General features: G+C 54.3%; 75 protein-coding genes, 1 tRNA gene and 1 other RNA gene. 38 read left to right on the forward strand and 39 right to left on the reverse strand.

What is annotated here, in order from left to right; genetic code table 11:
• Nucleotides 1-52 precede the first annotated feature (52 nt).
• Entirely contained in the window at nucleotides 53-1,999 is a 1,947-nt protein-coding gene (acs, locus tag SMB34_RS08845; protein ID WP_007088284.1) for an acetate--CoA ligase, read from the reverse strand.
• 534 nt (nucleotides 2,000-2,533) lie between these two features.
• Between acs and SMB34_RS08850 the strand changes: the two genes are divergently transcribed.
• Both SMB34_RS08850 and def read left to right on the forward strand, forming a co-directional pair.
• The gene (locus SMB34_RS08850; protein ID WP_007088283.1) at nucleotides 2,534-3,994 is read left to right on the forward strand and encodes a DNA recombination protein RmuC; all 1,461 of its coding nucleotides are present in this window, start codon (nucleotides 2,534-2,536) and stop codon (nucleotides 3,992-3,994) included.
• Nucleotides 3,995-4,119: 125 nt separating this feature from the next.
• Complete coding sequence (gene def / locus SMB34_RS08855; protein WP_037989353.1) at nucleotides 4,120-4,638, forward strand: peptide deformylase; 519 nt, start codon at nucleotides 4,120-4,122, stop codon at nucleotides 4,636-4,638.
• 45 nt (nucleotides 4,639-4,683) lie between these two features.
• Here the strand turns inward: def and SMB34_RS08860 are convergent, their stop codons facing one another.
• Nucleotides 4,684-5,670, reverse strand: a complete 987-nt coding sequence (locus SMB34_RS08860) for a methyltransferase type 12 (protein WP_240478788.1) — start codon at nucleotides 5,668-5,670, stop codon at nucleotides 4,684-4,686.
• A gap of 75 nt (nucleotides 5,671-5,745) precedes the next feature.
• On the opposite strand from SMB34_RS08860, the gene fmt reads away from it, so the two are divergent.
• Together fmt and SMB34_RS08870 are read left to right on the forward strand one after the other, a co-directional pair.
• Nucleotides 5,746-6,675 carry a methionyl-tRNA formyltransferase gene (gene fmt / locus SMB34_RS08865; protein ID WP_037989355.1) on the forward strand — a complete coding sequence of 310 codons (930 nt, stop codon included), beginning with the start codon at nucleotides 5,746-5,748 and terminating at the stop codon, nucleotides 6,673-6,675.
• Between the two features lie 4 nt (nucleotides 6,676-6,679).
• Nucleotides 6,680-7,195 (forward strand): GNAT family N-acetyltransferase, encoded by a 516-nt coding sequence (locus SMB34_RS08870; RefSeq protein WP_037989357.1) that lies wholly within the window; start codon nucleotides 6,680-6,682, stop codon nucleotides 7,193-7,195.
• A gap of 12 nt (nucleotides 7,196-7,207) precedes the next feature.
• Here the strand turns inward: SMB34_RS08870 and SMB34_RS08875 are convergent, their stop codons facing one another.
• Nucleotides 7,208-8,197: a LysR family transcriptional regulator gene (locus tag SMB34_RS08875; RefSeq protein ID WP_037989424.1), complete on the reverse strand. Its 990-nt coding sequence runs from the start codon at nucleotides 8,195-8,197 to the stop codon at nucleotides 7,208-7,210.
• 142 nt (nucleotides 8,198-8,339) lie between these two features.
• Between SMB34_RS08875 and SMB34_RS08880 the strand changes: the two genes are divergently transcribed.
• Complete coding sequence (locus tag SMB34_RS08880; RefSeq protein WP_037989358.1) at nucleotides 8,340-8,534, forward strand: RSP_7527 family protein; 195 nt, start codon at nucleotides 8,340-8,342, stop codon at nucleotides 8,532-8,534.
• A 188-nt stretch (nucleotides 8,535-8,722) separates the two neighbouring features.
• On the opposite strand, the gene SMB34_RS08885 is transcribed toward SMB34_RS08880, so the two are convergent.
• The 6 genes from SMB34_RS08885 to SMB34_RS08910 form a co-directional block, all read right to left on the reverse strand.
• Nucleotides 8,723-9,997 carry an MFS transporter gene (locus SMB34_RS08885; RefSeq protein WP_037989359.1) on the reverse strand — a complete coding sequence of 425 codons (1,275 nt, stop codon included), beginning with the start codon at nucleotides 9,995-9,997 and terminating at the stop codon, nucleotides 8,723-8,725.
• 173 nt (nucleotides 9,998-10,170) lie between these two features.
• A complete protein-coding gene (locus SMB34_RS08890) occupies nucleotides 10,171-12,186 on the reverse strand; it encodes a TRAP transporter permease (RefSeq protein ID WP_007088275.1) in 2,016 nt (671 codons plus the stop codon).
• 5 nt (nucleotides 12,187-12,191) lie between these two features.
• Nucleotides 12,192-12,701 carry a DUF1850 domain-containing protein gene (locus SMB34_RS08895; protein WP_037989360.1) on the reverse strand — a complete coding sequence of 170 codons (510 nt, stop codon included), beginning with the start codon at nucleotides 12,699-12,701 and terminating at the stop codon, nucleotides 12,192-12,194.
• Complete coding sequence (locus tag SMB34_RS08900) at nucleotides 12,698-13,663, reverse strand: TAXI family TRAP transporter solute-binding subunit (protein ID WP_007088273.1); 966 nt, start codon at nucleotides 13,661-13,663, stop codon at nucleotides 12,698-12,700. Before SMB34_RS08900 ends, SMB34_RS08895 begins: the two co-directional genes overlap by 4 nt.
• Nucleotides 13,664-14,217: 554 nt before the next feature.
• Nucleotides 14,218-15,633, reverse strand: coding sequence for a sigma-54-dependent transcriptional regulator (locus SMB34_RS08905; RefSeq protein ID WP_051682207.1), 1,416 nt, complete (start codon nucleotides 15,631-15,633; stop codon nucleotides 14,218-14,220).
• Nucleotides 15,633-17,429 (reverse strand): sensor histidine kinase, encoded by a 1,797-nt coding sequence (locus SMB34_RS08910; protein WP_037989361.1) that lies wholly within the window; start codon nucleotides 17,427-17,429, stop codon nucleotides 15,633-15,635. Before SMB34_RS08910 ends, SMB34_RS08905 begins: the two co-directional genes overlap by 1 nt.
• 324 nt (nucleotides 17,430-17,753) lie before the next feature.
• Between SMB34_RS08910 and SMB34_RS08915 the strand changes: the two genes are divergently transcribed.
• From SMB34_RS08915 to SMB34_RS08960, 9 genes are all read left to right on the forward strand, one after another.
• The gene (locus tag SMB34_RS08915) at nucleotides 17,754-18,470 is read left to right on the forward strand and encodes a response regulator transcription factor (protein WP_007088270.1); all 717 of its coding nucleotides are present in this window, start codon (nucleotides 17,754-17,756) and stop codon (nucleotides 18,468-18,470) included.
• A gap of 63 nt (nucleotides 18,471-18,533) precedes the next feature.
• Nucleotides 18,534-20,192, forward strand: a complete 1,659-nt coding sequence (locus SMB34_RS08920) for a stimulus-sensing domain-containing protein (RefSeq protein ID WP_037989362.1) — start codon at nucleotides 18,534-18,536, stop codon at nucleotides 20,190-20,192.
• Between the two features lie 94 nt (nucleotides 20,193-20,286).
• Nucleotides 20,287-20,727, forward strand: coding sequence for an HPr kinase/phosphorylase (locus SMB34_RS08925; protein WP_037989363.1), 441 nt, complete (start codon nucleotides 20,287-20,289; stop codon nucleotides 20,725-20,727).
• Nucleotides 20,724-21,659, forward strand: a complete 936-nt coding sequence (gene rapZ, locus SMB34_RS08930; RefSeq protein WP_037989364.1) for an RNase adapter RapZ — start codon at nucleotides 20,724-20,726, stop codon at nucleotides 21,657-21,659. The genes SMB34_RS08925 and rapZ overlap by 4 nt, the downstream gene beginning before the upstream one ends.
• Before the next feature lie 18 nt (nucleotides 21,660-21,677).
• Nucleotides 21,678-22,082, forward strand: coding sequence for a PTS sugar transporter subunit IIA (locus SMB34_RS08935; RefSeq protein ID WP_037989365.1), 405 nt, complete (start codon nucleotides 21,678-21,680; stop codon nucleotides 22,080-22,082).
• Nucleotides 22,083-22,177: 95 nt separating this feature from the next.
• Entirely contained in the window at nucleotides 22,178-22,453 is a 276-nt protein-coding gene (locus SMB34_RS08940) for an HPr family phosphocarrier protein (protein WP_007088265.1), read from the forward strand.
• Nucleotides 22,454-22,535: 82 nt separating this feature from the next.
• Nucleotides 22,536-24,332, forward strand: a complete 1,797-nt coding sequence (gene ptsP, locus SMB34_RS08945; protein ID WP_051682208.1) for a phosphoenolpyruvate--protein phosphotransferase — start codon at nucleotides 22,536-22,538, stop codon at nucleotides 24,330-24,332.
• A gap of 246 nt (nucleotides 24,333-24,578) precedes the next feature.
• Nucleotides 24,579-25,874 (forward strand): adenosylhomocysteinase, encoded by a 1,296-nt coding sequence (ahcY, locus tag SMB34_RS08955; RefSeq protein ID WP_007088263.1) that lies wholly within the window; start codon nucleotides 24,579-24,581, stop codon nucleotides 25,872-25,874.
• A 111-nt stretch (nucleotides 25,875-25,985) separates the two neighbouring features.
• Nucleotides 25,986-26,354 (forward strand): 5-carboxymethyl-2-hydroxymuconate Delta-isomerase, encoded by a 369-nt coding sequence (locus tag SMB34_RS08960; protein ID WP_037989367.1) that lies wholly within the window; start codon nucleotides 25,986-25,988, stop codon nucleotides 26,352-26,354.
• Nucleotides 26,355-26,374: 20 nt separating this feature from the next.
• On the opposite strand, the gene SMB34_RS08965 is transcribed toward SMB34_RS08960, so the two are convergent.
• Complete coding sequence (locus SMB34_RS08965) at nucleotides 26,375-27,310, reverse strand: DUF294 nucleotidyltransferase-like domain-containing protein (protein WP_037989368.1); 936 nt, start codon at nucleotides 27,308-27,310, stop codon at nucleotides 26,375-26,377.
• A gap of 326 nt (nucleotides 27,311-27,636) precedes the next feature.
• Between SMB34_RS08965 and SMB34_RS08970 the strand changes: the two genes are divergently transcribed.
• Nucleotides 27,637-28,140 carry a hypothetical protein gene (locus tag SMB34_RS08970; RefSeq protein ID WP_146216720.1) on the forward strand — a complete coding sequence of 168 codons (504 nt, stop codon included), beginning with the start codon at nucleotides 27,637-27,639 and terminating at the stop codon, nucleotides 28,138-28,140.
• A gap of 154 nt (nucleotides 28,141-28,294) precedes the next feature.
• Nucleotides 28,295-28,624 carry a DHCW motif cupin fold protein gene (locus SMB34_RS08975; protein ID WP_007088259.1) on the forward strand — a complete coding sequence of 110 codons (330 nt, stop codon included), beginning with the start codon at nucleotides 28,295-28,297 and terminating at the stop codon, nucleotides 28,622-28,624.
• Between the two features lie 17 nt (nucleotides 28,625-28,641).
• Here SMB34_RS08975 and SMB34_RS08980 read toward each other — a convergent pair whose 3' ends face one another.
• The 3 genes from SMB34_RS08980 to SMB34_RS08990 form a co-directional block, all read right to left on the reverse strand.
• Nucleotides 28,642-29,985, reverse strand: coding sequence for a TrkH family potassium uptake protein (locus SMB34_RS08980; RefSeq protein WP_114094084.1), 1,344 nt, complete (start codon nucleotides 29,983-29,985; stop codon nucleotides 28,642-28,644).
• Nucleotides 29,986-29,988: 3 nt separating this feature from the next.
• Nucleotides 29,989-30,666, reverse strand: coding sequence for a potassium channel family protein (locus tag SMB34_RS08985; RefSeq protein WP_037989369.1), 678 nt, complete (start codon nucleotides 30,664-30,666; stop codon nucleotides 29,989-29,991).
• A gap of 78 nt (nucleotides 30,667-30,744) precedes the next feature.
• Nucleotides 30,745-31,986, reverse strand: coding sequence for an HD domain-containing protein (locus SMB34_RS08990; protein WP_037989370.1), 1,242 nt, complete (start codon nucleotides 31,984-31,986; stop codon nucleotides 30,745-30,747).
• A 275-nt stretch (nucleotides 31,987-32,261) separates the two neighbouring features.
• On the opposite strand from SMB34_RS08990, the gene SMB34_RS08995 reads away from it, so the two are divergent.
• Nucleotides 32,262-34,772, forward strand: coding sequence for a PAS domain-containing sensor histidine kinase (locus SMB34_RS08995; protein ID WP_037989371.1), 2,511 nt, complete (start codon nucleotides 32,262-32,264; stop codon nucleotides 34,770-34,772).
• A gap of 38 nt (nucleotides 34,773-34,810) precedes the next feature.
• On the opposite strand, the gene SMB34_RS09000 is transcribed toward SMB34_RS08995, so the two are convergent.
• Complete coding sequence (locus tag SMB34_RS09000) at nucleotides 34,811-35,767, reverse strand: 2-hydroxyacid dehydrogenase (protein WP_037989372.1); 957 nt, start codon at nucleotides 35,765-35,767, stop codon at nucleotides 34,811-34,813.
• 44 nt (nucleotides 35,768-35,811) lie between these two features.
• On the reverse strand, nucleotides 35,812-36,387 hold the full coding sequence (locus tag SMB34_RS09005) for a hypothetical protein (protein ID WP_007088253.1): 576 nt from the start codon (nucleotides 36,385-36,387) through the stop codon (nucleotides 35,812-35,814).
• 171 nt (nucleotides 36,388-36,558) lie between these two features.
• Here SMB34_RS09005 and SMB34_RS09010 point away from each other — a divergent pair, with 171 nt between their 5' ends.
• On the forward strand, nucleotides 36,559-37,170 hold the full coding sequence (locus tag SMB34_RS09010; protein ID WP_037989373.1) for a hypothetical protein: 612 nt from the start codon (nucleotides 36,559-36,561) through the stop codon (nucleotides 37,168-37,170).
• A gap of 17 nt (nucleotides 37,171-37,187) precedes the next feature.
• On the opposite strand, the gene SMB34_RS09015 is transcribed toward SMB34_RS09010, so the two are convergent.
• The 3 genes from SMB34_RS09015 to SMB34_RS09025 all read right to left on the reverse strand — a co-directional run bounded on the left by SMB34_RS09015 (nucleotide 37,188) and on the right by SMB34_RS09025 (nucleotide 40,854).
• Nucleotides 37,188-38,663, reverse strand: a complete 1,476-nt coding sequence (locus SMB34_RS09015; RefSeq protein ID WP_037989375.1) for a DUF4139 domain-containing protein — start codon at nucleotides 38,661-38,663, stop codon at nucleotides 37,188-37,190.
• 96 nt (nucleotides 38,664-38,759) lie between these two features.
• On the reverse strand, nucleotides 38,760-40,136 hold the full coding sequence (locus tag SMB34_RS09020; protein ID WP_007088250.1) for an adenylate/guanylate cyclase domain-containing protein: 1,377 nt from the start codon (nucleotides 40,134-40,136) through the stop codon (nucleotides 38,760-38,762).
• Entirely contained in the window at nucleotides 40,120-40,854 is a 735-nt protein-coding gene (locus tag SMB34_RS09025) for a Crp/Fnr family transcriptional regulator (RefSeq protein ID WP_110252833.1), read from the reverse strand. The genes SMB34_RS09020 and SMB34_RS09025 overlap by 17 nt, the downstream gene beginning before the upstream one ends.
• 416 nt (nucleotides 40,855-41,270) lie before the next feature.
• Here SMB34_RS09025 and SMB34_RS09030 point away from each other — a divergent pair, with 416 nt between their 5' ends.
• The 7 genes from SMB34_RS09030 to SMB34_RS09060 all read left to right on the forward strand — a co-directional run bounded on the left by SMB34_RS09030 (nucleotide 41,271) and on the right by SMB34_RS09060 (nucleotide 48,158).
• Nucleotides 41,271-42,296 (forward strand): DctP family TRAP transporter solute-binding subunit, encoded by a 1,026-nt coding sequence (locus tag SMB34_RS09030; RefSeq protein ID WP_037989434.1) that lies wholly within the window; start codon nucleotides 41,271-41,273, stop codon nucleotides 42,294-42,296.
• Between the two features lie 139 nt (nucleotides 42,297-42,435).
• Nucleotides 42,436-42,921, forward strand: coding sequence for a TRAP transporter small permease (locus tag SMB34_RS09035; protein ID WP_037989435.1), 486 nt, complete (start codon nucleotides 42,436-42,438; stop codon nucleotides 42,919-42,921).
• A complete protein-coding gene (locus tag SMB34_RS09040; RefSeq protein ID WP_037989377.1) occupies nucleotides 42,918-44,186 on the forward strand; it encodes a TRAP transporter large permease in 1,269 nt (422 codons plus the stop codon). Before SMB34_RS09035 ends, SMB34_RS09040 begins: the two co-directional genes overlap by 4 nt.
• Nucleotides 44,187-44,197: 11 nt before the next feature.
• Nucleotides 44,198-45,046, forward strand: coding sequence for a shikimate dehydrogenase family protein (locus SMB34_RS09045; RefSeq protein ID WP_037989379.1), 849 nt, complete (start codon nucleotides 44,198-44,200; stop codon nucleotides 45,044-45,046).
• A gap of 11 nt (nucleotides 45,047-45,057) precedes the next feature.
• On the forward strand, nucleotides 45,058-45,711 hold the full coding sequence (locus SMB34_RS09050) for a GntR family transcriptional regulator (protein WP_037989380.1): 654 nt from the start codon (nucleotides 45,058-45,060) through the stop codon (nucleotides 45,709-45,711).
• An 86-nt stretch (nucleotides 45,712-45,797) separates the two neighbouring features.
• Nucleotides 45,798-47,681 (forward strand): bifunctional sugar phosphate isomerase/epimerase/4-hydroxyphenylpyruvate dioxygenase family protein, encoded by a 1,884-nt coding sequence (locus tag SMB34_RS09055; protein ID WP_037989382.1) that lies wholly within the window; start codon nucleotides 45,798-45,800, stop codon nucleotides 47,679-47,681.
• A gap of 27 nt (nucleotides 47,682-47,708) precedes the next feature.
• Nucleotides 47,709-48,158, forward strand: a complete 450-nt coding sequence (locus tag SMB34_RS09060; protein ID WP_007088242.1) for a type II 3-dehydroquinate dehydratase — start codon at nucleotides 47,709-47,711, stop codon at nucleotides 48,156-48,158.
• A gap of 364 nt (nucleotides 48,159-48,522) precedes the next feature.
• On the opposite strand, the gene SMB34_RS09065 is transcribed toward SMB34_RS09060, so the two are convergent.
• From SMB34_RS09065 to ffs, 5 genes are all read right to left on the reverse strand, one after another.
• Nucleotides 48,523-48,846, reverse strand: a complete 324-nt coding sequence (locus SMB34_RS09065) for a hypothetical protein (protein WP_037989384.1) — start codon at nucleotides 48,844-48,846, stop codon at nucleotides 48,523-48,525.
• 500 nt (nucleotides 48,847-49,346) lie between these two features.
• Entirely contained in the window at nucleotides 49,347-49,940 is a 594-nt protein-coding gene (gene recR, locus SMB34_RS09070) for a recombination mediator RecR (RefSeq protein ID WP_037989436.1), read from the reverse strand.
• Nucleotides 49,941-50,067: 127 nt separating this feature from the next.
• Nucleotides 50,068-50,391: a YbaB/EbfC family nucleoid-associated protein gene (locus SMB34_RS09075; protein ID WP_007091823.1), complete on the reverse strand. Its 324-nt coding sequence runs from the start codon at nucleotides 50,389-50,391 to the stop codon at nucleotides 50,068-50,070.
• Nucleotides 50,388-52,289 carry a DNA polymerase III subunit gamma/tau gene (locus SMB34_RS09080; protein WP_037989386.1) on the reverse strand — a complete coding sequence of 634 codons (1,902 nt, stop codon included), beginning with the start codon at nucleotides 52,287-52,289 and terminating at the stop codon, nucleotides 50,388-50,390. Before SMB34_RS09080 ends, SMB34_RS09075 begins: the two co-directional genes overlap by 4 nt.
• Before the next feature lie 154 nt (nucleotides 52,290-52,443).
• An RNA gene (gene ffs, locus SMB34_RS20875) (signal recognition particle sRNA small type) lies at nucleotides 52,444-52,538 on the reverse strand.
• A gap of 197 nt (nucleotides 52,539-52,735) precedes the next feature.
• On the opposite strand from ffs, the gene nudC reads away from it, so the two are divergent.
• Nucleotides 52,736-53,662, forward strand: a complete 927-nt coding sequence (gene nudC / locus SMB34_RS09090) for an NAD(+) diphosphatase (RefSeq protein WP_037989388.1) — start codon at nucleotides 52,736-52,738, stop codon at nucleotides 53,660-53,662.
• Nucleotides 53,663-53,747: 85 nt separating this feature from the next.
• The gene (locus tag SMB34_RS09095; RefSeq protein ID WP_084716543.1) at nucleotides 53,748-54,542 is read left to right on the forward strand and encodes a substrate-binding periplasmic protein; all 795 of its coding nucleotides are present in this window, start codon (nucleotides 53,748-53,750) and stop codon (nucleotides 54,540-54,542) included.
• A 20-nt stretch (nucleotides 54,543-54,562) separates the two neighbouring features.
• Here the strand turns inward: SMB34_RS09095 and SMB34_RS09100 are convergent, their stop codons facing one another.
• Together SMB34_RS09100 and SMB34_RS09105 are read right to left on the reverse strand one after the other, a co-directional pair.
• Nucleotides 54,563-54,931, reverse strand: coding sequence for a DUF1636 family protein (locus tag SMB34_RS09100; protein ID WP_037989438.1), 369 nt, complete (start codon nucleotides 54,929-54,931; stop codon nucleotides 54,563-54,565).
• A 41-nt stretch (nucleotides 54,932-54,972) separates the two neighbouring features.
• The gene (locus tag SMB34_RS09105; RefSeq protein ID WP_037989392.1) at nucleotides 54,973-55,854 is read right to left on the reverse strand and encodes a LysR family transcriptional regulator; all 882 of its coding nucleotides are present in this window, start codon (nucleotides 55,852-55,854) and stop codon (nucleotides 54,973-54,975) included.
• A gap of 141 nt (nucleotides 55,855-55,995) precedes the next feature.
• Here SMB34_RS09105 and SMB34_RS09110 point away from each other — a divergent pair, with 141 nt between their 5' ends.
• Nucleotides 55,996-56,604, forward strand: a complete 609-nt coding sequence (locus tag SMB34_RS09110) for a glutathione S-transferase family protein (protein WP_037989394.1) — start codon at nucleotides 55,996-55,998, stop codon at nucleotides 56,602-56,604.
• A gap of 136 nt (nucleotides 56,605-56,740) precedes the next feature.
• Here SMB34_RS09110 and SMB34_RS09115 read toward each other — a convergent pair whose 3' ends face one another.
• On the reverse strand, nucleotides 56,741-57,409 hold the full coding sequence (locus SMB34_RS09115; RefSeq protein ID WP_037989395.1) for a glutathione S-transferase family protein: 669 nt from the start codon (nucleotides 57,407-57,409) through the stop codon (nucleotides 56,741-56,743).
• A gap of 170 nt (nucleotides 57,410-57,579) precedes the next feature.
• Between SMB34_RS09115 and SMB34_RS09120 the strand changes: the two genes are divergently transcribed.
• Complete coding sequence (locus SMB34_RS09120; protein WP_037989397.1) at nucleotides 57,580-58,260, forward strand: TetR/AcrR family transcriptional regulator; 681 nt, start codon at nucleotides 57,580-57,582, stop codon at nucleotides 58,258-58,260.
• Between the two features lie 28 nt (nucleotides 58,261-58,288).
• Here the strand turns inward: SMB34_RS09120 and SMB34_RS09125 are convergent, their stop codons facing one another.
• From SMB34_RS09125 to SMB34_RS09140, 4 genes are all read right to left on the reverse strand, one after another.
• On the reverse strand, nucleotides 58,289-59,374 hold the full coding sequence (locus SMB34_RS09125) for a 2OG-Fe(II) oxygenase (RefSeq protein WP_240478789.1): 1,086 nt from the start codon (nucleotides 59,372-59,374) through the stop codon (nucleotides 58,289-58,291).
• Between the two features lie 41 nt (nucleotides 59,375-59,415).
• Nucleotides 59,416-60,561 carry a succinyl-diaminopimelate desuccinylase gene (gene dapE, locus SMB34_RS09130; RefSeq protein WP_037989401.1) on the reverse strand — a complete coding sequence of 382 codons (1,146 nt, stop codon included), beginning with the start codon at nucleotides 60,559-60,561 and terminating at the stop codon, nucleotides 59,416-59,418.
• A 143-nt stretch (nucleotides 60,562-60,704) separates the two neighbouring features.
• On the reverse strand, nucleotides 60,705-61,550 hold the full coding sequence (dapD, locus tag SMB34_RS09135) for a 2,3,4,5-tetrahydropyridine-2,6-dicarboxylate N-succinyltransferase (RefSeq protein WP_007091836.1): 846 nt from the start codon (nucleotides 61,548-61,550) through the stop codon (nucleotides 60,705-60,707).
• A 191-nt stretch (nucleotides 61,551-61,741) separates the two neighbouring features.
• Nucleotides 61,742-62,440 (reverse strand): pyrimidine 5'-nucleotidase, encoded by a 699-nt coding sequence (locus SMB34_RS09140; RefSeq protein WP_037989403.1) that lies wholly within the window; start codon nucleotides 62,438-62,440, stop codon nucleotides 61,742-61,744.
• Nucleotides 62,441-62,867: 427 nt separating this feature from the next.
• Between SMB34_RS09140 and SMB34_RS09145 the strand changes: the two genes are divergently transcribed.
• The gene (locus SMB34_RS09145; RefSeq protein ID WP_037989404.1) at nucleotides 62,868-64,553 is read left to right on the forward strand and encodes an EAL domain-containing protein; all 1,686 of its coding nucleotides are present in this window, start codon (nucleotides 62,868-62,870) and stop codon (nucleotides 64,551-64,553) included.
• Between the two features lie 50 nt (nucleotides 64,554-64,603).
• On the opposite strand, the gene SMB34_RS21130 is transcribed toward SMB34_RS09145, so the two are convergent.
• From SMB34_RS21130 to SMB34_RS09170, 5 genes are all read right to left on the reverse strand, one after another.
• The gene (locus SMB34_RS21130) at nucleotides 64,604-64,984 is read right to left on the reverse strand and encodes a hypothetical protein (protein ID WP_167332752.1); all 381 of its coding nucleotides are present in this window, start codon (nucleotides 64,982-64,984) and stop codon (nucleotides 64,604-64,606) included.
• A 121-nt stretch (nucleotides 64,985-65,105) separates the two neighbouring features.
• Nucleotides 65,106-66,731, reverse strand: coding sequence for a phosphoenolpyruvate carboxykinase (locus tag SMB34_RS09155; RefSeq protein ID WP_037989408.1), 1,626 nt, complete (start codon nucleotides 66,729-66,731; stop codon nucleotides 65,106-65,108).
• 210 nt (nucleotides 66,732-66,941) lie between these two features.
• On the reverse strand, nucleotides 66,942-67,715 hold the full coding sequence (locus SMB34_RS09160) for a HugZ family pyridoxamine 5'-phosphate oxidase (protein ID WP_037989409.1): 774 nt from the start codon (nucleotides 67,713-67,715) through the stop codon (nucleotides 66,942-66,944).
• A gap of 75 nt (nucleotides 67,716-67,790) precedes the next feature.
• Entirely contained in the window at nucleotides 67,791-67,997 is a 207-nt protein-coding gene (locus SMB34_RS09165) for a DUF1289 domain-containing protein (protein WP_007091842.1), read from the reverse strand.
• A 122-nt stretch (nucleotides 67,998-68,119) separates the two neighbouring features.
• Nucleotides 68,120-68,317, reverse strand: coding sequence for a CsbD family protein (locus SMB34_RS09170; protein ID WP_037989411.1), 198 nt, complete (start codon nucleotides 68,315-68,317; stop codon nucleotides 68,120-68,122).
• A gap of 266 nt (nucleotides 68,318-68,583) precedes the next feature.
• On the opposite strand from SMB34_RS09170, the gene SMB34_RS09175 reads away from it, so the two are divergent.
• Nucleotides 68,584-69,201, forward strand: a complete 618-nt coding sequence (locus tag SMB34_RS09175; protein ID WP_007091844.1) for an RNA methyltransferase — start codon at nucleotides 68,584-68,586, stop codon at nucleotides 69,199-69,201.
• A gap of 127 nt (nucleotides 69,202-69,328) precedes the next feature.
• Here SMB34_RS09175 and SMB34_RS09180 read toward each other — a convergent pair whose 3' ends face one another.
• From SMB34_RS09180 to SMB34_RS09190, 3 genes are all read right to left on the reverse strand, one after another.
• Nucleotides 69,329-71,569, reverse strand: a complete 2,241-nt coding sequence (locus SMB34_RS09180; protein ID WP_037989412.1) for an anthranilate synthase component I — start codon at nucleotides 71,567-71,569, stop codon at nucleotides 69,329-69,331.
• Between the two features lie 251 nt (nucleotides 71,570-71,820).
• A complete protein-coding gene (locus SMB34_RS09185) occupies nucleotides 71,821-72,792 on the reverse strand; it encodes an ion transporter (RefSeq protein WP_007091846.1) in 972 nt (323 codons plus the stop codon).
• A 109-nt stretch (nucleotides 72,793-72,901) separates the two neighbouring features.
• A complete protein-coding gene (locus SMB34_RS09190) occupies nucleotides 72,902-73,546 on the reverse strand; it encodes a phosphoribosylanthranilate isomerase (RefSeq protein ID WP_007091847.1) in 645 nt (214 codons plus the stop codon).
• A 144-nt stretch (nucleotides 73,547-73,690) separates the two neighbouring features.
• Between SMB34_RS09190 and ubiE the strand changes: the two genes are divergently transcribed.
• From ubiE to SMB34_RS09205, 3 genes are read left to right on the forward strand one after another with little or no spacing between them, the layout of a single operon-like run.
• On the forward strand, nucleotides 73,691-74,464 hold the full coding sequence (gene ubiE / locus SMB34_RS09195) for a bifunctional demethylmenaquinone methyltransferase/2-methoxy-6-polyprenyl-1,4-benzoquinol methylase UbiE (protein WP_037989413.1): 774 nt from the start codon (nucleotides 73,691-73,693) through the stop codon (nucleotides 74,462-74,464).
• 11 nt (nucleotides 74,465-74,475) lie between these two features.
• The gene (ubiB, locus tag SMB34_RS09200) at nucleotides 74,476-76,035 is read left to right on the forward strand and encodes a 2-polyprenylphenol 6-hydroxylase (RefSeq protein ID WP_037989415.1); all 1,560 of its coding nucleotides are present in this window, start codon (nucleotides 74,476-74,478) and stop codon (nucleotides 76,033-76,035) included.
• A gap of 9 nt (nucleotides 76,036-76,044) precedes the next feature.
• Complete coding sequence (locus SMB34_RS09205; RefSeq protein ID WP_037989416.1) at nucleotides 76,045-76,473, forward strand: GNAT family N-acetyltransferase; 429 nt, start codon at nucleotides 76,045-76,047, stop codon at nucleotides 76,471-76,473.
• 76 nt (nucleotides 76,474-76,549) lie between these two features.
• Here the strand turns inward: SMB34_RS09205 and SMB34_RS09210 are convergent, their stop codons facing one another.
• Nucleotides 76,550-78,208 (reverse strand): methyl-accepting chemotaxis protein, encoded by a 1,659-nt coding sequence (locus SMB34_RS09210; protein ID WP_037989418.1) that lies wholly within the window; start codon nucleotides 78,206-78,208, stop codon nucleotides 76,550-76,552.
• 508 nt (nucleotides 78,209-78,716) lie between these two features.
• Here SMB34_RS09210 and SMB34_RS09215 point away from each other — a divergent pair.
• The 4 genes from SMB34_RS09215 to SMB34_RS09230 all read left to right on the forward strand — a co-directional run bounded on the left by SMB34_RS09215 (nucleotide 78,717) and on the right by SMB34_RS09230 (nucleotide 82,375).
• A complete protein-coding gene (locus SMB34_RS09215) occupies nucleotides 78,717-80,297 on the forward strand; it encodes a tetratricopeptide repeat protein (protein WP_240478791.1) in 1,581 nt (526 codons plus the stop codon).
• 211 nt (nucleotides 80,298-80,508) lie between these two features.
• Nucleotides 80,509-80,988, forward strand: coding sequence for a xanthine phosphoribosyltransferase (gpt, locus tag SMB34_RS09220; RefSeq protein WP_007091853.1), 480 nt, complete (start codon nucleotides 80,509-80,511; stop codon nucleotides 80,986-80,988).
• A gap of 220 nt (nucleotides 80,989-81,208) precedes the next feature.
• The gene (locus SMB34_RS09225; RefSeq protein WP_240478792.1) at nucleotides 81,209-82,213 is read left to right on the forward strand and encodes a PQQ-dependent sugar dehydrogenase; all 1,005 of its coding nucleotides are present in this window, start codon (nucleotides 81,209-81,211) and stop codon (nucleotides 82,211-82,213) included.
• Nucleotides 82,214-82,301: 88 nt separating this feature from the next.
• Nucleotides 82,302-82,375 (forward strand) — tRNA-Gly (locus SMB34_RS09230).
• The last annotated feature ends 64 nt before the right edge of the window (nucleotides 82,376-82,439 follow it).

Below are 82,439 nucleotides of genomic sequence, written 5' to 3' on the forward strand. Positions count from 1 at the left end.
CCGCTTAAATCAAAGCGGGGTCTTTGTGCATCAACAGGTTGGGCCTGAAATTCTATTTACGATTCTGGCGATTTTCGATCAGATCATCAACCACACCCGGATCGGCAAGGGTCGATGTATCGCCAAGCTGGTCATATTCGTTGGCGGCAATCTTGCGCAGGATACGGCGCATGATTTTGCCCGAACGGGTTTTCGGCAGCCCCGGCGACCACTGGATATAATCGGGGCTGGCAATCGGGCCGATTTCCTTGCGCACCCACTGAACCAGTTCCTTGCGCAGTTCTTCGGTCGGTTCTTCACCGGCATTCAGCGTGACATAAGCATAGATGCCCTGTCCTTTGATGTCGTGGGGAACACCGACCACGGCGGCCTCGGCCACCTTGGAATGTGCGACCAGTGCACTTTCAACCTCCGCGGTGCCCATCCGGTGGCCTGAAACGTTGATCACGTCATCAACGCGGCCCGTGATCCAGTAATAACCATCTTCGTCCCGTCGTGCACCGTCGCCGGTGGTATAGACATTGGCGAATGTGCTGAAATAGGTCTGGATGAACCGTTCATGATCGCCATAAACCGTGCGCATCTGCCCCGGCCAGCTATCCTTGATCACAAGGTTGCCATCGGTTGCGCCGGCAAGTTCCTTGCCTTCATTATCCAGAAGGGCGGGCTGCACACCAAAGAACGGAAGCGTCGCTGACCCCGGTTTAAGGTCGGTCGCACCCGGAAGCGGCGTAATCAGGATGCCGCCGGTTTCGGTCTGCCACCAGGTATCGACAATCGGGCATTTCCGTTTACCGACATGCTCATGATACCATTCCCATGCCTCGGGGTTGATCGGCTCACCCACCGAACCAAGGATACGCAGGGACGAAAGATCCGCCTTGTTGACCCAGCTTTCGCCTTCGCGCATCAGGGCACGGATCGCGGTTGGCGCTGTATAGAAAATATTGACCTTGTGCTTCTCGCACACCTGCCAGAAACGCGATGCATCCGGATAGCTCGGCACACCCTCAAACATCAGGGTCGTTGCCCCGTTGGCCAGCGGTCCGTAAACGATATAGCTGTGCCCGGTGACCCAGCCAACATCGGCCGTACACCAGTAAATATCGCCTTCGTGATAATCAAAGACATACTGATGGGTCATTGATGCGTAAACAAGGTAACCGCCCGACGTATGCAAAACGCCCTTTGGCTTGCCGGTCGAACCCGACGTATACAGAACGAAAAGCGGATCTTCGGCATTGACCTCGGTCGGCGGGCAATCAGGGGATGCTGCCTCGCAGACCTCGTGATACCAGACGTCGCGGGCATCGTTCCACGCAATGTCCTTGCCGGTGTGCTTGACGACAACAAGCTTTTCGACGGATTTGACACCGGGATGCGAAAGCGCTTCGTCTGCATTGCGCTTCAGCGGTACACCGCGCCCGCCACGAAGACCTTCATCCGATGTGATGACAACCTTCGCACCGCAATCTTCAACGCGGCCGGCCAATGCTTCGGGCGAAAAGCCGCCAAATACGATGGAATGGATCGCACCGATGCGCGCGCAGGCCAGCATCGAAACCGCTGCGGCCGGGATCATCGGCAGATAAATGACAACGCGGTCGCCCTTGCCCACACCCATCGATTTAAGCGCGTTGGCAAACCGGCAGACACGTTCATGCAGGTCTTTATAGGTGATATGTTCGGAAACGGACGGATCGTCGCCTTCGAAAATGATTGCGGTCTGATCACCGCGTTTTGCCAGATGACGATCAAGGCAGTTGGCCGCAACGTTCAGCGTACCGTCTTCATACCATTTGATATAAAGGTCCTTGGTGTCAAAGCTGACATTCTTGACCTTGGTAAACGGCTTGATCCAGTCGATGCGTTTGCCATGTTCGCCCCAGAAGCCTTCGGGGTCTTCGACCGACTGCTTGTACATGGCGTCGTATTTTGCCTTGTCGATCAGCGCGCCCTTCGCGATGTCGTCGGATACGGGATAAACGTTCGCAGACATATGTGGCCTCTTGTTCGTTTCCTGTTGTCTGTAAGTTCGCACCGGTTACCTGCCCGCTGAAAGGTCTTTGGGCCGGTGCGATATTCTTGTGCGTTTCAGGTACCGGTTTTCGCGGTCGCAATAATTGGTGCGGGACAACCGAACGGGCGATGCAACATCATCCGGTCGATATGGCGTAAATCGGTTCCTGTCGCTTGCGCCCTATGCTAGTGCGCTGATGGATTTCAGGGAATACAACTTAAGACGGGGGGCAAAATGGCGCGCAACTGCCGCGGCACCGTCCTGATTTCCCTGCCTTGCGTTTGGATGCATTGTTGCAACACAACCAATCCATCCCAGCAATCCTGTCTCGATGCTGACAAACGAGCATTCCCCGAAGTAGGTAATTGAAACATAGTCATATTATTGCGATTTCGCCAGTCACGATCTGACGTTTTGCGACGTTTCACAGCGATATATCAAATCGGTTGCGTTCTGGATTTAATGGAACAAAACAGATACAAAGAAATCAGGCTATAACCAAACGGTGGGAATATGGATCCGATCTCTCTTGCAGCGGGCGCAATTGCGGCACTTGTCGTCGCACTGGTTTTCAGTGTGCTGATGGTCAAACGCACCAAAGAAGCCGTGATGGCAGAGGCAGAGTCGCGAACCGCCTTGCTGGCAGCACAACTCGATCAGGTCGATGCAACCCGGCGTGAACTGGCAAACGAATTGGCAACCACGCGTAACCGGCTTTCCGAAGAATCCGAAAAGCGCGCCATTGCCGAAACCAGACTGGAAAAAGAGCGCGAAGCCACCACCGAAAAGCTCGCGATGCTTGATGATGCGCGCACCAAACTGCTTGATAGCTTCAAGGCATTGTCGTCTGACGCGCTTAAAGTCAACAATGACGAGTTCATGAAGCTGGCACGTGAGAATTTCTCGCGCATGCAGGAAGGGGCCAAAGGCGATCTGGAAAAACGCCAGCAGGCCATCGACAGCCTCGTCAAACCGATTCAGGAACGTTTGCAGGCGTTTGATACCAAGGTCAATGAACTGGAAAATTCGCGCAAGGAAGCTTATGGCGAATTGCGTAATCAGGTCGGCCAGCTGGTTGAATCGCAAACCCGTCTGTCCAAGGAAACCCAGACGCTAAGCTCTGCCCTGCGGTCTAGTTCGTCGGTATCAGGCAAATGGGGTGAATTGCAGCTGCGCCGGATCGTTGAGCTGGCCGGCATGCTCAAACATTGCGATTTCGAAGAACAGGTGCATTTCAATACCGACGAAGGCGCGCAGAAGCCCGATATGGTCATTCATCTGCCGGGTGGTAAAAACATCGTCGTCGATGCCAAAGCCCCGACATCGGCCTATCTTGAGGCGATCGATGAAAAGCACGACGACATCCGTCGCGAGGCCCTGATGGGCACCTATGTGACCAATGTGCGCAAGGTGATTTCCGACCTGTCAAAAAAATCCTATTGGAAATCGGTCGATTCGCCCGAATTTGTTGTTCTGTTTCTGCCGGGCGAAAGCTTCTTTTCGGCGGCCCTTGAACGAGACCCCCGCCTGATCGAAGACAGCTTCCGCGATGGTGTCATTCTGGCGACCCCGACAACCTTGTTGGGACTTCTGAAGGCGGTGGCTTATGGCTGGCGCCAGGAAGCCTTGGCCGAAAATGCCCGCGATATCAGCGAAATCGGTCAGCAGCTTTTTGATCGTCTGGGGACCCTTGCCAAAAACTTTGCCTTGATGGGCAAGTCGCTTGAAAGCACGGTCAAAAACTACAACAAGACTCTTGGCACGCTTGAAGGAACGGTTCTGGTTTCAGCGCGCAAGCTCAAGGAAAAGCATATCGTTGCCGACGACCGCGCCATCGAAGAACCACTTCATGCTGAAACCCATGTGCGTGAAATCACCAAAACCGAATTGCTTGGCGCACCTTCTGATGTTTTGACGGCCCAAACCGATGATGATGACGATGAAACGCCCCATACCGGTACCGATCATGGCTGAGTTGCACGTTAATCGCGTTAATATGGGGCTGTTGCTTGACTAAGCTGCGACGAAACCTTATCTCGAAGCGCTGATTTCGCTATAATGCGATGAACGCATAGATTTCCAGACCGGACAAAAGACACATGGCCCTGCGCGACATTCTCATTGTTCCCGATCCCCGCCTTAAGCAGGAATGCGAAGAGGTGGCAGAGGTGAATGACGAAATCCGTGAATTGCTCGATGACATGCTTGAAACTATGTATGCGGCACCGGGTATCGGCCTTGCCGCGCCCCAGATCGGCGTGATGAAGCGTGTGGTTGTCATGGATGTGTCCGATGACAAGGAAAAGCCCCAGCCGCTGAAACTCGTGAACCCGGAAATCATCTGGGAATCCGAGGATACATCTGTCTATCAGGAAGGCTGCCTGTCGATCCCGGAACAATATGCCGATGTCGAACGCCCTGCCGAAGTTGGCCTGCGCTATCTGGATGAAAACGGCAAGGAGCATGAAATTGAGGCCGATGGCCTGCTCGCCACCTGCATCCAGCATGAACTTGATCACCTTGATGGCATTCTGTTCACGGATTATCTCAGTGCGCTTAAGCGCAACATGATCCTGAAAAAGGTGCAGAAGCTGCAAAAGACGAAAAAGTCTGCCTGAGTCGATCAGTTTTCAGTCTTAAGAAGGGCCGTATGATCGGCCCTTTCATTTTGTGCGCGGTTTGAGGGAGCCGATATCCATTCCGATGATCCAGCCCTCGCGTTTGCGGATGATCGGGCGATCAGGCAGATATTCGGGATGTTTGCCATCGGCAATGCGGATCAGTCCCAGGGCTCCGACCAGCGCATCAAACGCATCGTCCTTGCCCTCGTCAGGGCCGAAACCTGATTTGATGTCGGCCGCAACTGCGGTGTTTATTTCAATTCCATTTCCCACGGCATAGTCGATCAGGGCCGCAATAGCCAGAGTACGGCTTTTATGATTTGATTTGGTCACCTCATCAATACCGAGCCAGCCATAGATTTCACCGGGATAGGTTTCAATCAGGGTTACGCCGTTCTGTTGGCAGCATGTCGAAAGATCACCAGTAAAGGGCCATATGTTAAAGCCATCGCGATAGCCGGGAGTGATCAGATGTTCGAGCCCGTGCAACATTGCTTTGCCAACCTGATTGGCACCAAGGGTCCAGAAAGACGGGCAGGCGGCGGGGCGGTGATAGGTGGCCCCTTCGCACAGGCGATAAAGCTTATCAAAGCTTGATACACCAAGGGCATTTGCAAGATGTTCACGCTTTACGCTGCCTTTTACGCGGGCTGTTTTGGGATAGAACGGTCTGTGATGGGTGATTTCGTCCGGGTTTGTACAGACGTCGGAAAAACTATCCCATTTGCCAGTGAAAATAATATCCAACAAAGATTTAAAATCTTGAATATTCACGCCATCATACCAGTGATCGACAAAGCCGACCGGCATATCAAGACCAAGCCAAAGGGCGTGGTCCCGACCGTATTGTGAAAGTGACTGGCGAAACTGGTTTAACAGTCCGACCGGCTCGATCGCATAAATCAGCCACCCGGATGTATTGCGACGTGCTTTGGCGACCCATCGGGATTTGGCAGATATGCTCCAGTCTGCATGCCATATATGTTCGACCGGGTATTTGCGCGGCTCGGGAAAGGCTTGGCTTGTCATTTCCACAAGATAGCGCCAAATTGCCGACCAGTAATCGAAAAATACCCCCGACATTGTGATGAATGGACGTGACCTATGACCAAGCTGCGCATTGCCTTTATGGGAACTCCGGATTTTGCCCTTGTGGCGTTAAAGCAACTGGTCGCAGCCGGTCATGATATTGTCTGCGTCTATTCCCAGCCGCCACGCCCGGCCGGTCGCGGGCAAAAGGAAACGCCGACCCCGGTTCATGCATGGGCGCAAGAACAGGGGATCGAGGTCCGCACGCCTGTTTCCCTGAAATCAGATGACCAGAAACAGGCCTTTGCCGACCTTGATCTTGATGTTGCGGTGGTCGCGGCCTATGGCCTGATCCTGCCAAAGGCTATTCTCGATGCGCCGAAATATGGTTGTCTGAACATTCATGCGTCCCTTTTGCCGCGCTGGCGTGGTGCGGCCCCGATCCAGCGCGCCATACTGGCGGGGGATGACAAGACCGGTGTGACCATCATGCAGATGGATGTCGGGCTTGATACCGGTGACATGCTGTTGGTCGGTGATATTCCGATCACGTCCGAAACTTATGCCAATGCCCTGCATGACGATCTTGCCGAGCTGGGGGGCAAACTGATTGTCGAGGCGCTTGAAAAGCTTCCGGTCAGTGGATTACGGGCAACCAAACAGCCTGAAGACGGCGTGACCTACGCTGCCAAGCTTGAAAAATCCGAGGCAAAGCTTGATTTCACCGATGATGCTGCGGCACTTGAACGCAAGATCCGCGCATTTACCCCATGGCCGGGTGCCTATTTCGAATTTGGCAAGGAACGTATCAAGGTGCAGGCCGCCATCGTTACCGACCAGACCGGTCCGGTGGGCACCATCCTTGACGATAATCTGACGATTGCGTGCGGCACCGGTGCGCTGCGCCCGACCCGCATTCAACGGCCGGGCAAGGCAGTTATGGATACCGATGCGGTGTTGCGCGGCTATGACAAGCTTGCCAAGGGCGTGGTTTTGCAGGGCTAAGTCCATGGAAATGGTATTCGACATTCGCAAAGCCACTAACCGGGACGGCGATCAAATCGCAATCCTGATTGATGCGGTCTTTTCTGACTATCCCGGTTGCATCTTTGACCGTGCGGGCGAGTTTCCTGAACTTGATGCGATTGCCGATGATTTCACCGCCAGGAATGGTTGTATCTGGGTTGTCGAGGGGGATGGGCGTGTTTTGGGATGCCTTGGCATCAAATACGATCCGGCACAAAAGCAGGCGGAATTGCACAAGGTCTATCTGGATCGGGCCACCCGCGGGCAGGGCGTTGCACAACGCATGCTGACAAAGGCACTTGATTGGCTGATGCAAACCCATCCTGATTGCACCGAACTTGTCCTTTGGACCGATACACGGTTTGAAGCCGGACATCGCTTTTATGAAAAATGCGGGTTCACCCGAACTGGCGAAACCCGCATTCTTGATGATCTTAGTGCCTCGTCGGAATACCGGTTCAAAGCTCGACCGAACGATGTTCTGCTTCGGATTACCTGACCGTTTGCGAACTCAGCTTTGCTGTCCGGTAACGGGGGCTGCAATGGCCTTGGTTTCGGTAACGGCTTCGGGTTTACGGACCGAGCGCGCATCGCGCAGGCCGAGCTCCCATGGCGGGATGGGGGTGAATTTTTCGGCCAGAAAGTCTACAAAGGCACGAACCTTTGGCGACAGGTGACGTTTGTGTGGATACACAGCCGAAATCCACGCCAGATCGTGAACATATTCTGTCAGAACCGGCGTCAGGCGACCTGCACGGATATCTTCATGCACGAGGTACTCTGCCAGTCGCGCCATGCCAAGGCCTGCAACGACCGCTTCGTGCAATGCGTCACCGTCATTGGCGGAAAAACTGCCCTGTGCGCGGAATGAAACATGGCCTTCGGGGGTATCGAAATGCCAGTCGTTGAAGCTTTCGCGCGAAGACAGATGCAGACAGTCGTGGTTTTCAAGTTCCTGGGGTTTACGCGGGATACCGTTCTTTTCCAGATATTCCGGCGATGCGACGATCATGCGGCGGTTGACCGCATATTTGCGCGCGATCAGCGATGAATCTTCAAGGGCAGACAGGCGAATCGCCAGATCGTAACCATCGTTGACCAGATCGGTGAATTTGTCATCGAGCGTCAATTCAATGCGGACATCGGGATAACGCGCCAGAAATTCCGGGATCAGCGGCACGACCTGATACTTGGTAAACGCCACTGAAGCATTGATGCGAAGCGTTCCGCGCGGGGCGGCATAAAGCTGGGTTACGACTTCTTCGGCTTCCTCGATCTCGTTTAGGATCGTGCGGGCGCGCTCGTAAAAGGCACGGCCTTCCTCGGTCAGGCTAAGCTGGCGGGTGGTGCGCATCAAAAGTCGTGCGCCAAGCCTGTCTTCAAGGCGCGAAATGTATTTTGAAACCGCCGAAGGCGACAGACGCATGGTCCGTGCAGCAGCTGAAAAGCTGCCTTCTTCAACGGCATGGACAAAGATTTCCATTTCTGCGGCGCGATCCATCGGCATGTTTCCTATTTATGACGCATATTCACAAGTAATGTGCATATTGAGGTAATTCTCTTCTGCCGTAAAGGAAATTAGATTGGGTTCATCAAACGCGACACGTTGTCGCAATGAACCAAATTCTTAAAGGAGGTCTGCCATGACCACTTATGCTGACATCACCAAGCTGAACATCAAAACCAGCGAGATTGAAGCTGGCGTGCGCAAAGGCCAACAGCTCCGCGCTGAATATATCGGCAGCCTGTTCCGCAGCCTGTTCCGCAGCCTGTTCAAAGGCGCTGACAAGTCCGCCGACATCAAGCATCCGGCTGGCACCGTTGGCGGTGCTGCCTAATTGACGACCTCGCGGTCGAGCGACGTTTGATCTTCCTCCCCAAACGACGCTCCCGCGATGGACTACTGCGTTTTTTCTAGCGTCTTCCTCCCTAGACGACGCTGTTTTCCAGACTGGCCCGGGCTCTTTTGAGCTCCGGGCCATTTTTTTGTCTCATCGGCGATTTCCGACTTTGAAATCCCCTGGCCTTATTCACCGGTTTGGCGGGCGACGCCCGGCGGGATATAGAAGCCCGGCCGTTCCGACATCCATGACAGCACCGAAACAACCGCCATTGCCACGATGGTGATCCAAAGCGTCGTGCCGATATCAATATCGGCGGCAAACATCCAGCCATAGATCGCCGGGCCAATCGCCGATGCCAGAACCATGACCGCAGTCAAAGTGCTTCGAACCGCACCAATTTCATCCAGTGGCACCAGTTCCGGGATAATCGCGGTACGTAATGTTGTGGCAAAGCCGGTGGTGATCCCCAGCATCCCCATATAAACCGGGATCATGACCGAGGTTTCGGTGATCGCCAGCAACGATACCGCCCCGATGGCCGGAATCAGATGATAGGGGAACAGCTTGCGAGCGGTATGGCTGTCAATCAGCGGTCCGCTGCCAAAGGCCCCGATCACCGATGTGATGGCGAAAACCGTAAAGCCCGCTGCAAACCAGGTGAGGTCGATGTCTTTACTGACTGAAATCGATCCCTGATGGAAGAACAGGGCGGTCATCACCAGCGGCGGGGCGGCCAGCATCGGCATGCAGAACCAGATATAGCGTGACCGGAACAGGCGTGGATGGCTGCCTGTGGGTGACGTATCCCGGGCGACCTCCTGATTCGCACTAGCGGTCTTGCTGTTGTTTTCCATTTTTCCCGGTGCTTCGCGGAATTTCGCGTTATCGCGGATCAGCAGGATTGCAATCGGCATCAGGATAACCACGATGAAAATACCGGCCCCGGCATAGGTGGCCCGCCAGCCAAATCCGGCAATAAGTGCCAGCAGGGTTACCGGCATGATTGCCTCTGCCAACGGAAAGCCGAAGCTTGCAATGGCGAGGGCACGTCCACGACTGCGGTCAAAATAACGCGCAATGCCGGTCATGCTGACATGGCTCATCAATCCCTGCCCAGCCAGACGCAGAATAAACAGGGCCGCAATCAGCATCCAGGCCGACTGTGCGGCGGCAATCAAAAGGCAGCCGATGGTCAGCAACACCATGCTCGCCAGGCTGTAGCGCAGCATATCGATGCGGTCGATCAATCGCCCGATGAACGGCAGGCAGAGTGCGCTTGCGATGGTGATCCCGGCATAAATATTGGCAAACTCGGTTTCATTGATTGCAAGGCTGGCCCCGATGAACGGAACGAAAAGGGCAACCAGAAAGGTCTGGCCGAATGACGAGCCAAAACTATGAAGCGCCCCGAATGCCAACGGGCGGGGTGCCTGACGCAAAAGACTGAGGAATTGCATGAGGTTCAATCAATAGTATGAGGAATTCTTCCGGCGATATTATCTAGGGCGGTGAAAAGCGTCTACTGCCCGAATGCATAGGTATTATGTAAGCAAATAATAAGAAAAAACCCCCGCAAGAACATGTCTTGCGGAGGTTTTCGGATCAAAAGTAAGTCGTTTCAGCGGGGAAATCAGGCAGCTATTTTGGCCGCCGGACCATCCGAATGACGGCTTTTCCACCAGTTCAGGCCCAGTATCGCCAGAATGACGACCGTGCCTGCGATCTCTGCCCGAATGTCAGGATAGAAGATGCCAATTGTCGCCGGAACAATCAGAATGCGTGACACCAGATCAATCTTGGCAAACATGAAGCCTTCGAGTGCAGCGGCAAAGGCTGCCAGCGACAGGATCGCGGTAAAGCCGGTCCAGAGCACAAGCGGCAGCGGGCCACCAGTGATGATTTCCGGATTGAACACCATGAAGGCCGGGATCAGATAGAGGCCCTTGGCAAATTTCCAGGCCTGCATACTGGTTTCCAATGGACTTGCCCCGGCAATCGCGGCCCCGGCAAAACCGGCAAGCGCAATGGGCGGGGTCACGTTACTGTCCTGAGAATACCAGAACACCACCAGATGAGCGATCAGCAACGGAATGCCGAACTCGTTGGACAGTGCCGGTCCGACCAGAACGATCAGAACGATATAGGATGCCGTCACCGGCAGGCCCATACCGAGAATCAGGCTGGCGATCAACACCAGAACCAGTGCCAGAACAATATGGCCGCCCGAGAAAGCGATCATCATCGACGAGAATTTCAGACCCAAACCGGTCAGTCCGACGACGCCGACAATAATACCGGCAACAGCGCAGGCCATGCTGACCGCAACCGCATTTTTTGCACCGAGTTCAAGGGCGGCAATTGTAATCCTGACACCATTGGCAAGGGCAACCTTGAGGCGATCGTGGCTTGCCTTTTCGCCGTTCTGCGGCGCGACATAGAAGAACCAGATCACGTATCGCAGGGCGGCAACCGCCAGGACGGAAATGATCGCCCAGAAACCGACACGCATCGGTGAAATGTTCAGCACCAGAAGGTAAATCAGAACGCCAAGCGGCAGAATGAATTGCCAGCCCTCCTTAAGCACCTGCTTCCAATCGGGCAGTTCTTCGACCGGCATGCCGCGCATACCGTTTTTCAGCGCGACGATATGGACAAACAGATAAACCGTGCCGAGATACAGGATCGCCGGGAAGATCGAGACCATGACGATTTCAAGATACGGAACCTGTGTATATTCGGAAATCAGAAATGCACCTGCCCCCATAAGAGGTGGCGTGATCTGGCCGCCGGTCGAGGCGGCGGCTTCGATACCACCGGCCTGTGCGGGGCGATAACCCAATTTTTTCATCAGTGGAATGGTAAAGGCCCCGGTGGTGACAACGTTGGCAATCGCCGAACCGCTGATTGATCCCATACCGGCAGACGCCAGCACCGCGGCCTTTGCGGGACCGCCAGCCTTTCTGCCGGTCGCCGCATAGGCCATGTCGATAAAGAATTTACCCGCACCGGTCACTTCAAGGAATGCGCCAAACAGGACGAACATGAAGATGTAGGTCGCTGCAACCCCCATCGGCAGGCCATAAATGCCTTCCTGACCAAGATAAAGCTGACCGACTAGGCGATCCACATCAGCGCCCCGGTGGCTAAGGATGCCGGGCAGCCATTCACCAAGCCATGGCAATGCACCACGTGGACCGGAAAGTGCATAGACGATTGCAACGATGCCAATCACAGTCATGCCAAGGCCAACAGCACGACGGCTGGCTTCGAGTACGGTGACGGTTGCAATGATGCCGATGATCAGATCGGTACTGGTCCAGAAACCCGCACGGTTGAAAATCTCGTCCAGATAGAAGGACAGATAGAACCCCGTAATGAACGCACCCGCCAGAAATCCCAGATCGATAACCCAACCCAGAACGCCCCGTTTGCGGTTCGATCCGAAAACGGGGAACATCAGAAAGGCCAGAAACATCACAAAGGCCAGATGGATCGAACGCTGATAAAACAGGCCAAGCGGCTCGATCCCAGCGCCATACATCTGGAACAGTGAAAGTGCAACGGCGACAACAGAAATTGCCAGTACAACCAGTTTTGGCTGTGGCAGTTTGTCCGCCAAGGACGGAAGCGGTGCCGGTTCAGACATGAAACTTATTCCCCGGTATCAAGGCGGATGGTGACACGGGTGTGTTCAGCCATCTTTGAAAGATATATTTCGTCACCCTCTGTCGTGACGATACGATGGTCGACTGCAAGACTTCCGACGCGCAGGGCATAGGCATTGCCCGGCACAGGTTCGTCGATGTCCTCGATCCAGTATCCGCCACCTTTGGCGCTGGTCAGGACTCCACGACCCGGATAATGGCCAAGACCTGCTGCAAAATCGGGTTGGTATGTACGATGCAGGACCATCCTGCCCAGATCATCGACATAACAATCGATAACCCCGTCACCAGTGACCGAATGGTTCCAGTAAAGGCACCAGCCAGATTGGCGTGGAATTGCTGTTCTGGCTAAAACCGATCCGTCAGCGGCAATGACTTCCAGGTGGTCCGTTGCCGTACCCGGCGTGGTTTCAGCATGACGAGCTGGCCCGCTACATGCCGATATCAGAAGGGTAAAGGCGGCCAATGCTGGCCGCCCCCAATTTAGTGAAATCATGGATAAAGCTTAGGCGGAATCGGTGAACCGGTTTCTTCGTAGTAACGAAGGGCACCCGGATGCATCGGAATTGGCGTCGAGTTCAGAGCGAAATCAACGGTGGTGTCGTTGGCAGCCGGGTGAATGGCGATCAGTTCATCAACTTTTTCAAACAGGGTTTTGGTGATCTGATAGGCCAGTTCGTCATCCATTTCTGCATTCACGAACAGAACGTTCGGTGTTGAAACGGTGTTTACCGGTGCGGTTACACCGTCATAGAGCCCTTTGCGCAGCGCATAGGGTGCGAAGGTCGGTTCGGCATCAAGAGCAGCAACGATTTCCTCGTCGCTGAGAGCGATCAGCTTGATCTCACGCGTGGTTGCGAGGTTGAGGATCGAGCTGGTGGGCGGGCCGACGCTCCAGAAACCTGCATCGATATCGCCGTCACGAAGTGCGTCGGCGGTTTCGTTGAAGTTCAGGCGCTGTTCTTCGATGTCATCATAAGAAATGCCGTTGGCTTCAAGCAGGGTTTTGGCAGAAACTTCGGTGCCCGAACCTGGCGCACCAACAGAAACGCGTTTGCCTTTAAGATCGGCAAGGCCGGTAATGCCGCTATCTGCCATTGTCACGATCTGAACGGCATTCGGATAGATCGAAGCCAAGGCGCGAACATTGTCAAGTTTGCGGCCTTCGAATTTGCCTGTACCCGTGAAGCCGGCATAAACAGTATCGGCCAGACCGATTGCAATGTCGCTGTCGCCACGGGAAATAAGGCCCATGTTTTCAACAGATGCACCGGTGACTTCGGCAACTGCGGTCGCACCGTCAACATATTTGCTGATCAGTTCCGCAAGACCACCGCCATACGGATAATAAACGCCACCGGTACCGCCGGTCGCGATGGAAAGCTGACTTTGGGCGAATGCCGGGGCACCGAACATCATCAGTGCTGCCGCTGCAGAAAGCAGATTCCGCAATTTCATACTTAGTCCTCCCTAGGATTAGTGTTTACTGCGTTGATAACAACAGAAACGGTCAATAAAGAAATATTGGCAGTTATCTTTTGGTATCTCCTCAGTTGTTGGTCGTCCTGTTCTCTAACGAATTATGGTGTCGGGTGGGCACTTAACAGGTCGTTGGGATAATAAAGCAGTGTCCGATCCGGTCGCCAAATACGGCACGCGCAAATCGCCCGTGAAACTGATTCACAAGGATGCTGTCAGAAATCCGACAAAATGCGGTGGCATTCAGATGCGATTGACCCGTTATCGGGCCGATCAAGCGTCATGCGATGAAAGCATGCCTTCCCGGACATTGGTTATTCTCCCTGACGAATGTTGTTTATTGTTTTGCCCTGATGATTGGCAAACATCATGCCAACCGGGGATTCTATTTTTCTATTTATATATCAAGCAGATACAAAAATCAGCCCAATCATGTCGGCGGAAACTTGCCGATGTACCATTTCTTTTTCGGCGGATTTTTGCCGATAGACCCGATTCACAAATATCCTAACACTTTAAAGCTGCGGGACAAATTATCGCTCTTCAATGGTATCACGGCGAATGTTCAGCTTTTTCATTTTTTCGTTCAGGGTGCGACGCGGAATGTCGAGTTCGTCCATTACTGTTTTGACGTTGCCGTTATGGCGCGTCAGAGCATCACGGATGATGTGCTGTTCGAAATGGCGAAGCTGATCCGCGAGTGATCCGGTTTTGTCGGCAGGGTCGGCGGCACCATTGCCAATGCTGTTGCCAAACAGGCGTGCCCAGCGTTCTTCGGCGTTGCCGGTCAGGAGCACATAGCGTTCCGCAAGGTTTTTAAGTTCGCGCACATTTCCCGACCATTCATGAGCCAGAAGTCCGCCCCAAAGTTTTGCAGGCGGTTTTTCATACGGGCGATCAAAATTTTCGGCCGCCCGTTCGGCAAAAATGTCAAACAGCAGCGGCAGGTCATCCTTACGCTGGCGAAGCGGGGCGATTTGCAGTTCGAATGTGTTGATCCGAAACAGAAGGTCTTCGCGGAAACGCTTATCAGCAACGGCGGTCGGCAAATCTTCGTTGGTGGCACAGATCAGCCGGAAATTGACCTTTACCGGGGTGTTTGACCCAAGTCGGACGATTTCGCGCTGTTCAATGACGCGCAGAAGCTTGGCCTGTAACGCCAGTGGCATGCTTGAAATTTCATCAAGAAACAGGGTGCCATTATCGGCATGTTCGATCCAGCCGATCCGGCGGTTGGTTGCGCCGGTAAAGGCCCCTTTTTCATGACCGAAAAGTTCGCTTTCGGCAGTGCTTTCAGGAATGGCCGCACAGTTGACGGCAACAAATCGCCGATCATGTCGGACACTCAGATCATGGATGGCGCGCGCTACAAGTTCCTTACCGGTACCGGTTTCGCCGGAAACCAGAACTGGAACTTCGGTCGGGGCGATATTGGCGATTTCGGCCTTTAGCGCACGCATCGACGGGCTGTTGCCGATCAGGCGGCTGTCAAGCGTGCCCTGTTGGGCGATTTGCGTGCGCAGGGCGCGGTTTTCGATGACAAGTTTGCGTTTTTCAATTGCGCGCTCAAGGCTTTCGAGGATGTCGTTCGGCTCAAACGGTTTTTCAACGAAATCATAGGCCCCGCTTTTCATCGCTTCGACCGCCATCGGGACATCGCCATGACCGGTCATCAGGATCACCGGAATGTCACGGTCGATTGCCAGAACCGATTTGGTAAAGGCGATGCCATCAAGCTTTGGCATTTTGACATCGGTCAGGATGACGCCGGCGAAATCGGGTGTGATATCTTCAAGGGCTGAAATCGCGTCGGCATGAACACAGATGGTGTAGCCTGACAGGTCAAGCCATTGCGACAGGGAAACGCGCAGGGCTTCTTCATCATCGACGATGATCACCTGTGCCGTTTGTGGTTTTGCGCTGGTGGTATCGATTTTCGAGTGCGGCATTACTTCTGCGTCCCCCGCATCAATGGTAATTGTATTTCAAAGCAGGCCCCGCCACCCGCCCGGTTATAGGCGCGGATCGTTCCACCAAAGTCACGAACAATTCCATAGCTGACCGACAGGCCAAGCCCCACACCCTGTCCCGGGTCCTTGGTGGTGAAGAACGGGTCAAACAGCAAAGCCAGGCTTTCCTCGCCGATGCCAGGACCGGTATCGGAAATGCGAATGGTGGCTTTATCCCGGGTTTGCGTAAGATCGACGATGATGCGTTTTTCCGTCTTGCCGTTCGCATTATCCGTTCCCGGTATTTCGGCCATGGCATCAAGGGCATTGCGGATGATATTGACGAAAACCTGTTCGATCCGAACCAGATCGGCATGGACAATCAGATCACCGTCAAATGCCGACTGTTCAAGCACACAGCCTTCATTGTGCAGCTGTGATGACAGTAATTGTATCACATTATCAAGGGCAGCCCGGATATTGACGGGTTCAAGCACGCCGGTTGATTTGCGCGAGAAGGTTTTAAGTTGCCCGGTGATCGATCCCATGCGTTCGGTCAGGGCAGAAATCTGTTCGATATTGGTGCCCAGATTTTCGGGCTTTCCGCGTTCCAGCATCAATCTGGCACTGGCGCAAAAGGTTCGGATTGCGGCAATCGGCTGGTTGATTTCATGGGCGATTGCGGCGGACATCTGCCCAAGGGCGGCCAGTTTACCCGCCTGAACCAGTTCATCCTGTGTGCCGCGCAATTCGGCCTCGGTCTTGCGGCGTTCGGTGATTTCCTGTTCAAGACGGGTGTTAAGCGCCTGAATGCGGGCAAATTCCATGGATTTGCGCTGGGATGCCAGTTTCAATTCACGTTCGCGCAGGAACAGCACAATCAGGATGATCAATCCCGACCCGATCAGGGTGATCAGCATGACGCTTGTGCGTCGTTCTGCGACATAGTCCATCGGAGTCAGATAAAACAGATTCCATTCACTGCCGCTGATCGGTTTGATGTCAAACAGGAAGCGTTCATTACCGATTTCAAGCAAGCCATCCTCGCCAGAAGGATTTTCAGCAATGTTCAGTGACCGGAGTTCCTGACCGGAATATTGGCGATTGCGCAAGATGCGCTCACGATCGGTTTCGGTCAGCGGGCGAATGGTGCGATATTTCCAGTCGCCGCGACTGGTTAACATGATCACACCGTCGGCATCTGAAACAAAGACTGTTTCGCCCCCGTCCTGCCAGTTCCGTTCAAGCTCATCGAGTTCAATTTTGACAGCAACCACGCCGACAATTTCGCCGGATTTCGATATCGGATGGGAAATGAACAGGCCTGATCGCCCGGTGGTCACACCGATCCCGTAGAAAAATCCTTCCTGCCCGGCGAAAGCTTCGGTGAAATAGGGGCGGAAACTGTAATCCTGACCCACGAAACTGTCGGGCGTTCCCCAGTTGCTTGCCGCGACCGTTTTGCCGGTTCGGTCCATGACATAAAGTGCGGCCGCGCCCGACCGGCCGTTGACCTTTTGCAGATATTGGTTGGCAATATCCACAGTGCCGTTTCCGGTGACGACATTGACGATTTCATGATTCCGCGCAACGACATAGGGCAGATATCGATAGCGATCGACAGCGGCGCGCAATGTGCTTTCATAAAGTGCAAGGCGGGCCTGGGATGTTTGCTGTAACTGGCTGATGGCAAGGGTTTCGGTCGAATTGACAGCAAGCCAGACGACCAGTCCGGCGATGATAATCCCGGCAAAACTCAACGACGCGCGACTATAGGTGCTTAACCAGTAGAACAATCCTGCCTCTCGCGCGTTAGAGTTTGGTCTTTTGCTTCATACAGGGCGTTTTGGCGTCCGGCCTGTTGGCTGGGGTGTCCGGCTTCCTGTTCGGGTGCACGATAGTTATGTGGCATCGGGAGGGGGAGTCAATAAAGACGCAGGGCAGTACCGGTATTGAATGTCACTTTCCCATGGGGTGGAACGGCAGAAATCAGGTAGGGTCTTGGTGTCGTACATGAACAAAGCCTCAAATATGCCTCAAGTGGTTATTTTTTCGCCACAATGGGATGTATTTTGTTAGGCTTGTTTCAAATTTTAATCTGTCTAACTGACGAGGTTCAGGTGAGTAAGATCGCACTTGTTGATGACGACCGTAATATCCTGACATCGGTTTCGATGGCGCTTGAAGAAGAAGGGTATGAGGTCCAGACATATTCCGACGGGTCTGAAGCGCTGCATGCCTTGACCAAGGAAGAGCCCGATCTTGCCGTGCTCGATATCAAGATGCCGCGCATGGATGGCTTGGAGCTTCTGACGCATCTTCGCAAAAAGACCCAGATGCCGGTGATTTTTCTGACATCCAAGGATGACGAGGTCGACGAGCTGACCGGTCTGAGACTTGGGGCAGATGATTATATCAAAAAGCCGTTCTCTCAGCGTTTGCTGATAGAGCGTATCCGGACCTTGCTGCGTCGTGCCGAAATCATGCGCGCAGGCGGTGTTCGCCCGAGCGGTTCGGAAGACGTTATTCAGCGCGGGGAACTGGTTCTTGATCCATCCCGCCACATGTGCAGCTGGAAAGGCCAGCATGTGAACCTGACAGTGACGGAATTCCTGTTGATTCAGGCGTTGGCAAAGCATCCGGGCCACGTGAAAAACCGTGATCAGCTGATTGATGCGGCTTACGGCGAACATATTTATGTTGATGATCGTACCATCGACAGTCACATAAAACGTCTGCGCAAGAAATTCCGCGAGACAGACAAGGAATTCAAAGAAATCGAAACCCTGTATGGCGTTGGTTATCGTTACCGCGACACAGCGACGGTTGCGAGTTGAAGTCCTGAACACTCTTGTCGCAGTGCCGGGCCGATATTGGCCCGGCCAGAATTGCGGGTCTGAATGAGCGATTTACCTGCCTCGGCTGAACAGCAATCCGTGCCGCAACACGAAACCCGTGTTGCGCGGATAGAGGAACGCCACGGACTTTTTTCCCCGTTAACCTGGCGCATTCTGGCGGTGAATGCGCTGGCTCTTTTTGTGCTGGTCGCGGGTATCCTTTATCTTGGCCGTTACAAGCAGGAATTGATCCATTCCGAACTTGAAGCCATGGCCGTGCAGGCGGAAATGTATGCTGCGGCATTGTCGACCTCTGCCGTCGGGCAGGGTGATGATGCAACCAATCGGGTGAAGCTTGAAGTCGCGCGCGAAATGGTGCGCCGACTTGTCGGGATTACCGGGGCACGGGCACGGCTGTTCGGGGCGAATGGCCAATTGATCGCTGATAGCCGCAATGTCCGGACATTTGGCAGCGGTGCGGTTCAGGCAGAAGAGCTGCCAGCACCGGGTGAAGATGACCAGCTTGCCGAAATCATGCGCAAACTGACCGAGGGGATTCTGTCGCTTTTTGAGGGCGAGCAGCCGCTTCCGCTTTATGTAGACCCCCCGGTCGCAAGTGCCAGTGATTATCCGGAAGTACGTGCCGCCCTTGCCGGATATTCACGCGGCGTGGTCCGGGTGGATAGCCAGGGGCGCCGGGTTTTGTCGGTTTCGGTGCCAGTGCAGCGTTTCAAGCAGGTTCTGGCGTCGATCATGCTGACCAAAAATGGTGATGCGATTGAAAATGCCCTGCATGCGGTTCGGCTTGATATCCTGAAAATCTTTGTTTTTGCGTTTGGTATTACGGTTCTGCTGTCGATTTATCTGGCCGGGGTGATTACGCGCCCGTTAAACCGTTTGGCGCGTGCGGCCGAACGGGTCCGGCGCAGCAAGAACCGTCAGTTTACCATCCCCGATCTTTCGGATCGTCGCGATGAAATCGGCGATCTGTCGACGACGCTTCGCGATATGACCGAAACGCTTTGGGATCGTATGGACGCGATTGAACGTTTTGCCGCCGACGTCGCCCATGAAATCAAGAACCCGCTGACGTCACTTCGCAGTGCGGTTGAAACCGCGACCCGTCTGAAAGACCCGGAACGCCAGCGCCGTCTGATGGAAATCATTGCCGAAGACGTTCAGCGCCTTGATCGCCTGATCAGCGATATTTCCGATTATTCACGCATGGATGCCGAATTGTCGCGCGCTGAAACCGAAGAAGTTGATCTGCGTGTTTTGCTGCAAACCCTTTGCGAGCTTTATAACGCCGATGCGGATGGCCCGCCGGTCAAGGTATCGGTGCCTGAAAACCTCATTGTGCCGGCCCTTGAAAGCCGATTGGTGCAGGTGTTCCGCAACCTGATTTCAAACGCGATCACCTTTACCCCCGAAGGCGGGTCGGTGCGGGTGCGTGCGTGGCGGGACAAGGATCAGGCGGTGGTCACGGTCGAAGATGACGGACCCGGCATTCCGCCCGGCAAGGAAGAAGCGATTTTCAACCGGTTCTATACCGAACGCCCATCAGGCGAAAAATTTGGTCAGCATTCCGGTCTGGGGCTTTCGATTTCCAAACGTATCGCCGGGGCGCATAACGGCGACCTGACAGCGACAAACCGAATCCTCGATGGCGAGGTCAAGGGCGCGATCTTTACCCTGCGCTTGCCGCTTGAAGAAGGTGCGTAATCCGTCGAATTGCCGGTAATTTCTATCCATGAGGATAGACCTGCATGTTTCACGTTTGACAAGCCGGTATCACCCGCGCATCGTTTTGCCCGCTATGACACAAATCCATGCAAATTGTGTCGCGCTTGGGTCCTATGCGATTTTGTTGCGCGGGCCATCAGGCAGCGGCAAATCCAACCTTTCGCTGCGGCTTGTCCGGGCCGGAGGGCGGCTTGTTTCCGATGACAGGACCGACATTTTGGCGCGCGATGGCAAGCTGATTGCCAGCGCGCCGCCACAGATTGCACGATTGTGCGAAGTGCGCGGGATTGGTATCGTCCGCGGGCTTGCCCATCAGGCAGCCGGCGATGTGAGGGTTTTGTTCGATCTGGTGGCCGACCCGGCCGAGGTGGAACGGATGCCCGAGCCCCGTTTTGAAACGTTTTATGGTATTTCGATTCCGTCCTGGAAAATCTGGCCATTCGATATGGCAGTCGACGCCAAGATTGAGGTCGCCTTGTCCTTGGCAACAGGTGAGATGCAGCTCGAAACATGACCGATGCAGACAATGCAATAGGCCCGATAAACACCGATGGCGGCACCGGCGAGAATGGCGAGGATACGCGACTTGTCCTGGTGACCGGGGTTTCCGGTGCCGGACGAACGACGTCGCTGAAAATCTTTGAGGATTTCGGCTTTGACGCGGTCGACAACCTGCCGTTGCGGTTGCTGCCAGCTCTGCTGAGCGGGGGGACCGACCTTGATCAGCCGCTGGCGATTGGCCTTGATATCCGTACGCGCGATTTCGGTGTCGATCAGTTTGTCAACATCGTCAGCTCTTTGCGCGAGCAGCCCGGCGTTAACCCGATGGTGGTTTTTGTCGATGCCGAGACAGGCATTTTGCAGCGTCGCTTTACCGAAAGCAGACGGCCCCATCCTTTGACCCATGACCGGCCGCTTGTCGATGCGATTGAACATGAAAAACGCCTGATGGCGCCGATTGCGGCGACGGCGGATATGATTATCGATACCTCGCGGCTTAAATCGGCCGAGCTTCGCAAGATCCTTCAGGACCAGTTTGCGATTGGCGAAAAGGATGCGATGGCGATCTTTGTCAAAAGCTTTTCGTTCCGTCAGGGTGTGCCCGGCGAAGCCGACCTTGTTTTTGACGTTCGTTTTCTGCGTAACCCGCATTATGATCCCGAGCTTCGTTTGCTGACCGGGCTTGATGACCGGGTTGGTGCCTATATTGAAACGGATCAGGATTTCGCCGGTTTCATGGATCGGTTAAAAGGCCTTATCGGCCCTGTTCTGCCGCGTTATGCGCAGGAAGGGAAAAGCTATCTGACCATCGCGGTCGGTTGTACGGGCGGTCAGCATCGTTCCGTTTACATCGCGCGCATGCTAAACGACTGGATTGCCGGTCTGGGATATGATGTTCATCTCAGTCATCGTGACAAGCCAGATGAACCGAAACCGGGGGAGTGAATTGATGGAGAAAACGGCATGATCGGGATGGTGCTCGTCACCCATGGCGATCTCGCGAAGGAATTCGTATCGGCCTTGCAGCATGTTGTCGGCGAACAGGAAAATGTCGCTGCCGTCTGCATCGGACCCGACGACGACATGGAACAACGTCGTGCCGACATTCTTGCGAGTGTCGAGGCTGTCGACGATGGCAAGGGTGTTGTGCTGTTGACCGATATGTTCGGCGGCACGCCGTCGAACCTGGCAATTTCCATTATGGAACAGGCCAATGTCGAAGTGATTGCAGGGGTTAATTTACCTTTGTTGATCAAACTGGCATCGGTGCGCATCGATGGCACGCTGGCCGAAACGGTCAATGCAGCGCAGGAAGCGGGCCGGAAATATATCAATGTGGCGTCGCGCCTGCTAAGCGGCGAGGAATAAACAACAAAAACAGAAGTTCGGGCGATCGGGGATGGCCCGGATCTTTTGAAAGTTTGCCGACGGGGACTTGAAGTCGGGACTAAGGCGGGACAAATATGGCGCAGACGGAAAAGCGGATCGTAACCATCAGCAATCAACGCGGATTGCACGCGCGGGCGGCCGCAAAATTTGTTAAACTTGCCGGTGAATTCGAATCCCGGATCATGGTTCGCAATCGCGGCACAGAGGTTTCGGGCGTATCGATCATGGGGCTTATGATGCTTGCAGCATCGACTGGCACGGAAATTGAGATCGAAGCATCAGGCCCGGATGCCAAAAAGGCGATTGATGCGCTTAACGAACTTGTTGATGCCAAGTTCCACGAAGAATAAGACGCAGAATGAATAGGATTTCCGCATAGGCGGGAACGGGAATTTCTGGAAACAACAAGAACGAGTTGGCAGCAAACCAGGCTTGCAAGTTCCACCAAAAGACCAGACCACAATCGATGACCAGTCGCCGTCCGACCGCCGGGTAATTACAGGGCTTGGGGCATCGGGCGGGATTGTAATCGGTCGGGCCTTTGTCATGGACCGGCAATATGTCGATGTCAGTCGCACACGTATCGATGCGGCGGCCATCCCGACCGAAACCGAACGCCTGCACAAAGGCGTTTCGGAAAGTATCGAACAGCTTAAACGCCTTAAATTCCAATCGGCCAATGTCGGCGGGGCCGCATCCGAGGAGCTTGGATTCCTGCTGGATGCCTACGTTCATATGCTCACCCAGTCGCGCCTTGTCCGCGGGGCCGAAGAACTGATCCAGACGCGCCATATGAATGCGGTACACGCGGTCAGCGAGGTCATCGATGCCATCGCGACCCAGTTTTCCGGTATTGATGATCGTTACATCGCAGCACGCGCGTCCGACATCCGCGAGGTTGGCCTGCGTCTGATGCGGTGCCTGATCGGGGAAACTGACCGGGCATTTGAAACTGCGCCCAAAGGTGCCATTCTGATCGCCGAGGAAGTCAGCCCGGCCGATATGGCGCGCCTTCAACCCGGCCAGATTACAGCGTTTGTCACCGCGCTTGGCGGGGCGGAAGGTCATACCGCGATCATGGCCCGGTCACTTGGCATTCCTGCGATTTTGGGTGCGGCCGATATCATTCACGGGGTTTCGGGCGGTGATCTGATCATTGTTGATGGCGGTCGGGGTGAAGTTATCCTGCGTCCGACCGAGGATGATCTGGTCCATTATAGCCAGCGTCGCGAAGACTGGCGGGCGGCACGCGCCAAACTGGCCAGCCTGCGCGATGTCCCATCGGCGACGCGCGACGGGGTCGAAATTGATCTTCATGCCAATATCGAACTGCCGATTGAACTGTCGGCGGCACTGGAAAATGGTGCGACCGGCATTGGGCTTCTGCGTAGCGAGTTCATGTTCATGAACAAGGACTACCTGCCGGACGAAGACGAACAATATGCCGAACTGGCCGATATCGTGACCCGGATGAATGGCAAGCCGGTCACGATCCGCACCCTTGATATCGGTGGTGAAAAGCTTGCGGTGTCATTACAGGCAGAAATCGGATCCGGCCCGAACCCGGCATTGGGGCTGCGTGGTATTCGGTTGTCATTGCGCAAGCCCGAATTGCTTGAAACACAATTGGCTGCGATCCTGCGCGCATCCCTCCATGGTTCTGTCCGGGTGTTGATACCGATGGTGGTTAGCGTTCATGAAATGAGCCGGGTACGCCAGATTTACCAATCGGTCGCAAAGCGACTGCGCAAGGAAGGTCATGCCATCCCGGATGTTCTGCCGCCATTGGGTGCCATGATTGAAATACCGGCCGCCGCACTTGCGATTGATGCCTTGGCACGTGAAAGCGATTTCTTTGCCATCGGGACTAACGATCTGACGCAATATACGCTGGCGATTGATCGTACCGACGATCAGGTGGCCGGGCTTTATGACCCGCTGCATCCATCGGTTTTGCGCCTGATCCGCGACGTTATCAAAACATCGCGGGATCGCGACATCCCGATCAGTGTTTGCGGTGAAATGGCCGGTGATCCCCGATATACGCCGCTTTTCATCGGATTTGGATTACGTAATCTTTCGATGTCATCGGTCAGCCTTTTACCGGTCAAACAGCGCCTGCGCCGACTGGATACGCGAAATTCCGAACAGCAGGCAGCCCGTGTGATGGAACAATGGGATTCAGCGCGCATCGCCATGATGCTGGATGATTTCAACGATCTTGCCTGACCGGCGATCATAATACCTAATAAATCAATCGGTTATGAAATGGGCCCATACAGCATGGGCGCTCTGCCTGTGCGCGTATTTTTCCGGCATTGAAAATTCATCGAAGAAAAGACTTGAAATCGATATAAAGAAATCTTTATATGTCTTCTATCGCGAACGGGCAAACCGTCGCACAGGAATTTTCGGGCGTATCTGCAAGATCCATCTGGTCGGCGGTTGCGCTGTTTTTGTTTGATTGGAGACGACATGTCGAACTTTACCGATTGCAAGGTCGCAGACATCTCGCTGGCCGCATGGGGCCGCAAGGAAATCGCGATTGCCGAAACCGAGATGCCGGGCCTGATGGCGCTGCGTGAAGAATATGGCGCGGCCAAGCCGCTTGCCGGCGCGCGCATCGTCGGTTGCCTGCACATGACCATTCAGACTGCGGTTCTGATCGAAACCCTGACCGCACTTGGTGCAGAAGTTCGCTGGTCGTCGTGCAACATCTTCTCGACCCAGGATCAGGCTGCTGCGGCGATTGCGGCAACCGGCGTTCCTGTCTTTGCCTGGAAGGGCGAGACCGAGGAAGAATTCTGGTGGTGCATCGAGCAGACCATCACCGGCCCGAACGGCTGGAAACCGAACCTGATCCTGGATGACGGCGGCGATGTTACCCAGCTGATCCACGACAAATATCCGGAACTTCTTGAAGACATCAAAGGTCTTTCCGAAGAAACCACCACCGGTGTGCACCGCCTGTATGAAATGGCGAAAAAAGGCACGCTCAAGGTTCCGGCGATCAACGTCAATGACTCGGTCACCAAGTCGAAATTCGACAACCTGTATGGCTGCCGCGAAAGCTTGGTTGATGGCATCAAACGTGCAACTGACGTCATGGTTGCCGGTAAAATCGGTGTGGTTGCCGGTTTTGGTGATGTTGGCAAAGGTTCGGCTGCGTCGCTGCGCAGCCAGGGTGCCCGCGTTCTTGTGACCGAAATCGATCCGATCTGCGCGCTGCAGGCCGCGATGGAAGGTTACGAAGTCACCACCATGGAAGATGCTGCACCGGTTGGTGATATCTTTGTCACCACCACGGGCAATATCGACATCATCACGCTCGACCATATGCGTGCGATGAAAGACCGTGCAATCGTTTGCAACATCGGTCACTTCGATTCCGAAATCCAGATCGGTTCGCTGCGCAATTACAAGTGGGACAATGTCAAGCCGCAGGTCGACGAAGTCGAATTCCCGGATGGCAAACGTCTGATCGTTCTGGCCGAAGGCCGTCTGGTCAACCTTGGTTGCGCAACCGGTCACCCGAGCTTCGTGATGTCGGCATCCTTCACCAACCAGGTGCTGGCCCAGATCGAACTTTGGAAAAACCACGCCAACTACGAAAACAAGGTTTATGTCCTGCCGAAACACCTCGACGAGAAAGTTGCCGCCCTGCATCTCGACCGTCTTGGTGTGAAACTGACCAAGCTTTCGAACGAACAGGCCGAATATATCGGCGTGCCGCAGGCTGGCCCGTTCAAGCCGGATCATTACCGCTACTAAGCGCAATCGCGTTTTGCATCAAAGCCGGTCCGTTCATTCGGACCGGCTTTTTTGTGTTTTGCGACGACGCGTTCGGGTAAGAAAGACAACACCACAACAGGGAAGCAAGCCATGCCCCAGCTTGAAATCGAATATTCCGCCAATTTGCCAATCGCCGAGCAGCTTCGCGGGTTGGCGATCAGCCTGCATCGTGAAATTGCCAAGGCAGCCGATGCCGATCTGGAAAGTTTCAAAACACGTTTATCGCCACTTGAAAATGTCGTGATTGCCGATGGCGGGCCAAAACATGGCATGGTGCATCTTGATGTGCGGCTGTTGTCGGGGCGCTCTGACGATGTCAAACATGCCGTTGGTGCCATCGCACTTGAAACCGTGCGGGCGCATCTGGAAAATCTGGTCGGGAATTTCGATGTACAGTTTACGGTCGAAGTACATGATCTGGACCGGGCCAATTACCACAAGCATGTGACAAACGCCTGACGGCCCGATCGGGTTGGCAGTTACATCAAAAGTGCTTCATGGATCGGGTGATCGGGGCCGTAACGATCATTCATCAGTTTGATCAGCTCGCGCGAAAACTGCTTGCCTGCATCCAGCAGGGAACGGAGTTCGGTGTCACTGCGATCATTCGGGCCGACTTTTTCAAGCCGTTTGCGGACATCCGGATCGCTGAGTTCGCGCAGAAACCGGTCATATAGTTCGAGTGCGGGAAGGCTTTTGTCACCAAAAACCGTTTGAACACGTGTGATCGGCGGTAACTGCAAAAGTTCCGATAGTTTCGCCCGTTTACCGATATAATCACGACCTGCGGTTTCCGCGGCTGCGATAATGCCGCCGAAATAAAGCATCTTACGCGAAAAGACGAGTTTAAGGCGTCTGGGTGCCCATGCCTTGCTGGCGTCGCCTTCGCGGGTTTTGATTTCGAAATCGACGCTGATGGTGCGGTAATAGCGGATGACGTCATTGACCAGAAAGCGTGCGATGGATTCCCGTGTAACCGTTTCGGTGACGTAGTTGGCAATCAGTTCTTCAAAGAAGGCACGTTTGCCGACTTCGTTATAAAGCCATTCACATTCCAGCAGAAACAGCAGGCGGCGTGTGGTGATCGAATTGGTGTCGCCATCAAGGCCGATGCGGTTGACCAGTTCCTCGGCCGGGACATAGGATGAAAACGGGCCGTTAACGGCCGCCTTTTTGGTCACCATGGCACCAAGAATTTCGGAAACGTCACGGTGGGGGGCCAGATCACGGTCAACTTCACGACCGATGATGAAGTAATCCAGATCCGATTGTTCTGATGCCTCGTGCCGACCGAACGACCCGGTAACGACAACGCAGAAAGCGCTGCCATGCAGCTGATTGGCGAGTGCGCTTCGCATCTCGTCGAGCCGCTTTGCGGTATAGGCCTGATTGCTGGCGATGGTATCTGGCAACAAGGTTGAAATGATTCCGTTGAATGCGGCAATTAATTCAGTATCGACCTAAAGGTGAAAGATTAAAACCGGGTTTATGGGATAACTGCGGAGTCCCTTGTAAAACCGGACCGGATTTCACAATCCGGCAGAGGCTTGGCACATAATTGCCATTACTTGCCGATAAAACGGCCTTAAAGTCGAATAACCCTGTGCCATATGTCGTTTGTCGGGGCCGTTGGCCAAAAGACCTTTTGCATATTTCCCCGATTGGAAATCACCCTGGATTATGGAGAAGTCCGATCAAAAATCTTCATCGCACCCTGCTTGCCGTTCCGCTTCTTGGCCTGATGGCAATGCCTGCCTTTGCCCAGTCCGCCGATATGAAATCGCCCGAGGAGATGAAGGATATGGAACCCGATGCGTTGCGCGACGGGATCGAAAACCGCCATCCATCGGCCTATTACATTCTGGCAGCCAAGCAGTTTAATGCAGGCGAACGTGATGACGCGGTTTTCTGGTTCTATACCGGCCAGTTGCGCTATCGCACGCTTTTGGGCTGCAAACCCGACCTTGCACCGGATCAGGACCCGGCATTGTTTGCGTCCCTGAACGAAACCGTCGGTCGCCCCCTTAATGGATATGCCTTTGGGGATGTGGATGAACTCAGCAGCACGATCGAGGATGTCCTTGAATGGGATGCCGCGCATGCCAATGGCTATGTCGCCAAAGCCGAATGCGAACAGGTCATTACTGCCGAGCGCGCCGGACTGGACGAGTTGCGTGAAATGATCGTGGCCAAGGCAGATGAAATCCGCAAGCAGCGCGAAGAAAACGGGCTGGAAAACCGGTAAATCATTTTACGAAGATTGATAAAAGCCCGGTCCGCGTGCCGGGCTTTGTCTTTGGCTGGATGTGTTGACGGAAAGTTTGGAAACGCGATAGCGTCATGAAATTGTTATCCGGTTCCTGGTGGCAGTTGCCCCACATATCTCTTGAAAGATTACCATGGAAATTTCCAATCTCCCGTTCGGCACGACCGACTGGTCGTCAATCACGCCAACCGAGCATTCCGGCGATACCGGCATGGCATATTGGCGCACACAGCAATTTGGTCCGATCCGGGTGCGGATGGTGACATATACGCCGGGCTATCTTGCCGATCATTGGTGCAAGAAGGGCCATATCCTGCTGTGTCTTGAGGGTGAATTGGTCACCGAACTGGAAGACGGGCGGGTTTTCACCCTTAAACCGGGCATGAGTTATCAGGTGGCTGATAACGCCGAAGCCCATCGGTCATCAACAGAGCCGGGTGCCACATTGTTTGTCGTTGACTGAACTGACGGTTTTGGGAATTACCCCAGATACACCTGACTTGACGGATAGGAAATGCGCGGCGGAACACGACGGGCAAGGAAGAATCCCAGTGTCAGAGGGCCGACACGGCCAATGAACATGATCAGTTCAATCACGATCCGGCCCAGTGTATCGAGTTCGCCGGTCGTCCCGCGCGAAAGACCGACCGTGCCAAAGGCCGACGTCACTTCAAAGACAAGATCAAGAAAATCGCCGTCGTGGGACATGGTGATCAGAAAGATACCGCTCATGACGACGAACATTGAAATCATCGTCAGGGCCAGCACCTTCATCACTTCTTCAAGGCCGATGCTGCGCCCAAAGGCATGCAGCTGATTATGGCGTTTGAAAAAGGCGATGGTTGCCAGAACCAGTACGATAAAGGTGGTGACCTTGATCCCGCCGGCTGTTGATGTACTGCCTGCCCCGATCACCATCAGAAGGATGAACATCAATGCGGTGGTGTCGTGAATGGATCCGATATCGACCGTGTTGAATCCGGCAGTGCGGGTTGTCAGGCCTTGAAACCAGCTGATTTGAAGTTTGTCGATCGGGTTGGCAAAAGCCCCGAGCGTGTCGGGATTGTGCCATTCAAGGATGGCAAACATCGTGACAGACCAGACGATCAGAATGGCAGAGCCGGTCAGCATCAATTTGCTGTGCAGGGATAAATGACGCCAGCCGCGATGAATCCACAGATCGGAAATCACGCTGAACCCGATCCCGCCAATCAGAAGCAATGCCGGGATTGTGAGGTTGATCACCGGGTTTGTGGCCCATCGGCTCAGGCTGTCGGGCATAAGGGCAAAGCCCGCATTGTTGAAGGCCGATACCGAATGGAATACCGCAAACCACGTTCCGCGTGCCCAGCCAAAATCGGGGACAAAAACGGTCAGCAACAGGATGCCGCCGATCAATTCGCAGAAAAGCACAACGGCAAGGATCGTTTTGACCAGACCCACGAGCTGATGCAGCGATGTCTGGTTCAAATCTTCGCGCAGGAAATTGTGATGTCGCAGACCAATTGGCAAGCCAAGTGCGGATAAAACAAGGGCTGCAAATGTCATCAGACCAAGACCGCCAAGCTGGATCAGGATCAGGATCATGGCTTGCCCGAACAACGTAAAGCTTGACCCGGTATCAACCACGGCAAGGCCGGTGACGGTGACGGCGGACGTGGCCGTAAACAAGGCGTCGGAAAAGCTGATCGGATGGGTGACCGCAACAGGGAGGACCAAAACAACCGCACCGATCAGGATCAAGGCCAGATACAGGATGGCGAGCAAAAGCGGCGGTGGTATTCGGATCGGTTTTCCGGTGCGGTTCGGAAAATAAAAGGGCATGGCTCAGATGCCGTCGCTGAAGTCGCGCAAATTCTGGCGGCGACCAAGGATCAGGATCTTGTCAGTGGCTTCCATCGTGACGGTCCCGGTATCACAGCCGATAAATTCCGATCCGCGCAAAATGCCCAGACAGCGCAGTTCGTGGGACTTTTCAAGATCAAGCGACTCAATGGTTTTCCCCGCCATGCTTTCCGGGACTTCCAGATTGATGACATGCATGCCGTTACCAAGGCTTAGATAATCGCGTACGGCGGGGTTATGCAGTTTCTGGGCGATGTGCTGGCCGATTTCCTGTTCGGGTAAAATGACCCGGTCGGGTTCAAGTTTGGTCAGGATGCGATGATGGGTTTTGTTGATCGCCTTTACCCAGACGGTTTTGACCCCCAGCATTTTGACATTCATCGTGCACAGGATATTGGCTTCAAGGTCTTCGCCAATGGCAATCAGGGAGACGTCATATTTGTCGACCCCGGCCTCGCGGAGGGCTTCTTCATCGCGGCCATCTGCGATGATCGCTTCGGACAGGATATCCGACAGGGCGGCGACGGATTTTTCGTTGATGTCGATGCCCAGGACGTGATTGCCACTTCGTGCCAGATCGGTCGCAACCGTGCTGCCAACGGTTCCAAGCCCGATGATGACAAAGGTTCGGTTGCGCTTCTTTTCGGTTTTGGGGGCCATATCGGTTACTCCCTTTGCAATGGATTGCCCGATGCAGCGAAATTCGCACGGCGATTTTACGTCCGACGGACGAACATATCAGTCAAACAGACTTGCTGCAGCAGCCTGTTGTGCCGGATCGGTCAGATTGCCGACACGCCGCAGGAACGAGTTCTTTTCCTCGTAATAGCGTTTGCCAAGATCGGCAAAGCTTTTGACCTCGGCATTGGTATTGATGTGAAATTCGCGTTTGGGCACTTTGGTTGCGGTTTCATCCATCAGGACCGCGCTGATTTCCGGATCGATAACATCGGCAACACCGTCAAGCTCGATCCGGTTTTTCAGGCTGAACAGAAACTTTTTGAAAGCCGGATGGCGCTGCAAAAATGCTTTTTCGGTCAGAAGGAAATCATTGGCGGCAAAGTCGGGTGCATTTTTGACAACGAATTCGCGGCAAAGATGATCGGTGGCAAAACACATCGGGCCGAAAATGAAATTGCGATAGATGTCTTCTTTAAGCTGCCAGAACTTATCAAGGCGTTTCAGGGCATCTTCATCAAGCTTTACCGCCGCCTCAAGCAACAGGCGCGGATGACAATGGACATAGTTCGGATGCACATAGGTCTTGGTCCGGCTGATGCCTTCGAGTGTGTCGATATTGACCGGACCCGACAGCAGGCTGGCATGCGGGTGGGTCGATTTTTTTGATAGAAGGGCAATGACCTCGTCCGGATCAACACCGTGTTTCACCAGTAAATGATTGACTGACAGATCAAGCTGAACTTCGCCGGTGATGATCTTTTCGGTCAATTGGTGATGGTTCAGGTTGAACCGCCGGGCAAATTCCGGCTCCAGTGTATGCGAAAACGGGCCATGGCCGATATCATGCAAAAGGGCCGCTGCCCCCAGAAGGTCGCGATCAGCTTCTGACAGGCCCATCAGGCGGCAATATTGCTGCGACAGCAGGGCAACACCGATGGTGTGATCATATCGGGAATGGCGGATATTGGCCGGGCGTCCATTGGGATGGAACAGGTAATCAATGGCACCAAGGAACGAAATTTCGCGCAACCGTTCAAACGCATGCGATGCGATCAGTTTTTTATGCAGCGGACGATCAAAGGCCGACGCGATTTGCGAACGTTTGAAATGATAGTTGTATTGTGGCGCATCGCGAAACAGCAGTTCCCATTCTGCGATGTCATCGGCGCTGAAATTGGTGTCGAACAGATCGCGCATTTCCGGTCCCGCCGGTTTGGCCGCGGCAGACTCCTTTTGGGGCGCGACCGGTTTGGCGGCCACGCGCGGCGTAAAAAGGTCTAGCTGCGGTTTGGGACTCATTTTTGAAATGACGAGATCGTTATAGCTGTTGTTTCGACAATAGCGCAGACATAGCCCGATTTGGGGTATATGTCATCGCGGATTTTCCTGCGATCACGGGCGTTCGGCCGGGTATCGGGAAAACGTCGTGAAACAGTGGTAAAAGCAAGACGTTTTCACCATAATAATAGCTCATAAACACAAACGGTTAACAACACGTGACACGGGCTACATCCAACCATCAAAGGGGGAAAGAACCAATTGGTTCCCGCAAAGGGGGATCAAACAGGTTTGGTTTGTCCAGACTGTGGCAATGGGGATGCTATGGTCTGACGTCGCTTTTCATCGCAGCCGACCTGCATGCACAGGAAAAATTCCGTGTTGGCAGCGCACCGGAAGCCGCGCCGAACGCAGGCGCTGCACCAGACGGGGCCTCGATTTTAGGCAGTTTCGCCGATCTGAGTGACCGCGATTGGCTGGTTGTTGGTTTGGCGGCAATTGGTGGTGCTGCGATTGCCGGGGGAATCGGGTGGCGATTATCGCTGCGCATGCGCCGCCATCTTGAAGAGGCGGAAGATCACGAATCCGAATTGGCGGATTCGACCGAACAATTTACCCATCTGTTCTTTGCCGGGCCGGACCCGGTTTATTATTGGAGCCAGGCCGGCTTTGCCGAGGGGGCAAGCCCGTCGCTGAAACGTGCGTTCCAGCTTGGCAAGGATGGGCGTTTTCCCGATGTGCTTGACCAGTTGCGCGATGATGATGCCAGGACCCTTAAGGAACGTGTGCGAAACCTGAAATCCACCCACGAGCGGTTTGAGCTTTGGGTAACAGCTGTTGATGAACGCAAGTTCCACGTCACCGGGGCGATGGCACGCAAGGACCGGACTTCGCCGGTTCTGGCCCATGCGCTTTGGTTCCGTGATGAAACCCGCCATACCCGTGAACGCGAAAGCCAGTTCGGCGATTTTACCGCGCTCAAACGCGAAGTCAGCGGGTTGCGGCTTTTGATCGACAGTCTTCCGTTTCCGGTGTGGCGGCGCGATGGCGATTTGCGTTTGATTGATTGTAATGCGGCCTATGCGACCGCGGTGGAACTCGACACGGTCAAGGATGCCCTTGCCAGACAGGCGGAACTGGGCGGCGGGGTGATCCCCGATAAGGGCAAGTCATTGGCGGCGTCGGCATTGCGCAACGGCGAAACCATGACACGCGATTATCATATCGTGATCAAGGGTGACCGGAAGCTTCTGCGCATTACCGAATGTCCGTCACAAACGCCCGAAGACCTTGATGGTCTGATTGGCTTTGCGATTGATTGTACCGCAATCGAAGAACTGCAATCCGACCTGTCGCGTCATATTCGTGCCCATGCCGAAGTCTTGGAAAACCTTGGAACCGCGATTGCGATTTACGGCGGCGACAAGCGGCTTATCTTCTTTAACACCGCCTTCACCAAACTTTGGGATATGGATGAGGACTGGCTATGGGCGGAACCGTCGCTTGATGATGTGCTGCGCCGGATGCGCGATGAGCGCAAATTGCCCGAAGTCACCGACTTCACGCAGTTCCGCAATATTGAAAACCAGCGCTTTACCGATCTTCTCAAGCCAGAAGAAGATTTGATGCATCTGCCGAACGGCATGACCTTGCGCCGGTTCATTTCACCGCATCCGTTTGGCGGACTGATGTTCGCGTTCGAGGATGTCACCGACAAGCTGGTTCTCGAAAGCAGTTACAACACCCTGATCGCGGTTCAGCGCGAGACGCTTGAAAACCTGCATGAAGCGGTAGGCGTGATCAGCGGCGATGGCCGGTTGCGGCTTTACAATCACGGTTTTGCCGATGTCTGGGGCCTCGAAGACAGTTTCCTCTCAGGTGCGCCCCATATCAGCGAAGTGGTCGAAGAAGCCCGTGATTACTGGCACGAGCGCGAAGACTGGGACAAATTCAAAAGCCGGATGGTCGCGCGTATCACCAACCACGAACCCATGAGCGGCCGTATCGAACGTGCCGATAACAGCATCATCGATTTTGCCATTGTACCGCTGCCTGACGGGGCGGTGATGATGTCTTATATCGATGTCACCGACACGATCCGGGTCGAACGGGCGCTTCGCGAACGCAACGAAGCGCTGCGTACAGCCGATCAGATGAAGTCGGACTTCATTTCGACCGTGTCGCGTGAACTGACCCGGCCGCTTGACCATATCAATGGCGAGGCAGACCGCCTTATTCCGCATTTACAGGGCAATGTCGCGCAGTCGGTTGAAACCATCCGGGCCGAAGCCCAAAGCATGCTGGCACTGGTGGATGACATGCGGGACCTTGCAACGCTGGGATCAGGGCAGGTCGCGCTTGAACTTGATACGGTCGATCCAAGGCGTTTGTTACGTTCGCTCGAAGCACTGACGCGGGCGCGCCTGGCGGAACTTAACGTTTCGCTACGCCTTTACTGTTCGCGCAATATCGGCTGGATGATTGCCGATGAACGCCGCCTTAAACAGGCGTTGTTCATTCTGGTGACCAATGTCCTGCGTACCGCCCCCGAAGGCAGTGAGGTTTCCGTGGTTGCCCGTCGTCGGGGCGAGGATATCGATATCAGTATTTCACTGTCGGACGAAGCACCGCAACCGATGCTGTTTGAAGGATTGCGCGAGGGAGAATCACCATCTGCGCGCCGCGCACTTGGCATGGCAATGGTGCGCGCAGTGGTCGAAATCCACGGCGGCCGGGTCAAGGTCAGCCGGGATGGACATGAAATTTCCTGTATCCTGCCCGCAGGCGAAGAAAGCGATCTGGAATAACAAAAGGCGTCCATCGGTCGCCTTTTGTTCCAACATCATCAAACTCTGAACGGTACTTCCCTGCCGGCAATGAAGGCATCAATGTTATCAAGTGCCCGGAATCCCATAGCATTGCGGGTTTCGACCGTTGCCGATCCCAGATGGGGCAACAGGAACGTATTGGGCAGATCGCGATAGGTCGGCTCGATATTCGGTTCCCCGGCAAAAACATCAAGTCCGGCGGCGGTCAGTTTGCCCGATTTGAGTGCTGCGATCAGGTCCTTGTCATTGACGATATCACCGCGTGCCGTATTCACAATGATCGCCCCATCTGGCAGCTTGGCGATGAAATTGCGATTGACCATACCGCGTGTTTCCGGTGTTGACGGGCAATGCAGTGACAGGAAATCGCAATGGGGCAGAAGGTCATTAATGGTTGGGTGATAGGCCGCGCCGAATTCCTGATCTTCGGGCAGGCGGCGACGGTTGAAATAATGGACTTCCATATCGAAACCGCGTGCACGTTTCGCGACGGCCTGTCCGATCCGTCCCATGCCGACAATGCCGAGTTTCTTGCCGGTCACTTGTGTGCCCATCAGATGGGTCGGCCGCCAGCTTGACCATGTTGCGTTGCGGACTTCGGCCTCGCCCTCGCTGGCGCGGCGTGCAGCACCCAGAATCAGAAGCCACGCAATATCCGCCGTTGCATCGGTCAGAACCCCGGGGGTATTGCCGATGACGAAACCGTTGGCCTTGGCCGCGGCCAGATCAATATGGTCAGTGCCCACCGAAAAGGTGGCAATGATGCCGACCTTTTGGGGCAGGGCTGCAAAAAAGGCCGCATCAATCGGATCGCCAACCGAAACCAGGGCGGCATTTGCGTCTTTGCACAGGTCAAGAATCTGATCGCGTGACAGCGGATCATCTCCGTCCTGCATGCGCAGATCATAACTTTCGCGTGCGCGTTTTTCGACAGCTTCCGGCAGGCGTCTGGTGATGGCGAGAACCGGTTTCATTCTGATGCATCTCCCTGAATTTTAAGACTTGTTTGTTGATTGTGTCAGAATAGCTGGCCAAGTGCGAGACGAATGCCGATTGTCGTGATGGTCAATGATAGCAGGAAATCGGCTGCAACAATGGCACTTGCCGTGGCAATCGGGACCGCCAGTGTCAGTTTCGCAATATAAACCCCGTAAATCAGCATCGCGATCACGGCAATCAACACAAATCCACCAACGCCAAGCATCGGAAACGCCGCGCCAAGAAGCAGTGCCAGCAGATAAACGCCCATCTGCAAGACGCTTGACCAGTTATAGACGGTGATAAACGCGATATAGCGATTGGCGCGGCCAATCATTGGCGCGACATGCAGCATCAGCAGCGGAAAGGCGAACCATTTCATCACATAGGCGATGGTTTCCACCAGCATGTAACGACCAACCGGGAATTCATCGGGAACCGTGTCGAGATCATGCCAGCGCAACAGCGCAAAGGCCGGAAAGACAATCACGGCGGCAAAGAAAGAACGCCAGAACGCTTCGATGGAATAATCAAAGAAAGCAAGGCCTTTGGCGTCACCACGCGCAATACGCCAGGTTCCATAAAGTGCGCGCAGGGTTTCAGTCGACATGGTCATGGAGGGTCGTCGTTTCACATAAAATGGGGCGGATAAGCAGGACGAAAATCTTGAACAGGGATCTCAATCACAGCTTATCCCTGTTTGACCCGTCTTCACAAGACGGGTGCTTGCCCGTCTGTTAACCGGCGCACATTGGTCCCGGAATTCAGGCAGAAGCAGGAAAAAGACATGTCGGACAAACTTGCCGGATATTTGCCGCGCCTGTCATTCCTGCGGGCGACGGAACCCGGTTCGTTAACGCTCGCACGTCTTTGTCTTGAAATGGCAACCGCACTCGATAAATCCGAACGGATGGTAGCCCTTTCCCTGTTTGACGAGGCAGATCAAATCTTTGCCTCCCACCTGCAAACGGCACCGGATGCCGCCCGTGCCGGATTGGCCCATAGCCTTAATAACAGGGCAGCCCTTGAAATCGGTGCAGAACAATGGGCGGATGCAGTTGATGCCGCATGCCAGGCTGTTGAACTTCGTCGTGATCGGCTTGCAAGGTTGCCATCGGGGCAGAGCGAAGCCGCCCGACTTGATCTTGGATATTCGCAAGGCGCGCTTGTTTTGGCACTGCGGGGGGCCGGGCAGTTCGGGACCGCGCGTGAAATATGTGGCGAGGCCTTGGTTAATCTTGCGGTGTTTGCCGGAAAGAAAAACCAGCAGGCGTTTATCCTGCTGGCCAAACTCATTTGTCTTTATACCGAACTGTGCGGCATCACCGGCGAGAAACCCGACCCGGTCCTGCTGCTGCCGCTGGCCAAGGCCTTTTATGACAGCAACCAGACCGGATAAGTGGCCGGTTTTAAAGGTTATCGGGTACTTTTTACCGACCAGCTCAGATTGATTTCCTTGCCTGCCGGGACCTCGATGGTCCAGACAATCAGGTCTGGTTGCGGCTTGGTGTGTTTGTGGTCTTCGCCGGTAACAACCCAGTCGGCCGGAACATTTTCACGGATCGTAACGGTTTCGGTGCGTTCACCGCCATTGGTGATCGACCATTCCATGTTGGCGGTGATTTCATCAGGCAGATTTGGGCGTGCCTTGCGATCAAACGCCGTGACTTTGCGCGTACCGGAAATATTGCTGGCCTGGCCAAGGCGTATGGTTGCCTTGCGTCCGACCGGGGTCAAAGACAGATTGTCTTCACCAAGGAAGCCGGTCACACCGCTTTTGGACTGGCCAAAGACGCGCACGGTTCCTGCGGGCCATGGGCTTTTTTCGTCCGGGCCACCATCGTTTTCAATTTCGATTTCAAGGTCAGGCCGGACAAATTCAGACACGTCACTTTGTCCGGCATAGTAAAGATTGGCACTGCCGTTAAAGGTGACCTTGCGGGTTGCAGGCAAGTTTTGCGATGCGATCAACGGCATCATCACGACATCACCATTGCGCATCGAAAGCCCGTCGAACGGACCATAGACATGCAGGTTTTCCATGGTTTCGCGATCCGGCGCGCCGCCACCCGGTGCGCTATCTGCCATGGCCGACATCATCATTTCCCCGCGGGCGGCCTTTGCCATCGGGGTGTAGCTGATCCGGTTGGGATCACCGGCGACCAGACGCAGCTGGGCATTGTTGATTGCCGAGCCCGTCTGATTGGTAATGCGTGCCATTGCCGAAAGGTTCAGGACATTTTCCACACTGTCATACTGCCCGACATAGGCCGTCTGCCACGAAATACCTCCCAAAAGGTAGGCAAGCGAGATATGATCAAGTGCCGCATCCGAGCCAATGGTGACTTCGATTGCCGGGCTGGTAGCGAAGTTGCCGGGCAGGTCGGAGATGATGATCTGTTCAACAGGAACCTGTTCAATACCATCAAGGGTCCGAACCAGTGCGCCACCGTCAATCGATAGCAAAGTGCCTTCGACCAGTTCGTCATCCTTGCGCCGGATGGAAATGGTTTTGCCAACCTGATCTTGCAACAGGCGATACATGGTCGCTGGGCCGTTTGCCGTATTGCGTAACGAATGCCAGACAAGATTGGCATCTTTTTGCGCGCCCATCAGGAAGGTCTCGTCCATGATGGTTTGCGGCAAATTTTCGATCCGGAGTGTTTTGACCCCTTTGGGGATCGTGCCGTTACGTTGTTCGGCAATCATGCCAAGATTTCCGGGGTAAACGGTCAGCTGAATTTTACTGCGGCTTTCACCGGAAAGCGTGATAGTTTCTTCGGTCTTTTCGTCACCGGATTGGGCGGATGCCGGTTCGATGACGGGACCTGCAAAAAGGGCCGCGCTAAGAAGCGTGGCCATGGCAAAACGGTTGCGCAATTCTGATGACATCTCGAATCCCTTGTGTCGCTTGGTGCGTATTGTTCTTCAACAAGCTTTACGCGAAAAAGTGGCAGGATCAAGGACGTATCAAGATTGAGGAAGGCTCTAGTTTAAAGTTTTATGCTGAAAATGAACAGGTATCGCCTGGCTGAAACCTTTGACGTGAATTGCATCCTGCTTGGTAAAGCTGCGCATCAGGATGGATGTGGCTGAGGGTGCCTCGGACCGAAGTTTGTGGGCAAAGTTGTCACTGATAATGATGTCGGTATCAAGGGTTCTGGTCGCACGTTCCAGACGGGCTGCCAGATTGACGCTGGCGCCGATAACAGCGGGCGTAACGGCCTCGCCTTCGCCAATATCACCAACAACCGCCGGGCCAAAATTAAGGCCGATACCGATCTGAAGTGGCGTTGTGCTATCTGCTAGATCACCGTTTTGCCAGTCCCGGACATGGCTGACCATGGATTGCGCGGCCGATAACGCGTTTGCCGCCGGACAATTCATATCGTCAAATGCGCCAAAACTGGCCATGACGGCGTCGCCGATATATTTTTCGACAATCCCGCCATAGGCACCGATTTGTGTCGTCATGATCTGGTGAAACTGGTTTAACAGACGCATCACATCCTGCGGATCGCGTTTTTCGGCATAACCGGAAAACCCGATGATATCGGCAAACAGGATCACGCATTCCCGTCGTGCGCCAACGCGAACCGGCTCATCGCGATCTGCCAGTTGGTCAGCGAGGGCCGCCGGGAAATATCGTGCCAGATTGCCATGCGCGCGTTCGGCGGCGGCAAACTGATTGATCAGGACGCGTAACCGCGAAACCATCACCGCACAGGCCAGCGTAAACACCACGACAATCACGACCTGCTCGGCCAATGCCGAAATGTCGATAAATTCCGGCAGGGTATAGGTCGTGATGATTTCGTCCTGGGTTGGTGTCCAGTCATCGCCGAAATGCTGCGAAACGATGACACCGGGCCGGGTCATCAGCCAGACAATACTGGTGCTCCATGCGGCGAACAGCCAGAACCCGAACCAGATGATAAGACGCGGTGAAAAGGTCATGATGACCAGTGCCATCATGATCATGGAAAACACAACGCCCCGATCCCGAACGACGAAGCTGTATAGCCATGCCGGATGATCGGCAAATGGGTTCAGCGGGTCTGGAACGACCGACACATAAACGATCAGGGCCGCATCGGCGATTGCCAGAATATAAAGCAACCAGCGCCAGTTGCCGCCGCGAAAGGCGACAAAAAGCTGAACCAGAACACCCGGGATGAACCAGCCCAGAACTTCCAGTAGGGAATACAGCTCACCTGTTGGCGAATCCGGTTTGGAAAACAGCAGCAGGATGAAGGCAAGCATGCATATGCGTAGAAACGCCACAAGGATCAGGCCACGCTTTTCCTCGCGGGCGACCAGTCGATCAAACAGGGAACTGGGAGAAGGATCAGCTTTTGATTGCATCGGCGAGAAGGTTTTTCAGGCCGTCTGTATCGCGGATCACCAAACGCCCGTCACGGCGAGTAATCAGGTCGCGTTTTTCAAGGTCGCGCAGCTTTTTGTTTACCGCTTCGCGTGTCACACCCAGCATAAGGCCCAGTTCCTGTTGCGACAGCGGAAGGGCGATGCGGATGCCTTCCGGGTCGGGGCCACCGTGACGTTCAGCCAGCCACAAAAGGCGCTTGACCAGTCGTCCGGTAAGATCAAGGAAATTGGCGTCTTCCAAAAGGTCGCTGACCCAACGAAGGCGACGGCACAAAAGAGCCGTGATATGACGGCGGAGCGGTGCCTCGCGGTCAAAGATTTCAAAGAAATCATCACGTGAAATAAACAAAAGCCGTGTCGGGCCGACAGCACGCGCGGTTGCCGTGCGCGGCTCACCATCCAGAAGCGCGATCTCGCCAAATACCGCACCGGGGGCCAACACGTTCAAAACGATTTCCTTGCCGGTGTCTGAAACGGTCGAAATGCGGATTTTCCCAGCCTCGACCGCGTATAATCCATCGGCAGGCGCGCCTTTTTCAAACAGCAATTCACCATCGTCCATCCGGCGGACACTTGCCTGATTCGAAAGTTGGGCAAGCAGTTCGGGATCGAGATCCTCGAACAGGAAACTGCCCGCAAGAATGCGCGAGGCAATTTTGGCCAGTTGGGGTGTTGCAGTACCGGTAACGCTGTTCACTGAGTTCACTTTTGAAATGGGCGTCGTTTCGATCATCGAATCGATGCATTGCTGGGCCAAAGTAGCATGAAATACCGGCTGCATCGCAAGTGTTTTACAGCAAATTCCATTGTGACGGCAGGGGGATGGCGAAGGAAGAGCATCCAAAAAGTTCGAATTGATCCGTCTTTGTCGTGGAAAGATGGATGGCGTGATGCCGATATTGATACCGACAGGTGCATAACATCAAACAGGCATCCGCGCGGTTAGGATTTGGGAATGTGGGTTTGCCGAACATGTTCTAAATTATATTGATTCTAGAATATTTGACAAAATCTCCTATATTTTTTAAAGTCTCCCTATTCCGATAAGGACCGATGCAGAACACCATGAATAATATCGGGCCAGCGGGATTGTTTTCATTCGGGAGGAAAAAAATGAAATTCGTTTCCAAAAGCACGCTGCTGGGCGCTGTTTCGCTTGCTGCTGCTTCTTTCGCCGTACCTGCCCAGGCTGCGGACATCACTTTGAATTTTGCCCATGTTGATCCGGCTGAATGGACGACCTCGAAGAAGGGTGCCGCAACACAGGTCTTTAAAAACATTGTCGAAGCTGAATCGGGTGGCCGCATCGAAGTTCAGCTTTTCCCGGCCGGTTCGCTTGGCGGGGAAACCGACCTGCTGCAGAATACCCAGGATGGCACGCTTGCCATGTCGATGATTTCCGGTCCGTTCTCGAAAGTCTGCCCCGAAGCTTCTGTTCTCGACATCCCTTATATGTTCCCGAATGCGAATGTCGCATGGAAGGTTCTGGATGGCGATTTCGGAAAACAGCTTGCCGAGCATTGCCTTGAAAAAACGGGCTTGCGCACCTTGGCCTATGGCGAAACCGGTTTCCGCAACTTCACCAATTCCAAGCGCGCAATTGCCGAGCCGAAAGACATGGAAGGCCTTAAAATCCGTGTCATGACGGTTCCGCTGTTCGTCGAAATGGTCAAGGCACTTGGGGGTGATCCCACCCCGATCCCGTGGCCCGAAGTGCCGACGGCACTGACAACTGGTACGGTCGATGGTCAGGAAAACCCGATCAGCGTGATCTATGCCAACAAGTTCTACGAAATGCAGAAATACCTGACGCTTGACCGTCACGTATATGGAACCGACTTCATCCTGATCAATGAAAGCGTTTATCAGGGACTGAGCGAAGGCGATCAGGCGCTTCTGCGGCGCGCGGCGGGGATTGCATCGAATGTCGGTCGTGCGGTCCAGCAGTTCAACTCGGCCGAAGGTGTCGCGAAACTTGCTGCCGAAGGGATGGAAGTCACAACCCCGACAGCGGAACAGCTGAAAGCGTTCCGTGATGTGGCCCAGCCAGCAGTTATCAATTGGCTGTCGGGCGAGATCGGTTCTGAATGGATCGAAAAACTGCAATCTGCTGTCGGTGAGGCTGAAGCCTCTATGTAACCGGCATCGGCAGGCCGGGTGCTCAGACCTCCTTTGAGCCCGGCCTGCCCTTTTTGTTCAGTGATCATCGCATCCGCGACAGGCACCAAAAGTTGTCGCGGTCATGTTGTCGGCTTCCCGTGTTCATCCAGAGGAACTTATGCAACGCGCAGAAAATGCTTTCAGGCATCTGCTTGCCGGGCTTTCGGGATTTAGCATCCTTGTCGTCTTTGGCGTCGTCTTTGCTGGCAGTGTCAGCCGCTACCTCTTTTCCGCGCCTCTGCAATGGAGCGAGGAAGTCGCGAAATATGCGATGATCTATGGCACCATGTTTGGAATGGCCTTTGCCTATCTGCAAGGTACACAGATTACGTTTAGCATATTCATTGATGCCGTTCCTGCCCCGATCCGCCGCAAGCTTGCGCTGGGTGTCGATGTCGCAACGCTGATACTGGGGGGCATTCTGGTCCATGCCGGTTTGATCTTTGCCGCCAAGCGCGGTGGGATTATGGCATCGGGCATCGGAATTCCGATGTATTGGGCGCAAATCGCCATGACGGTTGGCGGGGTCTGCCTTGTCATTGCGGCACTGTTTCGTCTCATTGCTTTCTTCACCCGCAAATCTTCAGGGGGTGAGGAATCATGATCACGGGGCTTGGCCTTTTTGTTCTGCTTGCCATTGGCGCGCCGGTGGCCTTTGCGATTGCGCTGGCGATTGCGATCTACATTGGTGGTGCGACATTCAGCATCGATCTTCTGCCCCAACGCATTTTTGCGGGGCTTGACAGCTTCACCATCCTTGCCATTCCGCTTTTTGTTCTGGCCGGGGAATTAATGAATGCCAGTGGAATCACGTCGCGGGTCATCAATCTTGCCAATGCTCTTGTTGGTCATGCCAAAGCCGGTCTGGCCCAGGTCAATATCTGGTCTTCGGTGATTTTTGCGGGCCTTTCCGGGTCGGCGGTGGCCGATACATCGGCAATCGGGCGTATCTTCATCCCGTCGATGGAAAAAGAAGGTTATCCGCGCGATTTTGCCGCGGCTCTGACGGCGGCATCATCCGTAATCGGTCCGATTATTCCGCCCAGTATTCCTGTGATTATCTATGCGCTGATTACCAGCAATGTGTCGGTTCCGGCCCTGTTTCTGGCCGGGATTGTTCCGGGCATCCTGCTTGCGATTGCGTTGTCGGTTTATGTCCGCATCTTTGCGGCCAATTATGCCACACCGCGTGGCCGGATGAATATGCGCCAAAAGATGCGCGCCCTTTGGGATGGATTGATCCCGCTTTTCATGCCGGTCTTCGTGATCGGATCAATCCTGGCGGGGATCGTGACCCCGACCGAGGCCGCAAGCTTTGCCGTTTTTTATGCACTGGTTGTCGGACTGTTTGTGTTTCGCGAACTCAAACCATCGGACCTGCCGGGTGTTTTTGCCAACTCAATGCGTGATTCTTCAAGCATCCTGATCATTATGGGCACGGTCGCCGCGGCAAACTGGTTCATGACTTTTGCGGGTATTCCGCAGGCGGTCAGTTCGTTTGTGCTAGGCTATGTAGATAGCCCGACAATGTTCCTGATCCTGATCAACATCATGTTGCTTGGTGTCGGTCTGGTGCTTGAAGGCATTGCCGCAATGCTGGTTCTGGTGCCGATCCTGCATCCGATTGCGATCAGCCTTGGTATTGATCCGACCCATTTCGGCATTGTCGTGATCTTCAACCTGATGATCGGGCTGATCACACCACCAATGGGGCTTTGCCTGTTTGTTGCGGATGCCATCGCCAATGTTGGTATGGCCCGGATGATCAAATCGATCATGCCGTTGTTCCTGGTAGAATTGGCGGTTTTGATCCTGATCACCTTTGTGCCGCAACTCGTCACCTTCATGCCCAACCTGTTCGGATTTTAGGATTTCGCCCCATGTTGAAACTTGGTCTTATCGGTAAAGGCATATCACTCAGCCAATCGGCCAGACTGCATGTCTTGCTTGGCCGGATGTGCGGAATTGATGTGACCTATGACTATCTCGACAGTGAAAAGATCGCCGGTTTCGATCTGATCGGGCAACTTGCAGCCTGTGCCAAGGCTGGTTATGCCGGGGTGAATGTTACCCATCCCTACAAAACCGAGGCCCGCAAGCTGATCCAGCGTCGCAAACGTCTGCCCGAAGCCCTTGGTGCGGTGAATACGGTGGTGTTCCGCGAAGATGGCTGGCGCGGGGACAATACCGACTATGTCGGGTTCATGCGCGGTTATCGCGGGCAGTTTGGCGATCAGGCACCGGGAACGGTTTTGCAGATGGGGGCGGGCGGCGTCGGCCTTGCCACGGCATTCGGGTTGCACGGGCTTGGTGCGGAACGCATCCTTATCCATGATAAGGATGCCGATCGCGGCCATACGCTGGTTGCGACCCTGAAGGCGGGCGGGGCCAACGTTGCCTTTGTTACCGAACCTGATCTTTCCGATGCGATCCGCGATGCGGACGGTTTGATCAATTGTACCCCGGTTGGCATGAACCAGTATCCGGGCAGTCCGATTGATGCTGCTTTGCTGGGCGGACAGAAATGGGCGTTTGATGCGGTTTACACGCCGGTTGAAACATCATTCCTGCATTCCGCGCGAAAGGCCGGGCTTTCGGTCATGACCGGCTTTGAACTGTTCTTTTTTCAGGGTATTGAAGCGTTCGAGGTTTTCAGCGGGGCGCAGATCGACGGGGATGCCGCCCGGATCGAATATTTCAATGCCTATCCCGAGGCATTGACGGGGTAAGGGGAAAGTCCATGAGCAGCAGCACAGTTGCCGAGACCGTTTATAACGAAATCCGCGATGACATCCTTTATGGCGAACTCCAGCCGGGTGTGAAGCTGAAGCTTGATGCGTTGCGGGATCGTTATAATGCCGGGGTCAACACGCTCCGCGAGGTGCTGAATCGTCTTGTCGCGTCGGGATTTGTTTTTGTCGAAGGCCAGAAAGGCTTTCGGGTTGTCGAAACATCGCCCTCGAATTTCAAGGAACTGACCGCGATGCGGTTGCTGCTTGAAACCAACGGGCTTGCGAAATCAATTGATGCCGGGGATGTCGAATGGGAAGGCCGTGTTGCTGCCGCCCATCACAAACTTTCCGCCATCGAAAAACGCATGCTGACCGAAGACAGTCGCGAACTGACAGTACGCTGGAGCCAGTATGACCGCGAATTTCATCAGGCCCTGATCTCTGCCTGTGGGTCGGATCTGCATATGCGGATGCATCGTGAAATCTTTGATCAGTTCCGCCGTTATGTGGTGATCGAACTGAAAACGCACGGCTTCCGGGCCGAGGAGATTATTGATGAACATCGAGGCATCTGTGATCTGGCACTGGCACGCGACAAAACTGCCGCACTCTCAAAACTGACCGATCATATCGAAACCTATCGGCGCCGTTCGCAGGACTGATCAAACCGATCCTGCCGGGCAACGTGCCCGGAAGTCCTTCCGCGCGACGGTGCCGATGCACCACACGACCATCCCGGAGGGATAAAATGCTGACTTCCATCGCCACTGTTTCGCTATCGGGCGATCTTCAGGAAAAACTTGATGCCATTGCCGCCGCTGGTTTTGACGGTGTCGAGATTTTTGAAAATGACCTACTGACCTTTGATGGCTCCCCCGAAGATGTTGGCAAGACCATCCGTGACCTTGGTCTGAAGCTGGTCACCTTCCAGCCGTTCCGTGATTTTGAAGGCATGCCCGAACCCCAGCGCACCCGCGCGTTCGAACGTGCCGAGCGCAAGTTCGATCTGATGGAAGAACTGGGTACCGATCTTCTGATGGTTTGCTCGAACGTCTCGCCGCATTCGCTGGGCGGGCTTGATCGTGCGGCAAAAGATCTGGCCGAACTTGGCGACCGTGCGGCAAAACGTGGGCTTCGCATTGCGTTCGAAGCCCTGTCCTGGGGCAAACATATCAGCGACTATCGCGATAGCTGGGAAGTGGTGCGGCGCGCCAATCACCCCAATGTCGGTCTGGTGCTTGATACCTTCCATATCATGGCACGCAAGGTGCCGCTTGATGCGATTGCATCAATTCCCGGCGACAGGATTTTTCTTGTGCAGGTCGCCGATGCGCCGATTCTTGAAATGGACCCGTTGTCATGGAGCCGCCATTTCAGGTGCTTTCCGGGGCAGGGGGACTTTCCACTTGATGAATTCATGCGCAATCTGGCCCGAACCGGGTATGACGGGCCGCTATCACTTGAAATTTTCAATGACCAGTTCCGCTCAAGCTCGACCAAAAACGTTGCCAAGGATGGCTTGCGTTCGCTGATTTATCTGGGTGATGGCATTGAGGGTGTAAAAGTCGGTGAAAAGGCGGTTGCCCTGCCGCCAAAGGCGCATGCCCGCAATGTCGAATTTGTTGAATTCGCGGTCGAAGAAGAAAACGCCGAAAAGCTTGCGGCCCTGTTTGCCGGGCTTGGATTTGAAAAACGCGGCAGCCACAAATCCAAGGCTGTCACATGGTGGAAGCAGGGCAATATCAACCTTGTGATCAATTGCGACAAGGATGGTTTCGCACATTCCTATAACATCGTGCATGGCCCGTCGGTTTGTGCGGTGGGGCTTAAGGTCGATGATGCAAACGCATCGCTTAAACGCGCGCAATCCCTTTTGGCATCACCCTTTGTCCAGTCCGTTGGCCCGGGCGAAATCGAAATGCCCGCCATCCGCGGTGTGGGTGGCAGTCTGGTCTATTTCCTTGATGATCAAAGCGAACTGGCGCGCATCTGGGATGTCGAGTTCGAAGCATCGAAAACTGCCGACAAACCGGCAAATGACGCCAACCTGAAATCGGTCGATCACGTTTCCTATTCGATGCAGTACGAGGAAATGCTGACCTGGGTGCTGTATTTCACCTCGATCTTCGATCTTGGTAAAATGCCAACGGTCGATGTGCCCGATCCCGGCGGGCTTGTGCAAAGTCAGGTGGTTCAGGGTGAGGATGGCGGGGTGCGGCTGATCCTGAACGGATCGCAAAGCCCCCATACCCAGCATTCACAATTCCTAAGCGAATTCTTTGGAAGCGGCGTGCAACATATCGCACTTTCAAGTGGCGATATTTTTGCCAGTGTCGATTTTTGCCGGAAAAATAGTGTTGAAGTTCTGCCAATCCCGGAAAATTACTATGATGACATCGAGGCGCGCTTTGGCCTTGATCCCGATCTTCTGGATCGACTGAAGGCTGCCAACATCCTTTATGATCGTGATGATGACGGCGAGTATTTTCAGGTCTATACCAAGACCTTCGCCAACCGGTTCTTCTTTGAACTGGTCGAACGTCGCGATTATCGCGGGTTTGGTGCGGCCAATGCACCGATCCGGCTGGCATCGCAAACCCGTATGAACCGGCGCAGTCAGACGTCGAAATAAGCAAACATTTCAGGGGATCAGGAAACCATGAGCGTTTCGGAAATTCTTGTCATTAACGGCCCGAACCTTAACCTTCTGGGGCAGCGGCAGCCGGAAATCTACGGCTATGACACTTTGGCAAGTATCGCGGATAAATGCGCGTCCCTTGCCGAAACGCTGGGGGTTTCTGTCCGGTTTGAACAGTCAAACCACGAAGGCAGCATTGTCGATTTCATCCATGATGCACGGCAAAAATCGGCGGCGATCATTATCAATGCCGGGGCCTATACCCATACATCAGCCGCCATTCATGACGCGCTGAAAACATTCGATGGCTATATCATCGAACTGCATATTTCCAACCCGCATGCCCGCGAAGAATTCCGCCACCACAGCTGGATCAGCCCGGTTGCCAATGCCGTGATGGCCGGTGCCGGTGCCTATGGCTATGAACTGGCAACGCGTCTTGCCGCGGAAAAGATTGCGCAGACCAAATAGGGTGATGGTGCCCGGGTCCGAAACAACAAAGGCAGCATCGAATGCTGCCTCGGACTGCTGAACAGCTCACAGATAACATGCCTTCAAGAGACAATTCCCGCAAAGCTTACCCCCGTGAAAGCGGGGGCGGCAATCCCGTCTCCTGCAACAGGGTATGGATTCCGGGTCTTCGCTCTGCTCCGCCCGGAATGACGATTGTGATCAACCGCCAAGCCAATCCCGCCAGCCAACCAACCCCGGACCGCTGACAAAGCCCTCCCAACCAGATCGTCATTCCCGCGACGGCGGGAATCCAGTCTCTTTCAGCGGGGCATGGATTCCGGGTCTGCGCTGCGCTTCGTTTCGCCCGGAATGACGGTTTTGGTCAATCGCCAAACCAATCCCGCCAGCCAACCAACCCCTCTGCCCCCGGCATCGCCAAACGCCACCGACTGGACGGACCACGCCCCGAACGACGCTCGCTCTCGGTTGCCCCAAAACGCACCTCACCCCAAGGGCCACAGCGTTGCCGAATGGCAGGCACACAAATCCCGCCATCGATGACCGGCCTTTCGGCATGTCCGACGCACCATCGGACCGCTGACAACCGATCCTGCCAGCCGCTCCCCGCCAGCCACCCCGGCACCCCGGCCGCCGATCCCGTGCCGATCCAATCCGGGCGCAATTCGGGCCCGCTGATTCTCGGCATTGTCACGCTTCATCGACCGGACTGGACCAAACCAGACCAGCCTCGCCCCGGCTATCCCAGCCCCGTTCAGACGCCTTGCCCCAAGGACACATCTCTCCCGTCATGATAAACACCCGTTTTTCGCAAATTTCGCGTGGCCTTACGGCAAGAACACACCACCGCCGTAATGGCTTTTCCATGCGCCAGTGATGCTCCTTTGGTGACGCCGCCCCCGCCATTTCATCCCGTCAGATCGCTGCCCCGTCATCGTCTCATTCCTGTTTTGCCGCCCGAAACGCAAAAAACCCGCAAAAGCGGATCACGCTTTGCGGGTTTTGTCTCCGGACCCATTTGTCCTGTTGACTTTATCTTTATGACACAACCAAAAGAACAAATCAAGAACTTTTTTCAAAAAAACGGAAAAAGTTCCCGGCCGATGCTCTGCGTGACCAAAAAGGTATATTTATCAATATCCTAGGCAGAATTGAATGCTGCCTTCTGTTTTCATGAACGGTCTGCGATCAAACTGCGCTGCGTGATCGAAGGGCTGCGGCCAGCGTGCCGTCATCAAGGTAATCAAGTTCGCCGCCAACCGGGACCCCGTGCGCCAGGCGTGTAACCTTGACCCCGGTTTCGATCAGGCGTTCGGTGATGTAATGTGCCGTGGTCTGGCCATCGACGGTGGCATTGGTGGCAAGGATAACTTCCGTTACTACCTCGTCGCGTGCCCGTTCGATCAGTTGATCGATGCGCAAATCATCCGGCCCGACCCCGTCAAGCGGCGACAATGTCCCGCCCAGAACATGATATTGCCCCTTGAACGCCCCGGCACGTTCCAGCGCCCAAAGGTCCTGAACTTCCTCGACCACGCAAATTGCATCACGGGTGCGATTGCGGTCGGCACAGATGTGGCACGGATCGACCACATCAATATTGCCGCAGACACCGCAATTGGTCATGGCATTGGCGGTTTCTTCCAGCGCGTGGGACAACGGGATCATCAGGGTTTCGGGTTTTTTCAGCATCTGCAAAACCGCGCGCCGTGCCGACCGCGGGCCAAGCCCCGGCAGGCGTGACAGAAGCTTGATCAGATTTTCGATTTCCCGTCCGTTCATGATGGTCCCGTCTTGCGGTTGATCTTGTGATGACTGTTTCTGATAGCTTGTATCAAAAACAAAGGGCGGCGCAATGCCACCCTTTGATTTATGCGGCATGACCGCAATTTGATACCGGTTTTGCCGATCAGAACGGAAGTTTGAAACCTTCCGGCAGGTTCAACCCGCCGGTGACGTCCTTCATCTTGTCCTGAACAGCGGCCTCGACCTTGACCTTGGCGTCGTTATAGGCTGCAACGATCAGGTCTTCGAGGACTTCGGTATCCTCGGGATCGACAATGCTTTTGTCGAGTTTCAGGCCGCGCATCTCGCCCTTGCCGTTCAGCATGACCTTGACCATGCCAGCCCCGGACTGGCCTTCGATTTCAAGTGCAACAAGTCCTTCCTGCATTTCCTGCATTTTGGACTGCATCTGCTGGGCCTGTTTCAGCATCCCTGCAAGGTTCTTCATAGCTCGTCGTCTCCTTCGAGATAAAATGCATCATCGTAAACGGAACCGCTGTCATCCTGCTCGCCCTCGGTTTCTTCCTGTCCCGGTGGCAGATGGACGGCAACGATTTTTGCCTTGGGTAATCCGTCAAGGATCGCCTTGACCAGCGGATCAAGTGATGCATCCGCCTTGCGCTGTTCAAGTTCCTCAAGTTCCTGTTCCTTAAGGGTCGGCGCACCTTCTTCGCGTTCCGAAACACTGACCAGCCAACGATGACCGGTCAGATTGTTCAGGGTTTTGATAAGCTGGCTCGACAAATCCGCACGCGCCCCGCGCGCCGGACGGAATTCAATGCGACCCGGTTCGTATTTCACCAGATGCATATAGTTTTTAAGCTGTATCGCAAGTGCGGTTGTTTCCCGCTCTTTCGACAGCAATTCGGCGACTTCGGCAAAGGTTTCGGGCAGCTTGGCATAAACCTGCTGCGGGGCCTGTTCTGGCTCACCCAGCGGATCAGGGCGTGCATGGGCAACCGCCGCCCCGCCGCCATTAACCACCTGCATGCGCGGACCCGGTCCGCCACCACCATTGCTGCCGCCGCCACCTTGCGGTGCATTGCCGGATTTGTTCAGATCATTGCGCAGTTTCTTGATCAGATCGCCCGGGGGGGGCATTTCGGCGGCATAAGCCAGCCGGATCAGGATCATTTCAGCCGCCTGGATCGGGCTTGGCGCAATGCGGGTTTCTTCCAGACCTTTAAGCAGCATCTGCCACGCACGGGTTAATTGCGGCATGGCAAGCTTGGCGGCAATTTCCTTGCCGCGGTCGCGCTCAATCTGCGACACGCCCGGATCATTTGCCGCCTCGGGTGACAGTTTCACGCGTGTCAGCCAGTGGGTCAGGTCAAGCATATCCTGCAGCATCACCGCCGGATCACCGCCCAGTGCATATTGCGCCCCCAGCAATTCCAGCGCTTCGTTGATTTCGCCCTTCATGGTCCGGTCAAACAGATCGAAAATCCGCGACCGGTCTGACAGGCCCAGCATATCGCGGACCTGCTGGGTGGTGACTTTGCCCGCACCATGCGAAATCGCCTGATCCAGAAGGCTCATGCCGTCACGAACCGATCCGTCAGCCGCACGCGCGATCAGGGCAAGCGCCTCGTCCTCGATATCGGCATGTTCAAGGGTTGCGATGCGTTTGTAATGGGCGGCCAGTTCATCGGTCTGAACCCGGCGCAAATCGAAACGCTGGCAACGCGAAAGAACCGTAATTGGAATTTTGCGGATTTCGGTGGTCGCAAAGATGAATTTCACATGCTCCGGCGGTTCTTCCAGCGTTTTCAAAAGCGCGTTAAACGCACTTTTCGACAGCATGTGCACTTCGTCGATGATGTAAATCTTGTAGCGTGCCGATGTCGGGCGATACCGAACGCCTTCGATCAGTTCGCGAATATCGTCAACACCCGTGCGTGACGCGGCATCCATTTCCAGAACGTCGACATGACGGTCTTCGGCAATCGCGCGGCAATGCTCGCAAACACCGCATGGCTCGATGGTGGCATTGCCTTTGCCATCCGGTCCGATGCAGTTCAGCGCGCGCGCAATGATGCGGGCGGTCGTGGTTTTACCGATCCCGCGCACCCCGGTCAGAACAAAGGCATGCGCCAGTCGGCCACTTTCAAGCGCATTCGACAGCGTCTTGACCATCGGTCCGTGGCCGATCAGCTCGTCAAAGGTTTTCGGGCGATATTTGCGGGCAAGAACCTGATATTCGCTTTTGGGCGCCTCTTCGGCCTTTGGCGCAGTGAAAGATGCAGGTGCCGCCGCGGCGGGTTCCTGTTCCATATCAAGCTCTGGCGCCTCAGCCTCGGGCGTTTCTGGTGCTGACGTTTCGGCGTTGTCGATCTGATCCGTCATTCATCCGGTCCGGCATGTTTCAATGTGCTTTGGTTTTAGCAGCTTCGCCCCCGCATGGGAAAGACCAAGTGGGAAATTTCCCGCACAAAATTCCATAGCAGGCATGATGCTGCAAAGCATGGCGGAAACAGGTGATTTTTGGGGGATATAAAGGGTGAGAGACTGAACCGCGACCCGGAAAAACTCGTTACGGCTGCTACCTTCCGGTCCTGACCGGGTTGGCGAGCGGTCCGTCCACGGCCAGCCTCTCGCCCCCTATATCGCGCAAGGAACCATAAAACGCAAGGCCCGGCTTTGATTTTTTGATAAATCGCATGATCGTGGCTTTGACGGCGGGTTTGGTCGCGCTAATGTCGGTGCCCGTCACCTGAATATGCTGACCCACCATATTGAATTACGGGACTCGATCCCGTCTCTGGTGGATCCAACCAAGGAATTGCCCCGAAATGGACAGGCTGTTTTACGAAGCAACACATCTGGATCGCGATGCCCAGTTGCGCACCCGGGAAAACTGGCGCGAACTGTTGCTGGCTGAGGTAACCGTCAAAATCCTGATCTGCCATGGCGGTGATCCGCTTTTTGCCTGGCCCGAAGACATGAACGAACATGAACTGGTCGTTGTGGGCGGCCCGGCATTGCCACATCTTGATCTCGAAATCGAACGGGCAAACTGGATCTATATCGGTCGACAGGGCGGCGAGGCGGTCATTGCCATTGATATCGAACCGGTTATTTCCGATCGTGATGATGCCATTCGTCGGCTTGGGGGCGGTTTTGGCGATATGCGAAGCCGCATGGCAGCCCTTTCCGAAGACGAGGCCGCCCTGGCGGCCCAGGCCCGTGCCATTTTCAACTGGCACCACAAGCACCGTTTTTGTGGTGTTTGTGGTCACCCCAACCATGTGATGGAAGCCGGTTACCGTCTGCAATGCAGTAATCCGGTATGTGGCACACCGCATTTCCCGCGGACTGATCCTGCGGTCATCATGCTGATCCATCACAATGATCATGTGTTGCTGGCGCGCTCACCACAGTTTCTTCCGGGGACCGTTTCTGTGCTTGCCGGGTTTGTCGAGCCGGGCGAAACCCTTGAACAGGCCGTTGCGCGCGAAGTGTTCGAAGAAGTCGGGATACGCATCAAACGTGCGCGTTATATTGCATCTCAACCATGGCCTTTCCCCGGTTCATTGATGCTGGGTTTCGTCGCCGAGGCAGAAACGACCGACATCGTCATTGATGAAAAGGAAATTGAATTTGCGATGTGGGTGCATCGCGACGATGTTGCCGGGCTTCCCGAAAAGGGCATCAACCTTCCCCGTCCGATTTCAATTGCACGCTACCTTCTGGAAAATTGGCGCGAAGGCCGCATATAGAAGGGATCAGCGTCATATCCTGATGCAAAATCCGGGGCCGACGCGCATTGGCAATTTATAGTGTGCGAAAAGGGAGAGGCTTCTGATGCAGGGGATATTTCGTTGGTTTTGTCATATGTCGAGCGTACTGGTTTGTGGGGTGTTTGCCACAGTGGCCAATGCTGACACCAAGAACGCGATACCTGTTAAGGTTGGCGCCTATGAATATGGCGTCGTCTATTTTTTTGAAAATGATAAACCTTCAGGTTTCACCCCGGAATTGATTGCAGACCTCAATGCCATCCAATCGAAATACTTTTTCGAATTGGTCGAAACATCGTCACGTCGTCGCTACAACGATCTTGCGATGGGGGGCTTCGATCTCATTTTGATGGAAAGTCCCGACTGGGATTGGAGAGATCAGGATGTCCTGTTTTCTGATCCCATTGTTGTCGAATATGATTTATTCATTGCCCGCAAGGAGGACGTTCCGGGGCCAGGTTGGTTCGACGATATAACCCGACATGAGCTTCTTTGCGTACTGGGGTTCCATTATAAATTTGCCTCTTTCAACGCCAATCCTGAGTATTTGCAAGATCATTTCGGTGTTTTGTTCCACTATGACGAACAACAATTGTTCGACCATTTGTTGGACGGAGAAGGTGACGTTGGCATTGTTTCAGCAGGATTTCTGGCAAGAGCCTATGCAAAAAATCCGGAACTGAGTCAGAGAGTATTTATTGGACCAAGCCCTGATTTCAGCTACGAGCTGGTTGCGGTTCTTTCAAAACAGTCGGCGATATCGCTGGCTGAGTTCAATGATTTAATCCGGATAGTGAAAAGGGAAGGAAATATCGCGCAGGAATGGCGCGATATGCATGGAAATTTGCCAACAGGTTAAGCTTTTGGCCTCAATTGCCGTCAGTCTAGTGGCGGGATTCGGGCAATCACATTGCGACGCAGACTTTCAGGGCGTTCACGCCACGGCACGATGCCGTCATCTGTTTCCGCGTATTTTGTGGCAAGTTCCTGCAGATCAGCGATCATGTTTTCCGGATCAATATTTCCGTAAACATAACCCCATTTTCCCATGCCATTCAGCGCAACCGAACAGCCCGACTTGCAATTGGTCAGGCATTCAACTGCCCTGATTTCAAACGGTATGTCCAGCGTCGCCCCGTTTTCGACCATTTTATCAAACAGTATCCGACCGTGACGTGGCTCCGTTGCCCCTTCGGTCGAGGATGCGGTGCAGGTCGTGCAGATATTCAGGCGGGCTTTTGGGGACATGGTATCCGTCATGATTATGGTGTTTGCGGGGGCGCATAAAATCAGCTTGCCGCGCGTTTGGTCAAGTCGTCATCAACTACATACTCGCTGACAAAATTCTGTATCGCTGCGGCAAGTTGGCGATCAACAAGTGGGTGAGACGTATCTGACAGCATCAGGGCTACACCGACTGCGGGTAATGGTGGGAAACCGTCGCGACTTTCAAGAATCTGAAACTCATCGGTGACGCTTGCCGCTGCAAGGGCGGCGACACCCAAACCGTCACGCACCAGATGCAAAAGCGATGCGGCCTGTCGTGTGGTCGCAAGCAAGGTATATGGCCGGTCTGCCTTGGAAATCGCATCAATTGCCCATGCATGGAATTTGCAATCCTCTGCAGGCAGAACAAGTGATAATGGGTTTGCCAGATGTTGTCGGTGAATGGGGGATGAAACCCAGACACCGGGCTCATGACGCAAGAAATATCCTTCTTCACCCTGTTCCGACCGGCTGATGACGGATATATCAAGTTCTCCTTGGTCGAGCATCCGGCGCAGCAATATCGTCGGGTTGACGGAAATGAAGAATTTGGCATCGGGATGGACCTTGCGTATTGCACGCAGCACCACCGGCAGGATTTTCTGAGTGTAATCATCCGGGCATCCGATCCGGATCGGACGGCTGCTATCATGACCGCGCATCTTTCCCATGGCTTCGTGCTGCAACGACAGCATTCGCCTTGCATAACCGACAAAGGTGATGCCGTCCGCTGTCAGCAAAACATTGCGGCCCTCCCGTTCAAACAGCTTGTTTCCGACAAGATCTTCCAGCCGTTTCATCTGCATGGAAAATGCCGATGGAGTGCGGCCGATCCGATCCGCAGCACGGTTGAAACTGCCACATTCGGCAAAGGCGACAAAGCTTCGGAGCAGATCGGAATCCATGTGACTTCCTTTGATCAGTAAAAAAGATCAATAAAATTGAACGGTCAGGTCAAAACTATTCGATTGTTTGATCCTGGGCCAGAACCAATTATCTCCCTCGGCCGGCCAGTACGAAACCGTATGTGCCAAAGGAATACCGGAATGATACTTCACGATTTTTTACCGTCGGGAAACGGCTACAAGATTCGTTTGCTGCTGACCCTGCTTGGCAAATCATTTGATCTGGTCGAACATGACATCACCAAGGGTGAAACCCGCACACATGACTTCATGTCGCGGATCAACCCCAATGGCAAAATTCCTGCGCTGGAATTCGATGATGGTCGGGTTCTTGTCGAAAGCAACGCGATCCTGATCCATCTTGCCGATGGAACGCCTTATTTGCCGGCCGATGCGTGGGAACGCACGGAAGTCATGCAATGGTTGTTCTTTGAACAATATGATCATGAACCAACGATTGCTGTTTTGCGGTCATGGGTCGGGATCAAGGGCATGCCTGAACATGCCGATATTCTGGTGCCGATGAAGCGGGCTGGTGCGAAAAAGGCGCTGGATCTGATGGAAAAGCGGTTGTCGGGGCATAACTGGCTGGTCGGGGACGCACTGTCGATCGCAGATATATCCCTGTATGCCTATACTCATGTCGCTGAAGAAGGCGAGATCGACCTTTCGGTATATCCAGGCATCCGTGCGTGGCTTGATCGTGTTGCGGCCTTGCCGGGCTATATTCCGATCACGTGGAAGCCCTGATTTTCCGGGGATAAAAAAGGCAACCGCCCCGACGCCGGAAAACATATTAGGGGATTCCGGAACGGGGCGGCTGTAACATCCAATGCGCGAACCAGTTAGCGCAAAGGGCAAAGTAAAAGGAAGGTGCGGGGGGCCTCTATGCCGTCCGCAAAATACGGTCCGGTAACAGCGGGTCGGTCACAGCCGCAGAATGGCGTGCCTGAAAACTTTTGAACGCCGTATCCAGATTTGGTACTTCTGCCAGAATTTCCGGTCCCCCTGGCATTGCTTTGAGATAGTGGATCATGGGCATGATCAGCATATCTGGAATGGTGAAACGCTGGCCGAATAACCAGCCATCATCATAATGCGGATCAAGAATTTTAAGGTCATGAGCAATAAGATCGCCCATGCGCTTCATTCGGACCGCAAAACCCGGGTCATTGCGCTGTTCTGTATCGGCAAAAACCATCGGGATGACAAATTGCCGCAGGATTTGTGTATCCAGCCGCGTTGTGGCGACACTGATCCATTGTTCCATGCGCGCCACTTTGTCCTTTCGCACCGGACGCAATAGCGGTCCGTCAAACGCATCATCAATGTAACGGCAGATCGCACTGGTTTCGTACAGAACCAGATTGTCATGAACCAGAACCGGCACCTTGCCGAACGGATTGAATTGCAGCAATTCCGGTGTTGGCTCTGCGCCTGGGGATTGAATGCCTTTGGTGCGGAACTCGAACGAAATCTGTTTCTCGATACAGGCAATCCGTACCGTGCGCGAGAGACTGCTGCGCGGCATGCCGTAGATGATCACCTTGGACATCGCAAAATCCTTTGCATCTGTAGTGGTGTGTCGTCGCGGTTGCGCGGCTCTGAATCAGCGCCCCGCTGCGCGAGAGTTGCCAACAGGATTACGCACGACATAATATGTTCAAGAACATATTATAAAAATGTGCGAGCCTTGTTTCCCGTCACCTCAATCGGAGCCAGATCATGCCTTACAGTCCGGATCACAAACCAAAGACGCGGCTGAAAATAATCCGATCGGCAGCCAAGCTTTTCAAAACGGTCGGCTATGAAAATGTGACGATCGATCAGGTGATGGCCAATGCGGGACTGACGCGCGGCGGGTTTTACGCGCATTTCAAAAACAAGGAAGACCTGTTTGTCGCCACTGTAGATAGCGGTATTAACCTTTTGTCAGAACCGATCCTGTCGCGTTTGCGCAAAGCAGAAAAATTCGGCCTTGATTGGACCACGGCCTTTGCTGATCTATATCTGTCGAACCAGCACCTCAATCATCCTGGCAAGGGATGTGCGTTGCCGACGCTTTCAACCGAAGTTGCCCGGTCGGGCGAGCGGGCGCAAAAAGCCTTTTCCAAGGTGATCCGCGGGGCGTGTGGCAGGCTTGCCGGAAAACTCGCACTCGAAGAACGCGGTATAGCCCCGATGACCCGCGAAGAAGCCGATGAATGGTTTGAAAACCCGCCACTTGATGAAATCAGCAAGGAATACCGCATCAATGCGACCGCGATGCTGTCGATGATGGTCGGTGCAATGGTTCTTGGACGTGCGGTTGATGATGAAACTGCTGAACTGATCCTCAGTTCGGTGCGAAAAACGGTGCCGCGACTTAAATCACCGCAGAAAAGCGGAACGGATGCGGCGCTTTGACCGGCCGAAAACACGATCTAGGCCTTGATCAGCGTTTCATCGCAAGTGGTGCAACCTGGCCTTTGCGTTGTGCAATCATTTTCTGTTCTGCAATCGCACCGGCTTCATCGGTTAGGAAGGTAAATATCCCGAATCGGCGTCCCTTGGTCACCGGCATTGCTTCATGCAACAGTGAACAGGAAAATACGACGGCACCCCCGGCAGGCGGCGCGTAAAGGCCGCGACCATACTCGGGAAAACGAACCTGCCCGCCTTCGTAAGTTACCGGGTTCAGGTTTAGCGACACCGCAAATCGACGATGTGCGGTAAATGCGGTGCGATTGTCCCGGTGGCGACCGAAATGTCCCTTGTCAGCGGCGTCATAACACCCGATCCTTAGGGCTTCCATGCTTGCCGTTCTGAACTGGAATGCCTTGAACAGTTCCGGGATAACCCGCCCCACAAGTCGGCTTTTGACTTTCTCAAACAGCACTTCATCCAGAAGGACAACGTCATTGCGCTTTTTGATGTCGGATTTCGCCGTGCTGCTGTTTTCCGTCCCCTTGGATACACCATCCGCACGCTTTTCACCGGCTTCCCAATAGGAAATCAGTTCCTGACACAATTCCGGTTCCAGAATGTCATGCAGCAACATGACCGGTGCCTGGCGATTGATCACGTCTGATTTGCTTCCGGCGTGGATTGCCTTGCAGACGTCAATACCGTTATCAACATCCGCAAACGATGCGTTGAACACCAGCCGATGATTTGGATCGATCAGAAGCATTGAGGGGCCAGTAACGCCAAACAGCTTTTTGACCGCGTTTTCCGCGTCATAAAGCTCGGTTGCCTTGGCGTTTGACTTTGCTGCCTTCCTGGGGCTTTTAGTGCCGCCGATGATCAGAAAAGTCAGGGTCTCGCAACCCGCGACCTGATCGAGAAACCGGTCAATTTCCTGCCATGTTTCCTTGGTCGGTTTTTCATCCAGCAACCAAAGCGCAAGTGTGTTTCCCGCGATCAGTTGATCTGTCAGGTCGACCGTTTGTCCGGCGGTATCGGGCAGGACGATTTTCGGGACAATGTCACCTTTGGCAATCCGAATTGAACTGGTTGCGGCCTTCGGTGTCTCTGCCATTTCCCTGATCCCCCGATCCATTTAAATCTATCCGGCCTTTCTCAGACTTTCGCAAAGTACCCCGAAAGAATATCGGCGTAAATCACGACCAGTTTTTCGATATCATCAATCATCGCATGCTCATCGACCTTGTGCATGCTTTGCCCGACAAGGCCAAATTCCGCGACTTCGCAATATTTGTGGATGAAGCGCGCATCCGAAGTGCCACCCGTTGTGCTCATATCCGGTCGGTGGCCGGTGACTTTTTCCGATGCGTCGGAAATAAGGGCTGCCAGTCTGCCCGGCTCGGATACAAAGGCTTCGCCGGAAATCTTGACTTTAAGGTCATGGGGACCGGCATGTGCGGCACAGGTTTCACGGATCCATTTTTCCAGATCGACGCCCTGATGCAGGTCATTGAAACGGATATTAAATGCAGCACTGACCTTTGACGGAACCACGTTGGTCGCCGGATTCCCGGCATCGATGGTGGTGACTTCCAGATTGCTTGGCTGGAAATGCGGGGTGCCCTGATCGAGTTCATGCGTGGTCAGTGCATTGAGGACCTTTAACATGCGCGGTACCGGGTTATCTGCCAGGTGTGGATAGGCAACATGGCCCTGCGCGCCATAGATCGTCAGCCAGCCGGTGATGGAGCCGCGGCGACCGACTTTCATCATCTCGCCCAGATATGTCGGATTGGTCGGCTCGCCAAGAAGGCAGACATCAAGTTTCTCGCCATGCTTGTCACACCAGTCCAGCAGCTTGATCGTACCGTTCACCGCATCGGCTTCTTCATCACCGGTAATCAGGAAGCTGATGCTTTCGTCAAAATCGGGATGGGTCGCCAGAAAGGCGTCAACGGATTCAACGAAACAGGCAATGTTGGTTTTCATATCAACCGCGCCGCGCCCGAACAGACGGCCATCCTTGATTTCGCCACCAAATGGATCAACAGTCCAAGCCGCGACATCGCCCGCCGGAACCACATCAGTATGCCCGGCAAAACAAAAATTGCGCCCTTTGGTTCCCAGCCGCGCATAAAGGTTGTCTATGCTGTCCCAGCCGTCTTCGTGAAACACTTTTCGTTTGCAGTCAAAACCACGTGCTTCAAGGGCTGTCTGCAAGACATCAAGCGCACGGGCATCCGCAGGGGTAACGGACGGGCAGCGGATCAGGGATTGGGCAAGATCAAGGGCGGCGGACATTTGATATTCTCTTGGCTTCTTGATGAACGAGTAGGATTAAAAATCCATCATGGATGTTTCAAGTGAAACATTTGATGTGCAAAGGGGCGAAACGGCATTCCGCTTCGCCCCTTATAGATCATTGGCAAATCCGGTGACAGAAATCAGTCACGCAGCAATTCGTTGATCGAGGTTTTCGAACGGGTTTTTTCATCCACACGTTTGATGATGACCGCGCAATACAGGCTCGGTCCCGGCTTGCCATCGGGCAATGGCTTGCCCGGAATGCTGCCCGGAACCACAACCGAGTATGCCGGAACGCGACCTACAAAGGTCTCGCCGGTGGTGCGGTCGATGATCTTGGTTGATGCGCCGATAAACACACCCATCGAAATCACGGCACCTTCTTCGACGATAACACCTTCGACGATTTCCGAGCGCGCCCCGATAAAAGCGTTGTCTTCGATGATGACCGGACCGGCCTGAAGGGGCTCAAGCACGCCACCGATACCGGCACCACCCGACAGGTGAACGTTTTTACCGATCTGTGCGCAGGAACCGACCGTTGCCCAAGTATCGACCATCACGCCGGTATCGACATAGGCACCAAGATTCACAAAGCTCGGCATCAGAACGGTGCCCGGTGCGACATAGGCCGAACGGCGCACGATGCTGCCCGGTACGGCGCGGAAGCCGGCATTTTTGAATTCAGCTTCACCCCAACCTTCAAATTTTGACGGGACCTTGTCCCACCAGTTGGTGTTTTCGCCGGGGCCGCCGGAAATGGTGGTCATGTCATTGAGACGGAAGGACAGAAGAACCGCCTTCTTGGCCCACTGATTGACAATCCACTTGCCGTCTGTCTTTTCGGCAACACGCAGTTTGCCGCTATCAAGTGCGGCAAGCGTCTGGTCGACGGCCTTGCGGATTTCACCCTGGGTGGCGGAGCCGATTTCGTCGCGGTTTTCCCATGCGACGTTGATCACGCCTTCAAGTTCTGTTCTGTCCATTTTCAGAAGTCCTTGCGGTCAGCCTTAATTTCATGTCGGGCGGAGAATGGTCAAAGCCTGCTGTGAAGTCAACTCCGCCAGTTTACGTAGTTCCGGCTTTTGGGTGCCCTGATTCTGACCCGCGCAAGAATTACCCGATCACGGCGCCAAGCTCAATCTTGGAACCATGACAAATTTGCCCGAACCCGGTTTTAGGCCGGACCCTTGCCCAGTTCGCGTAAGAAATGCACCAGATTGTTGGTTTCGTGGTCGATCCTGGGATCGTCGCGGCCAACCTGCGCCCATTCCTCGTCAGTATGGACCCATACGGTCGTCATGCCCATGTCCTTTGCCGGAAGCAGATTTTTGGCCATGTCTTCGAAATAGATCGCGCGCGTTGGATCAATTGCATCGCGCGCAAGCAATCGGTCATAGGGCTGGCGTTCGGGTTTGGGGATATAGTCGGCGTCGACGATGTCAAAGATGGTTTCGAAATGGCTGGCAATGCCAAGGCGATCCATCACCCGTTCGGCATGCCCGCGCGATGCGTTGGTGAAGATTACCTTGCGGCATGGCAGCGCATCCAAAGCAGCCGCCAGTTCCGGCGCAGGATCCATCACGGACAGATCAATATTGTGAACCTTGTTAAGGTAATCCGCCGGATCAATGTCATGTTCGGTCATCAGACCGCGCAGCGTCGTGCCATAGCGGTGAAAATAGCTTTTCTGGATCACATAGGCCTCGTCCGACGGAATCCGTAATGTATCACGCACATATTGCCCGATTAGATTCGAGACCTGCGAAAACAGGTCGCATGCCGAGGGATAGAGCGTGTTGTCGAGATCAAAGATCAGGACATTGTCCGGCGCAATACGCGGAATGACAGCAGTGGTAGAAACGATCGAGGGCATGTTGAAGCATTCCGGTTATGGGCGATGGTGGCACAAAGCTACGCGGCGTTCACGACGTTCTTTATTATGGGATTACATCCGGTTTGCAAAGGTGCCGACGGTGATTTTGCAATGCAGCATTGTAGGCATGCGGTTTTTGCAACAATTTCAGGCTCGAATAATTCGGGGTAGGGGTTTAAAAAGCGCAGCCTGAACAAAGATATAGTCAATCTGTGTTTGGAGCCGGGAGGTGCCAGGGGAATGTTCCGAATTTCGGCGCGTTACGCACCCGGAAATGTATTCGCGAAGTTCGAAATCTGTCGGTGCTGTAAAGGCGTTATTAAGGGTGCCATGCAGATGATAGGCGAATTCGTCTTTGCGGATGATGTGACTTCCTGAATTGGGGGCAGGAAGGCGCAAGGATTTCGAGGCAGCGCAAGAGGACCCTTTGGAAAAGCTTCTCAAAAGTCGAACGACGGCACTTCGGAACGAACGGAATCGTTTCGCTGCACTTGCGTTTGTGTGGGGGGATCTTCTGCTTGAACTGGATGACGATCTGAGGATCGTGTTCGCATCCGGGGCGGCAGATGGCATGATGGGCCGGTCCGCAGCCGACCTTGAAGGACATAGTCTGCAATCGGTTCTGGCCCCACAATTCCGGCCGCTGGTTCAGGAAATGCTGTATGTGGCGCGCCGTCGTGGCCGTATGGACAATATCCAGGTGCGGTTTATTCGCCCGGATGAGCAGTTAAGCGCCCCGGTTTCCATGAGTGGTTATTTCCTGCCCGATCTTGGCGATCATTTCTTTGTTGCCCTGCGCGTTGCGATCAATACGCTACCCCATGATGTGGCGCGATCAATCAGGCGCGATGAGGCAACCGGACTGATGGACGAGGAAAGCCTGTCCCGGGTGGTGACCGAACGCCTGATGGCGCAACGCGAAACCGGTGCAGAACACAAATTTACCCTGATGACATTGAATGCCTTTGATCCGCTTTGCAAACGCATGGAGCAGATCGAACGGGATGAAATGCTGTCCAGTATCGGTGCATTTCTAAGGGCGCATTCCGTTGCCGGGGATACTGCGGGCCGCCTGAATGGCAATCAGTTCGGTATGTTGCACCGGCCCGATGTGCCGGTTGGCGAACTTGAAGATCGGATTGCCGATTGTGCGCGGGACGCCGATCCGGAAGGCAAGGGGGTGGAGATTTCCACGTCTGTTACCGACTTTACGGCCGAAATGATCCCGCCTGGCGATCTTGCTCGCGGGGTGCTTTATTCTATCCGCCGGTTCTGTGACCGGCAGGAGCACGGATTTACATTTTCGCGCCTGATAGGGCAGACCCCCAATCTGGTGAATGATACCTTTTCGGCAATGCGCGATTTCGGCATGCGGGTTGACCGTCTGAAATTCGATGCGGTTTATCAGCCGATCGTGCGGTTGCCATCTGCGGAAATCCATCATTTCGAGGTCTTGGCGCGCTTTTATGATGACGATGGTAATCTTATTCCGACGGAACGACTGATCAGCTTTGCCGAACAGGTCAATATGATCCACAGGCTGGATCTGGCGATGATGCGCCGGACCCTCAAATGGATCCGTAACCAGCTGGACGAGGGCATCGATGCCCGTGTGGCGGTCAACGTTTCGGGTCATAGCATCGAAAACCCGGATTTCTGCCGGTCTGTGATTGCACTGTTTGAACGCAATCGCGACACGATGGGGCAGTTGATGATCGAGATTACCGAAACGGCCGAGATTACGGATATCGATACCGCATCAACCTGGATTTCACGGTTCCGCGATTTTGGTGTTGAAATCTGTCTGGATGATTTCGGTACAGGAGCATCGAATTTCCGATATCTCAGTGCGCTGGATGTTGATTATGTCAAAATAGACGGGGAATCGATCCGGCAGTCATTGAAGGCAACCAAAGGCCGTGCATTCCTTAAATCGCTGGTCGATCTTTGTCATGAACTGAAGGTCGAGGTCGTGGCCGAAATGATCGAAACCGAAACCATGCGCGAAATGGTTACCAAGGTCGGTTTTGACTATGCCCAAGGATATCTTTTCGGTAAGCCCGAAAAGGACATTACGCTTTACTGGCGCAATATTAATGATCCCAAACGGTAGTAAGTTCAGTATCCGTTAGTCACCGTAAAGGTCGCCATTCTGAGCCTGTGTCAAAACCCCGTTAGATTGTTAGCGGGGTTTTGCATAAGCGAGAGTGTTTTCATTTTGCCGGGAAGAGCGAGAGCCTTTCGATGATGTTTTTGACCCCCAGAATGTTGATTTAATTCGTTCTGGTACGATGTCGCCTGTGTCACCGCGTGATGGGCAATTAGTCCGTGGGGGTCATCTACCGCCGACTGAAAATTGTAGCCAACAACCACTTGCGTCTGCCCCATCTCTTCCATCAAAAGCACCGATTGGGTCAAATCGGGTTTCTGCGCACGCAGCTTTGCCAGTGTTGCACGCAGATCGCTCTGGCAATGCAAACAACAGAAAGCGTGCATCAAAAAGCCAGCGGATGATCGACCGCTGGCTTCAGGAAAAAACGTCAACGTATTTTAGGACGGCACAGCTCGGGCAGTTCCGTCGGTTGAAACGAGAATCAATTTTCTGTTTTCAGCAAAAAGGCCGATGCATGCACCGGCCTTTCTGAAATAACGGGTGTCAGTCGCCTTACTCGGCGGCTTTGACTTCGGCGTTGCTGCGGATTGCAGCATCGCGAACGTCGGCAGCGACATGTTCTTCGAACTTCGCGAAGTTCTTTTCGAACAGGCTGGTCAGGTTCGCGGCAGCCTTGTCATAGGCAGCCTTGTCTGACCAGCTGTCACGCGGGTTAAGGACTTCGGCGGGGATGTCACCACACGCGGTCGGGTATGCCAGACCGAAATACGGGTCGGTTGCGAAGTCGGCATTTTCGAGTTCGCCATTGAGCGCCGCGTTCAGAAGGCCGCGGGTATAGGCGATTTTCATGCGCGAACCGACACCATACGCACCACCGGACCAGCCGGTATTGACCAGCCAGCAATTTGCCTGATGTTTTTCCATCAGTTCGCCAAGCAGCTTGGCATAAACCGACGGATGACGCGGCATGAACGGTGCGCCAAAGCAGGCGGAAAACGCCGCGGTCGGTTCCTTGACGCCTTTTTCGGTGCCGGCAACTTTTGCGGTGTAACCCGACAGGAAGTGGTACATCGCCTGTGCCGAGGTCAGCTTGGCGATCGGCGGCAGAACACCAAACGCATCACAGGTGAGCATGATGATGTTTTTCGGATGACCGCCACGACCGTTTTCCGATGCATTCGGGATGAACTCAATCGGATAGCTGGAACGGGTATTTTCGGTGTGACGGGCATCGTCGAGGTCAAGCTCGCGCGATTGCTTGTTCATCACAACGTTTTCCAGAACCGTCCCGAAGGTTTGGGTTGTGGCATAGATTTCCGGTTCTGCTTCTTTGGAAAGCTTGATCACCTTGGCGTAGCAGCCGCCTTCGAAGTTGAAGACGCCATCTTCGCCCCAGCCATGTTCATCGTCACCGATAAGCGTGCGTGATGCGTCGGCCGACAGGGTGGTTTTGCCGGTACCCGACAGACCAAAGAAGATCGCGGTGTCGCCGTCCTTGCCCATATTGGCCGAGCAATGCATCGGCATGACGCCTTTGGCCGGAAGAATATGGTTAAGAACAGAGAAGATCGATTTCTTCATTTCGCCGGCATACCAGGTGCCGCCGATGATCACCATTTTGCGTTCGAACGAAACGACGACGAATACTTCGGAACGGGTGCCGTCGACTTCCGGATCAGCCTGCAGGCCAGGAGCGTGCAGAACGGTGAATTCCGGTGCGAAGTCGCGAAGTTCTTCTTTCTGCGGCTGAATGAACATGTTGCGCGCAAAAAGATTGTGCCATGCATTTTCGTTGATCACGCGAACCGGTAGGCGGAAACGCGGATCCGAACCGGCATAGCAGTCCTGAACGAACAGTTCGGTGCCCTGGAAGTAAGCGCGCACTTTTTGATACAGGCGCTCGAACACTTCCGGGCTGACCGGGCGGTTAACGTCGCCCCAGTCGATGTCATTCTTGGTGCTTGCCTCTTCGACGATAAAGCGATCCAGAGGGGAACGTCCGGTATGCTCGCCTGTCAGCGCAACAAATGCGCCACCCTTGGCAATTTTACCTTCCTGACGACGGATTGCATGTTCGTAGAGGCCGGCAGCGTCCAAATTCCAGTGAACGGCGCCAAGATTCTTGAGGCCATGGGTTTCAAGGCCTACACGGCTGACAACGGGTCCTGATTGCAGCACGGATCTCTCCTGGTGGGAATTGAGTCTGGGGGTTAATAGTCAATTCTACACAGTCGGTATGTGGGTTAACCGTTTGCGTCGCGACATATTGTTACAAAGGTGTCTCAAAAGCAACCTGTCCTTTGGCTCTATACCAAGGAAAACGTAGATGATTTTGCGTTTGCGAAAAGTCACCTTTCGAAAGTGACAATTAAATCTTCGTTGCCAAATTCAGAACACCTGACCGCGCGATTTTTTACACATTTCGACCAGAATGTCGCGCGCTTCGCCGGGGCTGCGGATTGTTTCGGTGAAGTTGACCCGCAAAGGTCGGGAATCGGCAGAATTGCATTCCAAATCCATTCCATCGCAATCAATGGCGACCATTTTCCAACCGTCATTCTTATCCTGATCGGTGAAATATCCGACAATGTCGGCTATCGCATCGGCATGATCGGAATTCATTTGGAAAATGACTTCATCATGGCCATCAATTAGTGGTTGGCAGCCATCAATCACAAACTGGTTCCCCGTTAGTCGGCGCTGTTTGCCAAACCCGCCAACCCAGTAAACCGCCTCTACCGCAACGTGGTAAAAGTCAAAATCGGCGAAATCGGCATATTGGGCGGCATCGGGATGGGTTTGAAGGTAGCGTTGGCGTGTTTCCGGTGCGTGATCGGCAACGGCCCGGCCAAAGATCGTCAGTCTGGCATTATCCGTATCGATCCGCTCGCTTTGTCCGGCATCGATATTGCCGTCGGTGAAAAGAAGCGACAGACGCGGATCACGTCGTAAATGACGGGTATGATCCGCCAGATCGGAAATCAGCAGAATGGGGCTGCCATCAATATGCGCAGCAGGGACAACGATTGACGTCACCGGCCAGCCATCGCCGACCTGTTTGTGATCACAGGCGGTTGTAGCCATCACGGCATGTAAGGCACGTCTCGTCATGCGCCGGAGTTCTGCCGCTGCATTTCCGTTTTGCTGTGCAAGGCTCGACATGCATACGCCCCTTTGATGATCAGGGTTTTTATTTAGGATTGGTTGTTGCCGTCCGCAATGTCTGGTCTGGCTGGGTTACAGGCCTTTGTCCCCGGTCGTGATCAGCGGTTCGGAAATGGTCGAAAGACGCCGTTTGCGGATGGTTTCCAGCAACCGTTTCTTGCTGCCGTCACTCATGCCCATCCATGCACCAATTTCGTCGCCCGTACGAAAGCATCCGGTGCAGTAGCCAGCGGCCGGGTCAAGAACGCAAACGCCAATGCAGGGGGATTTGACAGGCATGATTTTCCAAAGCTGGTAACAGGATTGATTGCCTGCATAGAAAACACAAAGCCCGCCAGGATCAAGAGGGTAATAATCTGGCGGGCTTAGTTATGTGTGGTAATCTGGTGGGGGTGAAAGCCCTAGAGGCGGTCAAACCAGTTGCGGACCTGGCGGTCGGCCTCTTCGCGTTTAACGCCATAGGCTTCCTGAACCAAGCCAACCAGTTTTTCCTGCTGGCCTTCGATCTCATCAAGATCATCGTCGGTGAGGCGGCCCCATTCGCGCTTGACGTGACCACGCATCTGTTTCCAACGGCCTTCAATCTGGTCCCAATTCATCAGGTGTTCTCCTGTTTCTTTCGGGTTGTTTGCTCGTTCGGTCCGGAAATTTTATCTGCATGCCAATGGCATGCTGCTTTTCCGGTTGCCTGATCATAAAACGGCTCGGAGTGTTTTTTGTTCCACGATGCCCGGATTGCTTCCTCTGCCGGGGCAGGGGTGCGGCCCGCTGACTTGCCATATTCGCCTGTGAGGGGTATAGCCGAGCCAGTTTTTTCATTGGAGTGTGTGTGAGCGCACCATCGGCGTACAGCACGGAGGACAATATGCGCGGATATTTCGGGATCGGGATCGAAGGGGCCAGCAAGCCCTTTAACGTGGGCACGCTGTTTCGTTCCGCTCATGCGTTTGGTGCCAGCTTTGCCTTTACGGTGGATGCGGATTTTCGTGATGAACGGGCCAATGTGGCCGACACATCACGTGCGTCCGAGCAGATGCCCTACTATCACTTCCCGGATCACGATCATCTGTTCCTGCCCGATGGATGCCGGATGGTTGGTGTCGAACTGACACCTGATGCGATTGAACTGCCAAGTTTCAAACACCCGTCGCGCGCGGCCTATATTCTTGGCCCGGAACGCGGAAATCTGTCGCAGGAAATGCAGGATCAGTGCGATTTCATCATCAAAATCCCGATGAGCTTCTGCGTGAATGTCGCGATTGCTGCCAATATCGTGATGTATGACCGCCTGATCAGTCTGGGCCGGTTCGCCCCGCGCCCGGTACGTGCTGGTGCCCCGACCGAGCCAAAGCCGGAAGCCTTTTATGGCGGCTGGATTTCGCGCACGCGTGACAAACGCAAAGCAGATCCGGAAAAGTTTCGTCAGGCTCCGCCACCCGATTACAGTGTGATCGACGGGACGCTGGATGACGACGACGATTAAGGCATAAAATGAAGCAACGGCCGCGAGGGAGGTGCGCGGCCGTCGCATTTTCCTGACCCGGTTTCATCGACAGGGGGAGGTCGATGGCAGGGGGCATGGGTCAGGCAATCGGGTTCATCATGTGGTTTCAGGCGGCTTTTGCCGCTGTTTCATCATCTTTGTCACCTTCATCCGCATCGGGAATTTCCGCCTTTTCAGGCAGAATGCCGTGCGGATTGCGCAGCAGGTTGGCAATCATCCGCATCCCGACATCACCTTGCAGGGTCAGCAGGCTTTCGGGATGGAACTGGACCGCGCTGATCGGCAGGCTTTGATGACGTATCCCCATAACCACACCGTCATTGCTGCGCGCGGTGACTTTAAGGTCAGCTGGCAGGCTTGCCAGGTCGGCAAATAGCGAGTGATAGCGCCCAACAACGATTTCATCGGGAAGGCCTTCAAACAACGGATCAGACGGGTCCAGTTTCACCTTAGACGGTTTGCCATGCATCGGTGTGTCGAGTTGACCAAGTGATCCACCAAAAAATTCGACAATCCCCTGTAAACCAAGACAAACACCAAAGACCGGAAGCCCCGCGGCAAGGGCACGTTCAATGCTTTGGCGCAGACCATAATCATCGGGGCGCCCCGGACCCGGGGACAGGAACACCAGATCCGGTTTGAAATCATCAAACGCCTCATCCGGGAAACCGGGGCGGAACGTTAATGTTTCGGCACCGGTTGCACGGATATAGCTGGCAAGGTTTTGAACAAAGCTGTCTTCGTGATCGATCAGAAGCACGCGCTTGCCAACGCCCGAAATGGTCGGATCAATGGTGGCTTCGTCCTTGGCATCGCGGGTGACGGCATCAATCATAGCTGATGCCTTCAATACGGTTTCGGCTTCCTCGGCGGCAGATTGACTATCAAACAGCAATGTCGCACCCGCGCGAACCTCGGCGACACCCTGTTTGAGCCGCACTGTGCGCAATGTCAGGCCGGTATTCAGATCGCCATTGCACAGAACCGCGCCAATGGCTCCGCCATACCATGCGCGCGGGCTGCGTTCGACGGTTTCAATATGCTTCATGGCTGCCCGTTTGGGGGCACCGGTTACGGTAACCGCCCAGCAATGCGTCAGGAAAGCATCAAGTGCATCAAAGCCTTCGCGCAGGCGGCCTTCGACGTGATCGACCGTGTGGATCAGGCGGGAATACATTTCGATCTGGCGACGGCCAAGAATACGGATGCTGCCGGGTTTGCAGACGCGTGCCTTATCGTTGCGATCAACGTCGGTGCACATGGTCAGTTCGGATTCTTCCTTGGCCGAATTCAGAAGGGTTCGGATATTTTCCGCATCCTCGATCGCGTCGCGACCGCGCGCGATGGTGCCCGAAATCGGGCAGGTTTCAATACGTTGACCGGTGACGCGGACATACATTTCCGGCGATGCTCCGATCAGGTGTTCACCGTCCCCCAGATTGATCAGGAAACCATAAGGTGCCGGATTTCGGCGTTTAAGGCGGCGGAAGATTTCCGATGGGGCCGTTTTGCATTCGGTCCGAAAGACGCGGCTTGGCACGACTTCAAACAGTTCTCCGCGCGCAAATCGTGGTTTGGTTTCATCGACGACGGCGGCGTATTCGCCGTCTTTCATATCATTTTCTACGATGCCGTTTGCACCATGGGATGGCGGGTGATCCTGGGCAATGTGGTCGAGCCCGGCGGTACTATGGCCATCTGGTGCAATGAATTCATATTCAAAAAGGGTCGCGACCTTGGACGCATGGTCGACTGTAATCATCTGATCGGGCAGGTAAAGATGGACATCCTTATGATCACTGCTGCGGTCCTGGGTCAGTGCAATTTGTTCGAAATGAAGGGCGATGTCGTAGCCAAAGGCACCGTATAGACCCAAACGTTCCTCGCCCTTGTGGGCAAACAGATCGCGAATGGCCCGGACAACGGAAAACAGGCTGGGTTGTTGACTGCGTTCTTCTTCCGGGAACCAAGCCGCGGCTTTGCCGACATAGCCGTAAAGCCCGTCATCGCCTTTGGTCAGGCCTTCTATATGGGCATGATCGGCAAGGGCGTTTTCAATCACCGGCAAAAGCGCCTGGCCGCGATCATTAAGCGCCCGGATTGCAAAGCCGCGTTCCCGTCCGGTGATTTCCAGCGGTGGTTTGGCAAATCCCATGTCCCAGCGCGAATAGCGACCCGGAAACTCGTAGCTTGAAGACAGCAAAACACCCTTGGTCCGATCAAGCGCGTCGATCAGGTTTTCGGTGGCATTTTCATAGGTGATTTCTGTCTGGCGGCGAATAATGGCGATGCCGCCATCGGTGGTATATCGATATTCGCTACTGGTTTCAGAAGTCGGGTTGGTCACGTCAAGTACTCCGTTTGCGGGGCGCTGCCGCAGGAGCAATGTGACTTTTCAGCAAATAGGGAGAAGGTCTGAAAACACAAAGCCGCCTGCGAAGATCAGGCGGCCGGTTGTTTCAGGGCACGATAATTGGCCGCCCGCTTATGCGGACCACCACCAACGATTGGAAATAAGGATCGGGTTCATGCCGTGTGTTTTCATGTTTCAAACTATGATCAGCGATCAGACGGGCGTCAAGCATTTTGATCAGACGATTATTCGCCCGGTTCGGAAACTTCGAAACGAAGCGGTTTATGGCAATGTGGACAGGACAAAAGATCGTCTTCGTGATTATGATGAATGTCGCGGATGTCGGATATGATGGACTGGGCCTGTTCATCGCTGATGCCAAGTTCGTCCTGATGGGATCGCAGCCTTTTTCGCACGGCCTCGGTCAGGCGTTTTCCCGAAAGCTGATGGGCAGCTTGTTGGCGATAGGCCTCTTCGCGGCGGCGCAGTTCACTGGAAAAGGCGGATGCCAGAATGCCGGCAGGCACCGCGACGATGCCGATACCCGTTAGTGAAATCAGACTTGCGATGATTTTACCGAGTGCTGTGATTGGTACGACATCCCCGTAACCGACGGTGGCAAGGGTGATAACGCTCCAGTAAAGGGCACTGGGCAGGTTGCCAAATGCGTCAGGTTGGGCTTCGTGTTCAGCAAGATAAATGGCGCCGGCGCTGAAAACCAGCATGCAGGCCAGCGCTGCGCTTGCGGCACCAAAGATGCCCATCTGCTGACGAAACACCATCAGCATCAGTTCAAGGCCGGTAGAATAGCGGGTGAACTTCAAAAGCCGAAGCAGACGGACAATGCGGATGAACCGCAGATCAATCGACGTGAAAAACAGCAAGAAGACCGGAAGGATCGCAATCAGATCAACCATTGCCATTGGTCGCAGCATATAACGCAAACGCCCCCATTTTCCGGAAAATTCCGGGTTATCGGGGGCCGACCATACGCGCAAGACATATTCAACTGTGAAAATCGCCGTGCAGATCAGCTCAATGACCAGAAACAGTATAAAAAACTGTTCGGCCAATTCATGAACGGTGTCGAGAATGACGCAGATAACATTGATCACGATCAGCGAAGCAAGGATCAGATGTACCGTCAATGACACCCGTGATTGACGGTCGACCCCATGCAGCAAATTCTGAACTTTTGATCGAAGCGTTCTTTCCATTTGACCCCATACGCTAACGGGGCACCAAACACCGCCCGCAATCGTCCGATAATTGCGGGGATCGCTTCAGAAATGGTTAAAGAAGATGCTGATACAGCGCGGTCGGGTGCTAGTAACCCTTTGCCGCGCGAATGAAATCGGCAATCTTGCGTGCGTCTTTCACGCCTTTGGTCTTTTCAACGCCAGACGATACATCAACCCATGGTGCGCCGGAAATGCGTACCGCATCGGTGACATTATCAGGGTCAAGCCCACCGGCGAGCATCCAGCTGCTTTTGAAACTGCGCCCGGTCAGAAGTGTCCAGTCAAAGCTGACGGCGTTGCCGCCGGGAAGAATGCTTTCTTTGGGCGGTTTGGCATCGAAAAGCAGAAAATCGGCGACGCCATCGAAGTTTGCCGCAGCGGCATCAATGTCATCGGACGTACTGACCGAAACGGCCTTCATGACGCGCAGACCGAATTTTTCTTTTACTTCTGCGACCCGTTCCGGGCTTTCCTTGCCATGCATCTGGATCACGTCAAGGCGACCGGCCTTGATCGCGTTTTCAAGGGCTTCGTCACCAGCTTCAACGAACAGGCCAACCTTAAGGATGCTGTCCGGTACGCGCTCGGTCAAAGTAGTGGCGCCGTTAAGCGATATGTGACGCGGGCTTGGTGGAAAAAAAACATAGCCCAAGGCATCTGCACCGGCACTCATCGCGGCCATTGCGGCGTCTTCGCTATTGATTCCACAGATTTTGACCATGCAGCTCATCGGAGTGTCCTGTCTTGTAGCCAATTCAAACTTCCGTCCAAGTCATTTGGTCCTAGCAGAAAGTGATCCCGACCAACAGGATATTTGCGAATTTAGGTGGCTTTCCACTGGCGAGATGGCGGTTGCTGCGCTATTTTCCCGGCCATGAGCAAGCACACAGGCCCAGCCGGGGGCGAAAACGGCGAAAAGACAACCCATTTCGGTTTTCGGGATGTTCCGGAAAGCCAGAAGGCATCCATGGTGCGTGAGGTTTTCGATACTGTCGCGTCCAAATATGACTTGATGAACGATCTGATGAGCGGCGGTGTACACCGTTTGTGGAAAGATACGTTCATCAACGAGCTGAAGCCGCGTCCGGGCATGAAGCTGCTGGACGTTGCCGGTGGCACCGGGGACATTGCATTCCGGTTCCTGAAGAATGGTGGCGGCTCTGTCACGGTGTGCGACATTAACTATGAAATGCTGCATGTCGGTCGTGATCGCGCGGTGGATCACGGGTTGCTGAAAAACATCAACTGGACTGTTGGCGATGCGCAGAAACTGCCACTGCCCGATCATTCGGTTGATGCCTATACCATTGCCTTTGGTATTCGGAACGTGACGCGGATTAACGAAGCCCTTTCCGAAGCCTATCGTGTGCTCCGACCGGGTGGAAAATTCCAGTGTCTAGAGTTTTCCAAGGTGGTGGTGCCGGGGTTTGATAAACTTTACGACACATACTCCTTCAAGCTTTTGCCTGAAATCGGTCGCTTCATTGCCGGGAATCGCGAAGCATATCAGTATCTGGCCGAAAGCATCCGTCAGTTCCCCGATCAGGAAACTTTTGCATCCATGATCCGCGATGCCGGGTTCGAACGGGTGAAATATCGCAATCTTTCCGGTGGTATTGCCGCCATTCATTCGGGCTGGCGGGTATAGGTGGCGACTGAATGATAAGGTTCGTTCGCAACAGCTTTCGACTGCTTGGAATGGCTAGGACTTTGGCGCGTCATGATGCGCTGTTTCCACTTGCCCTTGTGCCGGGTGGAAAGGTTCTGGCGTTTTTTGCCCGACTGACAGCACCATTTTCACGTCGATCCGATTTGCGGCCGGGGCGCCGGTTGGCCCGTGCGCTTGAAGAATTGGGCCCCGCATTCATCAAGCTTGGCCAGACACTGGCCACGCGTGCCGATCTGATCGGGGATGATGTTGCGGCTGATTTATCAAGCCTGCAGGATAGATTGCCGCCATTTTCGGCCAAGATTGCCAAGCGGATCATTACCGAACAGCTTGACGGGCCGTTTGAAACCCTGTTTTCCGAGTTTGATGATACGCCTGTTGCGGCGGCATCCATTGCGCAGGTGCATTTTGCCACCACGTCCGATGGGCGAGAAGTTGCCGTCAAGGTGCTGCGCCCGGATATCAAGACGCGCTTTGCCCGTGACCTAGATCTGTTTTACTGGGTGGCGGAGATTGCCGAACTGACGCAACCGCGCTTGCGTCGTCTCAAACCGGTTGAAACCATCAAGACGCTGGAAGACAGCGTGCATCTTGAAATGGATTTGCGGTTTGAAGCATCGGCAGCATCCGAGTTCCGCGACAATTTCGAGGCTGATCCGACCTATTATGTGCCGCAGATCGATTGGGAACGGACGGCGGAACATGTGATCACCATGGAACGGGTCAAAGGTGTTCGCATCGACAATGTCGAAGCCCTGGATCGCATGGGTGTTGATCGCTCTGCCCTTCTGGCGAAGGCGGCGGGGGCATTTTTCCAACAGGTTTTCCGTGACGGCTTCTTCCACGCCGATATGCATCCGGGCAACCTGTTTGTCGACGAAACCGGTAAGGTCAGCATCGTTGATTTCGGGATCATGGGGCGTGTTGACCGTCAGACGCGCCTGTACCTCGCAGAAATGCTTCTTGGCTTTCTGACGCGTGATTATCGCCGTGTCGCCGAGGTGCATTTCGAAGCGGGATATGTCCCACGTAACCAGTCGCTTGAAAATTTCCAGCAGGCGTGCCGTTCCATCGGCGAGCCGATTCTGGGAAAGGAACTGGCCGATATTTCGGTCGGGCGCCTGTTGGGGCAGCTTTTCCAGATTACCGAAACCTTCGGGATGGAAACCCAGCCGCAGCTTCTGATGTTGCAGAAAACCATGATTGTCGCCGAGGGGCTTTCGCGTATTTTAAGCCCGAACGAGAATATGTGGGAATTGTCGCGTCCGCTGATTGAGGAATGGATGCGTGAAAACCTTGGCCCGGAAGCAAAGATTGCCGAAGCTACCCGACAGGCAGGGACCATGTTGCGCCGGTTGCCGCGCGTTCTTGAGGCTGCCGAACAGGCATCGGCTGTCTTTACCGATCAGGGGTTGCGCCTGCATCCTGATACGGTTGCAGCGATGCGTGGCCGGTCAAACGGGCAGCGCAGTTCCGGTGGAGTTTCCAAGCAATCCATCCTGCTTTGGGTCGCGATTGCAGCACTTGCAGTCGCCCTGTTCGTCAAATAGAGGACGGCAATGAGCGAAATTGAGATCAGTTGTGATCGCGGTCGGCTGGACCTTGGATATTGCTATGATTTCATTGCCAATTCTTATTGGTCGCGGGGCAGGTCGCGCGGCGAGTTTGACCGTTCGGTTGAAATGTCGGTACCGGTTGGTGCCTATTGTGACGGGCGGCAGGTTGGTTTTGCCCGCGTCGTGACCGACTTCATCGCCATTGCCTATATCGCCGATGTGTTTGTTGACCCCGATTACCGTCGTCGGGGCATTGCATCCATGATGATTGATGTCCTGCATGCTCATCCCGATATTGCGCGGGTCAAACGATGGATGCTGGCGACACATGATATGCAACCGGTTTATCGCCTTCATGGATATGAAGACCTTAATGAAACGATCATGATGCGGCTTGATAGCGCATCCGATGATCGGGAACCTTCGCGTTAGGCACAATTAAACCCGGTTAAAAGAAACGCCGCCACGGTCATACCGGGCGGCGTTTTTGTTTCCGGCAATCTCGCAATCAGCTGGTGCGGACTTCATCAAGGAAGTTGCCGACCTCGCTGCGCAGCGTTCCTGATTGCGCGCCAAGTTTTTCGGAGGCATCAAGTACCTGTCGGGCGGCATCGCCGGTCTGGCGGGCCGCAGACTGCATTTCATGGATATGGCTTGTGACTTCCTGCGTGCTCTGGACCGCCTGCTGGACGGAGTGTGAGATTTCGGACGTCGCCTGTCCCTGTTCCTGAACTGCGGCGGCAACCTCGGATGCGATTTCGTTCAGATTGGCGATGATGCTGGTGATGCCATCAATTGCACCAACAGCTTCCTGGGTCGATCCCTGAATGCCGGAAATCTGGGCTGAAATATCCTCGGTCGCGCGTGCTGTCTGATTGGCAAGGTTCTTTACCTCGTTGGCCACCACGGCAAAACCTTTACCCGCGTCACCGGCACGTGCGGCTTCGATCGTGGCGTTCAGGGCCAGAAGGTTGGTCTGTTCGGCAATGGCCTGAATGATCTGGACCACTTCGCCGACTTTCTGTGCTGAAACATCAAGCCCCTGAACCATTTCATTGACCCGATTGGCTTCGGTGCTGGCGTTGGCGGTAATGTTTGACGTGTCATTTACACGCGCACTGATATCGCGGATTGAAACAGATAGCTGTTCGGCAGCACTGGCAACCGTTTCGACGCTATGATTGGCCTGCTCAACTGCGGCAACCACTGCCTGCGAACCGGATTCGTTCTGATGAACGGCCGCAACCATTGTCTGGGCGACTTGCTGCATTTCGCTAGATGCGCCCGATACACCGTCGACAACACCCATGACGGTCTGTTCGAAACGCCCGGCAAGGCCGTTCATTGCCTCTCGCCGTTTTATTTCTGCGCGCTCGCGTTCCTGTTCGCGTTCCCGATCAAGTTGGGCAACTCGGTTGGCATTTTCCTTGAATACTTCGACCGAGGCCGCCATCTGGCCAATTTCATCGGTGCGATGAACGCCGGGGATGTGAATGTCGCGATTGCCATCAGCAAGGGCCGCCATGGCACGATTGATTTTAACAAGCGGGGTAATGATCTGATTGCGCAGGACAAACCAGGTGCTGCCGAGAAGGACGGCAAGGATTGCCGCCGCAAGAGCCAACTGGATGATGACGGCCTGTTTTACCTCGGCATTTACGCGCTCCAGGCTCCATGCGGTCAGCAGCATGCCGCGATATTGATCTTCGTCCCGGCGTTTGGAATATTTGGTAATCGGCGCAGCAACAATGACCGCATCGTCAGAGATGAAGCTGACAACTTCCTTGTTTTCAAGCCGCTCCAGATAAGGTTCGGCAAGTGCAGCCAGATCGTGTTCGGGAAGGTTTTCGGATTGATAGGTCGCAATGGGTTCGCCGTCCGGATTGGCTGCCACCAGCGATGCCAGCTGTGATCCTTCCTTGTCGGTGATCTTGCGGAATTCTTTTTCGACCGAGTTGCCGTCCATGGCAATAAAGCCCGGTTGCACGGCTGTTGACAGCATTTCGGTTTTTTCGACCGACTCATTATACATGATTTCGATCATCGCATCGCGTTGTGAAACCGTCTGGATCGTCATCATTGCGCCGAAGCCGACAATCAACAATGCAACCACAACCAGAATAACTTTGCGTCCGACAGAGCCGCCGGATCGTTTGGTTTCGGCCATTTAAGGTCTCCCGTCCTTTGAAGCCTGATGAATTTTTGTTTCCTCGAAATCCTCTCGTCTGCCAGCGATCATTTGAGGCTGTCGTGGCATGAACGATCAGGATTGGTATCGTTTCGGCTGTCATCCGAATGGTGATTTCGGGGAACTGCCAAAGCGACGATATTTATTCTTTCTGACTTCCCCTGATGTAAAACTCCCTAGGGAACGGGAAGCTTTTTGATGCTTTCCTTCGGACCCCACAAAAAAGCTACTGCAAAGCGGTGGATAACCGAAATAATTAAAACAGGCTTGTTTGAAATTACCGGAAACTTGCGAAATGCGATAAAATCGTCCGGTATCATTCAAGTTTTTAGTAAATAATGCTGTTCGGGGAACCGGTGTTTCTCGTGATGCGAATCGCAGGCTGACTTCGTCGGTCCTAACATACCCATTCATATGGTGATGGTGGCTTGTCTTTTTGATGCTGTCCGATCACGATGCTGCAGTTTTTGCGGGACGGGGAACCCGAATGGCCAAGTCCAGAACCATAACAAAATCGCGTGCCACCAAAAAAGGCAGGAAAACCATGGCTGTTTCCGGGGTGAAAAGCCCTGTGACCAAGCCCGCGGGTGATGACAGTCCAAAACTGCCCAAAGGCGAAATCGGTGCCCTTGATCAAATGCGAGGCGATGAACCCGGATCAGCACGTTTATCGTCCCGACCGGCACCGGATATTGCGGTTAACCGTTTTGACAAATCGGAACTTTTTGCGCGCGCGCTTGAAGCACATCAGGCGGGCAGGATTGACGAAGCGATTGCGCTTTATGGTGCTGTCCTTCGACAGAACCCGGATCAACCCGATGTCTGGAACAATCTGGGCGTGGCACTTCGCCGCAGCAAACACCATGATGCGTCACTTGTTGCTTATCGTCGCGCGGCGGAGTTAAGGCCGGGAAATGCCGGGCTTTGGTCAAATATGGGCAACTGCCTGCGTGAAATGATGCGCTTTGAAGAAGCCACGGCAGCGCATGACAAGGCCCTCGAACTTGATGCTTCGATCAAATCGCATCCGTTTAATGCCGGTCTTGTTTTTCGAGATACCAACCGTTTCGAGCAGGCAATCCGGCATTTTGATGCAGCATTGGCGATTGATCCCGACTATGTCGACGCCAACTGGGACAAGGCATTGGCCCTTCTGGCGATGGGGCAATATGAGGCTGGCTGGGCTGGATATGAAACGCGCCGCAAACTGGCCGATAACCCGATCCGTCCTCTTGAAGGTGCTCCGGAATGGGACGGCAAGGCTGATTTGCGTGGCAAAAGACTGCTGCTGCGCGCCGAGCAGGGCTTTGGCGACATGATACAGTTTGCCCGTTTTGTGCCAATGGTCGGGAAGAAGGCCGCGCATATTATCCTTGAATGCCGATCAGAATTGATCCCGGTGATGCGTACGATTGCCGGTGTCGGAACAATTGTTGAAAAGGGCGCAAAACTGCCGCCCTTTGATCTGCATGTACCGTTGCTAAGTCTGCCGCATGTTATGAAAATCAACGAAGCGGAATTACACCGCGTATCTGCCGAACCCTATTTGAGTGCACCGAAAGGCAAGCAGGCACGGCTGAGCCCGCCACCGGGAACGGTGCTTAAGGTCGGACTGATATGGGCAGGCAAACTTAATCCGCGTGACCGATCCTGCCCGCTTGAAAAGTTGATGCCGCTTATGGCTCAGAAAGGGGCCTGTTTTTACAGTTTTCAGGTCGATGAACGGCGTGGTGACATAGCCAAACTTGGTGCCAATGCCCTGATTACCGACATGGGTGAACATATTCATGATTTCGGTGACAGTGCCGCGTTGATGAAGGCGATGGATCTGATCATCACAATTGATAGTGCCCCGGCCCATCTTGCCGGCGCGCTTGGTGTACCGGTCTGGATGTTGCAGCTTTATACAACGGATTGGCGGTGGATGGTCGGGCGGGCCGACAGCCCGTGGTACCCGACGATGCGGATTTATCGGCAAGAAGCACCGGGGGATTGGGCTACTCCGATTGGAAAGCTGGGGGCTGATTTTGCCAATCTGCTTAAGGCACGGCTGGGTGCTACGGCATAGTCAAAACGATGTGTCGCGATATTTTTGCCCGATAGCGGGCGATTGTCTGATCAATTCTTTGGACAGGAACGGTCCCGCCCCTTGTGTTTGGCTGTGACTCAGCGTAGGAAAGCGCCTTAAATTTACGAAGAATGTCGACCGCTGTCCGGTCTTTCTCCTGATTTGGTATGACAGACAGCAGGCGATCCGTTTTTTGCGCAGGAGAAAGCTTGTGAGCGAAGCTGCTTATAACAAAGGTTTCCCGGTTTCCTGGGAACAGATGCATCGCGACGCACGTGCATTGGCGTGGCGTCTGCTTGAAAAAGGTCCGTACAAGGGCATTATTGCGATTACCCGTGGCGGTTTGGTCCCGGCAGCCATCATCGCACGCGAACTTGATATCCGTTTGATTGATACGGTTTGCGTTCGCAGCTACTCTGACAAGTCGCGCGGTGATCTTGAATGGCTTAAGGGGATCGAAGGTGACGGCACGGACATGCTGATCATCGATGATCTGGTCGATACCGGCAAAACCGCAAAGGCTGTGCGTGAAAAACTGCCAAATGCGCATTTTGCGACTGTTTATGCCAAGCCGCTTGGACGCGAGATCGTCGACAGCTTTGTGACCGAAGTTTCCCAGGATACGTGGATTTATTTCCCGTGGGATATGGAGCTTTCGGTCAACGCACCGATATCCGAGCGCGTCCGCTAATCGGTCTTGAAGATCTGATCGTATCTTTCTCAAGGCCCGTTGGACCGAAAAGGAGGACACGATGCAAAATCAAAATTGCCCGGCCTGCTATCGTCAACCGTCATCAACGGTCAGATGGGCCGGGCATTTCTGTTTTTGGCTTGGGTTCTGCGCCCTTGCGATTGCGGGTATATCGGTCCCTGTCATCGCACAAGAGCTACCTGCGCAAACGCAAAAAGCCATGTCTCTTTTGCGGCCTGAAAGCGGTTATCGGCTTGAATTGTTTGCCTCGGTAAATAATGCGCGTTCTATCGCGGTTGCCCCGGAACTGAAAGGCATTTTCGTCGGAACGCGTGGTCCCAATCTTTATTTCGTGCGCGATGCGGATGGGGATGGCAAGGGCGAAGAAGTCAATCTTATTGCCGATGACTTCAAGATGGCGAATGGCATCGCCTATAAACCCGGAACCCTGTTTGTAGCCGATCAGCACCGCGTTGTGTCCTATGATCTTTCAGATTTTGACGGGACAGCATTGGGACGCGCGCGCATCCTGTTTACCAATCTGCCGGACAAGCGCCATCATGGCTGGCGATACGCCGCACTTTCCCCGGATCAAAGCCGCCTGTTCATCGCCGTTGGCGCGCCGTGCAATATCTGCAAGGTTGGTGGGCTAGAAGGTACGATTATTTCCATGCCGATCAGCGGTGGGGCACCCAAAATCTATGCCAGCGGTATCCGTAATTCCGTAGGGCTGACGTTCCATCCCGACACCGGAGATTTGTGGTTTACCGATAATGGCGGGGATAACCTTGGTGACGATGTTCCGCGCGAGGAGCTGAACCACGCCACCGCCGAAGGGCTGTTTTATGGATATCCCTGGTATGCCGGAAACGATACGCGTTCCCCGCAGTTTGCCGGTGAAACTCCACCGGCTGAGGTTACCTTTCCTGCCTTTACCTTTAATGCGCACAATGCAGCGCTTGGTCTTACCTTTGACGATGGTGATGCACTTGTGGCGTTGCACGGATCATGGAACCGGACAATTCCGGATGGTTACAAGGTTGTGCGGGTGGAATTTCGCAATGGTGAACCTGTGGCGACCAATCCGTTCCTTGATGGTTTTCTGCGCAGCAACGGCGAAGTTGTTGGCCGCCCGGTAGACGTAAAGCATTATATTGATGGATCGATTCTGGTGTCGGACGACCACGCCAGTGCGGTTTGGCGACTGGTTCCGACAAAGAAATGACACGGGCATGACAGGTTTAAATAAATCATTCCGGTATCGGGGATGGGCTTGCACCCATCCTGAAACCGGGCTATAAAACCGCCGCTTAGCGGGTGTAGTTCAATGGTAGAACGGCAGCTTCCCAAGCTGCATACGAGGGTTCGATTCCCTTCACCCGCTCCAAGCTTTCCAAATATTTCGATGCCAGATTGCAGTGCAGGGCCGGTTACTTAAAGAAACCGTTCGG

The sequence above is a fragment of the Thalassospira permensis NBRC 106175 genome, assembly GCF_000714555.1.
GTDB lineage: Bacteria > Pseudomonadota > Alphaproteobacteria > Rhodospirillales > Thalassospiraceae > Thalassospira > Thalassospira xiamenensis.

Excerpts from the sequence above, each read along its gene's own strand:
- SMB34_RS08905 (WP_051682207.1), bottom strand. The coding sequence starts at position 15,633 with ATGCCGCACTCGAAAATCGATACCACCAGCGCAAAACCACAAACGGCA.
- SMB34_RS08980 (WP_114094084.1), bottom strand. The coding sequence starts at position 29,985 with ATGCCCTTTTATTTTCCGAACCGCACCGGAAAACCGATCCGAATACCA.
- SMB34_RS08890 (WP_007088275.1), bottom strand. The coding sequence starts at position 12,186 with ATGTCTGAACCGGCACCGCTTCCGTCCTTGGCGGACAAACTGCCACAG.
- SMB34_RS09175 (WP_007091844.1), top strand. The coding sequence starts at position 68,584 with ATGCGCGGATATTTCGGGATCGGGATCGAAGGGGCCAGCAAGCCCTTT.
- SMB34_RS09115 (WP_037989395.1), bottom strand. The coding sequence starts at position 57,409 with ATGTCCAAGGTGATCATCTACGGCATGCCGCGCAGCAGTCTCTCGCGC.
- SMB34_RS09205 (WP_037989416.1), top strand. The coding sequence starts at position 76,045 with ATGAGCGAAATTGAGATCAGTTGTGATCGCGGTCGGCTGGACCTTGGA.
- SMB34_RS08940 (WP_007088265.1), top strand. The coding sequence starts at position 22,178 with ATGGCGCAGACGGAAAAGCGGATCGTAACCATCAGCAATCAACGCGGA.
- recR (WP_037989436.1), bottom strand. The coding sequence starts at position 49,940 with ATGAACGGACGGGAAATCGAAAATCTGATCAAGCTTCTGTCACGCCTG.
- SMB34_RS09035 (WP_037989435.1), top strand. The coding sequence starts at position 42,436 with ATGCAACGCGCAGAAAATGCTTTCAGGCATCTGCTTGCCGGGCTTTCG.
- SMB34_RS09005 (WP_007088253.1), bottom strand. The coding sequence starts at position 36,387 with ATGACCATGTCGACTGAAACCCTGCGCGCACTTTATGGAACCTGGCGT.
- dapE (WP_037989401.1), bottom strand. The coding sequence starts at position 60,561 with ATGTCCGCCGCCCTTGATCTTGCCCAATCCCTGATCCGCTGCCCGTCC.
- def (WP_037989353.1), top strand. The coding sequence starts at position 4,120 with ATGGCCCTGCGCGACATTCTCATTGTTCCCGATCCCCGCCTTAAGCAG.
- SMB34_RS09010 (WP_037989373.1), top strand. The coding sequence starts at position 36,559 with ATGTCGGACAAACTTGCCGGATATTTGCCGCGCCTGTCATTCCTGCGG.
- SMB34_RS09055 (WP_037989382.1), top strand. The coding sequence starts at position 45,798 with ATGCTGACTTCCATCGCCACTGTTTCGCTATCGGGCGATCTTCAGGAA.
- SMB34_RS09045 (WP_037989379.1), top strand. The coding sequence starts at position 44,198 with ATGTTGAAACTTGGTCTTATCGGTAAAGGCATATCACTCAGCCAATCG.
- SMB34_RS08960 (WP_037989367.1), top strand. The coding sequence starts at position 25,986 with ATGCCCCAGCTTGAAATCGAATATTCCGCCAATTTGCCAATCGCCGAG.
- SMB34_RS08850 (WP_007088283.1), top strand. The coding sequence starts at position 2,534 with ATGGATCCGATCTCTCTTGCAGCGGGCGCAATTGCGGCACTTGTCGTC.
- SMB34_RS08900 (WP_007088273.1), bottom strand. The coding sequence starts at position 13,663 with ATGAAATTGCGGAATCTGCTTTCTGCAGCGGCAGCACTGATGATGTTC.
- SMB34_RS08860 (WP_240478788.1), bottom strand. The coding sequence starts at position 5,670 with ATGACAAGCCAAGCCTTTCCCGAGCCGCGCAAATACCCGGTCGAACAT.
- SMB34_RS09040 (WP_037989377.1), top strand. The coding sequence starts at position 42,918 with ATGATCACGGGGCTTGGCCTTTTTGTTCTGCTTGCCATTGGCGCGCCG.
- dapD (WP_007091836.1), bottom strand. The coding sequence starts at position 61,550 with ATGGACAGAACAGAACTTGAAGGCGTGATCAACGTCGCATGGGAAAAC.
- SMB34_RS09100 (WP_037989438.1), bottom strand. The coding sequence starts at position 54,931 with ATGTCCCCAAAAGCCCGCCTGAATATCTGCACGACCTGCACCGCATCC.
- rapZ (WP_037989364.1), top strand. The coding sequence starts at position 20,724 with ATGACCGATGCAGACAATGCAATAGGCCCGATAAACACCGATGGCGGC.
- SMB34_RS09190 (WP_007091847.1), bottom strand. The coding sequence starts at position 73,546 with ATGAGCTGCATGGTCAAAATCTGTGGAATCAATAGCGAAGACGCCGCA.
- acs (WP_007088284.1), bottom strand. The coding sequence starts at position 1,999 with ATGTCTGCGAACGTTTATCCCGTATCCGACGACATCGCGAAGGGCGCG.
- SMB34_RS08975 (WP_007088259.1), top strand. The coding sequence starts at position 28,295 with ATGGAAATTTCCAATCTCCCGTTCGGCACGACCGACTGGTCGTCAATC.
- SMB34_RS09060 (WP_007088242.1), top strand. The coding sequence starts at position 47,709 with ATGAGCGTTTCGGAAATTCTTGTCATTAACGGCCCGAACCTTAACCTT.
- SMB34_RS09075 (WP_007091823.1), bottom strand. The coding sequence starts at position 50,391 with ATGAAGAACCTTGCAGGGATGCTGAAACAGGCCCAGCAGATGCAGTCC.
- SMB34_RS09000 (WP_037989372.1), bottom strand. The coding sequence starts at position 35,767 with ATGAAACCGGTTCTCGCCATCACCAGACGCCTGCCGGAAGCTGTCGAA.
- SMB34_RS09105 (WP_037989392.1), bottom strand. The coding sequence starts at position 55,854 with ATGGATTCCGATCTGCTCCGAAGCTTTGTCGCCTTTGCCGAATGTGGC.
- nudC (WP_037989388.1), top strand. The coding sequence starts at position 52,736 with ATGGACAGGCTGTTTTACGAAGCAACACATCTGGATCGCGATGCCCAG.
- SMB34_RS08895 (WP_037989360.1), bottom strand. The coding sequence starts at position 12,701 with ATGATTTCACTAAATTGGGGGCGGCCAGCATTGGCCGCCTTTACCCTT.
- SMB34_RS09215 (WP_240478791.1), top strand. The coding sequence starts at position 78,717 with ATGGCCAAGTCCAGAACCATAACAAAATCGCGTGCCACCAAAAAAGGC.
- SMB34_RS09140 (WP_037989403.1), bottom strand. The coding sequence starts at position 62,440 with ATGCCCTCGATCGTTTCTACCACTGCTGTCATTCCGCGTATTGCGCCG.
- SMB34_RS09225 (WP_240478792.1), top strand. The coding sequence starts at position 81,209 with ATGTCTCTTTTGCGGCCTGAAAGCGGTTATCGGCTTGAATTGTTTGCC.
- SMB34_RS08985 (WP_037989369.1), bottom strand. The coding sequence starts at position 30,666 with ATGGCCCCCAAAACCGAAAAGAAGCGCAACCGAACCTTTGTCATCATC.
- SMB34_RS08935 (WP_037989365.1), top strand. The coding sequence starts at position 21,678 with ATGATCGGGATGGTGCTCGTCACCCATGGCGATCTCGCGAAGGAATTC.
- SMB34_RS09170 (WP_037989411.1), bottom strand. The coding sequence starts at position 68,317 with ATGAATTGGGACCAGATTGAAGGCCGTTGGAAACAGATGCGTGGTCAC.
- SMB34_RS09160 (WP_037989409.1), bottom strand. The coding sequence starts at position 67,715 with ATGTCGAGCCTTGCACAGCAAAACGGAAATGCAGCGGCAGAACTCCGG.
- ahcY (WP_007088263.1), top strand. The coding sequence starts at position 24,579 with ATGTCGAACTTTACCGATTGCAAGGTCGCAGACATCTCGCTGGCCGCA.
- SMB34_RS09080 (WP_037989386.1), bottom strand. The coding sequence starts at position 52,289 with ATGACGGATCAGATCGACAACGCCGAAACGTCAGCACCAGAAACGCCC.
- SMB34_RS09165 (WP_007091842.1), bottom strand. The coding sequence starts at position 67,997 with ATGCCTGTCAAATCCCCCTGCATTGGCGTTTGCGTTCTTGACCCGGCC.
- SMB34_RS09185 (WP_007091846.1), bottom strand. The coding sequence starts at position 72,792 with ATGGAAAGAACGCTTCGATCAAAAGTTCAGAATTTGCTGCATGGGGTC.
- SMB34_RS09125 (WP_240478789.1), bottom strand. The coding sequence starts at position 59,374 with ATGGCAGAGACACCGAAGGCCGCAACCAGTTCAATTCGGATTGCCAAA.
- fmt (WP_037989355.1), top strand. The coding sequence starts at position 5,746 with ATGACCAAGCTGCGCATTGCCTTTATGGGAACTCCGGATTTTGCCCTT.
- SMB34_RS09050 (WP_037989380.1), top strand. The coding sequence starts at position 45,058 with ATGAGCAGCAGCACAGTTGCCGAGACCGTTTATAACGAAATCCGCGAT.
- SMB34_RS08990 (WP_037989370.1), bottom strand. The coding sequence starts at position 31,986 with ATGAGTCCCAAACCGCAGCTAGACCTTTTTACGCCGCGCGTGGCCGCC.
- SMB34_RS08925 (WP_037989363.1), top strand. The coding sequence starts at position 20,287 with ATGACACAAATCCATGCAAATTGTGTCGCGCTTGGGTCCTATGCGATT.
- ubiE (WP_037989413.1), top strand. The coding sequence starts at position 73,691 with ATGAGCAAGCACACAGGCCCAGCCGGGGGCGAAAACGGCGAAAAGACA.
- SMB34_RS08885 (WP_037989359.1), bottom strand. The coding sequence starts at position 9,997 with ATGCAATTCCTCAGTCTTTTGCGTCAGGCACCCCGCCCGTTGGCATTC.
- SMB34_RS09110 (WP_037989394.1), top strand. The coding sequence starts at position 55,996 with ATGATACTTCACGATTTTTTACCGTCGGGAAACGGCTACAAGATTCGT.
- SMB34_RS09120 (WP_037989397.1), top strand. The coding sequence starts at position 57,580 with ATGCCTTACAGTCCGGATCACAAACCAAAGACGCGGCTGAAAATAATC.
- SMB34_RS08875 (WP_037989424.1), bottom strand. The coding sequence starts at position 8,197 with ATGGATCGCGCCGCAGAAATGGAAATCTTTGTCCATGCCGTTGAAGAA.
- SMB34_RS09030 (WP_037989434.1), top strand. The coding sequence starts at position 41,271 with ATGAAATTCGTTTCCAAAAGCACGCTGCTGGGCGCTGTTTCGCTTGCT.
- SMB34_RS09210 (WP_037989418.1), bottom strand. The coding sequence starts at position 78,208 with ATGGCCGAAACCAAACGATCCGGCGGCTCTGTCGGACGCAAAGTTATT.
- SMB34_RS09065 (WP_037989384.1), bottom strand. The coding sequence starts at position 48,846 with ATGCCGAGAATCAGCGGGCCCGAATTGCGCCCGGATTGGATCGGCACG.
- ubiB (WP_037989415.1), top strand. The coding sequence starts at position 74,476 with ATGATAAGGTTCGTTCGCAACAGCTTTCGACTGCTTGGAATGGCTAGG.
- SMB34_RS08870 (WP_037989357.1), top strand. The coding sequence starts at position 6,680 with ATGGAAATGGTATTCGACATTCGCAAAGCCACTAACCGGGACGGCGAT.
- SMB34_RS08880 (WP_037989358.1), top strand. The coding sequence starts at position 8,340 with ATGACCACTTATGCTGACATCACCAAGCTGAACATCAAAACCAGCGAG.
- SMB34_RS09020 (WP_007088250.1), bottom strand. The coding sequence starts at position 40,136 with ATGCAATCAAAAGCTGATCCTTCTCCCAGTTCCCTGTTTGATCGACTG.
- SMB34_RS08920 (WP_037989362.1), top strand. The coding sequence starts at position 18,534 with ATGAGCGATTTACCTGCCTCGGCTGAACAGCAATCCGTGCCGCAACAC.
- SMB34_RS09015 (WP_037989375.1), bottom strand. The coding sequence starts at position 38,663 with ATGTCATCAGAATTGCGCAACCGTTTTGCCATGGCCACGCTTCTTAGC.
- SMB34_RS09095 (WP_084716543.1), top strand. The coding sequence starts at position 53,748 with ATGCAGGGGATATTTCGTTGGTTTTGTCATATGTCGAGCGTACTGGTT.
- SMB34_RS08970 (WP_146216720.1), top strand. The coding sequence starts at position 27,637 with ATGGCAATGCCTGCCTTTGCCCAGTCCGCCGATATGAAATCGCCCGAG.